Here is a 103,191-nt window from a genome sequence, read left to right as displayed (position 1 = left end):
ACGCTTTCATCAGAGCGCGGGCGCGCCGTGAAGTTCTGCTTTAAGGCTGTGGAATTGCAGCTTGAAACAAACAACCCGGACCACGGCCAGGCACAGGATAGCATCAACATTACCGGCAGTGCGCCGGACGACTTCCAAATCGGGTTTAACGGCCGCTACTGCCTCGACATTCTTGAGGCGGTCGATTCCAAGGAACTGACCTTTGAACTCAGTGATCCCGGCTCACCCTGCAAAATCACGCCAACTGATACCCCAGGCAGCGGCGAAAAGCCTCTTTTCGTGCTGATGCCAATGCGGGTGTGAGGGGTGACTATGGTTGATCAGAAAGCGATAGAAGCAGCAGGCAAAGTTATTTTTGGCGACATGTTTGCTGTTCCAGAAGCCGAAGATCCTGTCTGGGTTAAACAGACATGGGGTCGGGTAGAGGCTGCGCTATGCGCCGCGCTTATGCATATATCAAAGGACGCAATGGAATCCATTGCTTGCTGCCAAGTGCGTGCCAATGCACTGCATGAGGCCGCTGACTGGCATGAGCATGAAGCTGCGAGGAAGCGGACTTGCGCAGTTAAAAACAGGACACTTCGCGCACAAATTGCCACCCATTTGGTGAGTGCAGCGGCTATCCGATCTCTCATAACTGCAAATGTTGAGGCGAAACATGGCTGAGAATACTCCCCTTACTCGCTTTGATGAGTTGTTGTCAGAAGGCGAAATTTGCAAACGGTTCTCGGCCCTTCTTGGTTCGAGGGAATTGCGCCGAGCGCGCCAGAACGGCGAAATCACGTATGTATCCGGCAAGAAGGGGGCGGTGCTCTACCATCCGTCTGATGTTGCCGCCTATTTGTCGAACAAGGAAATAACATGTCAGAACGGCTCTGGGAGTACGGGGATTATTGGATTGGAACCGAGAGCAACTCCGATAACCTCTATGCCTACTGGTACAACAAGCGAAAGCGAAAAGTTGCTCGCCGATCACTTGGCACGAAAGTTCTCAGCCAAGCGCAAGACCAACTTATCGAACTCGTCGGAACACTCCAGGCAGAAACCGGACGCTCACCAGAGCGCGTGATGATATTGGCTGCTCTTGATCATTATTATGAGAACAGTGCCAAAGCCAAACCGTCAGGCGCACAGGTATTTCATGCCATTTCTATACTGAGAGAGTTTCTGGCTGAAAAAATGCTTCCGACCGCCAGCGTGGCTTCATTCGGGCCTATCAGACAGCGTGAGTTTATGCAGTGGAGCCGCGAAAAGTTCGGACACAGCCCGGCCTATATTGCTCGTAACCTGTCGGTGGCATCGGCTGCGTTTCAGATCGGCAAGAAACTTCTGGTGGTGAAAGATAAGTTCGGCAACGATCATGAAGTACAGCTGCTTGATAATGCGCCTGATGTTGTGACCCAAGCGAAGATGGTGGCCGAGCTTCTAAACCTACCTGAACCTCGCCCACGTGACTGGATTCCAACCTTTGAAGAATTTGGTCATTTCATCAATAAGATAGGAAAGCGGCAAGAGAATCTCTTTCGCTTCGTGATCCTATCGCTCAACACATGGGCTCGACCTGAAACCAATATTGATTTTCGGGATACGCCAGAGCGGGTCAATCGGCGGTTTGGGGTGGTTGAACTTAATCCGCTTAGCCGCCGACAAACCAATAAATATCGGCCAAAGATACGGTTAACAGAGAATCTGCAGGGATGGCTGGATAAATGGAAGGCCGAAGAAGAATCGGAGCCGGAGAAAAGATCACCTGACGCGATCGGCGCGCCAATGATGTGGAATGGCCGGCCTGTCACGACGATGAAACGGACATTCAAACGTCACGCAGAATATTGCGAGCTACCTCAGTTCACGCAGGCCACAATTCGTCATTTCATGGCGACAATGGTTCGCCGCGAAAAGCCGCGCGTGGATAAGGAACAGCGCGATGTTTGGCTTGGTCATGACGAAGCCAGAACCGCAGATGCCTATGAAGCGTTTGATCCTGAATATCTGGCTGACGCAATGCGTGCGACGGATGCGGTCATAGAAAAACTACAAAAACATACACTGAAACCGCTATTTGCACCCAAGGTGCACCCAAGCGAACAAAAAGAAGCAAATCAGGAAGTTTAGAGTTTTGAATAAAAGCCTTGATTATCAAGGGGTTCGAATGGTGGGCGTAACAGGGATTGAACCTGTGACCCCTACAATGTCAATGTAGTGCTCTCCCGCTGAGCTATACGCCCATTCGATGTGGCGCATACACCATATCGCGTTGCGCCCGTCAATGCTCTTTTTGAAGTTTTTTGTCTTTTTCGTGAATAGTTTATCGTATGCCAGGAATGCCACAGGCAACTCAAAAGCATTGTGCGTCCGTATGGACGCACAAACAGGCGCATTGCTTGTAAAAACCGGTTCCTGCGTTGGAATGGTTTGGTTTAGGCAGCGATCAGCATCTTTTCGATTTCGTTCACCAGATCGCGCAGATGGAATGGCTTGGAAAGCACTTTTGCGTCGCGCGGAGCGTCCGAATCGGGGTTCAATGCAACGGCAGCGAAGCCGGTGATGAACATGATCTTGAGATCCGGGTCGATTTCCGTCGCACGGCGCGCGAGCTCAATACCGTCCATTTCCGGCATGACAATATCAGTGAGCAGCAGCGAAAACGGTTCTTCGCGCAGTCTTTCATAGGCGCTTGCGCCATTGTCGAAATGGGTGACGTGATAGCCTGCTTTTTCCAGTGCTTTCACGAGGAAGCGACGCATATCATTATCGTCTTCAGCTAGCAGAATTCTTTTCATTGGTCCGTCCGAATTTCATGTCGTCCGTTCGCAAGGTGCAGCGAAGATAACGACTCATTTTGCACACTAGAAAACGCGCTTTTGGTAAATATGAAATGAATGCTCGCGCAAATGTTAATTGTTATGGCCACTGTTTGGCAACATGCTGTTATGTGTTACAGCTTTGCACGATTTAAGAGGCCAGCCAATAGGAGGAAAGGTGGTGGCTTAAAATTTGGATATTGCATCGGGCCGGACTAGAATAAGGTGCTACTTTTGGTGCAAATTGATCAGGTGGCGCGCTGTCACAAGGCAATCGAAACGGGTTGACGTATGAGTCTGGAACGCGATTTTCATCTGATCCCCCCTTTTGAGCTTTGCGCGCCTGCGCAGCAGCGCATTCCCTTTGTTTTCAATTCCCCCCATAGCGGCCGCGCCTATCCGCTCTCATTCCTTGAAGAGACGCGTCTCGACCCGCTGGCAATTCGCTATTCGGAAGACTGCTATGTGGATGAACTTTTTGCGACGGTGCCGCGCTTGGGCGCGCCTTTGCTTAAAGCACATTTTCCGCGGGCGTTTCTCGATGTAAACCGCGAGCCCTATGAGCTTGATCCGCGCATGTTCATTGAGCCGCTGCCGCCCTTCGTCAACAGCCAGTCTGCACGCGTGGCAGGCGGTTTGGGAACAGTGCCGCGTCTGGTTGGCGAGGGGCAGTCCATTTATTCGGGTCGTATATCGCTGCGGGAAGCTTTTTATCGCATCGAAGATATTTATAAGCCCTATCACCGCGCACTCGATGATCTGCTGAAGTCCACCCATGAGCGTTTTGGCTATTCTGTGCTGATAGATTGCCATTCCATGCCGGGCGGTACGCGCGTGGGCGAACTAAGTGACCGTCCTGATTTCATTATTGGGGATCGTTTTGGCCGTTCATGCAGTGAGCAGCTGACGCAGGCTGCGATGGAACTTCTTCAGGGGCTTGGCTATACGGTTGCCCATAACAAGCCCTATGCGGGCGGCTTTATCACGGAACATTATGGTCGGCCTGCCCAGTCGTGCTTTGCCCTGCAGATCGAAATCAACCGCAGCCTCTATATGAACGAGCAGAGCTTACAGAAGCTTGTTGGCTTTGACGCACTTTGCGCTGATCTCTATCAGTTTCTGAGTGACCTGACATCTTTGCCGGATGAGCTTCTGGTCATGCCGTCACTCGCAGCGGAATAGGGCTGCCAAAGACGCTGGAAACTCCAAAAGTATCGTAGATAAAAAGAGCCGCGCCCCAATGAAGAAGGCGCGGCCAAAGACTAGGGAGGAAATGCCCCGAAAGGCACCGACAGGACAGCCTGTCTGACCTTTAAGTTATGCTGAAAAGCCTGATAGGTCAAGAAATTACGCATAATTTTTGGGCTAAATCTATTTTGCTCAAATTATGTGCATTGTTGGTATGGATTGCATAGGAATGCATCACGTTATGGAAATGGGAGATTGGAATTGCTGATCGACAGGGCATTTTTTTCCGAGGTCGCAGCGGCGGCGGCAGCTGAAACCTTGCCAAGGTTTCGCAGGTTCAACGAGATCGATAATAAATACACTTCGGGATTTGATCCGGTGACGGAAGCCGACCGTTCAGCGGAGCGTGCGATTCGTGCAGTGATCGGGCGCGAGTTTCCAGAACACGGCATTCTCGGTGAAGAATACGGGCCCGAAAATATTGATCGCAGCCATGTCTGGGTTATCGATCCTGTTGATGGAACCCGTGCTTTCATTTCGGGTTTGCCCGTATGGGGAACGCTTGTAGGTCTGACTGTCGACGGCGATGCCAAGGCAGGCATGATGTCTCAGCCTTTTACGGGCGAGTTATTTTATAGCGACGGTGAAGGGTCTTATCTGGTGCGTGATGGCGTCGAGCAGCGTTTAGCTGCGCGCTCACAGGCCACTCTTGAAGATGCAACCATGTTCACGACCACGCCTGCGCTCTTCAAAGGCGAATTGCGCAAAGGGTTCGATCGACTGGAAAATTCCGTGCGTCTGTCGCGATATGGCGTCGATTGCTATGCTTTCGCCATGCTTGCGGGCGGCTTCACGGATATTGTTGTTGAAGCAGGCTTGCAGCCCTATGATATTGTCGCGCTGATCCCGATCATTGAACAGGCAGGCGGTGTTGTCACGCAGCGCGATGGGGGGCCGGCAGAAAAGGGTGGCGATATTGTTGCAGCCGCATCTATAGAGCTGCATCAGGCCGCACTGGAGCTGATCAACAGCTAAATGAGTTGAGTTGGCTCTGTGCTTGCTATTTCTGTTTCCGAATTGCCGGGAATGAAGGCATCAAAGGCAGCCAGAGCCTGCTCACGATAGAAGTCAGCCTCCTGAAGTATCTCGTGGCGGGCACCATCGACGACCACGAGCGAAATATTGCGCGTGCGTGCTGCAAAGCGCTCAATCGCCGGTGTGGAAACCACCCGATCATTACCGGCTGCAATAATCAGAACAGGGACAGCCGGTCCCTGATAAAAATCTGGTCGGTTGATGCGCGATGCGGTTTCAAGCGCGCCTGCAATCCAGCGTATGGTCGGGCCGCCAAGCGCCAGATCGGCATGGCTACGGACAACTTCCATATTGCGCATGAAACGCGCGGGATCACTGGTCAGCGGGTTATTCGCAAAAGGCCGGTTCATCATTTTGCGCCCTGCTGCGGCATAAAGCCTGCCAAAGCCGATCATGCGCAAGGCAATGGTGATGCGGCGCATCTTGTCATCGCTTGATTGCGATCCGCCAAGTCCCATCAAGGGTGCACAAAGCACAATCCGGGTTATGCGTGATGCAAGCTTTGGGATCGACGCATAGGCAATCAGTGCACCTGCTGAATGCGCCAACATATAAAAGGGTGGTGGGCAGTCTGGCAGAACAATGTCAGTGAGAAACTGATCAAGATCATTGGTGTAATCGCTAAAGCGGCCCACATAGCCGCGAAAGCGGTCTTTGAGCAGCCTGTGCGATCCGCCTTGGCCGCGCCAGTCGAAGGTCGCGACATGGAAGCCGCGGTTTGTCAGGTCGGATATGGTTTCGAAGTATTTTTCGATAAACTCGTTGCGGCCTTGTAGCAAAACGATCGTACCACGCGATGGTTTTGTCGGTGATTTCACCAGTGCATAACGCAGACTCTTGCCGTCCCGCGTTTTGAACATGCCAGATTGTGTGCCCGCCGGTATGGGGTTGGCGTTGGTCTCAAAAAGAAAATCTGGCATTTCACTCGTGTGCCCAGGTTCGATATTCTAAGACCATTATAGCGGGCTAAACTATTACAAAAAGTAACCGGAAGCCTGAACGCAGACTTCCGGTTCAGAAAACAACCTGTGCAAGGGACGTTACCCAGGTTGAAATGTTTGATCCTTACCAGCCGCGCCCGGCGCGGCGCTCATCAAGAATGCGACCGCTGAACGCATCAACCACCACGATGACACGGCGACCGTTGGGGCGCGTGGCTTTAACGAAATAGGCGCCGCGATCTCGGCGTATATCGCCGACATCATAACCGCGGCGTTCAAGCGAGCGGGCGATGCGGCGCGGACTGATGATTTCGCGACGCATGGCTTCATCGCCCCAGCCCGGTCCGCGGCCTGGGCCTCTGTCTGGACCATCCCAACCGGGACGCGGTCCGCCGCGGGGCGGCATCGGCGGACGATAACCATCATCGTCATAGTACTGGGTCTGTATAAGCAGGCCATTATTGGCTGCGTAGGACTTTGTCGCGACTCCAGTCGCGATGGTGGCGAGTGCGGCAAAAGCAAGAAGAGCTTTTTTCATAACCGTGATCCTTTGATAAACCCGCCTCTCGGCAGGCATAGTGGGACGATAGCCCCAAGCACCTGAACGCTCGCCGAAGATGATGTTCATTTTTGGTTCATGGGGTGGCAAAGACCCCAATTTGCGGCTCCCAACCGATCAGGAGTTATTACGGCAAGTGATAAGCCGTGTAATTTTATCGAATTGTTGACGAAAAGGCATTGTCGGTTTTTTGCGCGGCCTGAAAAAATCGCTCTTGAAATAAAAAAGCAGCATTCCCAAATGAGTTTTGCGGTTGCCGATAACGGGATCGCCGGCACAAAGAATTCGCCAGAATGGGAGTTCTGCCGCCAATATAGTGCATCTTTGTCGCTCTTAAGGAGGGCTTACACATGCGTCACGTTGATTTTTCGCCACTCTATCGTTCCACCGTTGGTTTTGACCGTCTCTTCTCTTCGATGCTCGATACACTCGCATCGCCAGAAGGTTCGCAGTCTTATCCGCCCTATAATATTGAGCGGACCGGTGAGAACACCTATCGCATCACCATGGCCGTTGCAGGCTTTTCGGAAAGCGAACTTGAAATTGAAGCCCATCGCAATCAGTTGACCGTCAAGGGTCAAAAGGCTGAGGACGATGCGTCTGAAACCAGTGAAGTGCTTTATCGCGGCATTGCTTCGCGTGCTTTCGAACGCCGCTTCCAGCTTGCAGACTTTGTTGAAGTAGCCGGTGCAAGCCTTAAGAACGGCTTGCTCCATATTGATCTTAAGCGCGAAATTCCCGAACAGATGAAGCCGCGCAAGATCGAAGTCAGCAAAGCGCCAGTCGGCGATACGCAGCAGATTGAGACGAAAACCGCTCACTAAACTCTGCTGATATTCATCTATAAGGAAAGCGGCGCCATGTGCGCCGCTTTTTCATTGTTAAGCAATCAGCTTGCCGAACTGATCGACTTCTTCTTCTGTATTGGCAAAGCTTGTCACGAAACGCGCGAAAATCTCGCCTTCACTGATGCGGTTGACTTCAGAATGTGGTGGATTCCAGTCGTAGAAAATTGCGCCAGCTTCCCGCAGGCGATCATAGACCGACTGTTTCATGATCGCGAAAACTTCATTGGCTTCCGGCTTCCATGCAAGACGCATCTGACTGGATGCATCGATATGACGGGCAAGGCGCGCAGAAAGCGCATTTGAGTGCTTCGCGAGTTCGATCCAGAGATCATCTGCAAGATAGGCATCAAACTGCGCTGCGATGAAGCGCGTCTTTGAGAAAAGCTGGGCTGCGCGTTTGCGGATGAAAGGCAGGTCGCGTGCGCGGGCAGGGTCCATGAAGACAAGCGCTTCCGCACACCAGCAACCATTTTTGGTGCCGCCAAAGGATACGATGTCGACGCCCTGTTTCCATGTCATTTCGGCAGGCGTCATATCCAGCGACACAAGAGCGTTGGCAAAACGTGCACCGTCCATATGCAGCGGCAGACCCGCATCGCGGCAAATTTTTGAGATCGTCGCAATATGTTCAGGCTGATAAAGCGTGCCGACTTCTGTAGCCTGTGTGATGCTGACTGCCATCGGTTGACCGGCATGGACAAAAGCCGGATTGAAACGCTTGAGTTCGCGCTTGAGCAATTCAGGATCAATACGGCCCATGGCGCCATCAATCGGATGCAGGCGCGCGCCGCCGGTGAAATATTCCGGCGCACCGCATTCATCTTCGATCACATGCGCTTCGCGATGCACGAGAGAAACGCCACCGGGACGGTTGACGCTGGCGAGGGCCAAAGAGTTGGCCGCAGTGCCTGTACCGACAAAGAATACCGCGACTTCGCGTTCGAACAACTCGTTGAAACGCTGCTCCACGCGTTTGTCGATTTCGCTTGCACCATAGGCAGCAGCAAAACCATTGGCATGCAGCGAAAGGCTTTCAGCGATCTTCGGATGGGCACCAGCCCAATTGTCGGAAGCAAAATGCACGTTGTTCTCCGCTCACAATATGATCATCTATGGGAGGTATATAGACGCAACGGTTTACCGGCGTAAGACCAGTATGCGCGAAAAAGCAGCCGGCCGCTGCCACTTTTAGAAGCTTTTACTGCGTGCAGCGAGGCGCGCCAAACTGACGCAATCAGTCTTTTGCGCAACTAAATGTTTGTCGAACACGTTTCTGCGACATTTTGTTTCGCAATAAGCTCAAAAAAATCAAGTTTCCATCTTGTGAGCGAATTTGAATTCTGTCATACGTAATTAGGACAGCAATGCTGACTAATTGTTCGGCGCTGTCCAATTCAACACTGTGATAGGCTGGTGTCTCGCTGGGACATTTTCTTGTCGCAGAAAGAGAGTGTCGTGCAATCGGACAAACCGGCGGTAGCGGCATTCAATTAAGACAGGGGAGTTTGGTGCGCCATTCTGGCGGGCTGAGGTCGCTTGTCCGAGCCTGAAAGACTAAGGCGCTTAAACAATATTCCCCCGCGGCGGCTTTGACCGTACGCCCCCGGAACGTCGTCCAACGCCTTTTCGACAAGGCTCCCATACATCTAAACTAAAGCGTATGCCGAAAAACGTGAAACGGTTTTCGGATCAGACGCGCCTCGTAATCAGTTGCGGAACGAATAGTCGTTCCGGTTCATTATCGTAACGCGCGCAGGGTTGTGCGCTCTTTGGAGGAAATGACGATGCCGCATTTGACGCCATCTGTATCGCATGTGGATTTACACAACGGTCAGAACGGAACGGTCAAAGCTGCGACCAATTCCACCAATGCCACCCGAAAAATGCGAACTTCGGCGGGTACACCGCCCGCCCAAGGCCTCTATGATCCGCGCAATGAACGTGACGCCTGTGGCGTTGGCTTTATTGCGCATATGAAGGGCCAGAAGTCGCATCAGGTCGTCGAAAACGGCCTCAAGATGCTTGAAAACCTCACCCATCGCGGAGCCGTTGGCGCCGACCCTCTGATGGGGGATGGTGCAGGCATTCTGGTGCAGATTCCAGATCGCTTCTTTCGTGAAGAATTGGCGCGTCAGGGTATCGATCTGCCGCAGCCCGGCCATTATGCTGTCGGCTATCTGTTCATGCCGCGCGACGCTGAATTGCGTGCGCATATTGAAGAAGTCGTCAAGGAAGTGATTGGCTCGGAAGGTCAAACCTTCATCGGGTTCCGTCAGGTGCCGGTTGATAATTCTTCGCTGTCCAAAGCCCCTGAAATTGCCGCGACTGAACCTTTCCACGTTCAGGTTTTCATCGGCCGTAGCGCAATCATTGAAAGCGACGATGAATTTGAGCGCCGCCTGTTCGTGCTGCGCAAGGTCATTTCCAATCGCATTTATCAAGAAAACGACGGCGACGATAAGGGCTTCTATATTGTCTCCATGTCGGCGCGCACCGTCGTTTATAAGGGCATGTTCCTGGCCTATCAGGTGGGTGCCTATTACAACGATCTGAAAGATCCGCGTTTTGAAAGTGCTGTGGCGCTCGTTCATCAGCGCTTTTCAACCAACACTTTTCCGTCATGGCGTCTGGCCCATCCTTATCGCATGGTCGCCCATAACGGCGAAATCAACACGCTGCGCGGCAACGTCAACTGGATGGCTGCCCGTCAGGCATCTGTGGATTCGGAGCTGTTCGGCAACGACATTTCCAAGCTCTGGCCGATCTCTTATGAAGGCCAGTCGGATACGGCCTGTTTCGATAACGCGCTCGAATTCCTGCATCAGGGTGGCTACAGCCTCGCACATGCGATGATGATGCTGATCCCGGAAGCATGGTCGGGCAACAAGCTGATGTCGGAAGAGCGCCGTGCGTTCTACGAATATCATGCAGCTCTCATGGAGCCATGGGATGGTCCTGCCGCCGTTGCCTTTACTGATGGTCGGCAGATTGGTGCAACGCTCGACCGTAACGGTCTGCGTCCGGCCCGTTATCTTGTGACAGACGATGATTTCGTCATTCTGGCTTCCGAAGCGGGCGTTTTGCCTGTCGAGGAAAAAAAGGTCGTCAAGAAGTGGCGTCTTCAGCCGGGTCGTATGCTGCTTATCGATATGGAAGAAGGCCGTATCGTTTCAGATGAGGAAATCAAGTCGCAGATCGCGCAGAAGCATCCCTATAAGCAGTGGTTGGCAAACACGCAGCTCATTCTGGAAGACTTGAACCCGGTCGAACCACGTGCGCTGCGCAAAGATGTGAGTCTCCTCGACCGTCAGCAGTCCTTCGGTTACACGCAGGAAGATACCAAACTTTTGATGTCGCCAATGGCCACCACCGGTCAGGAAGCCATCGGTTCGATGGGGACGGATACGCCGATTTCGGCCATGTCCGACAAGTCGAAGCTGCTCTACACCTATTTCAAGCAGAACTTCGCGCAGGTCACCAACCCGCCGATTGATCCGATCCGTGAAGAACTGGTGATGAGCCTTGTCTCTTTCATCGGTCCGCGCCCGAACATTTTTGACCTGGTTGGCACCTCGCGCCGCAAGCGTCTGGAAGTGCGTCAGCCGATCCTGACCAATGGCGATCTCGAAAAAATCCGTTCCATTGGTCACACGGAAGACCGTTTTGACACCAAGACGCTCGATATTACCTATAATGTCGGTGAAGGCGCGGCGGGTATGCATGGTGCGATTGAGCGTCTGTGCGACCGTGCGGAAGCAGCGGTTCATGGCGGCTATAACATCGTTATCCTGTCGGACCGTCAGGTTGGGCCGGATCGCATTCCGATCCCGGCGCTCTTGGCAACGGCTGCTGTCCACCATCACCTGATCCGCAAGGGTCTGCGGACTTCGGTCGGTCTGGTTGTTGAATCGGGTGAACCGCGCGAAGTGCATCACTTCGCTTGTCTTGCCGGTTATGGCGCGGAAGCAATCAATCCGTATCTCGCCTTTGATACGTTGCTCGACATGCATCGCCGCCGCGAGTTCCCGCCCGAAGTCGATGAACATGAAGTGGTCAAGCGCTACATCAAGTCGATTGGCAAGGGCATTCTCAAAGTCATGTCCAAGATGGGCATTTCGACCTATCAGTCCTATTGCGGTGCGCAGATTTTCGATGCTGTTGGCTTGCAGACGAGCTTTGTCGATCAGTTCTTCTTTGGCACAGCAACGAGCATCGAAGGCGTTGGTCTTGAACAGATTGCGGAAGAAACCGGGCGTCGTCACACCGATGCGTTCGGCAACGACCCGGTTCTGCTGACAGCACTCGAAGTCGGTGGCGAATATGCCTACCGTATGCGCGGCGAAGCGCATCTCTGGTCGCCGGATGCGGTTGCGAAATTGCAGCACGCTGTGCGCACCTCGAACCCGGATACGTTCACAGAATACACGTCCATGCTCGACTCGAAGGCGGCACAGGCAAAGACCATTCGCGGCCTGTTCGATATTCGTTTTGCAGAAGCAAGTGGCCGCAAGCCGGTCGCCATCGAAGAGGTTGAGTCCGCAGCCGACATCGTCAAGCGCTTCTCGACGGGTGCGATGTCGTTTGGCTCGATCTCGCGTGAAGCCCATACGACGCTTGCACGTGCGATGAACGCCATTGGCGGCAAGTCGAACACGGGTGAGGGCGGTGAGGAGCCGGATCGTTTCTATCCTCTGCCGGATGGTACGCCAAACCCTGAACGCTCTGCGATCAAGCAGGTGGCATCGGGCCGCTTCGGTGTGACGACCGAATATCTGGTCAACTCCGATCTTATCCAGATCAAGGTTGCGCAGGGTGCAAAGCCGGGTGAGGGCGGTCAGCTTCCGGGCCATAAAGTTGATGCAACCATTGCCAAGACGCGTCACTCGACGCCCGGCGTTGGCCTCATTTCGCCTCCGCCACACCATGACATTTATTCGATCGAAGATCTGGCGCAGCTGATCTATGATCTCAAAAACGTCAACCCAACCGCCGATATCTCGGTCAAGCTGGTGTCGGAAGTGGGTGTCGGTACGGTTGCGGCCGGTGTAGCCAAGGCGCGCGCCGATCACATCACCATTTCGGGCTATGATGGTGGCACCGGTGCATCGCCGCTGACATCGCTCAAGCATGCCGGTTCGCCATGGGAAATCGGCCTTGCCGAAACCCACCAGACGCTGGTGCTCAATGGTCTTCGTTCGCGCATTGCGCTGCAGGTTGATGGTGGTCTTCGCACTGGTCGTGATGTCATCATCGGGGCGCTGCTTGGTGCCGACGAATTCGGGTTCTCGACCGCTCCGCTGATTGCCGCTGGCTGCATCATGATGCGCAAGTGCCATCTCAACACCTGCCCTGTGGGTGTTGCCACACAGGACCCTGTTCTGCGCAAGCGCTTCAAGGGCACGCCCGAACATGTGATTAACTTCTTCTTCTATCTCGCAGAAGAAGTGCGCGCATTGCTGGCAGAAATGGGCTTTACCAAGCTTGAACAGATCATCGGCGAAACGGAACTGCTCGAAAAGCAGACCATGATTGATCACTGGAAGGCCAAAGGCCTCGACTTCAGCCGTATCTTCTACAAGCCGGAAGCCGAGAAGCACGAAATCTTCTGGACCGAGCGTCAGCATCATCCGATTGAAGATGTTCTGGATCGCCAGTTGATTGCCGAAGCCATGCCAGCGCTGGAAAACAAGACGCCGGTCAAGATTGATGTCGCCATCAAGAACGTCGACCGTTCGGCAGGTGCAATGCTTTCGGGCGAAGTGGCCAAGCGCTTCCGTCATAAGGGTCTGCCAGAAGACACCATTGCCGTTACCCTGCGCGGTACGGCTGGCCAGTCTTTCGGTGCGTTCCTTGCCCGCGGTATCTCGTTTGAACTCATTGGTGATGGCAACGACTACATCGGCAAGGGTCTTTCGGGTGGTCGCATTGTCATACGTCCACCGGAAGACACGCGGATCGTGGCTGAAAACTCGATCATCGCAGGCAATACCGTGCTTTACGGAGCGCTTGAAGGCGAGTGCTATTTCCGCGGTGTGGCTGGCGAGCGTTTCGCCGTGCGTAACTCGGGCGCGGTCACGGTTGTCGAAGGCGTGGGTGATCACGGCTGCGAATATATGACGGGTGGCGTGGTTGTCGTTATCGGTCAGACTGGCCGTAACTTTGCGGCGGGCATGTCAGGCGGTGTCGCCTATGTGCTTGACGAAGAAGGTGATTTCGCACGGCGCTGCAACATGGCGATGGTCGAGCTGGAACCGGTGCCGGAAGAAGATGACATGCTTGAAAAGCTGCATCATCACGGTGGCGATCTGATGCACAAGGGCCGTGTCGATGTATCGGCAAACATGACGCGCCACGACGAAGAACGTCTGGTGCAGCTGATTGCCAACCATCTGCATTACACTGGTTCCACGCGTGCCAAGGACATTCTCGATAATTGGGAGAGCTATCGCCCGAAATTCGTGAAGGTCATGCCGGTCGAATATCGCCGCGCTCTGGAAGAGATGGAGCGTATGCAGATCGGCGTTGCAGCTGAGTAAAAGTCAAAATCACGACGCGGTGCTTGTGCGCCTGAAATGGCGCACGGCATTGTGAGAGGAGCATGGAATAATGGGTAAGGTTACTGGTTTTCTTGAGATCGACCGGCAGGTAGCAAAGTATCAGCCTGCGTCGGATCGTATTCGTCACTTCCGTGAATTCACGCTGCCGATGACGGATGGTGAGGTGCAAAAGCAGGCGGCACGCTGCATGGATTGCGGCATTCCATTCTGCCATGGTGACACGGGTTGTCCTGTTCACAACCAGATCCCGGACTGGAACGATCTCGTCTATAACAACAACTGGGATCAGGCGATCCGCAACCTGCATCTGACCAACAACTTCCCGGAATTCACAGGTCGCGTTTGTCCGGCACCTTGCGAGGAAGCCTGCACATTAAACCTTGAAGACGCGCCTGTTGCGATCAAGACGGTTGAACAGGCACTGGGCGACAAGGCCTATGAGCTTGGCTATATCGTGCCGCAGCCAGCAGCGCAGAAGACCGGCAAGTCGGTGGCGATTATCGGTTCTGGCCCGGCAGGCCTTGCGGCTGCACAGCAGCTTGCACGCGCAGGTCACATGGTCGATGTCTATGAACGCGAAAGCCGTCCGGGTGGTTTGCTGCGCTATGGCATTCCCGACTTCAAGATGGAAAAGCACCTGATCGACCGTCGCGTTGCGCAGATGGAAGGCGAAGGCGTCCGCTTTCTTTGCGGCGTGAATATTGGTGTCGACAAGCCGCTGCGCGGTCTGCTCGATACCTATGACGCCGTGCTTTATTCGGGCGGTTCGGAAAAGCCGCGTCCAGCTGGTATTCCGGGTGCAGACCTTGAAGGCGTGCATGATGCCATGCCTTATCTCGTGCAGCAGAACCGTCGCGTTGGCCGCGAAAATATTGAATCGGTCGCCTGGCACGAAGCGCCGATCCTAGCCGGAGGCAAGCATATCGTCGTCGTCGGCGGTGGTGATACGGCGTCCGACTGCGTTGGTACGGCTTTCCGTCAGGGCGCGGTCAATGTCACGCAGCTTGATATTCGTCCGCAGCCGCCTGAACGAGAAGACAAGCTCAGCGTCTGGCCTTATTGGGCAACCAAGATGCGCACATCTTCCAGTCAGGCTGAAGGTGCTAATCGCGAGTTTCAGGTGGCAACGCTCGAATTTATCGGCGAAGATGGCAAGCTCACTCATGTGAAGTGCTGTCAGGTTGATGAAAAGCGCAAGCCGATTGAGGGCTCCGAGTTCTTCATCAAGGCTGATCTTGCTTTCATCGCCATTGGCTTCTTTGGTCCGGCTGAAAACAGTGTGCTCAAGGAACTTGGAGACAAGCTCGAAATCGCAACGGATCGTCGCGGCGGAACCTCTGTGAAAGCTAACACGCGCGATTATCGCACCAATGTCGATAAGTTCTATGCAGCAGGCGATGTGCGCCGCGGCCAGTCGCTGGTTGTCTGGGCCATACGTGAAGGCCGTCAGGCCGCTCATGCAATCGATGCGGATTTGATGGGGTCGTCAGTTTTACCGCGTTAATTCGAACCGCATTCCAATGAAAAGCCCGGCTTGAAGCCGGGCTTTTTTATCTTTGTGTTAGCTCTTCTGGCGGTTTTTGCGAATTACCAGATAGATTATGCCCAAGAGCACAAACCAAACAGGTGTTATTTTCAGAGCAACCGCCGTATCCGGTTCCTGTGCCAGCGCCCAGAGAATGAAGGCAAAGAAGGCAAAGACCATGGCAACGGCAGCGCGGCCGCCCGGCATTTTGAATGTTGACTTTTCATGCAGATCAGGACGCTTGCGGCGATACTGAAGATAAGAAGCCAGAATAATTGACCAGATGAAGATGAAGAGAAGCGCTGAAATCGTCGTGACGATGGTAAAGGCTTCGATGATGCTCTGGCCTGCATAAAGTAGCACAACGCCTGCAAGAAGGAAGATGCAGGAGAAGAATAGCGCATTCACGGGCACTTTACGGCTGTTCAGCTTGCCGAGCGTCTGCGGGGCGAGACGCGATGTTGCAAGACCATAGATCATACGCGATGTCGAATAGATGCCGGAATTGGCGCTCGATGTTGCAGATGTCAGCACCACGAAGTTCACAACATGGGCGGCAATGCCAAGGCCGGCCAGCGAGAACATAGCCACAAACGGGCTTGAGCCTGGATCAACCTGATCCCATGGAATAACTGTGATAATCACGAACAGCGCACCGACGTAGAAAAGCACAACACGGATCGGAATCGAGTTGATGGCCTTTGGCAGGTTGCGCATTGGGTTCTCGGTTTCAGCGGCAGCTGTACCAACAAGCTCGATACCCACGAAAGCGAAAACCGCAATCTGGAAGCCTGCCACAAAGCCAAAGAAACCTTTTGGGAAGAAGCCGCCATTGGCCCAGAGATGCGTGACCGAAGCCTGCGTGCCGTTCGGCAGCGTGAAATTCGTGATCAGCATATAGGCGCCTGCCAAAATAAGGGCGACGATTGCCACGATCTTGATCAGCGCAAACCAGAACTCGATTTCACCGAAGTTGCGCACATTTGGCAGGTTCAGCAGCAGCAAGACACCAATTAGGCCAAGTGCGGGAATCCACAGAGCCAGATCGGGATACCAGAACGAGACATAGCCCGAGACGGCCACAACATCTGCAATGCCGGTTACAATCCAGCAGAGCCAGTAGGTCCAGCCGGTGAAGAACTGTGCCCATGGGCCGAGATAATCGCCTGCGAAATCAGCGAATGAACGATATTCGAGATTGGACAGAAGGATTTCACCCAGTGCACGCATCACGAAAAACAGCATGAAGCCGATGATTGCATAAACCAGCAGAATAGATGGTCCGGCGAGCGAGATCGTCTTCCCTGACCCCATGAAAAGGCCCGTGCCGATCGCACCGCCAATGGCGATCAGCTGGAGATGTCGGTTGGACAGGTTGCGTGCAAGATGGGGTTCCTCCTCCCGGTTGTTCTCAACGGGAGGCTTCGATGCAATATTCATTCAGATGCCTCTTATGCAATATAGACGCATGCGCCCAACGTTTTGTCAGGCCGCGTGCATTTGTGATAAACGAGGCCGTCTCAAAAGTGAACTCTGTGAAATTCAACATTTAGGCTTAGAAGTACCGTATATTTCACGGCTTTTCAGCAATATTCCTTTTTGATAGGCATTAAATAAGTTGCGTAATCAGGGATTTACGCTAGTGCGCGGCCACGAAAAATCATCGGCTCTTCCCGGCATGGATTTTTGTTCTTTTGCCGACTTTTCTTTATTCGTCTTGTGAGGGGTCAGCGTTCCTCCCAGCAAGATACCGCTTTTGTCATGGTCGATATCGCGCAGACTCACCGGCGCGATGCGATCGACCGGCTTGGAAGGGTCTTGTTTTTCCGCAGTTGGCAGCAATTGCTGATTGTCGCGATTGTCACCGAACAGCGCTTTGAGAGGTTTCTCTGCATAGAAAGCGAGCTTGCGCTTGCCTGCCGTGGTGGTGTTGATACCATCATTGCTGCGCAAACGCGCCGTTTGGCCATTAATGTCGAAGCCGGTCTGGCTAAAATTGCCATCCTCATCCACGAAGCCATCCCATACGTCGATAAATTTTCCGCCAGCCCTTTCGGAGGTGGTGCGATAGATCTCATTGAGGGCAAGCATATCCTGCGACATGCCACGGGGGCGAAACGGCGGTTGTCCGACCCAGATCAGCGGATAGTTCTTTTCTGTGATCTGCTTTGTGAAACTGGAAAGGCGGCTTTGATATTCCGCTGTCCACTCGGGTGAGCGCGGGGCAAGATTCTGGCCTTTCGTTGTGATTGCCTGTCGGTCGTTTGAGCCGATCATGGCGACCACCGCATCGGGCTTTTCTTCTTCGAGAATGGTGCCGATATTGGCGGGCCAGTCGAAATGGTCGTCGCGCACAAAGCCGGAGGAGCCATTGATACGCGTTACAATCCGTATGTCTGGATCGTCTGCAAAGGCCACATCAAGCCCTTCTGCAAGACCATTAGCGATAAAGTCACCAACCACGAGGACTCTTTTAGCATCGGGCTTTTTTTCGACGAAATTCACTTCAGGCTGAGGTGCAGGCGCTGGGGCAGGGCGGGTTGCGGAACTTGAAGGCTTCGGCGCTCGCTTCGGTTTTACCGGACGCGTGCGCTTGGGTTTGGGCTGTTCAATTTGTTGCTGGGGCTGTGCCTTTTTTGATCCAAACAGCAGGTCGAAAATCGTGCGTGGGCGTTCCTGTGCCGATGCATGAGAAAGGGCTGTCAGCACCATCGAAAAGGCAATGAACAGCGTCGCCACGATGTTGCCAATCGAATATTTGAACCGTTGTGGCTGCATGGGCCTTACCTTCCTGCTTGCGGAATAGTAGCGTCCTTTGCCAGAAAGAAAAAGGAGCGTACACCAATGTACGCTCCCTTGCTTTAACGCGGCTTTTAGCGGCGGCGGAGAACCGAAAGCACTTCAGCGCTTGGATGTCCGTCTGGCTGTAGGCCATTGCGCTGCTGGAAAGCTTCAATCGCTTTGCGCGATGTTGAGCCGATTTTACCGTCAATCTTGCCATCGTAATAGCCGAGCGCCTTGAGATGCGTCTGCAATTCTTCACGCTCGTTCATGGTGATTGGCGTGAAAGGACGGTTCCAGTCCTGGCGAAGGCCTTGATAACCGCCGATACGATCCGCGAGCAGGCCAACGGCCAGCGCATATTTATCAGCATTGTTATAGCGCTTGATGACGAAGAAGTTCTTGCCCATCAGGAAGGCTGGACCCTGACGGCCATCGGGGACCTTCAACGTGACTTTTTCATTGGCATCGGGGAAGGGGCGGCCATTGGCGCGAACGACGCCAAGCCTCTGCCATTCAGCGGCGCTGAGAGAGCCGGATGGGAATTTGCGCCCTGCCGGAAGCACGACTTCATAGCCCCAGGTACGCCCCGGCTGCCAGCCATTGCGATGTAAAAGATTGGCAGCGGTGCCAAGCGCATCGGGAACTGAATTCCAAATGTCACGCTTGCCATTGCCATCAATATCAACTGCATAGGCCTGATAGCTGGTCGGAATGAACTGCGTGTGACCCATTGCACCAGCCCATGAGCCGGTCAGGTGGCCGCGATCAATATCGCCTGTCTGGAGAATTTTCATCGCGGCGATCAGCTGCGTGCGGGCAAATTTGGCTCGACGCTGATCGGCATAGGCAAGCGTTGCCAGTGAGCGGATCGTATCCATCATCACATCGTCGCGCTTGAGAATTTCACCGTAATTGCTTTCCATTGACCAGATAGCAAGCAGGATGTTGCGATCAACCGAGAAACGCTGTTCGATGCGCTGAAGCCACGGACCCCATTTTTTCGCCATGCTCTGGCCCACAGCCACGGAATGCTCATTCACGCGGTTGTCGATATAGCTCCAGACAGGTTCGTTGAATTCGGGCTGAAAGCGGGCGTTGCGCAGCACTTCGGGATCAGGTGAATCGACGCCTCTGAACGCGCGGTCGAAGATCGACGGCGATACGCCGCTCTGAACCGCGGTGGTGCGGAAACCAGAAACCCATTTTCTGAAATTGGCATCGGCGAAAGCGCTGCCTGTTGTCAGCGCAGACGCAAGCATTGCAACCGCAACGGTTGCCGTAATCCTGGCGCGCATTCCTCGTCCCAGAGTGAATGGAAATCGCAGCATTCTGTGTTTCCCTTCTGCAATCATATTGCTGCCGTGTTGAACGGCGAGTTGCCTTTCCTGCCGAGCCTGTGTCATTCAGATTGCATTAAGTTGATAATACTATCCAGTGTTGAATTTGGGGCCGACTCTCGTAACGCTAAAATTAAAGCCTTCGGGTTAGCATTTGGTTTACCATCGAGCTTACACCAAAGAAATTGTCGGAAATTTTGTAAAATATTTGAATCAAGTAACATTAAGGCCGGGTTATTGAATGTGATAAGGAAAAAGGCGGAATTTCGTCCTTTCTTAATGAAAGCGCCCTAATTGAAATGCAGTGGTTTCAATGCTTTGATAGCGCCCTGTTGTTTTTAACAAATCGAGGAGACGAATGAGTTCGATCCGCAAAATCCGTAAGGCAGTTTTTCCAGTCGCCGGTCTCGGCACCCGCTTTCTTCCAGCGACCAAGTCCATCCCCAAGGAAATGCTCACCGTCGTCGACAAGCCCGTGATCCAGTATGTGGTGGATGAGGCTCGCGAAGCCGGTATCGAACATCTGATTTTTGTCACCGGACGCAACAAGGCTGTCATCGAAGATTATTTCGACGCGCAGGTTGAGCTTTATTCCACGCTTGCCGAGCGCGGCAAGAAAGCGGAGCTTGAGCATCTGCAGGAATTGCAGCCGCAGCCAGGCACCACCAGCTTTACCCGCCAGCAGGTTCCACTTGGCCTTGGACATGCGGTCTGGTGTGCGCGCGAACTGGTTGGCGACGAGCCTTTTGCATTGTTACTGCCAGATATGGTCATGCAGTCGAAGAAAGGCTGCCTCAAGGAAATGGTCGAGCTTTATGAGCAGACCGGTGGCAATGTGATTGCCGTGCAGGAATGTGATCCTGACGAAGCGCACAAATACGGCATCGTCGGCAAGGGCAATGCCATCGGCAGTGGCTTTGAAATCAACCAGATGGTTGAAAAGCCAGCCAAGGGAACGGCACCTTCCAATCTTTATATCAATGGCCGCTATATTCTTCAGCCAGAAATCTTTGAGCTGCTGAGCAAGCAGGAAAAAGGTGCCGGCAATGAAATCCAGCTGACCGATGCCATGCTCAAGCTTGCCGATGCGCAGAAATTCTATGGCTTTGATTATCACGGCAGGACGTTTGACTGTGGTTCCAAGTCAGGCTTTATCGAAGCAAATGTGGCTTTTGCACTTTGGCGCAAGGATATCCGCCCAACGGTCGAAGTTTCGATTGCCGATCTGCTCAAGACCATTCAGCCGGAATAGGCTGAGCCGTCGGCAGAATCAATCAACCCCGCTTTCAGCAATGAAGGCGGGGTTTTTTATGCTGCTATAAATTCATGCGAGGGCCTCGCAGCGGAGGGCTTTACATGCGCTTTATCGCTGCACTTTCATGCCGACATAAACACTGTTGGCGTGATATTCGCGATAGGAAACCTGACTGGTTTGAAACTCATGTCGCAGACGTGCATCAATGCCGACAAAGCGGTTAATCCAATAGGTCGCACCAATCTGTGCGCCGATTGTGTAATCTGTTCCTGTGCCATCCTTGTTGTCGCGGACATTCAGATCGAGCTTGCCGTTGAAGCTCAGGTTTGAGCGCACGTGCCGCGTCACCTCGAGGCTTGCAAGATGCAGAAGCGCACCGGAAACGCCGGGCGTCGTGGAGGTGTCGACCAAGGTTTGTGCAAAAAGCTGCACATCGGTGCCGCGCAGTGGCGACCATTGGATGCTCGCTGCAAGCGATGGGCCGCTGATGCTGCCAAGACGGGAATCATCGCTGTTGGCGTGCATATAGCCTGCCGAAATTTCGCCATTGAACTTTTCGCCGCGATCAAACATCAGGCCGCCGCGCAAGGCATATTGTGATCCGCTGCGCTCATAGCCGTTGCTGTCTATACGCTCATCAAAAATACGCTTGCCCAGCTCAATCTCAGCAAAGGGCTTAAGTGCGGGCGAAATGGCAAAACCACCGCGCAATGTTACGCTGGAATAGGTGTTGTCGCGATCATTTTGGCTGACGGTGCCGCCGGAAGAAAGTTCTGCATCGCCATAAGTTTCATGCTCGACGCGGCCTGTTGCACGACCAAAAATCAGTCCGGTGTCGCGCTCAATGCCCAGACTGCCGTTAATCGTGTGTACCAGCGGACGCTTCAAAGCATCTGTGACGCCGTTGGGGCTGGATGCGCTTTCACGGCGCAATTTATAACCTGCGCCCGCATTCACAGTTGTTTCATTGCTTAGATCGAAACGCAGATTGCCCCGAACATCGACGCGCGGCTCTGAAACATCCTGCCCGGAAATGGATTTGCTCATGGTGCCCGAGGCATCAAGCGTTGCCTGATGACGGGACCAGTCTGATTCAGCCTTCAGACGGAGCGTTGTTTCGGACAGAACAGCACTTGAACCGGTTGAGCTATTGTCTCCATTGGAGGTGGCGCGAATCCCTTGTTCAAGCGAAGGGCGCAGTATGAAATTGCCTGTGCGGATGCCCACGGGCGCAAACGGATCGGCCTCGTGCGGCAAACGCCGGCCCTGTTCAGGCATAGCGGGCAAGTTCTCACGGCGGACGCGTCCGGTGCTGTCCTGCTCTTCAATTGTAACCGCACCCACGGGCATATTGTCGGTGGCAAGAAAGCGCTGCGGCTCTTCCTCAGCCACGGGCGTCCCCAGTTTAGGTTTGGGCGCCTGTGGCTCGGCGGGTGGTGTATAAGATTCGTTTGCAATGTCATCCGAAGCGGACGCATTCGGATCAAACGCATCACCATCGCGGAGGGTTGCCTGATCGGGTGATACGACAGACAGATTGTCGTCATCAAGAATGCCACGGAGTTGGGTATCCTGCGAAAACGCCACCGAATTGCTGATTGCCAAAACACAGCCTGCCAGCAACAGGCGTGTTAACCTGCTGGCAAAAGGCGATAAGCCGCCCTGTGTGGATTTGGCAAAAAGCATAATGTCTTCAACTCGTTGCAACGTGGTAAGCGAACGGTAAACGTTCATGGTTAATTCTTTATTGAGATTTGCTTTCTGCGTGGCTCTATTGTGCGGCAACAAATGCTTGGACAAGCAGCTTTGAAGGCGCTAACCGTTGGCGTCATGACAAAGCTTGATACGACACAAAATACCGCGCCTGCGGAGGATTTGATCGCCTCCGCTTTGCGCACGATCAGAACCGAAAACGCGGGTCTCGTGGCGCTGGAAAAAGCGCTCGACAATGGCCTTTCTGCACCGTTTGCAGAAGCCGTGCGAACGATTGTCGGTTCTAAAGGCCGTCTTGTTGTAACCGGTGTGGGCAAGAGCGGGCACATTGGCTCCAAACTTGCGGCGACTTTCGCATCAACCGGCACCTCTGCATTCTTCGTGCATTCGGCGGAAGCCAATCACGGCGACCTTGGCATGATTGGTACGGATGATGTTATCCTTGCGATTTCATGGTCGGGCGAAACGGCCGAACTTAAGGGCATTGTCAATTATTCACAGCGCTTTCGTATCCCGCTGATTGCAATTACGGCAGGCGAGGAGTCGGCGCTTGGACGCGCGGCCAATGTTGTTCTGCTTTTGCCAAAGGCACAGGAAGCTTGTCCGCACGGCCTTGCACCGACGACATCAACCATGATGCAGCTTGCCATTGGTGACGCATTGGCGATTGCTCTTCTCGAGGCCCGTGGTTTCACGCCGACAGACTTCAAAACCTTCCATCCGGGCGGTTCGCTCGGTGCGAGTCTCGTCCATGTTCGGGAAATCATGCATAAGGGTGACCGTCTGCCGCTGGTCACAGTGGGCACATTGATGCCGGATGCCATGAAGGTTCAGGCCCATAAGAGCTTTGGTTGTGTGATCGTTGTTGAGCACGATGGACAACTTGCGGGTATTATCACTGACGGCGATATTTCACGCAATCTGAGCCGCAATCTTTCAGAGCTGACCGTTGATGACATCATGACACGCACGCCCAAAACCGTTGACCAGAATATGCTGGCAAGCGCTGCGCTCAGCCTCATCAATGAGAAACATATCGGCGCGTTAATTGTTGTCGAAGACAGTCGGCCAATCGGCCTTGTGCACTTCCACGATCTGCTTCGTATTGGTGTTGCGTAAAGAAGAGAAGTGGCCGCTATGCAGCCACTTCCATTTCAAGTGTGACCGGATCAAATGAGACGATGTGCACCTCGGTTCCAGCCGGTAAATCGGGGCCTTTGATACGCCATGTCGTGTCATTGATGCGCATACGACCGCGGCCGTTGACAATTGGCTCTGTCAGGGTCGCACGTTGGCCGACGAGCTGATCGCCGCGGCGATTGAGCAATGGCTCATCCTGACGACCGCTGAAACCGAAAACGCGACGCCCAACGAGCACGAAAACCACCGCCAGAACCAGAAACAGCACGGTTTGCAATTGCCAGCCAAAGCCCACGAGTGAGCCGAGCAGAAAAGCAAAGATGCCGGTCACAAGCGCGGCAAGACCAAACCAGATAAAGAAAATACCGGGCGCCATAATTTCCAGAATGAGCAGGACGAGTCCGGCGACGAACCAGCCCCACAGCCCCAGTTGCGACAGGAAATGGATGATCATGACGCCCTGCCTGACTAACTGCGCGTGGTGGGAACGCTGCGCGAGCGCGGCGAAGGTGCGGTGGGAACCGGATCAACCGGCCTGCTGCCATCGCCAAACACTTCCTTGGCAATCGCACCGATGCCAGCCAGCGAGCCGATCACCGAGCTTGCTTCAAGCGGCATGAGAACCACTTTCTGGTTCTTGGCGCTTGCGATATTGCCGAGTGCCTCGGTGTATTTCTGTGCGACGAAGTAGTTGAGCGCTTGAACATTGCCGCTCGAAACAGCATCGGAAACAAGCGTGGTCGCCCGTGCCTCCGCTTCCGCCAGACGCTCACGCGCCTCAGCTTCGCGCTTTGCAGCCTCAAGCTTGCCTTCGGCTTCCAGAATCTGCGACTGTTTTTGACCTTCAGCGCGCAAAATCTGCGCATTGCGGTCGCCTTCGGCTTCCAGCACCTGTGCACGCTTGTCGCGTTCGGCTTTCATCTGGCGTGCCATCGAGGTCACAATGTCTTGCGGCGGATTGATGTCCTTGATTTCCACGCGGGTCATTTTCAGACCCCAAGGATGTGCAGCTTCATCAACGATGCGCAACAGGCGATCATTGATCGCATCACGGTTGGAAAGCAACTCGTCAAGATCCATCGACCCCATGACAGAGCGGATATTGGTCATGGTCAGGTTAAGGATCGCATATTGCAGATTTGAAACCTGATAGGCGGCCTGTGCGGCGTTGAGCACCTGATAGAAGGCCACGCCATCGACACCGACAATGGCATTGTCGCGGGTGATGACCTCCTGGGTAGGAACGTCAAGCACCTGTTCCATCATGTTGAGACGCGCGCCAATACGATCGAAAAAGGGTACAATGAGATTGAGGCCCGGCATCAATGTGCGTGTGTAGCGGCCAAAGCGCTCGACTGTGTAATTGTAGCCCTGCGGTACAGTCTTGATGCCGGCGAACAGTGTTGCAAGAACAAGGGCCGCCAAAATCAGCAGCGTGATGTCAAAACCAGTCATATGTAATCCCCTAAATTAAACCCAGCCCTGCAACTCGCGCCGCACGAGTGTCTCGATAACGTTCATACCTTCTTCGGTATCGTTAAGGCACGGTATGTGGCTGAAATTTTCTCCGCCGGCCTCATGGAAAGCTTCGGCCGCTTCATGGCCGATCTCATCCACGGTTTCCAGACAGTCTACCACAAAGCCGGGATTGAGCACGGCTACTGATTTTACGCCCTGCTTTGCCAGTTCTTCAACGGTTTCGTCAGTGTATGGCTGTAGCCACTCTTCGGGACCAAAGCGTGACTGGAACGTGGAGCGGAACTGTTTGTCGTCCATGCCGAGGCGTGCGCGCAAAAGCCTTGAGGTTTCAAGGCATTGCGAGCGGTAAGGGTCGCCCTTGTCGGAATAGCTTTTTGGAATGCCATGATAGGAGGCAAGGATGACTTCCGGCTTGAAATCAAGCGTTGCCAGATGCTTTTCAATCGACTGCGCAAGCGCCTCAATATAGACCGGCTCCACTTCATAGGAAGGGATTGTGCGCACTGCTGGCATAAAGCGCTTTTTCATCAGCACTTCGAAGAATTTATCATTCACCGTGGCAGTGGTGGTTGCTGAATATTGCGGATAGAGCGGAAACATAACGATGCGTTCGCAGCCCTGCTTGAGCAGGCGATCCGTCACTTCCTCAATTGAAGGCTGGCCATAGCGCATAGCCCAGTCGACAATCACATTTGGATGATCTTTGAGGGCAATGGCGAGTTTTTCGCCCTGGGCACGCGTGAATGTGCGCAGCGGCGACTCGTTTTTTTCATAATTCCAGATGCGTTCATAAAGTTTGCCTGAACGCTTCGGGCGCACACTGAGCACAATCCCGTAAAGGATAGGATACCAAAAAATGCGAGGCCACTCGATAACACGGCGGTCCGAAAGGAACTCGGCCAGATAACGGCGCATCGGCGCATAACTTGTACCGTCCGGCGTGCCGAGATTAACCAGTAAAACACCAACTTTGGGTTGTTTTACAGAATGGCTGGCTGGGGTGGTGGTCACTTTATCCATCTCATTCATCTTCCTGTTCCTATGCTGACGGAAAACTAGAGAAAAAAAGACAAATTACAATCCTAACAACGCTGGGTATGGTTGAATTATAAGGCGTTAAGCTGGAACCCCATAAAATAAAAACGGCAAACGCCGAAAAGCGTGTGCCGTTTGATTGCATTCAGACGATTTTTAGCTGCGGCGGGTCAGCGAGAAACGCGATCCTGCAGACGATGTGCAGTTGAGCTGGTTCTGTGAAACGAGCGCGCAATTGACGCGGGATGAGGTGCCGCGCACGATGGAACGCATATCGATTTCAACGAGCTGCGGCGACTGGTAACGATAGTTGCCTTCGGCCAGCTTTTCGTTGGTGTCGGTCGCGCGGGTCTCGAAAATACCGCCGTTGAAAGATGAGACGATGCCATTCGGATCAACCCATGAACCATCAATACCGGATGGCGCACGATTAACGACAGGGACATTGCCGCCACCGACTGGGCCAGTCGCAACACAACCTGCAAGCGCGAGTGATACGATTGCCGTAGAGCCAATGATGCGGAAGGATTTCATGTCCATCTTCTCCGTAAGAGTGTTTATCGTGTGATGTATGGAAATTCACACGATTACAAGCCCCTTTTATCAGGATTGCAAGACTGTTGCGCAACTGTCGCATTCGGCAACCCGGCCGAAGCCGGGCATTCGAACGGCTCAGCGAACAAGAATATTGCGGAACTGCCAAGGGTCTTTGGTGTCGATATCCTCTTCGAACAAAACGCCACGACCCTCCAGCGGGTTCCAGTCAGTATAATAGCCTTTGACGGGTCCCAAATAGGGCAGCTGTACTTCAAGGCAGCGACGGTAATCCATTTCGTCGGTTTCGACGATCCCGCTTAGTGGGTTTTCAAGTGCCCAGACCATACCGGCCAAAACGGCAGATGAAACCTGCAGCCCGGTTGCGTTCTGGTAAGGCGCAAGCTTGCGAGCCTCTTCGACGCTCAGCTGTGAGCCATACCAATAGGCGTTTTTGTCGTGGCCATAGAGCAGCACGCCCAGCTCGTCCGAGCCGTCGAGTATTTCGTCTTCTTCAAGCACATGCTGAACCGCCTGCGCACGTCCGCCGCTGCCAAACATTTCATCCAGTGAAAGAATGGCGACATTGCTTGGATGATAGGCGTAATTACAGGTCGGGCGGTATTCCAGTTTGCCCTTCTTGTTGTGCACGGTGAAAAAGTCGGCAATCGAGATTGCTTCATTGTGGGTGACAAGCAGACCGTATTGCGCGCCATGGGTTGGACACCATGTGCGGATGCGGGTATTGCCGCCGGGCTGTTCAAGGAAGATTGCAGCCTTGTTGCCCTTCTTCTGCTTGCGGGCGTTTTTCGGCTTCCAATTTTCATGGGTGCCCCAGCCAAGCTCGGCAGGCTGCAAACCTTCAGCAATAAAACCTTCCACCGACCAAGTGTTCCAGAATGTGTCGAACGGCTTCGGCTCCTTGGCGCGCTGAGTGTCGCGTTCAGCAATGTGAACACCCTTAACCCCTGCCTTTTTCATGAGCTTGGCCCAACCCTTACGGTCATCGGCTGATGGCTCTTCAAACTCAAGCTTGAGCTCAGTGGCAAGATCGATAAGCGCTTTTTTGACGAACCATGAAACCATCCCGGGATTGGCGCCGCAGCAGGAAACAGCAGTCGGACCGCCCGGGTTCTTGCGCTTTTCAGTACGAACTGTTTCACGCAATGCGTAATTGGTGCGCGCAGCATTATCGGCTTCCGCATCGAAATAGAAACCGAGCCATGGCTCGACAACCGTGTCGATATAGAGCGCACCCTGTTCGCGGCTGTAGCGCATCAGATCGAGCGATCCGGTATCGACCGACAGATTGACGATGAACGGCTGGCCTTCGCCTTCCTTGATCAGAGGGCCAAGGATCTTTTTGTAATTATCTTTGGTGATCGCTTCCTTGACGAAGCGGATATCCTGATCATCCAGAATTTTGCGGTTCTTTTCGCTTGGATCGATGACGACCAGTCGGGATTTGTCGAATTTGAAGTGGCGTGCGATCAGTGGCAGGGTACCGCGCCCGATCGAGCCAAAGCCGATCATGATAAGAGGGCCGGTAATTTCGCCATAGACTGGCCATTTCGCTTTCGCCATTTTTTCTCTCTCCTGCTGCAAGGCTGCAACGCTTGGCATTTCCGATATGCGGAACTGCTCACTTTGCTACGATAGCACAGGTTCATAGAAAGAAAGAAACGTCACAAGCCTATGACAGCAAACGTGTTTAACGAATTTATATGGATAGAAGTTGAGCGCGGATCATGCCACGCAATGAATTGCCGACAAGAATGTTGCGCGCACGGCTAAGATCATCAAGTGTGACTACGCCTTCCTGAACCACGCTGTTGTTTAAAAGTTCACGCCGCAGAACGCCGTCGAGCAGGCCGCAGGAAAGGGGAGGGGTAATGCAGGTGGTGCCGCCAATATCAAGAAAAATTGATGTGATGGTGCCTTCGCACACTTCGTCACGCTCATTGAGCAGAATGACTTCGTCCACTTCCGCCGGTGAATATTCGTCGCGAGCCGAAATATAGGCCTGACGTTTTGTTGTCTTATAACGCAACAACGGATCATCGTGCTTCAGGCGTGTTTTTGCGACCGCGATGCGCCAGACAGTTTGCGCTGGCAGCGGTTCGTAAGGAAAAGCGGTAATCTCCACATGGCCATCCGGTGCCAGTGTCAGCCGCAGTTTGAGCGGATTTTCTCCGCCGCTGATCTCGGCGATTTTCTGGTGCACCGCTTCCATGTTGTAGTGAAAACCGAGCTCGCGGGCTGAGTTTTCAAGCCGCGCCATATGGAGATCAAACCGCAGAATGCCAGAGAGAGGCTCCCAGCGCATGGTCTCGATCAGTTGATAGTCTGGTTCCGCATGGCTGGTCGCTGTCCCGTCGCGAACCGTGCTTTCAGAAGACATTCCTCATACTCCGCTTGCGCTGTGGAATCGAAGACCACACCGCCCCCGACATTGAAGATTGCACGATTTTGCTCAAGAAGCGAGATCGTGCGGATGGCAACATTGAACCGCATACGTCCGCCCGGTTCGATCCAACCGAGCGAGCCGCAATAAATATCACGTGGCCCACTTTCCAGCCTGCGCAGGATTTCCATCGCGCTTATTTTCGGCGCACCGGTGATGGAGCCACAGGGGAAAAGGGCTGCAAAAATCTTGCGCAGCGGCAGATCGCTTTTAAGCTTTGCGCGCACGCGGCTGATCATCTGATGAACGGTCGGGTAAGTTTCGACCCGGAAAAGTTCAGGCACATCCAGCGATCCCACTTCGCTGATCAATGAAATGTCGTTGCGCAGCAGATCAACAATCATGCGGTTTTCCGCCTGATTTTTAGGATCATTCATCAGGAACTGGCGGTTGGCCTCATCTTCAAAAGGGGTGGCACCGCGCGGCATGGTGCCCTTCATCGGATGTGTTTCGATATAGCCTTCGCCATCCACTTCAAAGAAGAGTTCCGGTGAACGCGACAGGATGATCGGCCCACCCAGATCGCAATAGCTCGCATAGCGAACCGGCTGACGCTTTGCGAGCGTGTTAAACAGCACAAGCGGATCGCCGTCCCATTGCGCATGAACCGGAAATGTCAGATTGCCCTGATAACAATCGCCTTCGCGCAAATGCTGGTGAAGGCGGTTAAATTTAGGCTTGTAGTCTTCGAGCGACCATTGCGCGACGGGTTCGCGCAGATAGGTGATGTTGTCGGCGCTGCGCGTATGCAAGACATCGTCCGATGGACCATCGAAGACGCCAAAGCACAGGAGAGGGGCTTTGCGGCCTTCCGGCAGAAGCGCTTTCAGCTTGGGTTCAAGCAGATAGCCTGCCTCATAGGAGAGATAGCCTGCAAGCCATTTGCCCACTTCATGGGCGCGTTGCATCGCCTCCCATGCTGCTTCGAATGTGTCTGGTGTATCGGCGCGGATCATCGAAGACGGAGCCGCGAATAAAACATCGCGGCCCGCCTTGTCATCCCGAAAAAGGATGTGCGGCCTATTCAAACCCTTGTGGGTCACGAATCTGCTCAGTCTTCCATGGCTTCGAGTTCGTCGATGATGCCTTCCACCACTGAAAGGCCCTTGCTCCAGAAATTTGGATCGGTTGCATCAAGGCCAAATGGCGCCAGCAGTTCCTTGTGGTGCTTGGTGCCACCCGCCTTCAGCATATCGAAATATTTCTGCTGGAAGCCCTTTTCCGAGTTCTGGTAGACGGCATAAAGCGAGTTTACCAGACAATCGCCGAAAGCATAGGCATAGACGTAAAAAGGCGAGTGGATGAAATGCGGAATATAGGTCCAGAAGGTTTCATAACCCGGATTGAGATTGACCGCATCGCCAAGGCTTTCGCGCTGCACATCCATCCAGATTTCACCGATACGCTCTGAGGTCAGTTCGCCTTCGCGGCGCTCGGTGTGAACACGACGCTCAAACTGATAGAAAGCGATTTGGCGCACGACCGTATTGATCATGTCCTCGGCCTTCTGAGCCAGCATGGCCTTGCGCTCGCGCTTGTTGGTGGTGCGTTCCAGCAGCGAGCGGAACGTGAGCATTTCACCAAAGACGGAAGCCGTCTCAGCCAGTGTCAGCGGCGTTGACGCCATCAGCGCACCCTGTTCGCCGGCCAGCACCTGATGCACGCCATGGCCGAGTTCGTGCGCAAGCGTCATCACATCGCGCGGCTTGCCCATATAGTTGAGCAGCACATAAGGATGGGCGGAAGGCACGGTTGGATGCGCAAAAGCCCCCGGCGCCTTGCCCGGGCGCACCGGCGCGTCGATCCAGTTTTTGTCAAAGAATTTTTTCGCGATTTCGGCCATTTCAGGGGCAAAGTTGCCATAGGCGGAAAGCACGGTTTCGCGCGCTTCACCCCATGAGATCAGCGCCTGCGGGGTTTCCGGCAGCGGTGCATTGCGATCCCAGTTCTCCAGCTTTTCAAGACCGAGCCATTTGGCTTTCAGTGCATAATAGCGATGCGAAATGCGCGGATAGGCTTCTTCGACGGCACTCGCCAGCGCATCAACCACTTCGCGCTCGACGCGATTTGCAAGGTGACGGCTGTCGGCAATATCCTCAAAACCGCGCCAGCGGTCGGAGATTTCCTTGTCCTTGGCCAGCGTGTTGGTGATCAGCGTGAAAGTGCGCAGATTTGCACCAAAAGTTTTGGCAAGCGCTTCCGATGCCTTTTTGCGCACAGCACCATCAGCATCCTGCAACATGTTAAGCGTCTGCTCGATGGCCAGTTCTTCGCCATCAATTTCAAAACGCAGGCTCGACATGGTTTCATCGAACAGGCGGTTCCATGCACTGTAGCCGGTGATCGATTTTTCGTGGAAAAGCTGTTCCAGCTTGTCGTCAAGCTCATAGGGTTTGTCGAGGCGCAGATCTTCCAGCCATGGACGGTAGTGGCCGATCACTGGATTGGAGGCCATCGCCTTTTCAAGCACGTCATCATCGATGCGGTTGATTTCGAGGCTGAAGAAAATGAGCGGCGTGTTGGCATCTGTCAGCTTCTGCTGCACATCGCCGAACAGCTTCATGCGCTTGGGGTCGGTGGTATCGCCATAATAATAAAGGCCTGCGAAAGAGGCAATCCGGCCCATGAGTTCGCTTAAGCCTTCATATTCCTTAATCGCATCGGCGAAATTTCCGCCATTGGCCTTGGCTGCTTCTTCACCGAGTTTGCCCTTCCAGCGGTTTTCAAAATCGGCTGCATCCTTTGCCGCTTTTTCGAGGTCGGCCTTCAATTCAGCGCTCTCGGCAGATGGATATAGATCGGCCAGATTCCACTCCGGCAGCTTTCCAAGATCGGCTTTTGCAGCAGTTCCGGTATCACCGGCGGGCATATGGGAAACAGTGTCGAGCGCGACAGACTTTGAAAATCGATAAATGGCAACGATCATAACATTCTCCTGTGGGCCTCTTTTCGCATGTCTTCTTCAAGTCGCCAAGGGGGGCGCGGGTTTGTTCAGAAAAGCGCCACTATTCTGAGGATGATATACGAATGTGCGCGCATAGGGCTTGCATTGATGAGAAATGCTGTTTCAAAAAAAGTGCCTGAAATATGATCAATACAATATATTGGGATATTCTGACATATACGCCACTGGTAGTAGAGCATTTATGAGTACGCGTATCCTTATAGCGGATGATGATCCGATACAACGCCGCCACCTTGAGGCGGCGGTTTTGCGCATGGGTTATCGCACTATTCTGGCAGATGGCGGGACCAGTGCGCTCGGATTCATCTGTAGCCGTAAGGATATAGCCCTCATCCTCCTTGATCTGGCGATGCCGGATATGGATGGTATTTCGGTTCTCTCAAGAATGCGCGAAGCTGGTATCCAAACCCCTGTTATTGTCCTTGTGCAAAATGACACAATGGACAAGGCTATGCAGGCGATCAGGTTTGGCGCGGTGGATTTCATGACGAAGCCTGTGGCGTTTGAACGTGTTCAGGTTTCGCTTGCCAATGCTTTCAAACTTGATTCTCTGATACAGGAACTCAAGCGCACCCGTTCTTACGAAAAATCCCATATTTTGCTTTCAGAGATGGTTGCCAAAAGCTCTGAAATGGAAAAGGTGGTGGCGCTGGCGCGCCGTGTGACGCAGCTTGATACGCCGTTGCTCATCGAAGGCGAGGCTGGCACTGGCAAAGAAACGCTGGCACGCGCAATCAGCAGCAGTGGTCAACGCTGGCAGGGACCATTTATCTCCATTGATTGCCGCTCATTGGCAAAGCAGAATCCCGATGAAGTGCTTTTCGGGCAGTCAGACGCACCCACAGCCCTTCAAGTCGGCAATGCGCCCATCCAGATTGCTGGAAAGTTTGCCGAGGCCCAGGGCGGCACCTTGTTTTTGGATGAGATAAGCGCCTTGTCTCATCGAACGCAGCTTCGCGTGTTCGAGATCATGCAGGCAGATCATCTTTCCGATACACGTATTATTGCATCCAACAGCCATTCGCTGGTTGAACGTGTGCATATGGGGCGGTTTCACCCCGGCCTCTATCATCTTGTTTCATCGTTTCTGATTGCCATGCCGCCGCTCAGAGATCGCATCGAGGATATTCCTCTTCTTGCGCATCAGTTCCTGATGCATTTTGCCGGCGAAGAACGGTTGGGCCATATCACGGGTATCACGCCTTACGTTCTGGAAAGTCTCAAGTCCTATCATTGGCCCGGTAATGTTCGCGAACTCAAAAATGCCATTTACCATGCCGTGCTCCTATGTGAAGAACATGCACTGACGATACGCGACTTTCGTCATCTTGGATTCGAGGGTGGGGCAATCCGCGTCAATGACAATGAATTTGTAAATCAGGCGTCCATTAACAGGTTTGGTTCACGCTCGATCCGTGGAATCACATCCGAAGGCGAGGTTCGCACTCTTGCTGCCACTGAAGAGGATATGATCCGCTTCGCAATAGCACATTATGAGGGGCATATTAGCGAAGTTGCCCGGCGTTTGGGCATCGGGCGGACGACTCTTTATCGAAAATTGAAAGAATATGGCATCGATGTGGCGTCCGTAGCGGGCAAGGGCCAATACGGTGCAGAAAGCGATATTGACGCCGATCACCCCCGCATTGTTAACGAGTAAAGCGCCTTAACTTATTGAAATTCAGTAACTTATAAAGCACTGCTGTCACTGTTGCCAGAATGTTAGCATCAAGGAAGATTGTTAATAATTTTTTTACCATGATGAAAATAGATGCACCTGTGTGGCTTTTTTGCCATGGTGTTTCCTCATTTGTTGTTCACTAAGCGTCTATTAACCATTAAATCCGACAATCAGGGTTCTCGAATATTCACTTGTGCGATCTCTGATACGGCCCTTAGGGCAGACAACACGGTAAGGCGATACGATTCAATGAGCAGTATATCGACCATTAAAGCGCGCTTTGCGAAAGCCTGGTTCAGGTTGTCGATGTCCTTATTCTGGATCGCGGCAGCTGTGCTCATGGCGCTGGCCCCGTCGCAGGCTTCGGCTGAAACCCGCACGTTGAAGCTCTATTATGTGCATACCGGCGAAAAAGCAGAGATTACGTTCAAGAAGAATGGTCGTTTTCTGCCTGATGGTCTGAAAAAACTGAATGTATTTTTGCGCGACTGGCGCCGCAACGAACCGACCAAAATGGACCCGCGCCTGTTCGATCTGGTCTGGCAGGTCTATCGTTCCACTGGCTCCAGCCAGTATATTACTGTGGTTTCCGCCTATCGTTCACCCGCAACCAACAACATGTTGCGTTCCACCACCAAAGGTGTTGCGAAGAAGAGCCAGCATACGCTTGGCCGCGCGATGGATTTTTTCATTCCCGGTGTTCCACTTGCCAAGCTGCGCGGCATCGGTATGCGCTACCAGATCGGTGGCGTTGGCTATTATCCGCGTTCTGGCTCGCCCTTTGTGCATATGGACGTGGGGAATGTTCGCTCCTGGCCACGGATGAGCCGCCGCGAGTTGCTGGCGCTGTTCCCGGATGGCAAAACGGCTCACTTGCCTGCCGATGGCAAGCCATTGCCGGGCTACGAGCAGGCGCTGGCAATGATTGAGCAGCGAAAAGCGAGCGGTGGCACTGTCATGATGGCAAGCAACTCCGCCCCTCGTAAGAGCAAGACACTCTTTGGTGCGCTCTTTGGCGGTGGTGCTGATGAGGAAGAAGATAACGGCGATGTCGCGCCTGCTGCCGCCCGTCCAGCCCGTGCCGTGCCTGCGCGTCAGGCGCCAACCCCTGCGGCTCCTGTGCAGACTCCACAGGCTGAAACGATGATTGCTGCCTTGCCTGCACGCGATGCGCCAGTGCCATTACAGGCTCCGCGCCCAGAGACAGTTGTTGCGGCTGCAGCGGTTGAGGAAGCACCTGTCGTCGCATTGAATGTTCCAATTCCAAGCCGCAAGCCGGCCAATGCAGCTCAGGAAGCGATTGCACTTGCTGCTGTACAACCCGCTGAGGTTCCATCTGATGAAGGTTCTAATCCGCTTGTAACGGGTTTTGTTCCAATTCCATCCACGCGCCCACAGCAGGAAGCTGCGACTGAGCTTGCAGCCGCCGTGGTTCCAAGTGCCCGGCCGGAGCGTGATCAGCACAATCCGCAGGATGCGATTGCGCAGCTCGTAAACAACAATCCGGTTGCTTCAACGGTTGTTGCAGATGCTGGCAATGCAGCAGCTGCGCAGCAAGCCCCTGCCGCTTATCCGGTGCCGAAAGAAGCGCCGCGCGCCAATACGCAATTGGCCATGCTCTCAAAGCGGGATGAAATCGGAGAGCTGATTGCGCCGCCGCAAGATGATTTTGATACAAAACCAGCCGCGGAAGTCAAAGCCGAGCCTGTAAAAATTACACCGGTGAAGACTGCATCGATTGCCAAGCCTGCACCTGCGCGTCAGCACGTTGCCGCTGTCGGTCAAGGTGCTAAGAGCAGTGCGCGCTCAACAGGTAAGGGCGATCGTCGTGTGGCAAGGGTTTCTTCGCACCCAAAACCGGTTGTCCAGCCTGCCGCGATGCCGGCTTCTGCGATAGCGCTTTCATCGCATTCGGTCTCTCAAACTGCACCCGCGACCAGTCCGGTGTTGCGCAATGATGCCATGCGTTCTGCGCCCGCGATGGTCTATACCGCTGGCTTCCAGCGCGGTGACCTGCCGAGCGAACGCGCCAATCAGTTCAGCGGCAATGCTGTTACATTCCTGACGGTTGCAAAGTTTACCGAGACCAACTGATCAGAAAGCAGATCAAGAAAAGGGGCCTTCGAGGCCCCTTTTTTAAGTCATCTCTTTTTATAAGCATGTTCTGTGATTTTTAAGGATGTCGATCACCCAAAACCAGTCACCATATTTGGGCGGGGCGGTTTTATCCTTTTAGTGCAGCGGCTTCGCTTGCAAGTTTGGTGATCCCGTCCCAGTCGCCGGCCTCAACCAATTCCTTTGGAGCAACCCACGATCCGCCGACACAGATGACATTTGGAAGCGAGAGATAGGTTTTCGCATTGGCGAGGCTGATGCCGCCAGTGGGGCAGAAAACGGTGCCAGCCAATGGTGATGACAATGCTTTGAGGAACGGCGCACCGCCGGACTGTTCGGCAGGGAAAAATTTCAGATGCGTGTAGCCTTCCTCGCGAAGAGCGAGCATTTCGCTTGGCGTAATGGCGGCAGGCAGCAGCGGCACATCGCTGTCATTGGCTGCGGCGATAATATATTTTGTAGTGCCGGGGCTGACAATGAAGCGTGAGCCTGCCTTGGCTGCATCTTCATATTGTTTGGCGTTGAGAATGGTGCCTGCACCCACGATCGCTTCCGGCACTTCGGAAGCAACGGCACGAATTGCGTCGAGTGCCGCAGCCGTGCGCAATGTGATTTCGATTGCAGGTAAGCCGCCTTTTGCAAGCGCTCGTGCTAGCGGAACTGCATGCTCGACCTTGTCGATCAACAGGACCGGAATAACGGGCTGGCCTTGCATGACGGGAGCAAGGAGATCTGTTTTCTGTGGCATGGACGCGCTCTTCTGCTTGGGTTTTAGTGGCTAAAACCGATTTAAGGTGCATCGTTCGCTTTGTCTACGGCAGGCTTTTCACAAGAGCTTTAAACATTGATAAGATGACTGGATTCAATCTGGTTAATTGTTTTCAGCTGTCCTGTGAAACAAAAAGACATGGCGTTTTCCGAGAAAGACTATTTGCCACCAGCCGCAAAGCTGATAACTCCTTCAGCCAGAAAGCTTCTCATCGGTATTCACAATGACCTTGCTCTTCATTTCATTTTTTGCAAGCGCCATTCTTTGTGGTGCCGGACTTTACATCTTATCGGTCTTCCTGCCGCGGTCATTCCTTGCCGCAGGTTTTAATCCGCGATCAAACCACAGCATCCCAGCGCAACAAATTGGTGGACTTGCTCTTGTTCCCGCAGCGCTCGCCATTCTGTTGATGTTTGGAGCGGACCTCGAAATCCCTATTGAATTGATAATCTGGTTGTCATCGGCATCCGCATTGTTGTGGATGATCGGTATTTTGGATGATCGGTTTGAGCTGCCCGTTTATCTGCGTTTTGGTTCGCAAATATTGGCCAGTTGCCTCGTGCTCTACGGTTTGGGGCCTGACTTCCGGCTTTTGCCTGCCTTGCTTCCCCATTGGTTTGAGGCGGTAATGATCGTCGTTTTTCTGGTTGCCGCCATTAACATTACGAATTTCATGGATGGCTTGGATTTGATGACCGTTGCGGGTCTCGGTATTCCCTTGATGGGGGTTGCCTTTCTGACGATGCTGCATCTATCGGGTATTGAAAGCGGAGCGCTTGCAGCGATACTGTCGGGTGGATTGTTCGGCTTTGCATTTTTTAACCGGCCACCGGCACGCATATTCCTTGGCGATTCGGGCAGCTTGCCGCTGGGCCTTTTGGCAGGCACAGCCTTGCTTTTGCTGGCACGCGAAACGCATGTCGTGGTCGCACTCATGCTTCCACTATATTACCTGCTTGATGCTGGTACGACGATCATCCTGCGCCTGATCGCCAAAGAGAATATTCTGAAAGCCCATTCAAAACATGCGTATCAGGTGGCAAAGAGATCCGGCTGGAGCGTGCTGAAAGTCGTCAGTCATATCGCGCTTTTAAATGTTATTTTGGTCCTGTGTGCCACAGCAATGTTGCATTTTGATCATTTGCTATCGCAGGTTATATTTTTGCTTGTGGCCGTTGTTGCCGTGCTGATCCTGCTGCTGGATCTGCGTGGGCGCTTCAGAAAGCTATAACGTCAAAAAGTACCTTGCGCACGGCATCCACATCTTCCGTTTCCATTGCGGCGCGCAATGCATTCAGGCTTGTTATCACATCTACATCCGCTTTCTTACCTTTTGGTGCGCGCATGATCTTTGGATGGCGGGTGGGCTGTGCATGTGATGGATCGTAGAAGAGTTCTTCATACATCTTTTCGCCTTCGCGAATGCCAGTCACTTCGATCGCAATGTCACCGTTGGGGTTATCCGCGTTGCGTACGGTGAGGCCTGCCAGAAGAATCATGTTTTCTGCAAGGTCGCGAACTTTCACTGGTTCGCCCATTTCCAGCAAAACGGTGTCGCCTGATTCAGCAATGGCACCAGATTGCACGATCAGTTCGGCGGCTTCCTTGATCGACATGAAATAGCGTGTCATGTCTTCATGGGTGAGTGTAATTGGTCCGCCATTGGTGATTTGCTCGCGGAAAAGTGGAACAACCGAGCCATTTGATCCCAGAACATTGCCGAAACGGACGGAATAGAAAGACTTTTTCAGGCCGGCATTTTCGGCGAGCATTCCGTAGTGGTATACGACGAGTTCTGCCCAGCGTTTGGTCGCGCCCATCACATTTGTAGGGCGAACGGCCTTGTCAGATGAAATAAGCACCATACGCTCGACATCTGTTGCAAGCGCTGCTGCCGCAACATTGAGCGTGCCGAAGACATTGTTGCAAATGCCGACCAACACATTTTTTTCCACAAGCGGAACATGTTTATAGGCAGCGCAATGGTAGACAGTATCGACACGATACTGTCGGATGGCTTTTTCAGGGGCGTGTATGTCTTGCACGGAACCCAGAACCGGGATCACTTCGCAGCCTGCAATCTGCTTGAGCTGTCGCTCCACCTGATAAAGAGCGAACTCACTTGATTCAAAGAGAACAATGCACTCGGGATTCCATTGAGCAATTGTCTGGCAAAGCTGGCTGCCAATTGATCCACCCGCACCCGTGACCATGATGCGATGTCCTTCAACGACTTCGCGCAGAAGATTGGTGTCCGGCGGTACAGGGGAACGCCCGAGAAGATCGTCAATCTCGACATTCCGTAATGCGCTGACCAGATATTTGCCCGCCGTCAGGTCGGCAATTGGAGGAAGAATGCGCGTGCTGACCGGCAAACGGCCCAGCAGACGAGCCAGTTCCTGCCTCTGTTCCTGCGACAATTCGGGTTCGGAAATAACGACTTGTTTAACGCCGTAATTCTCAATGAGTTCAGGAATTTGACTGGCGGGATAAACGCGCAGTCCCGTGATATCCATGCCGTTTAGTTTGTTGTTGGGATCGACAAATCCAATCACCTGGGTGTCGCTGTGGCTTCGCAAAGCGGCAGCAAGCTGACGTCCCGGTTCGCCAACGCCGATAATGAGAGCAGTACTGGAATAGGTCTTTGTGGTGTCTGCATGACGCAGAAGCCATTTTGCGCCAAATCGACTTGCAGAAATAAGAACCGTGCTCAAAAGCCAGTATAACAAAGGCACCGAGCGGGGCAGGCCTGAACCGCCATAGAGTTCCATGAGGAACACAAGCGCCACCCAGAACAGTGCAGCAATAGCGGTTGCCTGAAAAATCGGCCAGATGGAGCGCTCCGCAAGATAGCGGATTATCGCACGATAAAGTCCGAAGCGAACGAAGACGGGAATACCGAGAACGGGAGTTATCAGAATAAGAAAAAGCTGGGCTTGCGTGGGTACAAAAACGAAACCCAGACGCATGGCAAAGGCAAGGTAAGCACTGAGCAATAGCAGAGCACAGTCGCTTATAAGCAGGATGATCTGCTTACACAATCGCGGCAGGCCCGCAAGCCTTTGCCATGGATAGTTCAAAAGCATACGCAATATATCCTGTGCCTCACTCGCTAAGAGAGCAAAGCCGTTTTTAGCATCAGTTGCAACTGGCTAAAATACGCTCTCTCTTTGCTTGCTGGCGTTGAAAACAAACCACTCAGATCATCGTTATCATGAGTCCCGAATGGGAGCCATATCAATTGCTATTACAACAGCTTACCAAAAACTAAACCGGAAATTGGCCTTCGTTTCTTCACTTGGGAGCATTGTTGAGAGCGCATTCCGAAAAGCGTGAAACGGCTTTCGGATAAGATGCCCATTTAAACATTTCTTTAGAGCGCGTTTCGATCAGTTTCAATCACGTTAGCACGCGTTTTAAAGAAATATTGATGCCATGAAGGGCGGAAAGTCACTGCTTTTGTCGCGTTATTCGCGGTGTTTCGGCCCTGACAACGGGTAATTGACATGTTTTCCATTCTGCTTTAGAACAAAATCAACAAAAGTGCATTAAATACACATTTGTTGATTCGAGTATCTTAGGGAGGAAAAGAATGCTCAATCGCCGTACTCTGCTCGTGGCTTTTACAGCCCTTTCAACGTCTTTGATGTTGCCGTCCATCGCCTTTGCCGATGGGCTTAAAATTGGTTTTAGCCAAGTAACACTACAGTCCCCCTTTTACGTTCAGTTGAAGGAAGGTGCTGAGGCCGCTGCCAAAGCTTCGGGAAATTCGCTTGTCTTTCTTGACGCCAATGGTGATGTGAGCAAGCAAAACAACGATATTCAGGATCTCATCACGCAGGGCGTGGATGCGATCATCATTAATCCGGTTAATCCGGATGCAGTTGTGCCATCGCTTGAAGCGGCTGTGAGTGCCGGAATTCCGGTTATAACTGTTGACCGCAGTGTTAATGGCGAGGGTGTGACTGCGCATATCGGGCGCGATAACAAGAAAATGGGACAGCGCGTCGGGGAGGCCGTTCTTGCCAAGCTGGAAGCCGATGGCGTTGAAAGTGCCAAGATCATTGAAATTCAGGGTGATGCTGGTGGCGCGGTGATGATGGATCGTCGCGACGGTTTTCATAAGGCGTTTGAAGGCAGTAAGCACATGATTGTTGCCGGACCTTATGCTGAATATATAAGGGCCAATGCTGTGACAGCGATGCAGGACTTGTTGCAGGCTAATCCTGACGTGAAAGTCGTTTACGCACATAATGACGATATGGCGCTCGGTGCTTTGCAGGTCTTACAGGAAAGCGGCCGCAATGATGTGTCCGTTGCAGGTGTCGATGGATTGTCTGAAGCGCTTGAGGCAATGTCGAAAGGGGATCATTACATAGCAACGGCGCTTAATGATCCGAAATATCTGGGTGATGTAACCATTCAGGTTGCCGTTCAGGCGGCTGCAAAGAAAGATGTGCCTAAGTTCGTTGATGCCGGAACGGAGGTCGTCACAAAAGACAATGTGAGCAAGTTCCCGCATGAGGGCTTGTTTGCCGAGTACCGTCCAGAGGTTCTCGCAAAGTAATCAGTTCAATCTCAAGCGTTCCGGCAGGGAGCGCTTGAAGAAATAAAACGGGCCGCTGGTGTTAAAAAACAGCGGTTCGCGTGGCTGACTTTTGTCCAAACCTTGCCAACAGATCCACTTCAAATCTCAAAATGACTCAGGATTTTTCCATGCGCGCAGCAGTATTATATACGCCCGGCGATATTCGTATCGAAGATGTACCAGCCCCAGAGCTGCACCCGGGACATGTGATGATACGGGTGGCCTCCGTTGGTGTTTGCGGGTCTGACTTGCCGCGTATGCTCATCAAAGGTGCGCATAAAATGCCTATTATCTGTGGGCATGAGTTTTCGGGGCATATTACCGAGATAGGCGAGGGCGTTGAGGGTTTTGAGTTGAGTGAACTGGTGGCTATTCCACCCATGTTGCCCTGTCAGAAATGTGATCAATGTCAAAGAGGTCAGTTCTCGCGCTGCCGCGATTATGATTATTTTGGCTCACGCAGAGACGGTGCCTATGCAGAATTTGTCTGCGTTCCCGTAGAAAATCTTTTGAAGACGCCAAAGGGTCTTGATCCGCGCGCGGTTGCCATGACAGACCCGGCCTCCATTGCCCTTCATGCGATTTGGAAAGCCGGTGGCGTAACAATCGGTCAGCGCGGAGCTGTAATCGGTTGCGGTCCCATTGGTCTGTTTGCGATCCAGTGGATGAAACTGATGGGTGCAAGTGAAGTCGTTGCGATCGACGTTTCACAAAAGAAGCTTGACCTTGCCCGTGAAGCAGGAGCCAGCCACACATTCCTGCCGGAAGAGGATATTCCAGCAGGTTTGCTTTGCAACATTATTGTGGAAGCAGCGGGGCATCCATCATCGATCAATGCGGCGGTCAAATTGGCGGCTCCCGGTGGGCATGTCGTCTTCATCGGCATTCCGGTTGCTGATGTCACGCTGGAGACCAAAACGTTCCAGCATTTTCTGCGTCAGGAAATTTCGCTGCATGGTTCGTGGAATTCATTCGGCGCGCCATATCCGGGTCCGCAGTGGACTGTGACACTGGAGAAGCTGGGGTCGGGTGATTTGAAGTGGGAGTTCATGATCAGTCATGATCTGGACCTCTCGGAGCTTCCGGGAATGTTCGATAAATTCAAATCTGACAAGGCGCTGTTTTTTTCGAAAGTCATGTTTCGCCCCTGATTTTACGGGGCGCTAATATACCAATCGGGAGTTGGTATAGGGAGGATTTACATGACATATGTTCTTAGTTTTGATCTTGGCACCGGCAGCGTGCGTGCTGGTGTTTATGATCTTGCGCAGCGCAACATGGTGGCCGTTGCCGAAGTGCAATATAGCACAATCTATCCGCGTGCCGGGTGGGCCGAACAGCAGCCTGATGAATGGTGGGATGCGCTTTTGATCGCCGGTCGAAAGGCAATCGATAAAAGTGGCATCCATGATGTCGCCGCTCTGTGTGTTGCGACCACCGCGTCGACTGTCGCCCTGTGCACCAAGGATGGCAAGCCGCTGCGTCCTGCACTTTTATGGATGGATTGCCGGGCAACCGCCGAAGCACAGGCCACCAGTAAAATCGATCATCCGGTCATGGCTTATAGCGGTGGCGGGGATGCCGTTGAGTGGCTTGTTCCTAAGGCCATGTGGCTTGCACGCCATGAGCCGGAAATCTATGCGCGCGCTGATATCATTTGTGAAGCGCTTGATTTTATTAACTTTCGATTGGTGGGGGAGTGGGTGGGCTCGCGCATGAACGCGGCCTGCAAGTGGAATTACGATTCCTTCGCATCCCGGTTCGTCCCCGAGGTCTATCAGCAGCTCGGTATTGAAGAACTTATCGACAAACTCCCGCAGCGCATCATTCCTGTGGGAGGAACAATCGGCGTTCTTCAAAAGCACGTCGCTGAAGCGCTCGGTCTTTCTTCCTGTCCGATCATCGCGCAGGGCGGTATTGATGCCCATATCGGCATGCTGGGTTCCGATACGGTTGACGTTGGCTCAATGCTGGCAATTGGTGGCACGTCCAACGTGTTTCTCACGCATCTTTCCGGTTATGGTGATGTCAACGGTTTCTGGGGACCATACCCTAATGCGTTGCTGGTTGATTTCTGGCTTGTCGAAGCGGGTCAGGTATCAACCGGCTCCATTCTCAACTGGTTGAGCGGTCAGATTTTCGGGCTCAATGCGGAAGAACATCGGGCGCTCATTCAGCAGGCAAGTAGCGCACAGAAAGCTGGCTCCGGCCTGCTCACGCTTGATTACTGGATGGGGAACCGAACACCTTATCGCGATGGGCATTTACGCGGTGCCATGCTGGGGCTTTCGCTTGGACATGGCAGGGCCGATATTTATGCATCCGCCGTTGATGCTATTGCGCTCGGCTCGGCCAATGTTCTGCATTCTCTGGAAAAGCGCGATGTCACGATTGACCGTATCGTTATGGCGGGCGGCATTTGCAAGAATCCGCTTTGGCTTCAAACCACGGTCGATGCACTTGCGCGTCCTGTTCTGGTTGCGCAAAGCGATAATCTTTCGCTGATTGGTGCTTCCGTCAGTGCGGCACATGCTCTGGGCTTTTTCCCCGATCTCATGACGGCTGCAAAAAATTGCGCTGCATATACAAAGGAATTGCATCCCAATGCGGTGCGCAGCAGCTGGTTCGCAGATACATTGGAGCTTTATCGCGAAGCAACTGCAGCGCTGACTCCCACGCTGCATCGGTTGTCTGCGCGACAGGCAACAGGAGCTCCAATATGAACGACAGCCGTTTGAACCCTTCCGTCCGTCTTCCTTCCGACGAACAGCGCGAGCATCTCATGGTGCGCGTTGCCAAGCTTTATTACGAAATGGAGCGGACACAGAGCGAGATCGCCAAGGAGCTGGGGCTGACGCGCTGGCAGGTCGGACGGCTTATGACGGAAGCGAAAGAACTCGGTGTCGTCAGGATAGAGATCACGCCGCGCGCGCAGCGGCGGACCGAACTCGAGATCATGTTGCAGCAGCAATATGACCTTCTTGATGCGATTGTAGTACCGACGGGTGATAGCACCGATTCCAGTCTACTGATGGAAAGTGTTGCACAGGCAGCAGCCAATTATCTGGCCGCCATGCATCCCAAGCCAACGCTGATCGGTGTCTCATGGGGGCGCACCATGTCGGCTGTGGCCAAGTTCTTGCCGGGAAACTGGTGCCCCGGGTTGCATGTTGTTCTTGTGAATGGGTCCACACATCTGCATTCAACGACGGTCAGAACCAGTGCTGTTGCCGAAGAATTTGCCGCCGCCGCAGGCAATGGCAAAACCACTTTGCTGCCGGTTCCGGCCATTCTTGGTAAGAAAACCACGCGCGATGCGCTAGAGGAAGACCCGATTGTCGAACGTGTGATGGAACTGGCCGAACAAGCCGAAACGGTTTGCTTCGGCATGGGCGGGATCACGCATCAGTCTGTCCTTTTAAGCTCAGGCTACCTGACTGAAAGCGATATTGATCGTCTGCGTGACGCAGGTGCTGTGGGCGATATTCTTGGACGCTTCATCGATGGAAAAGGCGTCATCGTCGATAGCGCCATCGATGATCGTACCCTTGGTCTGCGTCTTGAATCCCTTTGCAAGAAACAACACAGCATCGGCGTCGTTTCCGGTCCCGAAAAACATAATATCGCCGTTGCAGCCCTTGCAGCAGGATACCTCAAGGTAATCGTGACGGACGAGGCAACAGCAAGACATGCCCTTGAGGTTTCAAATGTCCCATAGCGTTCTGTCCGTCAGCCATGTTTCCAAGCGGTTCCCTCCCAACATTGTTGCGTTGGAGCATGCTTCAATTGATATCCAAAAAGGCGAGATACATTGCCTGTTGGGCGCAAATGGCGCTGGCAAATCGACGTTTCTCAAGATTATTGCCGGTGCGCTGCGCCCATCCACCGGAACGGTTGCGATAGACGGAAAAATTGTTTCGCCAAGATCACCGTCGGAAGCCTCCCGCCTTGGTGTTTCGATGATTTATCAGGAGCTTGATCTGGTTCCGCAGCTCAGCGTCGAAGAAAACATGTTTCTTGGGCATGCGCCGGCAAGTTTCGGTTTTTTGAGGAAAAAGGATCGTCGGCGCAAGGCCATTGAAGCATTGCGGCGGGTGGGGGCGAATTTTGCGCCGGATGTGTGCGTTGAAACGCTTTCGGTCGCCAATCAGCAACTCACCGCAATCGCGCGTTCGCTGACCATGAATGCAAAAATCATTATTATGGATGAGCCCTCAGCAGCGCTGAATGAAACCGAACTCAAAAGCGTTTTCGAGGTTATTCGCGATCTGACGCGCCAAGGCGTCGCGATCCTTTATGTCAGCCACCGTCTTGGCGAACTGCGCGAAATCGGCGATCGCGTGACGGTCTTGCGCGGTGGAAGGACGATTGAAACTTTTGATTTGAGTTCAACCGGCGATGAAGCGCTGGTCGAGGCGATCATTGGCCGCGAGCGCTCGCTGGTGGAACGGCAGGAGCGCTCGCCGGTCGCCGGTGATGTGGCGCTGAAAGTAACGAGCCTCAAGGGGGACGAAGGACTTCATATTGAAGGGTTTGAACTGCGGTGGGGGGAAGTGAGCGGGTTGACCGGGCTTAATGGTTCCGGTCGCACGAGTTTTCTAAAGTCATTGTTTGGCGCGCGCGCTTTTCAGGGCGATATTCATTTGGATGGCAAGCCTTTCAAGCCGCGCTATCCGTCTGACGCCATTCAATCCGGCTTGGGACTGGTGCCGGAAAATCGAAAGACGGAAGGGCTTATCCTTCATGCACCGATCTATAAGAACGCAACCTTGCCTGCGATGCGTTCGCGCTGGCTCACACGCCATAATTTTCAGAAAGAACGCACGCGGCCAATTCTTGCCAGCCTTTCAACAAAATATGGTTCTCCCGAACAGGCGGTGATTCAGCTTTCTGGCGGCAACCAGCAAAAGGTTGTTCTGGCCAAGTGGATTATCAATGGTGCGCGCATCCTTCTGCTCGATGAACCCAGTCGCGGTCTTGATATCGGAGCCAAGGCCGATCTTTACAATCTGGTGCATCGTCTTGCCGATGAGGGGGCAGCCGTTATCGTCGCCAGCAGCGAACTCGATGAACTTTATTCTGCCTGCGACAGCATCTGGGTCTTCCATGAGGGCCGGATTATCGCGCGCTACGATCCTTCAAAAACCGATCGTGACACGATCCTGAAAACAACAATTCTGGGGGACAGTTACCATGTCCAGCACTGACACACCCTTGTTTGCCGTTCCCGAAGGCCGAGCTTCCTTGAGCAAGCGGCTGATCAATCTGGCAGTTGAGTATAATTTTATTGTCATTTTTTTGCTGGTTGTGGCGATTGCAGCAACCCTTTCCAGCAATTTTCTTACATTTGGCAATATCGCGAACCTGTTTCAGCAGGCGTCGGTTGTTGGCATCGTCGCGGTTGGCATGACATTCGTCATTCTGACAGGGAATATCGATTTGTCAGTGGGAAGTGTGGCGGCCTTGTGCGGCATGCTGGTCGCCGTGCTTATGGCTCAGGGCTATGATCCTGTTGTGGCTGTTGCTGTGACCGCCTTTGCAGGCATGGCTTGCGGCGCTGCCATGGGCGCCATTTCAGCGCTCGCTCAGGTGCCGAGTTTCATTATCACACTGGCAGGTCTGGTTTCGTTTCGCGGCCTGACATATTTGTTGACCGATGGCGTGCCTGTGAGCGGTCTACCGGCAGGCTTTGCAACGATCAGTTCAACGATGGTTCCCATTTTCCCCGGCTTTTCCATAGCCTCTATGGGAATAATCTTCATTGCGCTTTGTATCATCGCTGGTCTGGTTCTTCGCTATACGGTGTTTGGTGAATATGTCTATGCGACGGGTGGAAATCCTGAAGCAGCACGCCTTTCCGGCTTGCCAACCCGTGGCATGATCATTGCCGTCTTTGCAATTTCAGGCCTTATGGCGTCGATCGCTGGCATCGTGCTCACCTCCCGTTTGCGCATCGGACAACCCACGGCGGCACAAGGGCTTGAACTGGATGCAATCGCCGCCGTTGTGCTGGGTGGCACAAGCCTTTTTGGCGGACGCGGCAGCATATTGGGCACGTTCTTTGCCGTGATGCTGCTTCAGGTGCTCCGAAACATCTTCAATCTTCTCGGTTGGGGTTCCTTCTATCAGATGACGGTGACCGGGGTCATTATTGTCGCCGCCATTCTTCTCAACAGATTTATCGATCATAGAAAGGGCCGAGGATGACGGTCTCAATGCCTGCTAGCTCTACAATGGTTTCTTCCAGCGAGATTATGGCTGAAACGACCATGGATTTTCCCCGCAACACTGGCACTCTTCTCAAGCCTGACTGGTTTGAAGATGTTGTTGTGAACCGCAGTGCATCCGAGCGTCGCACGGTGAATCTGTCGACGCGCCGTTCGATCAAGAAAGAATATCAGGCCGCATGGCTTGTTCGGGCGGTGCAATGTATCGACCTGACCACGCTTGCCGGTGATGACACGGAAGGCCGCGTGCGCAGATTGTGCGCCAAGGCACGGCGTCCTGTGCGGGATGATATTCTTGAAGCGCTCGGCCTTGGCGATGCCGGCATCACGACGGGGGCGGTCTGCGTTTACCCGACAATGGTGCCGCATGCCGTCAAAGCGCTTGAAGGGTCCGGCATTCCTGTGGCCTCAGTTGCGACCGGCTTTCCGGCAGGGCTGACCCCACTGCCGCTGCGGCTTGCCGAGATCACCTATGCGGTTGAGCAGGGTGCCGATGAAATCGATATTGTGATCACCCGCGAGCACGTGCTGAAGCAAAACTGGTCAGCGCTTTATGACGAGATTGCCGCCATGCGCGAAGCCTGTGGCGAGGCGCATATGAAAGCCATTCTTGCAACCGGTGATCTCAACACGCTCACCAATGTCTATCGCGCGTCAATGGTTGCGATGCAGGCAGGCTCCGACTTCATCAAGACCTCGACCGGCAAGGAAGATGTCAACGCGACACTGCCAGTCAGTCTGACCATGGTGCGGGCTTTGCGTGATTATGGCGAGTTGTCCGGTCAGATCGTCGGCTTCAAGCCAGCCGGTGGTTTGAAGAGCGCCAAGGATGCATTGGCCTGGCTCATCTTGATGAAAGAGGAACTCGGCAATCGTTGGCTGGAACCGGATCTGTTTCGCCTGGGGGCTTCGTCGATGCTTGGCGATATTGAACGGCAATTGGAGCACTTCGTGACCGGACGCTATTCGAGCGCCAACCGTCACGCTGCTGCATAAGGATACTATAAATGCGACCTATCAAGGACATTCTGAAGACCATGGAATATGGACCTTCCCCGGAAGCAAACGGCGATGTGAATGCGTGGCTGGAACAGCACGGCCGTTCTTTCGGTCATTATATCAACGGCACTTTCGTCAAACCGGAAGGCCGTCAGACCATTGCTGTGGCCAATCCTGCCAATGGCGACAAGCTGGCAGAGATCACGCTTGGTACAGAGGAAGATGTTGATCAGGCTGTCAAAGCTGCGCGTGGCGCTTTTGGCAAATGGTCGAAACTCTCCGGTCATGACCGCGCAAAATATCTCTATGCCATTGCACGCCACATCCAGAAGCGTGAGCGCTTTTTGTCGGTTCTCGAAGCCATGGACAATGGCAAACCGCTGCGTGAAACCCGCGACATCGATATTCCGCTGGCTGCGCGCCATTTTTACCATCATGCCGGCTGGGCTGAGATGGTCGAAGATGAGTTCAAGGGCTTTTCACCCGTTGGCGTTTGCGGGCAAGTGATTCCGTGGAATTTTCCGTTGTTGATGCTGGCCTGGAAAATCGCGCCAGCTTTGGCTGCTGGCAACACTGTGGTGCTGAAGCCTGCGGATCTCACCCCTCTCACAGCCATTGCCTTTGCTGAAATCTGCCATGAAGTCGGCCTTCCTGCGGGGGTGGTCAATATCGTGCAGGGTGATGGCACAACGGGTGCAAGCATCTGCGGCCATGAAAACGTCGATAAAGTTGCCTTCACCGGATCAACGCAGGTGGGCCGCATTATTCGCGAGCAGATTGCAGGGTCGGGCAAAAAGCTCTCGCTCGAGCTTGGTGGCAAGTCACCTTTCATCGTGTTTGAAGATGCTGATCTTGATGCTGCGGTCGAAGGCGTGGTTGATGCGATTTGGTTTAATCAGGGCGAAGTTTGTTGTGCGGGTTCGCGTCTTCTTGTGCAGGAAGGCATTGCAGAGCGCTTTTATGCCAAGCTGAAAAAGCGCCTTGAAACCTTACGTGTTGGTGATCCGCTTGATAAATCCACAGATGTTGGGGCGATCGTATCGTCCACGCAGGTGAAGCGTATTTCTGATTTAATCCAGAAAGGCGTGGAGGAGGGCGGTCAACTCTGGCAGACCCCAAATCCCCTGCCTGTCAAGGGCAACTACATCGCACCCGGCTTCTTCACTGATGTCGATCAGGCGGCCACGGTCTGTCAGGTTGAAATCTTTGGACCGATTGCGGCTGCCACAACTTTCCGTACACCAGATGAAGCCGTCTTGCTTGCAAACAATACGCGTTACGGTCTTGCAGCCTCGATCTGGTCAGAGAACATCAATGTTGCACTTGATCTTGCGGCGCGCGTGAAAGCCGGTGTTGTCTGGATCAACTGCACCAATATGCTCGATGCGGGTGCAGGTTTTGGCGGTTATCGTGAAAGTGGCTATGGCCGTGAAGGGGCACGCGAAGGTCTTTACGAATATCTGAGCGCCGACTGGGAAAAGGCGCTCGTCGCTCTCAAGCCTCTTGAAAATTTTGTCCCTTCCGCCTTGCCATCGGGCAGCGAAAAGATTGTCATTCATGGCATCGATCACACGATGAAGAACTATATTGGTGGCAAGCAGGCGCGTCCCGATAGCGGCTACAGCTATTCGGTTACAGGCAAAGGTGGTGCCGTCATTGGTCAGGCTGGCATCAGCAACCGCAAGGACATTCGCAATGCGGTTGAAGCCGCAGCCAAAGCATCAGGCTGGAGCAATGCGACAGCGCATAACCGTGCACAGGTGCTCTATTATCTTGGCGAAAATCTGGATACACGCCGCGATGACTTCATCCATCGCCTCGTGGAAAGCACCGGCGTGAGCGAAAAGAAAGCTGCTGACGAGGTTGAAGCATCGCTGCGCCGGATTTTCTATTATGCGGCACAGGCTGATAAGTTCGACGGTGCAGTCCATTCGACCAAATCGCGTCATGTGACGCTCGCTATGAACGAGCCATGGGGTGTGATGGGAATTGTCTGCCCGGATGAGGCGCCGCTGCTCTCACTCGTTTCGCTTGTGCTGCCTGCCATTGCCATGGGCAATCGCACGGTGGTCGTGCCTTCAAGCCGTCATCCGTTGATTGCGGGCGATTTCTATCAGCTGCTTGATACATCGGACGTGCCAGGCGGGGTCGTGAATATCGTCGCCGGCGAGCGTGACCTGCTGACAAAAACCCTTGCCGAGCACGACGAGGTGGCAGCCCTTTGGTATTTAGGCTCGAAGGAAGGCAGCGCTATGGTGGAGAAGGCATCGGCTGGAAACCTCAAGGCCACGTGGGTCAGCAATGGCCGTTTGCCAAATTGGAGCAACACCCAGGAGGCGCAGGGCCGCGACTACTTGCGCAAAGCTATACAGGTTAAAAACATTTGGGTGCCTTACGGCGCATAACAACAAAGGCCCGGATAATTAACCGGGCCTTTTAACTGGGAATAGAAGGGCTGGTCATCGGTTGGTTTAGTGTGGCGCAATCAGATGCGGGATTGGCCAACATGATAGTCGATTCCGCATTTAGCCCGATTAAACAGATGCCGATGCCCATTAAATCCTGCTCCATTCCTCCATTTTCTCACTAATAATTTTCTTAAGAGTGGGAAACATAGGCGGTTGGGACCGGCCCGAGAGACGAACAATGCCAAATTGAGAACGATTTGAAACAGGTTTGATTGGAACCTCTACAAGCTGGCCCGAATCCATTAGCTCATGCGCTGGTGCAAGGACGCCATAATAGACCGTTTCGCTGTGTAATACAGTTTGCAGAAGCCCATCTATGGCATCTGAATGAAACGTTACACTCTCGTCCGGATGGGCTTGTGGTCCATAGATAGCAACCATATTTCGTATCTGTTCAGGCGCGAGCATCGTGGTTGCCAACGGCCAAGGACCCAGATCAGAGAAGCTGACATTTTCACGTTTAGCAAGCGGGTGTTCCGAATTGGCAAGAAACCCAGCGCGCAATTCTGGCAGCAATTCTATGCTCAAATCTGCGGTAACCGGTACTCCTTTGATTTCAACGACAAGCATATCAAGTGTTCTATCGCGCAAAGCCTGAACCTGTAGCGGGATGGAGCCGCGCATAAGTAAAATATGCAATGATGGATTTGTTGTCGAAAACCGGCTGAGCAATGGAGCCGTCAGCAACGCGCTTGGCGTGGAGCCAAGACCAATTCTTATGCGTCCTGCGCTGCCTTCATGTTGTTGTTTGACAACGCGGTAAAGTTCTTCGGTTTCGAAAATCACTCTTCGTGCATGTTCAAGAACCACATGACCGAAGGCGGTTACTTCGCAGCGTTTGCCAATGCGGTCGACAAGCTTCATGCCGAGTTCAGCTTCAAACTGCCCGATACTTCGAGAGAGGGCCGGTTGTGTCAGACTGATGTGCTCGGCCGCTCGCGTAAAGGAGCCTTTCTCCGCAAGAGCAATAAAATGTCGTAGCTGCTGGATGTTCACGTAATTTTCCTAAATTAACATGAGTATTATGCATGATAATCAAATTTACTATGCATTGGACAAATAGAAAAGCAACCCGTAGCTAGCGGAATAGAGAACAAAATCTATGGGGCAAATATGCAGGATATCAGAGAGCTGATCGAACGCGACGCTGGTGAATTTATTGCGATCAGGCGTGATCTGCATCAGCACCCGGAACTTGCTTTTAAAGAAACCCGAACTGCGGGCATTGTTGCTTCCCTTTTGGAAGGGTGGGGCTACACAGTTGAGCGCAATATCGGCACAACGGGGGTTGTCGGGCGGCTGCGTCATGGTGGTTCAACGGCGTCAATTGGACTGCGTGCTGATATGGACGCCTTGCCAATCTTTGAAGAAATCAATCTGCCCTATGCCAGTGTGAATGCCGGTGTGATGCATGCCTGTGGTCACGATGGTCATACAACAATGTTGCTTGCTGCCGCTAAAGCAATTGCTGAGCGTCGTAACTTCAATGGCACCGTGAATCTCATTTTCCAGCCGGCAGAAGAATATGGCCGCCCCGACAGTGGTGCAGCACGCATGGTTGCCGATGGGCTATTTCAAAAATATCCGTGTGATGCCGTTTTTGGTATTCACAATATGCCGGGCGTCCCACAGGGACAGTTGCAGTTTTACGATGGCGCGATGATGGCGTCTTCGGACAGCGTTTTTATTACCATCGAAGGCCGCGGAGGGCATGGCGCTCTGCCAAATAGAACAGCCGATCCGATTGTCGCGACGGCATCAATCGTTATGGCATTACAGACGATTGTGGCACGCAATGTTAATCCGCTTGATACGGCTGTGGTAACAGTCGGTGTTATGCAGGCCGGTGTAGCGAACAATGTAATTCCTGAGACGTCGAGAATAGAACTGACGGTGCGCTGTTTCAAACCAGATGTCCGGGATCTTCTTGAACAGCGGATCACCGATCTTGTAACATCACAAGCGCAGAGTTTCGGTGTGAAAGCCACCATTGATTATTGTCGCGGGTATCCTGCGCTGCTGAATTCTCCGAACGAGACGGAGTTTGCTCGTGATGTTGGAGAAAGCTTTGCTGCTGAAGGCAATTTCGTTCGTCAAACGACGCCGATGACCGGCAGTGAAGACTTTGCTTTTATGCTCGAAGAATGCCCCGGCTCCTATCTTTTCCTGGGCAACGGTGATCAGGCAGGCCCACAAAGTTGCGCTCTGCATAACCCCCACTTTGATTTTAATGATGCAAATATCGTCGAAGGTGCCGCTTATTGGGTCACGCTCGCAGAAGCGTTCCTGAATCGCAAAGCAGGCCACGAAATCTGAGTAGATTACTACATCCATTGGAGGACAATGATGAGCGCTTCTGCAATACACAGAGCGACCCCTGGGGCAGTCAATTCGATTGATCAGGAGTATAAGCCGCCGGTTAAGGCAATAGCTGCGGCAGTCGCAGGGAATGCACTCGAGTTTTACGATTTCATCGTCTATTCGTTTTTCGCAGTCTATATCGGGCAGACATTTTTCCCGTTGGGCAGTGAAACAGCCAGCCTGCTTGCCTCTGTCGCCGTGTTTGGCGTTGGCTTTTTTACGCGCCCGCTGGGCGGCGTTTTGATTGGTGCATTTGCTGATAAAGCAGGACGTCGTGCAGCCATGATTTTGACTGTGACCCTGATCACGGTGGGCACGCTTGGACTTGCGGCAACGCCGGGATATGAAGCCATCGGGATGGCGGCGCCAATCATCGTTTTGATGTGCCGCCTGTTACAGGGGTTGGCTTTGGGCGGTGAAGTAGGCCCTGCCTCGGCAATGCTGATTGAGGCTGCCCCACGCGAAAAACGTGGCCTTTACGCAAGCTGGCAGATCGCAAGCCAAGGCATTGCTGTTGTCGCTGGTGGTCTGATGGGCGTTCTGGTTTCGTGGTATCTGCCACATGAAGATCTGGTGTCCTGGGGCTGGCGTATTCCATTTCTGGTATCTCTCGCTCTGATCCCATTGGCAATCTATATCCGCCGTGCATTGCCTGAAACTCTGGAAAAGCCGAGCGAAAAAAGCGGGACACAGATCGTTACGTCGGTCTTTTTTGATCATGGGCGTTACCTCGTTCTCGGCGTTCTGGCGATTATTTCGACCACCGTATCAACCCAGGTCGGTAACTTCATGACGACCTATGCGATTCAGACGTTGAAATTGCCTGCAATCCTTGCTCAGGCCGGAACTGTTCTCGGCGGAACGATGACATTTCTGTTTGCGCTGGTTGCTGGCTATCTGGCTGACAAATATGGTCGCAAGGGTGTCATGATCTGGCCCCGTATCATTTTGATGCTGGCAATCATCCCGTTGTTTTTCTGGCTCTCTGTATCCAAAGATGCGACAGTTCTGCTGATCGTGACCGCCTCTGTTACTTTGCTGACTGCAATGAGCGGTGCCGCGAGTTTGGTGGCTATTCCTGAGATGATGCCGATCGCCTTGCGTGCAACGGGTGTTTCCCTGATCTATGCGATTGGCGCGACGCTTTTCGGCGGAACAACACAGTTCATTATAACCTGGCTGATCGGTATTTTTGGTGCCGTTGCGCCTGCATATTATGTGGTTGCAACCAGTATCATATCGCTTATCGCAATGTTTATGATGCCGGAAACCCGTGACTTTGACGTAAAGCGGTAAGGCAACAACATCTAAAAATGGACAGAATGGCTTAGTTGGTTTAGCCATTCTGTTTCATGTGCTGTGATTATTCGTATGAGAAACGTCATCGCAGTTTTCCGATAGATATTCGTTATGCGATGCGACCTTCAAAGGTGTGGATTTGAAACAGCGTCTGCGCGCCGTTCTCTGCGAAATCGAGGCTGACCTTAAAACGGCGGGGGATCGTGGTAAGGTCGCCGACTATATCCCGCCTCTTGCACGGGTTGATCCTTCAAAGTTTGGCATAGCGATTATGCTGCATGATGGCACATTGATTTCTGCCGGAGATGCTAAAGAAAAATTCTCAATTCAGAGTATTTCCAAGGTCTTTGCGCTCACATTGGCACTTGGAAAACTAGGTGACAGTATCTGGAAGCGTGTCAGCCGTGAGCCATCCGGCGATCCCTTTAACTCAAGTATCCTGCTCGAACTGGAAAAGGGAATTCCGCGCAATCCGTTTATCAATGCCGGTGCAATTGTTATTGCCGATCTGTTGCTCAGCACGCATAAGCCCCGTGAAACCATTGGTGAGATCGTTCGTTTTGTTCAGTCAGCAGCAGACGATCATGACATCTATATTGATGAAAATGTAGCCAAGGCGGAAGACCTTACTGGCTTCAATAATGCTGCACTTGCCAATATGCTAAAGGCCAATAACAATCTCGATAATATACCGTCTCATGTGCTGGGTGTTTATCATCACCAATGTGCACTGGCGATGTCGTGTGAACAGCTCGTCCGTTCTGCGCTTTTCCTTTCCAGCTCCGGTCGAGACCCGATCAGCAATCACCGCATTGTCAGCGTCGAGCGTGCACGCCGCATAAACGCCCTTATGATGACCTGTGGCCATTATGACGGCTCTGGTGATTTCGCATTCCGGGTTGGCGTGCCGGCAAAAAGTGGCGTGGGTGGGGGGATTCTGGCGGTTGTGCCCGGTATCGCTTCGATAGCTGTTTGGTCTCCGGGACTCAACCAACATGGCAATTCATTATTGGGAACGCGTGCTTTGGAAATCTTGTGCCGGGACATGAATTGGTCGGTGTTTGGCGGTAAGTATTGATGATGATGTGACAATGGTTGCGCATGTCCCGCATTTTGGAAAGACATGCCAAACGGCATTCGGCGCATCACATAGGCCAGAACAATGATCATTGCTGTACCTGACAGCGGTAACCAGCCGCAAAAGGAAGCATGAAATTGATGAGCTGCGGATTTTAAATGTCCACAAACTTGAGCAGCACTTCCAATGATTCAACCAAAACAGGGAGTCGTTTAAATCTTGCACAAGAATTTCATTTGGTAAAATTTGACTTTTTTATTCATATTTTATCAAATGATTGAGAGCTAGGGCTTTGCCATAAAAGCATTCCGTAGCCAATAATCTCGCAATGCTGTTATTCTCGATTCTACAGGCGGGCATTTTGCCGCCTGAAACAAGCCGGAGACTGAAAATGACTGCCACGCGCACCGAAACAGATACGTTCGGACCGATTGATGTTGCCGCGGACCGCTATTGGGGTGCGCAAACGCAACGCTCCCTACAAAACTTCAAGATCGGCGGAGAACGTATGCCCCTGCCGTTGGTTCATGCACTGGGTGTGGTCAAGCGTGCGGCAGCTGAAACCAATATCGCGCTTGGCAAACTTGATCCGGTTCTGGGACAGGTCATCGCAGTTGCAGCATCTGAAGTGATTGAAGGCAAGCTTGATGATCATTTCCCGCTCGTCGTCTGGCAAACGGGGTCTGGCACGCAGTCCAACATGAATGCCAATGAAGTCATCTCAAACCGCGCGATCGAAATGCTGGGCGGTGAACTTGGCTCGAAAAAGCCTGTTCATCCCAACGATCATGTTAATATGAGCCAGTCGTCAAACGACAGTTTCCCGACCGCTATCCATATCGCGACCGCTGTTGAAGCCGTAAATCGGCTTTACCCGGCACTCGAACATCTCACCAAGGCTCTCAAAGCCAAGGAAGAAGCCTTCAAAGACATCATCAAGATCGGTCGCACGCACACGCAGGACGCTACCCCCGTCACATTGGGGCAGGAGTTTTCGGGCTATCGTGCCGCTCTTGAATATGCCCGCCATCGCATTGAACAGTCGCTTGCCGATGTCTTCCTGCTGGCACAGGGGGGAACCGCCGTCGGTACGGGCCTGAATGCACCGAAGGGTTTCGACACGGGCTTTGCCGATGCAGTGAGCGAAATTACCGGCCTGAGCTTCAAAACGGCGCCGAACAAATTTGAAGCGCTTGCAAGCCACGGTGCTCTTGCAAATTTCCACGGCAGCTTGAACGCATTGGCCGCAGATCTTTTCAAGATTGCAAATGACATCCGCTTCCTCGGCTCTGGCCCGCGCTCTGGTCTCGGCGAGTTGTCGTTGCCAGAAAATGAGCCCGGCTCATCAATCATGCCCGGCAAGGTCAATCCGACACAGGCAGAAGCGCTAACCATGGTCGCAACACAAGTCTTCGGCAATCAGACCACTGTAACTGTTGCTGCCAGCCAGGGACATTTTGAACTTAACGTCTTCAAGCCGGTCATTGCTTATAACGTCTTGCAGTCGATCCGTATCTTAAGCGATGCCATGGTCTCCTTTGCCGACCATTGTGTGGACGGTATTCAAGCCAATAAAGATCGCATCAAAGACCTGCTGGAACGCTCCCTGATGCTGGTGACGGCACTTGCACCGGCGATTGGCTATGACAATGCGGCAAAAATTGCGAAAACCGCACATAAGAATGGCACTACCCTGCGCGAAGAAGCATTGAAAAGCGGCCATGTCTCCGAAGAAGATTATCAAAAGCTGGTTCGTGCAGAACGCATGATTGCGCCGGAATAACTGTCTACGAAAAGCGAACAAACTGTCGAGGAATATCTATCTTTCCTTGACAGTCCGTTGTGGTTATTGATTGCCTAGCTTAAATGGAGATCCCCTATGTCCTCAATCACTCCCCAGAGCAATGGCTTGGCCACGCTCATCGCACGCGTCTTTCTTTCGATCCTGTTCATCCTTGCTGGCTTTAGCAAGCTGACTGCAATTTCCGGAACAGCCGGTTATTTTGCAGGTCTCGGCCTTCCGGTTCCAACGGTGACTGCCGTTGTGGTTGGTCTGGTTGAGTTCCTCGGCGGCCTCGCCATTCTCGTTGGCTTTCAGACCCGCATTGCTGCTGCAATCGTGGCTCTGTTCACCATTGGCGCAACGCTTGTAGCGCACATGAACTTCGCTGAAGGCATGAACGCTCTGATGGCACAGAAGAACCTCGCCATTGCTGGCGGCCTGATCCTTCTCGCACTGCACGGTGCCGGTTCGATTTCGATCGATGCCAAGCGCAGCTGATCAGCCATCAACACCCTGATGTAAAAAGCCGTGCCTCACGCGCGGCTTTTTAGCATTTTCTGCATCAAGACACAGAACTGTTACTTAAAATCCACGCTGATTGCATGGGACAGTCTTGTAAGATATTGCAACCTCGTATTTTGATTTTGGAAAGACATATCGCCCTCCCAAGGCATGTCTCATAACTTAGCTTGTAGAGAAAAAATGGCCGTTTCCCCCACAACGAACAATCAGCCGCGCGCTGGTGCCCATTCGGGCAATAATTACAGCTTCGCACTTGCCAGCCTCACGATGCTTTTCTTCATGTGGGGCTTCATCACTTGTCTCAATGACATTCTGATCCCGCATCTCAAAAGCGTCTTCCAGCTTAACTACTTCCAGTCGATGCTGATTCAGTTTTGCTTTTTTGGCGCTTATTTCATCGTCTCGCTGCCTGCTGGCGCGCTGGTGAAACGCATTTCCTATAAATGGGGCATCGTCACCGGGCTTGTTGTCGCCGCCGTCGGTTGTGCGCTGTTCATTCCGGCAGCATCCTATCAGGTTTATGCTCTGTTTCTCGGAGCGCTGTTTGTGCTGGCATCGGGCGTCACTATCCTTCAAGTGGCAGCCAATCCATATGTCACGATCCTCGGAAAACCTGAAACAGCAGCCAGCCGCCTTACGCTGACACAGGCTTTTAACTCGCTTGGCACAACTGTCGCGCCATCCTTTGGCGCACTCCTGATCCTATCCGCAGCGACGAGCGATGCTGCAAGCTCTGCGCAGGCAGATGCTGTTCAGTTTCCTTACCTTTTGCTTGCATTGGCCTTCGCTGTCCTTGCAATCGTTTTTGCAATCCTGAAACTGCCTGATGTTCAGGAAGAAGAAACAGCGGTCCTCACAAAGGAAGACGGTTCAGCATGGCAGTATCGCCATCTGGTCTTGGGCTCTATCGGTCTGTTTGTGTATGTTGGCGCTGAAGTCAGTGTTGGCAGTTTCCTTGTGAACTTCCTCAATGATCCGAATGTGGCTGGTCTCGCAGAAGCCGAAGCTGCGCACTACGTTTCCTATTTCTGGGGCGGTGCCATGATTGGCCGTTTCATCGGTGCGGCAGCAATGCGTTATGTCGATGATGGCAAGGCGCTGGCTTTCAATGCGGCCATGGCGATTGTTCTGCTGCTCATCACAGTCGCAACGACTGGCCATGTTGCCATGTGGTCGGTTCTGGCGATTGGCCTCTTCAACTCGATCATGTTCCCGACGATTTTCAGTCTTGCACTGCATGGTCTTGGCAAGCACACCAGCCAGGGGTCCGGCATTCTGTGTCTGGCAATTGTTGGCGGTGCGATTATTCCGCTTATTCAGGGCGCACTGGCCGATACGGTTGGGATTCACTTGGCATTCCTGATGCCAATTATCTGCTACATCTATATCGCCTATTATGGCCTGATTGGCAGCAAGCCTAAAAACTGAAAACAAAAAAGCCGGTCTGAATTTCAGACCGGCTTTTAAAATTCTATATTATCTTTTTATCCAGCCAGACCCTTTCGGATACGCGAAACGACATCCGCGACATGCGGGTTTTCTTCGCTCCGCCGCGCGGAAACGAGACAGGCCTGCGAGCGCAGGATGACCCCATCCTCAAGCACTTTGAGCTTGTTTGCCGTTAGTGTCGAACCTGTTGATGTGATGTCAACAATCATATCGGCAGAGCCTGCGGCTGGCGCACCTTCGGTGGCACCCAGACTTTCAACAATACGATAAACCTGAATACCGTGCTTCTGCGAAAAGAACTGCTGCGTCAGACGCCAGTATTTGGTTGCAATGCGCAGGCGGCGGCCATGACGCTGACGGAAATCGGCCGCCACATCATCAAGATCAGCCATGGTGGTCACATCGCGCCAGACCTCCGGTACGGCAACCACGACATCGGCATGACCAAAGCCAAGCTCTGCTTCAATGGCCACGCGCTCATCGGCATGCGCCAGCGTTTCACGAACGAGATCCTCGCCCGTCACGCCAAGATCGACGCTTCCATAACCCAGTTCACGCGCAATTTCAGAGGCGGAGAGGAACAGAATATCGAGATCGTTGTCACCTTCGACGCGTGCGCGATAATTGCGGGAATCTTCCGGCAGAATGACCTTGTATCCAGCCTGTTGGAGAACGGCGAGCGTCTGCTCTTTCAACCGTCCCTTGGATGGCAATGCGAGCGTTACACTCATGATTGTTCTCCTGCCAGCATCTCTAACCGGTCAAGCCATATGGAAAAACCAACCCCCGGAATGTTTTCGGATGCGCCAAGCATGGTCAACAGGCGATCATAGCGACCGCCACCCGCCAGAACCATATCCTTATCGCTACCGGAACGGCGAATTTCATAGACTAGGCCCGTGTAATAATCGAGCGGACGGCCAAACGAAGCGTCATAAACAATGTCTTCGGCAGCAATGCCCGCAGCGATGATCGCATCGGTACGCGCTTCAAATTTTTGCAGCACAGCACTCAGATCAAGCGCATTATCGGCTGCAAAGGCGCGCAGTGTGATGCCTGCCGCTTCCAGCGAAACACGGATTGCAAGAAACCGCTTCAACACATCCAGAGCCGAAGCTGGAAACCGCGTTGCAGCCAGATCTTCTTTTTCGATCAGGCGACGGGCGATTTCTACAGGCGTGCGGCCTGAGCCGGGTGAAATGCCGGCTTCGAGCATTTCTACCTCAATCACACGCGCCAACCCTGCCTCGTCACCTTCAGCAACCAAACCGGCCAGCTGTTCAGGCAATGGATCGGTGCGCTGTTCGCCCGTCAATTCAGCGAAGGCTGCTTCCATCGTCCGTTCGTCGCCAAACGCACGCAGCAGCTTTTTGCGCCAACCCTGCGGAAGACCCAGAGCTTTCAGCATACCTGCAAAGACGGCCTGATCACCGAGAACAATTTCAAGCTGCACACGCGCTGCTGATTTAACGCAGGCTATCGCATCGGCAATTGAGCGTGCATCCGATAGGGCCTCATCGGTTGCACCAAGATCTTCAATGCCGGCCTGAAGAAACTCCGCTGCACCATCGCGACGCTGCCGAAAAACTTCACCGAGATAAGCATAACGCTTCGGTGTTGCCGCATTGAGTGCAATATGGTTGCGGCAGACCGGAATGGTGAATTCAGGACGCAGGCAAAGACTGTCGCCATTTTCGTTTTCAGTCAGAAAAATACGACGGCGCAGATCCTCACCTGCCATATCCAGAAACGGATCAGCAGGCTGGATCAGCGGAATATCAACCAGTTCCGCTTCGCTTGCGTTAAGTTGATCGCGAAGCGTCGTGAAAATCGGTGAAGTACGTGATCCAGTCATTGCCCTATCACTTTGCCTGCTGTGCGCGATCACGTGCCTGCGCGTCGAGTATCTCGCGAACGGCGTCAACGATGCCGTCTTCCTTAACCGTGACCTGCGCCGGGCGGCTTTCGCGCCAGGTTGCGTTGTCCTCAATCTCGGCGGAAATACGCTTGCCCTCAATCAGATCCTTGATCTGAACTTCGCCCGCTTCACGTTCCTGCGAACCCTGAATGATGACGCATGGCGCATCGCGGCGGTCTGCATATTTCATCTGCGCCTTCATGCCGGAGCCGCCGACATACATTTCAGCGCGGATGCCAGCCTGACGCAGATCAGAAACCATCTTCTGATAGCGGCCAAGGCTTTGCGCATCCTTGTCCATCACCAGCACAACGACCGGGCCGACCACATTGGTGACATCCAGCTTGCCGAGGTTTTTGAGCGCCGTCATCAGGCGCGAAACGCCGATGGAGAAGCCCGTTGCCGGAACCGGATCGCCGCGGAAGCGCGAAACCAGACCATCATAACGACCGCCGCCGCCAACCGAACCGAACACAACTTTCTGGCCATCTTCGTTGGTGACATCAAACAGAAGCTCGGCTTCGAACACCGGACCGGTATAATATTCAAGACCACGTACAACCGATGGATCGATCTTCACGCGCCCTTCATAGCCTCCAGCGTCAAACAGAGCTTCCATATCGGCCAGCTCTTTCACGCCTTCTTCGCCCTTCGCATTACCGGCAACAACGGCTTGCAGATTGGCAATCGTTTCAGCACCGGTTGCGCCACCCGCAGCGGTAAAGGCCAGAACTTTTTCGACAGCCGCATCAGACAGTTCAGCCCCCTTGGTGAAGTCGCCGCTTTCGTCGAGACGCCCCTTGCCCAGCAGAAGACGCACGCCGTCAGGGCCGAACTTGTCGAGCTTATCGATGGCGCGCAACACGTTAAGTCGCTTGCCCGCATTCGCATCGCCTTCAAGGCCAATGGCTTCGAGCACGCCGTCAAGAACCTTGCGGTTGTTGACGCGGATCACATAATCGCCGCGCGAAATGCCAAGCCGCTCAACCGTATCGGCCATCATCATGCACATTTCAGCATCAGCCGAAACATTCGGCGCGCCAACCGTGTCGGCATCAAACTGCATAAACTGGCGGAAACGACCCGGCCCCGGCTTTTCATTGCGGAAAACCCAGCCATTGCGATAGCTGCGATAAGGCTTTGGCAGGCTTTCATAGTTTTCAGCCACAAAGCGTGCAAGCGGTGCAGTCAGATCATAACGCAGCGACAGCCACTGCTCATCATCATCCTGAAACGAGAAAACGCCTTCATTCGGGCGATCCTGATCAGGCAGAAACTTTCCAAGCGCGTCGGTATATTCAATGAGCGGCGTTTCCACCGGCTCAAAGCCATAAAGGTCATAAACCTCCCGGATGGTTGCGATCATCTTTTCGGTGGCGCGCAGATCATCCGGCACCCGATCGACAAACCCGCGCGGCAACCGCGCCTTCATCTTGTCCGCTTTATCGGCCATTTTTCCGCCTGCTCATTGATTTTGTTCACGTTGTATCGGCAAAAACCGACAATTCATTGCCGGTTTCCTAACGCATCAAAACGGGTGCGGCAAGTGCAGGAGAGTGTTTAAAAACGCAGATTACCGTGTGGCAATCGCAACGGCTGCACCGGCCATCATTCCGGCACTTGTGCGATTTGCAATTCGCATTGCGCGCGGGCTGCGCAAAAACCGACGCGCCTGTGCCGCAAGCACCACCCATGCGCTATCAACGGCGGCAAGCACGGCAAACATAACAAACAGCAATTCAGCCCATCCGACCATGGAAACATGGGTAATATCGATGACAGTCGGCAGGATCGCAATATAGAAAACCATGATTTTCGGATTGCCAAGCGTGACTGCCAAGGCACTGAAGAACAGCTTCTTCGCCTCACCATCCTGCGGGATGGCGTTTTCATCTGCTGTTGTCTCGACAGGGGCAATCCACATTTTCCAAGCCAGATAGATCAGATAAGCGACCCCGAGATATTTAAGCACAAGGAATACGGTGTGAAAGCTGTTTGCGAGCGCCGACAAGCCCCACACAGCAAGCGATAGCCAGATGGCATCACCAAGCCACAGACCGAACATGAATGGAAACACGCCCTTATGACCGCGGCTGATAACGCGCGCAACGAGCGCGCCGACATTTGGCCCCGGCGTACCCGCCGCAACAACCAGAATACCAGCGAAAGCCACAAGTGATGTCAGATCCATTTTTATCTCCTGTGATGTCGTTCTGCCAGAAAACCGAACCCGGTGCAATCAGCCCCTCTTGTTATTGAGGCCGTTTCAATTCCTGCCGGAGTCTTTCAATATTCTGGCGGCAATGGCAGCCCTCAATGTGATCATTGACCAGCCCCATGGCTTGCATGAAAGCATAAACGGTTGTTGGCCCGACAAAAGACCAGCCCCGCTTCTTGAGGTCTTTTGAAATACGGGTTGAAACGGCTGTGGTGGGATTGGCAGTCAAGGTCGGATAATCCACCACCAGCGGACGATCCGCAGCACCCGGTTCAAACGACCAGAAATAAGCCGCAAGCGACCCCTTTTCTTTAACAAGCTCGATTGCTCGCTTTGCGTTGTTGATTGTCGAAACAATTTTACCGCGATGGCGCACTATGCCCTTATCATTCACCAATCGCTCAATCTCGGCATCGCCATAAAGAGCAACACGATAAAAATCAAAGCCATCGAAGGCCGCACGGAAACTCTCCCGCTTGCGCAAAATCGTCAGCCATGACAGGCCGGATTGAAATCCCTCAAGGCAGATTTTCTCAAACAGGCGCTTGTCATCCGTGACCGGCACGCCCCATTCGTGATCGTGATAAGCGATATAATCGGGCAGCTCACCGGGCCAGAAACAGCGCATCTTGCCATCCGCATTGACGATCAACCCGGTCTTTTGCTGCACGCTATCACCCATTTCTGCCCTCTGAACCTTCATCAATTCTTTACCATGTCGCGCAACTTCGCGCTAACCACGACTTTAATTTCAAGAAAACGCCCGCTCCAAAAGCGGCAAAATTTACTTTTATGATTCCTTTGCACGGCACAATGAGCCCATGAAATTCGGGGCTGTTCTCCTGACAGCAAATGTCAGGAGCGCGACGGGCAACCGCGTCGGCGAAAATGCAGGACGCAAAACAGACGGATTTGGCTCATGAAACCACGTCATCTGCTTTTGATAGGATCATTTGCGGCTATTGCCGTTTCAATCGTAACCACCGGCATGGCTTTTGCCAGTGATCGTTACAGCACGCAACCACCGGTTCGCGTTGACAATAAAACATCGCAGCGCTGGGTCGCCCAGCTCAACGGACCAGATGTCCGCGTCATGACGCAGCCTGTTGTTGCACAGCCGCAAAAGCGCACAATAATCCGGCAAAAGCAGCCGCCAAAGGCACATTATCAGAACGCGAGCCAGCAGCGCCCGGCGGCCAATCCGGTAAAGGTTGTGCGTAAGAAGTCACAGCTTGACCCGATGTATCTTCCACAAACCGTCTCTTATTCCGGCGGCGAAAAGCCGGGAACCATTGTGATCGATACCGGTAAGCGCTTTCTTTATCTGGTGCAGAGCAACGGTCAGGCGCGGCGCTATGGCATTGGTGTGGGAAAGCAGGGCTTTGGCTGGAAAGGCACACAACGTGTAAGCCGTAAAGCCGAATGGCCAACCTGGACACCGCCAAAGGAAATGATCGCCCGTGAGCGCAAAAAGGGACGCATTCTGCCCGCACAGATGAAGGGTGGCATCAACAATCCGCTTGGTGCACGCGCACTGTATCTGGGTTCTACGCTCTACCGTATTCACGGCACAAACCAGCCATGGACCATTGGAAAAGCCATGTCATCAGGCTGTTTCCGTATGCGTAACGAAGATGTGAGCGACCTTTACGGACGTGTTCCGGTGGGAACCCGCGTGGTCGTACGCTGATCAATTTTCGTTTAAAACGCCGCAATCAGGCCGCTGTTATCCTTATAACAGCGGCCTTCTTTGTCATTTAGTTGAAACCTTTGGCATCTTTAGTAAGGAAACCGCGCTGATCGCCAAGAAACCCGTTGGAAATGGCTTTCACTTTTCAAACGAACACCCATATGCTGAAAACAGCGAAATCAAAATGTATGTACGTAAGAGGGAAGGACCATAACATGACCGTAACGGCGATAAAGCTCAACGACGGCAATCACATTCCACAGCTGGGTTACGGTGTCTGGCAAGTTGGCAATGATGAAGCCATTGCCGCTGTGAGTGAAGCGTTGAAAGTCGGCTATCGCCATATCGACACCGCTGCAATCTACGGCAATGAAGAAGGCACCGGCAAAGCAATCAAAGAGTCAGGTATCGCACGCGGCGACATTTATCTGACAACCAAACTCTGGAACAGCGATCAGGGTTATGAATCGACGCTCAAGGCTTTTGATACCAGCTTGAAAAAGCTTGGCACCGATTATGTTGATCTGTATCTTATCCATTGGCCGATCCCGGCGAAGGATTTGTTCATGGAAACATGGCGCGCTTTCATCAAGTTGAAGCAAGAAGGCCGTGTAAAATCTATTGGTGTTTCGAACTTTCGCACGGCCGATCTTGAGCGCATTCTCAAGGAAAGCGATGTCACGCCAGTTCTCAACCAGATTGAGCTGCATCCGCAGTTTCAGCAGGACGAGTTGCGTCTGTTCCACAGCAAGCACGACATTGCAACGGAAGCCTGGAGCCCGCTTGGACAGGGCAAGATCCTGGAAAACCCTGTCCTCACAGCAATCGCTAAAGCACACGGTAAATCCGTAGCGCAGATTATCCTGCGCTGGCATATTGAGACCGGCAACATCGTTATTCCGAAGTCGGTAACACCTGCGCGGATCAAGGAAAATTTCGATATTTTCGATTTTAGCCTCAACGGTACAGACCATGATGCCATCACCAAGCTGGATAAGACAGATGGCCGTATCGGACCAAACCCGAATACGTTTTCAGCGGGTTAATTGCGAGATTGAAAGCCGGGCAGCAAGCCCGGCTTTTTCTTAGGTCGTGGTGACGAATTAACTGTTTGATCCGAATAGCGATATTTGATGAAGCGCTCGATTCTGCTTGCGTTCATGCCCGACTGCCTTTGAATGGCGTTTATACCGCTTTGATGGATTTGATCCAGCAATTGTCTCATTCGAGCCTGCATCGCTGAATTGCGATATGACGGTGCCAAAGCTTTCCTGTTTGTAGCGGTTAGCTGTACATAAAACAGGCCAAATGTTGAAATTTGGTCCATGTACTAGCTCCAGTATTATAAGTGTCCACAGTTCTCTTAGAAGTTTCAGATTGACTTGATCCCAGTGTCGTCGTTTGATCGGGCAGGTGTGGGGGATCTGTAGAACGAGGCGACAAGCCCAAAACAGAAAATCCATCTCTTTATTGATGTAAAAATGGAGTTCTGTTGTGTTCAAGTTCACCAGACGAGGAATGTTTCATCTTGCTCTCGCTCTCGCCGGGTCCACGGCGATGGGCAGCTTTGCCACCACGGCAGCGCAGGCTCAGGACAAGATCCTGCTCATCATCAATGGCGCGCTCGGCGATAAATCTTTCTTCGATTCCGCTGCCAATGGCATGAAGATGATCAAGGACAAGTATGGCGACGACGTTGAAACCAAGATCCTCGAAATAGGTGACGATCCGACCAAATGGGAGCCGGTTTTCCTCGATGCTTCTGAGCAGGACTGGGATCTGATCATCGGCGGCACCTACCAGATGTCGGAAACCGTTGGCTCCGTTGCGCAGCAATACCCAGACAAAAAATATGTCCTCTATGATGCAAGCGTGCCTTATGAAGAAGGCGGCTATGACAACGTCTATTCCATCCAGTACAAGCAGAACGAAGGTTCCTATCTCGGTGGGATGTTAGCGGCCTCCTTGCTCAAAGACGGCAAGCTCGGCGAGAGCGACAACAAGCTCGGCTTCCTAGGCGGCATGGATATTCCTGTCATCAACGACTTCCTCGTCGGTTATATTGCCGGTGTCCAAGCCATTGATCCGGAAACGAAAATCTCGATCTCCTATGCAGGCTCCTTCATGGATGCGGCAAAGGGCAAGGAACTTGGACTCGCACAATATCGCTCTGGCGTGCCGCTTGGTTTCGTTGTTGCCTCGCAGACCGGTCTTGGCCAGCTTTCGGCAGCCAAAGAAACCGGCAAATATGTTCTGGGTGTCGATTCCGATCAGGAAGCCATCTTCAAGGACAGCGACCCTGCCATGGCAAAACAGGTCGTCAGCTCCGTCCTGAAAAACGTCGATGTCAGCCTTTTGCAGGCCTATGACCGCTTCAAGGAAGGCAGTCTGCCATTCGGAAAAGCCGAAGCGCTAGGCCTGAAGGAAGGTGCTGTCGGCATCGTGCAGGACGGCAATATGGCGACGATGGCCTCACAGGAAACCAAGGATGCGATTAAGAAAGCTTCCGATGAAATTTCCGACGGCAAGATCACGGTTCCAACAGCCTTTGGCATGAGCACCGAAGACCTCAACGCGATCCGTAACAAGGTTCGTCCATAATCGTGGAAAACCAGATAAAAAACAATGAAGGCGGCGATGTAATCGTCGCCTTCCGTAATGTGAGCAAGGTCTATCCGAATGGCACTGTCGCGCTGCGCGATGTGTCGTTTTCGATCCGTGCCGGTTCGATCCATGCCATTTGCGGCGAAAACGGCGCAGGCAAATCCACGCTCATGAAAATCCTGTTTGGCATTGAGAATGCCACTGCAGGCGAGATTGTGATCGACGGCCAGACAATTTCTTCTTGGTCGCCGGACGATGCAGCGGCCAAAGGCATTGGCATGGTGCATCAGCATTTCTCGCTGGTGCCGACACTCACCGTCACCGAAAATATCATCCTCGGCCATGAACCCGTAAAAGGTGGTTTTATCGACCGTGTAAGCGCACGAAAATCGGTCGAAGAACTGATGCAGCACTATGATCTGCACGCCGACCCGGACGCGATCACCGGCACGCTGTCGGTTGCAGCACAGCAGAAGATCGAAATCCTCAAGGCGCTGGCGCGACGCACACGGCTGTTGATCCTGGATGAACCAACGGCTGTTCTTTCGCCGCCCGAAATTGAAGAGCTGATGCGCAGGCTGAAAGCCCTGCGCGATGAAGGCATAACCATTCTCTTCATTTCGCATAAGCTCAATGAAGTGCGCGAGCTGGCCGAAAGCGTCACTGTACTGCGCGCTGGCGCTGTAGCTGGCACAGAAAAGCTTGCAGATGTACCCGACGATGCCATCATGCAGATGGTTATGGGCCACGCTGTCGAAATTCCCCAACGCGCGCATAAGACGAACCTCACGCAAACCGTGCTTGAAATGAAGGGCGTCACCATTGAAGCCCTCGACCCTGCCGACCGTATCCGCGATGTAAACCTCACCATCGGCGAAGGTGAAATCGTCGGTGTCGCGGGCGTCGATGGCAGCGGCCAGCGCGGTCTGGTTTCAACACTCTCAGGCCTGATGCAAGCTTCTCAAGGCACAATCACCCTGAACGGGGCCGATATGACCACCGCCGACACGGCAAGCTGGCGCGAGAAAGGCTTGGCCTATCTTCCTGCCGACCGCTTTTCACAAGGGGGTGCGCCGGGCCTGTCTCTGGCTGAAAACACGATTGCCGGCACGGACGGAAACCGCGACACTGATTTCGGCCCCTTCCTGCGCTGGAGCGCGATCAAAGCGCGTGTCAATGGCATGATTAAACAATATTCGGTGCGTGCAGGTGCGATCACCGAAAGGCTCGACTCGCTGTCTGGCGGTAATGCGCAGAAGCTTATCGCTGCGCGCGAACTTGCCACCAATCCTAAATTCCTGATCGCCGATCAACCCACACGCGGCATTGATGTTTCGGCAGCAGCCTTCCTGCATCGCCGCATCGATGAAGTGGCGCAGGGTGGCTGTGCTGTACTTCTCGTCAGCGCCGATCTCGATGAATTGCTGCGGTTAAGCGATCGCATCGTCGTGTTCTTCAATGGCCGGATTGTTGCCGTTCTCAGAAACGGACCCGACATTACGCCGGCAGTCCTTGGACCTTATATGCTGGGCACGCGAGCATGATCCCAAAAAGTGTAAAACGGTTTTTGGATAAGATCATGCTTAAGCAGAGAGTTGCAGCCTAATGCGTAGATTTATATCCTATCTTATTCCCTTCTTTCTGACCGTGCTGGTGATCGGCATCATCATGGCGCTGCTGATCGTACCACTGGCCTTGATGCAGGATAATCCGGCAGGTGTGCTGAAAACCTTCTTCCTCGGACCGTTTGGCAGCATTCGCCACATGGGTAATGTGGTGGAAGCTGCAACGCCGATCATGCTGACAGGCCTTGCCATCACTATTCTTTTCCGCTCCGGACTGTTTAATCTTGGTGCAGAAAGCGGCTTTTTCCTTGGTGCGCTTGGTGCAGTTGCAGGCGCCGTTCTGCTGCCGTCACTTGGCTGGTTCTCGCTTCCGGTGGCGATCCTTTGCGGTGCGGTCGCGGGCAGCTTTGCCTGTACAATTCCAGCGGCGCTGCGATTGCGTTTTGGCGCATCCGAAATGGTCACATCGCTGGTTCTCAATTATGCCTTCCTGTTTTTGGGCCTGTTCGTGCTCAATTATGTCATCCGCGATCCGGCTGCGGGCGGCATGATGTCGTTGCGCATTCCAGCCGATGCCAAGCTTGATCGGCTGCTGGCGGGCACACGCCTAAACTCCGGATCGATCATTGCCATTCTCGCCTGTATTGCAGGCGGTATCTGGCTTTACTGGACGCGTTCAGGTCTCAATATTCGCATTGCAGGCTCCAGCCCCGGTTTTGCAAACCATCTCGGCTTGCCGTTCAAGGGCATTATCATGCGCGCTCAGATCGTTGGTGGTCTGGTGGCTGGCATGGCCGGTGCATTGGAAGTGCTGGGCCTGCATAACCGTTTCGCATGGCTTGATCTGCCCGGTTATGGATGGACGGGTCTGGTGGTGGCCATTCTTGGCCGTGAAAACCCGTTCCTGCTCATTCCAGCAGCGCTGTTTCTGGGCTTTGTTCAGGTTGGAGGGGATCTTCTCGCCCGCAATATGAATATTCCGACCGAAGTGGTCGGCCTGATAACTGCTGCTATCATGGTGGGCGCAACAGCAAGCGTCATTCACAATCACCCGACAGTTTTGCGCGTGATCCGAAACCTCCGCAATCGGGAAGGAGAACAGTCATGAGCGCAGTTCTTGCACAAATTCTCGATCCAGCCTTTATCGCAACGATTCTGCGTGTCGCCACGCCCTTGTTGCTGGCAGCGCTTGGCGTGATGATTTCTGATCGCGCTGGCGTGCTGAATATCGGCATGGAAGGCATGATGCTGACCGCAGCGCTCATTGCGGTGCTCGCAAGTGCTGCCACGGGAAGCCCGGCCATCGGTCTCCTAGCAGCCCTTATAGTCGGGGCCTTTCTCGGTTGGCTTATGTCGCTGTCAGTCAACAAGCTTGGCACAGATCTGATTATGACCGGCATTGCACTTAATATTGCGGCGGCAGCGGGAACAACACTGGGGCTTTTCGTTGCCACCGGTGACAAGGGCATGTCGGGCGCGTTGAAAAGCGGGGCGCTGCCAAGCCTTTCGGTGCCCTACATCGGCAACATCCATATTCTGAGCTTCGCCGCATTGCTGGCGGTTCCGGCTGTCAGCCTTCTGATGATGCGCACACGCTTTGGCCTGCACTTACGTGCAACCGGTGTCGATCCGAAATCGGCGCGAGCGGCAGGCATTCACACCGGACGCGTTCAGATGCAGGCCCTCATACTTTCGGGCATCTTTGGCGGTGCGGCAGGTGCCTATCTCTCGCTCGGCTATGTCACATGGTTCGGTCAGAACATGACCGCTGGTCGCGGCTTCATCGCCATTGCTGCCGAAGTGATGGGGCAGGGAACGGCATGGGGAACTCTGGCCGCAAGCCTCGTTCTGGCCGCAGCGGAATCGCTGGCGATCACCTTGCAAAGCCTTGGGCTGCCGTTCGAGCTAATGCAGATGATCCCTTATCTCGTGCCCGTTGTGGTGCTGACGGTACACGCCGCAAGAAGACAGCGGCGTGTAAGACAGTTGAAGAAATCCTGAAATGCATGAAAACGAGAAAAACATGAAAGCCTGGGAGCTAACACGCGATCTGCTGCGCAACACAAAGCCTGTGGTGCGCACGGCAGAAGAGCAGACATGGGACGCAAGCGCCGTCATGAAGGCGCAGGACGATCTCATGGCCATGTTCTGGAAAAGCAATGTGCCGGGTTCAGCAGCACCCGAATGCCTGATGGCCGGTGCGCTGCAATCGCTTGAAAACAAGGGGTATGTACTGGCACCCTATGCAGAGCTTCTGCGCGACGGGCTTGCAGCGCTGGAGCGCTCTGACTTTGAGACGCTGTATCGCATCGACATGCGTTTGCGTATACTCATGCGTGCGGCAAAGCCCGATCCCGAGCATCCATCGCAGAAAACCATCCGCTTTCCATCATGGGACGCGTTTGATGCGAGCGTGAAGTGGCCGGAAAATGTGTCTTATCCTATCCAGTCTGATGATTTCCGCGACCGTACCGCGGGTGCATGGATGGCGCAGCTGGTGGGTGCTGCCGCTGGCACCGCACTTGAAGGCTATACGGCTGAAAACATTGCAGAAGTCTTCGGTCCGATACGCGATTATGTGCGCGAGCCTAACACCTATAATGACGACATCACCTTCGAGATCGCTTTTCTCGAAGCCTTTGGTGAAAAAGGTTCTGGGGTGACCAGCGCCGACATTGCCGAGCGCTGGACATCGCTGATCCCGCTTGGCTGGTCGGCGGAGGCAATCGCCCTTTCCAATATGCGCCGAGGTCTCACAGCACCCGAAACCGGCACGTCCGACAATCCGTTCGATGAATGGATCGGCGCACAGATGCGCGGTACAATCTGCGGCATGGTCGTGCCGGGACGTGCGCGTGAAGCTGCTCGTCTTGCCTGGATGGATGCGGAAATCTCCCACGCAGGAAACGGAAGCCTGGGCGAGGTTTTCAATGCCGTCATGGCAGCCCGCGCCTTTGCGGTTCAAAACACACGCGAATTGCTGGACTCAACGGCAGCGCTTTTCTCGACCGACACGGAATATGGTGCGGTTCTCGCCTTCGCGCTTGATGCCTGTAATACAACAGAAAACTGGCAGGACGCCTGGGCAAAGTGCGACGCCGAATATGCGGAATATAACTGGATTCACGTCACGCCAAATGCAGCCGCGCAAGTTGTGGCACTCTGGTTCGGTGAAGGTGATTTCGACCGCACGCTGGAAATTGTCTGCGGCATCGGCCACGATGTTGACTGCAATGCCGCGCAGATTCTCAGCATGATCGCCATTCAGCACGGCCCCGGCATTATCGCAGAACGCTGGTCAAAACCACTCCTCGCCGACGACATCGTCACCTATATGCGCCGCCCGGCGCAAATTTCCTTCGATGCGCTGGTCGATCAGACGGTTAGTGCAGCGCGCAACGCTCTTTAAAAATCCCCTATTAGGAACACATCATGGCCCGTAAAATTATTATCGATACCGATCCCGGTCAGGACGATGCAGTCGCCATTCTTCTGGCACTCGCAAGCCCTGAGCTCGACATTCTCGGCATCACCGCCGTTGCTGGCAACGGCCCGCTGGCTCGCACTGAAATCAATACCCGCACCATCTGTGAAGTTGCGAAAAAGCCGGACACAAAAGTATTTGCAGGCTCTATCCGTCCGCTGGTGCGCCCGCTCGTGACGGCTGAAAACGTCCACGGCAAAACCGGCCTTGATGGTTATGATCTGCCTGCCCCCACTATGCCGCTTCAGACGCAGCATGGTGTGGATTTCATTATCGAAACACTGATGAAAGAAGAGCCAGGCACTGTAACACTGTGCCCGCTTGGCCCGCTTACCAACATCGCATCAGCCCTTATCCGCGAGCCAAAAATCGCTGAACGCGTCAAAGAAATCGTGCTGATGGGCGGGGGCTATTTTGAAGGCGGCAACATCACGCCATCGGCTGAGTTCAACATCTATGTCGATCCACATGCAGCCGCAGTTGTGCTCAAATCAGGCATCCAGATCACCATGATGCCACTCGATGTCACGCACAAGGTGCTGACCACCGAGAAGCGCATCGCAGCCATTCGCGGCCTCGGCACACATGTCGGCGAAGTGGTTGCTGCATGGCTTGAATTCTTTGAGCGCTATGATGAAGCAAAATACGGTACCGATGGCGGCCCGCTGCATGACCCGAACGTTATCGCCTATCTGCTGAAGCCTGAACTCTATTCAGGCCGCCATTGCAACGTGGAAATCGAGATCAATTCGGAATTGACCATCGGTGAAACAGTCGTCGACTGGTGGGAAGTGACCGATCGTCCAAAGAACGCATTCTTCATCAACGATGTCGATGCGGATGGTTTCTTCGCGCTGCTGACCGAGCGATTGGTAAAACTCTGATACCCTTTTGTGATGGAATAATTTCAGGGCAACGATCAATGGTCGTTGCCTTTTAGTTATAAAGCTTATCAGTATAATTTTGTTGATTGTTTTTGCTTGCGCATCAGAAGCCTTGCTTCAAATGCCATTGCCCTGTGTGCCTTCTCCAAGAAACGCCACGCTGCTTCGAAAACCCGGCGTTTGGACAGCATAAATTCGAGGGTGTGTCGGTCACGATCAACAGCCCAGCCGAATTGAAAAATTCGCGAGAAAACCTTAACGATGGCTTTACGAGCAAAACGAAAGCCCTTCATTCGCAGAATATGGGATGGAATAATCATCCAATTCGAGTAGTCCATCCAAAAGGGCCAAAAAGATCAAATAGCTTTGCAGTATTTTGCTTGGGCTCAATCCTTCTCACGATAGATTTCGGCAATGTCGCCCAGATCCCAGTTCCCGCCTGTCAAAATTGCACAGACATTCTCGTCCTTTTGTACTTTTACAGAGCCGGCCAGGAGTGCGCCTATAACTATTGACGCGGCGGGTTCGGCGATGAGTTTTGCGTCAGTCGCCAGCGCCCGCATTCCTGCAACGATATGCGCATCTTCGACAAGAACGATCTCATCCACATATTTCTCAATAATTGGATAAGGATTGCGTCCGGGCACACTGATCCTCAGACCATCTGCGATGGTATCCTTAAGAGGAAGTGATGTGGGTTCACCGTTCTTTCGGCTCCAGTAATATTTGGGCGTCAGAGCTGGCTCTGCACCAATAACCCGAACTGAGGGGTTCATTTCTTTGATTGCTGTCGCAACACCGGAAATCAGACCACCGCCACCAAGAGGGACAATCACAGTGTTGACGTCCTTCAGGTCTTCGAGAATCTCGCATCCAATTGTGCCCTGGCCCGCCATGACCATTGGATCTTCGAAGCCATGAATCACTGCATAGTTATTGGCTTCCGCGATCCGATACACCTCTTTCCATCTTGTCGCGTTGTCACCATCAAATAAAATGACCTCAGCTCCTAAAGCGCGCGTGTTCGCTATCTTGATTTTCGGGGTAGTCACAGGAAGCACAAGGACAACTTTGACGCCCATCATACGCGCCGCATAGGACAATCCCTGTGCATGATTTCCAGAAGATGACGAGATAATCCCGTTGGCAATCTTCTCACGTGGAAGCGATAGCACTGCGTTCAGAGCGCCTCGTATCTTGAATGCGCCCGTTAGCTGAAGAGTTTCTGGCTTAAGATATAAATTACAAGCGACTTTGGATGCGATTTTGTCAGCCCTCAGGAGGTGGGTATGATAAACATACGGCGCAATGCGTCTTTGTGCATCTCGAATGTCTTCAATTGTGGGATAGTTTAGCATTCATCACCGCCTGCATGCGCTTTGCTTTAAACTTCGAAACCGTGCTTCCCGAGTGGGACGCTGCTATTGCTCAAAAAAGGAAAATCTGGTGCCGACATTTTGGCGAAGGGCACGATTATAGATCGCATTGGCTGTCGTGTTATCTTGCGCAGCCATTCCTGTTGAATCGAAGATTGTTATCTCTTCTGCATTCTCACGTCCTGCTTTTGTGCCGATCAGGATCTCGCCAATTTCGGCGTGAATTTCACTCATGGAAATGATGCCGTGATTGAGCGCGTGCCAGGTCTCACCTTTTTGCGAACACTGGCTTGTCGAGTCTGTGACGATTTTAGCATTTCGAAATATTTCAGGCTCCAGTTCCTGCTTGCCCTGAGCATCTGTTCCAATCGCAACAATATGCGTTCCTGGTTTTATCCAATCCGCTTCCACCAACGACCCCTTGCCACGTGTGGTGGTAACCAAGATGTCCGCTTGTTCTACAGCTTCTCGTTTGGATGCCGCCATTATAACAGGAATATTAAACTCGCCTTCCATATCAGCTTTGTATTTTGACAGTGTTTCAGGGTTAGAATGCCACGCATGAATCTCCTCAATGTGCATCACTTCGCGGATTGCTCTAATTTGCATGCGTGCCTGATTGCCCGTGCCGATTGACGTTAGTTTTCTCGCGTCTTTGCGAGCCAATAATCTGACCGAAATCGCACCGGCAGCCCCAGTCCTCAGGCCCGTGATCAAGCTGCCATCCATCACGCATACCAATGCACAACTTTGTGCGTCAAAAAGAAGGATCGTTCCCATGCCGTTCGGAACGCCATGACGAGAAGGATTGTCCCTGAACCCGCCCGAAGACGCTTTCATTGATATCATCTCAGATGATTTCAAATAGCCCAGCTTGAAGTCGATTTCACCGCGTGGTGCAGGTAGATGTATGCCAATATAATCCGGCTGCTCCACCTGGCCGCTGCTGAATGCACGATAAGCGTCTTCAACAGCGTCTATGACCGCAGACAGCGAAATGAGTTTTTTGACGTCATCCTTCGTCAATAGCAGCGTCTTCAAACCAGTCTCCTTCAGTCGCACCTGTCTGCGGCGGATGGGATCGCCACATCGAATATCGCAATAACTGAAAAGCATAAAATGCTGAATCAATCCAAACAACGCAACGAATGCCCGAAATGACATGAAGGATGAATTCATGGCGGGCTTTGTGGTCAGGACTCTGTTTTTCCGATGGGCATATAGAAGGATATATGAGTGAGCACTTTAAAGACGATGAAGCCCGACGCCATTATGGCATCGGGCTTATTTCTAACGTCGCGAGTGGAGGGATCAGGCCGACCGCTCGCTGGCATTTGGACGCCATTTTATGAGGCGCGTTTCAACCACATCAAGAATACTGTCGATGATCAAAACGAAGACTGCTAAAATCAGGATACCGGCAAATACGCCAACCGCGTCGAAGTTGCCTTCAGCCTGGGCGATAAGATAGCCTAGACCGGCGGACGAACCAAGATACTCGCCGATGATCGCGCCAACCACTGCAAAGCCGACGGAGGTGCGCAAGGAGGACAAGATCCAGCTTGCTGCTGCCGGGAAATAGACGTGACGCAGGAGATCAGAACGTTTGGCGCCGAGGATACGCGCATTTGAAAGCACGACCGGATTGACTTCGCGCACACCCTGCATTGCGTTGAAGAAGGTCACGAAGAACACCAGTGTGACGGCGAGTGCGACCTTGGACCAGAGGCCAAGACCCAACCAAAGCACAAAGATTGGCGCAAGAACAACGCGCGGGATAGCGTTCAGGCACTTGATGAAGGGGTCGAGAATGCGCGAAGCACTGCGGCTAAGACCGAGCCATACGCCTGCAGCAACGCCAAGACCCGTGCCGATCAGATAGCCGAGAACGGTTTCTGTCAAAGTGATCGATACGTGACGATAGAAACTTGTATCGGTTATCCACTCCACGACCTGATTGAAAATATTCAGTGGTGCCGGGAAGAAAAACACGTCGATGAAACCCAGCGATGTGCCGAGCTGCCAGCCGCCGAGAATGATAACCAGCAAACCGACCTGGATAAGACGTTCAGTCATGGCGTTCATAGCTTTTCTCCACTTCGCCGCGCAGCGACGCCCAAATATTGCGATAAAGATCCATGAAGCGCGGATCGAGTTTGATTTCTGCGACGTCGCGCGGACGGTTGAGATCGACGGGGAAACTATCGATCACGTGGCTGCGGGGGCCAGCGGCCAAAACGACGACACGATCACCAAGCGCTATGGCTTCTTCAAGATCATGCGTAATCATCACAACAGCGCGGCGTTCTTCCTGCCAGAGCCGGAGAAGCTCATTTTGCATAAGGTGACGCGTATGGATATCGAGTGCGGAGAACGGCTCATCCATCAGGATGACTTTTGGACCTGTGATAAGCGCTTGAGCCATCTGCACACGCTTGCGCTGACCGCCGGAAAGCTGATGGGGATAACGGTGCTCAAAACCTTTCAGACCCACCTTGGCAAGCCAGTTGAGCGCACTTTTGCGGCGTTCGGAAGCGCTTATCCCTTTAAACATCGGACCAAGCTCGACATTTTCAAGCGCTGTTTTCCATGGCAAAAGTGCGTCCTGCTGAAACAGATATCCTATATCATGGTGCACACCAGTGACGGCTTTTCCATCGACTGACACTGTTCCGTGTGAGGGTTTCAGCAATCCTGCTATGGCGTTGAGGATGGTGCTTTTCCCACAACCTGTCGGGCCAACGATGGCGAGAAACTCGCCATCCGCAACCGTGAGGTTGACATTTTCGACCGCAACAAAGTTGCCGAACGACATTGTAACGGCATCAATTGATACCATTGCTTTTGGGCTGGGGCTTGCTGCGACTTCCGGCGCAGGTTTGACAACGGCTAATGACATTGCCTCCTCCTTCTAGTTCGTAGCCGCGTGCGGTGCTTTATCGACGAAGCTGTTTGTGTATGTTTTCGAAAGATCGATTTCGGTTGCCGCAACTTTTTTATTGAAGCTATTCAGAACAACCAGTGGCGTTTTGACATCTTCCTCATCGAATTTTCCATCCGTGGAAAAGATCGCCTTGGCATTCTTTACGGCTTGAATATACGCATCGCGGTCGCCCGAGATGAATTCCTTAGGCAGCTTTTCAACGATTTCCTCTGCCGAATGGGTGTTCATCCATTCGAGTGCCTTGACTGTCGCGTTGGTGACTTTTTGGATGGTTTCAGGATTACCATCAATGTAATTTTGCGTGGCATAGAGAACTGATGTCGGATAAATACCGCCGTAGATTTCCTTGGCACCCTCGTCGCTGCGACCATCGATCAGAATTTTGCCGACACCTTTGGCTTCGATAAATGTTGCCGCAGGATCGTAATTGACCAGCAGGTCGATCTTGCCCTGTTCAAGAGCTGCAACCGCCGCCGAACCGGAACCAACACCGATCAGAGCGACATCATCTGCCGAAAGGCCGTGGCGCTGCAGATAGTAACGCACGAAGAAGTCCGAAGATGAACCGGGCGCTGTAATGCCGATTTTTGCACCCTTGATGGTTTCGGGATTGGCGGGGTCGAATTTAGAATTATTTCCACCAGCAAGGACAAGCCCGGAATTGCGTGCCAGAACGACGAAGCCGACCACGGCCTTGTTCTGTGACTGCATCTGAATGGTGTGGTCGTAGAAACCGACGGCAATATCTGTCGATCCGGCAACGAGTGCCTGCAACGTCTTTGAACCGCCTGAAGCAAAATTCTCCACGGTGACGTCTAGCCCTTCTTTCTCATAAAGGCCCAGCCCCTGTGCGACAGGAAATGGCAAATTATTGAGATTATAAGACCCGACGCTAATACGGACCGGATCAGCCATTGCTGTTCCGGCAAGAGCTACAGTTGCTGCCAGAGCGAGCATGAACTTACGCATTGATTTTCCTCCGGTTAAGTGGTGCCCTCCCGGCAACCAGTTGAATTATGCCGCGCATACGGCTTGTTTGACAGGCTTAGCAAACACATGCCCATCAAAAAGACGGCGGGCTGTGCGCAAAATTCCGGCAGTCACTTTTCCGTCTCGCTCCTGAAGCTTGACATCGAGATGACCGCTGGGATGTTCGATCGCCAGCACGAGCGGTGGTGTGTGAAGACCGATTAGTTTCGATGCGACTGTATCAGCCGTTATGCAGGCTGTTGCGATCCCGACGGCGCCGGTGGTAGCAAGCGACGGATGACATTCGTGCGGCATGAAATAGCGCACATTGATGTCGCCGCCGTTTTTTGCATTGCTGATAAGAACGGGTTTGGGCGTGACCTGATTGGTGACATCGCCCATGCCCATACGTCTGCCAGCCTCGATTCTCAGCTGTTCCAGCCGCGCAAGCAATGCCGTGTTGGCGTTGAGTTCGGCAGCACTCTCGTAACCACTGACACCAAGATTGTTGGCTTCGATCAGAACCATAGGCATCGCGCAGTCAATGCATGTCACGGCCACGTCTTCAATCATTTCATGGGGGGCACCGGTAGGGAAAAGTTTGCCTGTTCGGGCACCTGCCGCATCCATGAAGGTCAGGGCAATTGGAGCCGCCTTTCCGGGTACTCCATCAATGCTGGCATCGCCGAGGTATGAAACTTTACCATCAGGTGTCGGCACTTCTGCCTCAATCAACTTGTCGGTATTGACGTTGTGAATACGAACAAGCGTCGTTGCGCCCTGTGTTTTCATAAGTCCCGCCTCAATTGCGAAGGGACCCACAGCTGCAAGCATGTTGCCGCAATTGGGTGCGGTATCAACGAACTGCTGATCAATACGGACCTGTGCGAAAAGATAATCGATATCGACGCCGGGAATGCTGGATGGGCCGATGATGGCAACTTTACTGGTCACAGGGTTTCCACCACCGATGCCATCGATTTGAAGGGGGTGACCCGAACCCATAATGGAAAGCAAAATCTGATCACGCTCGCGCGGATCGGTCGGAAGATCAGATGTCAGAAAGAACGGGCCTTTCGACGTGCCGCCTCGCATCAGTACACAGGGGATAGAGATCAGATCGTTCATGCTTGCGCTTTCGCCTCCACTCTTGTGTAGTGGGTATTAATCAGTTCATTTATTGCACTTAGTGGCAAAATGATTGATATGTAAAATGCGAAGATTTGGAGTATTGATGCAAAATGAGCATTAATTGCGAAATTCTAGACCTAAGAGCATTTCTCGCCATTGTCGAATTGGAGAGTTTTCACAGGGCTGCCGATACGCTGAACATGTCTCAGCCAGCACTCAGCAGACGCATCCAGAAGCTGGAATTGGCAATTGGGGCGCCAATTTTAGAGCGTACGACAAGACATGTTTCGCTCACTGCTTTAGGCACCGAACTATTACCTTTGGTGCGGCGTATGCTGGAGGAATTTGACGGGTCGCTTTTTGCAGTGCGTGATCCCGGCGTCCAGCGCGGTGGCCTTGTAACAATCGCCTGTCTGCCGACAGCCGCTTTCTACTTTCTGCCGAAGGTCATAAAGCAGTTCAATATTGAGTATCCTAACATCCGCTTTCGAATTCTTGACTTACCGGCGACGGACGGATTGCAGGCCGTTGCGCGCGGTGAAGTCGAGTTCGGCATCAATATCATGGGAACAGCCGATCCGGATCTGATCTTTGACCGGCTTGTCGAAGACCCCTTCGTTCTCGCTGCCAGCAAAGACCATCCTCTTGCGGAAAAATCCGAAGTTGGCTGGGAAGATCTGACACCATATCATCTTATCACTGTTCATCGTTCAAGCGGCAATCGAACACTGCTTGATGGAGCCTTGGCAAAATCCAATATCAAACTTCGCTGGTTTTACGAAGTAACCCACTTGTCGACATCTCTTGGTCTGGTGGAGGCGGGCTTAGGCATATCTGTGTTACCGCAGATGGCGACACCGCAGGGAGAGCACCCACTTTTGATCACGAGGCCTATTCGAAACCCCGAGATTTCAAGAACTATAGGCGTTGTAAGACGCAGGGGGGGTACGTTATCGCCTGCAGCGGAGCGTTTCCTCAAGATGTTGATCGGCACATGGGGGAGTTTCTGAAAGGCTTGTTGGCCAGGGATTTTGCGGCATCTTCGGAAGAGATTTTGGTTTCGTTGACAGCATGACGTGCGTTGCGTTCGCGCATCCCCGCGTCCTGACGCAGCAGATCGTCCGCTCATCTTGGTGTCCGCAGGATGTGGCCTATCCGCCCGGCTACTTTGCCAAAAAGGCTCAAACGTAGAATCACCTTCCTTAAAGGAAAATTCTCGAAGATAAGGTTATACCAGCGTTTTGATGGACGTGACGGCTTCATCCGGGACGCGGGTGGCTGTTTCCCTGAGGATCAGCTCAACCGGCCAAAGCTCGTGAACATCGGATGGTGACTTGCCATCAAGAATATCCATCAGCATGTCCGCACAACGCTTACCAGCAGCGCGCATCGATGAGCGGGTCGCAGTCAGTGACGGGACCATGTTGTCTGCACTCAGAAATGAAATGACGTCATCATGTGCGATGACAGAGATGTCACGGCCAATTGTCAAGCCAAACGATCGGGCAGCACGATAGATACCCAAAGCGGTCATCATAGAGCCTGCAACGAAAGCAGTCGGCCTCAAATCGCGCCTCAAGAGTTTTTGGGCCAAGCGGTAACCGATCTCGTCGGTGAAGTCGCCGTGCTCAATCAAGCCCGGATCAAACGCAATGCCTCTTTCGTCAAGTGCCTTGCGGTATCCTGCGTCTCTGTCAAGCGAGAACGTAAATCCCTCGCGGCCATTAATCATAGCGATGTGGCGATGGCCAAGATCTAGCAGATGTGCGGTTGAACGATAGACCGCGCCCTCGTTGTCAATATCAAGCCAGGCGTGAGGGATGTCGATTTTTGATCGACCATGAACGAGAAAAGGCATTCCGAGTTCATGCAGCAGGCGGATGCGCTCATCATTGGGCTTTGGTGACGTCACGATTATGGCATCAACACGCCGACTGGTGGCAAGGCGCCGACAAAGCTCCACCTCGTCGTCCGTGCCATTATTGGCTATGGGACTGACAAGAATATCCACCTCATCCTGACTGAGTCTTTCAGCCATACCACGCATGAACTCTGCAAAGTGAAACTCGCTATTGCGGCCCATGACAACGCCAATAGAGCCTGCACGGCCTGTCACAAGTCGCACGGCGTTGACATTCGGACGATAGCCGAGCCGCACAGCCTCGTCACGAACACGCTTGCGTGTTGTTTCAGCAACTTCCGGATAGCCGCTCAGTGCGCGACTGACCGTTGTGGCAGAAAGTCCTAATTGTTTGGCGAATTCACGAAGTTTCATTTGATCTTGCGGCTTGGAGAACGGATTAGACGTTGGATTATAATCGCTTCCTTGTGATTAACAATGCGCGGCCACCATCATTGATGGCCCTTTGAGAGAAGTATGCGGCAGAACCAAACCGTTTACAAGTTTGGTAAGAAATTTAAGCCTCTCAATCGTAGCTGATTGGGAGAGTGAACTGCGGTTGCATCGGGAAAGTTTATATAAATCATTGAAAATATAGATGAATATTTAAATCGGTCGTATTTTGTGTTTCCCAAAAAACAGCAGCTTGACAGATTTGAAGCCTTCTGTAACCTTTTTGGAATCCAAACCGTTTTCGATTTTAACGGCCGCTTACTGAATGGATGGGAGGAGGGAACAATGAAAGCTCTTAAGGGTGCACTGGCTGCCTGTGTTGCATTTGGCTTTGGCACAGCATTCGCTCACGCAGCCGAAATTTCGATTGCTGCCAATTCAACTGGCAACAATATTCAGTTTTTACAGGAACAGATTGCCAAATTCGAAAAAGATACCGGCAACAAGGTTCATATTGTATCCATGCCGCCATCAAGCAGCGAACAATTCAGCCAGTATCGTTTGTGGCTTGCGGCGGGCAATGCAGATATTGATATTTATCAGACGGATATTGTTTGGGCTCCGCAGCTTTCAGATCAGTTTATTGATCTCACCGAGGCTACAAAAGATGTAACAGGAAGCCATTTTCCGTCGATCATCGCGTCTCAGACGGTCAATGGGAAGCTGGTTGCATTGCCCTTTTATACCGATGCACCTGCATTGTTTTATCGCAAGGACCTCCTGGAGAAATACGGCAAGCCTGTCCCGAAAACATGGGATGAGATGACTGCGACGGCCAAAGAGATCATGGAAAAAGAGCGCGCAGAAGGCAAGGCTGACCTGTGGGGTTTTGTCTTTCAGGGCAATGCCTATGAAGGCCTGACCTGCAATGCGCTTGAGTGGGTCAAATCTTCCGGTGGTGGCCAGATTGTGGAAGCTGACGGAACGATTTCAATCAACAACGAACGCGCAGCAGCCGCAATTGATCGTGCAAAAAGCTGGATTGGTTCGATTTCCCCTCAAGGCGTTCTTGCCTATCAGGAAGAAGAATCGCGCGGCGTCTGGCAGACTGGCAATGCCGTGTTCATGCGCAATTGGCCCTATGCTTACGCCTTAGGCAATAATGACGATAGCAGTGTGAAAGGCAAATTTGATGTTGCACCTTTACCGGCTGGTGCCGAAGGTGAACCTCCATCCTCGACACTTGGCGGGTGGAATCTTGCTGTGTCAAAATATTCCACGAAACAGGATGCCGCGATTGCTTTGGTGAAATATCTGGCTTCGCCTGAGGTTCAGAAGGCGCAGGCAATTCAAATTTCACGTCTGCCGACCATTGAAGCGCTTTACGACGATAAGGAAATTATCGCGGCGCAGCCTTTCATGGCGAATTGGAAACCCATCTTCCAAAATGCGGTGCCGCGGCCTTCGGCAGCGACAAAAGTTAAATACAATGAAGTCTCATCCAAATTCTGGACTGCTGTGCATAAAACCCTTTCGGGCAGTGGCACAGCTGCCGAGAACCTGGAAATGCTTGAGGTCGAACTGACGGAGCTTGAAGGCTCTGGCTGGTAAGCACGTATCAAGCCGCGTTCGGATCTATTCCCAAGCGATCCGAACGCAAAATTTTCAGAGCCCGCCGCCCTCAGAGGAAGATTATGACGGATACTTCTGTTGATGCTTCAAAAGCGTCGAACGGACGCCGACACCATTCCGACTTGCATACACAACGCATTCGTTCGGCATGGCTGTTTCTTGCACCGACGCTGATTGTTTTGGCATTTGTGGCCGGCTGGCCGCTGCTTAGAACGATCTATTTCAGCTTTACAAATGCATCGCTCACAAGCCTTGCTACGGCTGAGTTTGTCGGTTTTAAAAACTACTTCACATGGGTCACCTTAAAAAGCGGCCGCATCGTTTATCGCGGTCTTCTGGCCGATCCAGCATGGTGGGGCGCGGTGTGGAATACGATCAGGTTCACACTGTTTTCGGTTGGTCTCGAAACCATCTTTGGATTGATTGTAGCGCTTGTGCTGAACGCGAAATTTCGCGGAAGAGGCCTTGTGCGAGCGGCCATCCTCATTCCCTGGGCCATTCCCACAATCGTCTCGGCGAAAATGTGGGGCTGGATGCTCAACGATCAGTTTGGCATTCTGAACCATATATTCCTTAATCTCGGTCTTATCAGCCAGAAAATCGCCTGGACGGCAAATCCCGATACGGCGATGATTGCGATCCTGATCGTCGATGTCTGGAAAACCACCCCTTTCATGGCCCTGCTTATCCTTGCTGGGTTGCAGATGGTTCCATCCGATATTTATGAGGCTGCCAAGATCGATGGTGTCCATCCGCTCAAAGTATTCTGGCGTGTGACTTTACCGCTTGTTCGTCCGGCATTGATGGTCGCGGTTATATTCCGCATGCTTGATGCATTGCGTATTTTTGATCTCATCTATGTGCTGACACCCAACAATGCGCAGACCAAAACAATGTCTGTTTTCGCGCGCGAAAATCTCTTCGATTTCGATAAATTTGCTTATGGTGCCACCGCATCCACGATGCTGTTTCTCATCATCGCAGCCATCACTGTACTCTACATGTTCTTTGGACGTGTGAGCATTGGCGCAAAGGGAGAATAGCCATGCATTATCTTAAGACGCTTGGCTTTTATCTGCTGGTTGCCATCATCATCCTTATCGCAGTGTTTCCGTTCTATTATGCGATCATAACCAGTCTTAAATCGGGAACAGCACTGTTTCAGGTGGATTTCTGGCCAACGGATGTTTCCATCAGCAACTATACCGGCGTTCTCAGTCAGGGCAGTTTTCTTCGGAGTCTTGGTAATTCTTTGTTTGTTGCAACAGTTGTTGTCGCAATTTCACTGCTGCTTGCGATAACTGCCGCCTATGCGCTGGCCAGAGTGAATTTTCGGGGTCGCGGGTTGCTCCTGCTCACCATTTTGTCGGTATCCATGTTTCCGCAAATTGCAGTGCTTGCAGGTTTGTTCGAACTGATCCGGTTCCTCGGTATATTCAATACGCCTCTGGCTCTGATCTTCTCCTATATGATCTTCACCTTGCCCTTCACGGTTTGGGTTTTGACAACCTTCATGCGTGATCTGCCGGTCGAGATTGAAGAGGCCGCGATCGTAGACGGGGCATCCCCATGGGTCATCATCACGCGTGTGTTTATGCCGCTCATGTGGCCGGCACTGGTGACAACGGGGCTACTGGCATTCATTTCTGCATGGAATGAGTTCCTGTTTGCACTGACTTTTACGTCGTCGGCGGGTCAGCGCACGGTTCCAGTGGCTATCGCGCTTTTGTCCGGCAGCAGTCAATTCGAAATCCCATGGGGCAATATCATGGCCGCATCGGTCATCGTAACAGTTCCCCTCGTCATCCTTGTGCTCATCTTCCAGCGGCGGATCGTATCCGGTCTGACTGCGGGTGGCGTGAAGGGATAGGAGTTTACATATGGCACAGCTTCAATTGCGCGATGTGCGCAAATCATTCGGGAATTTTGAAGTTATCAAAGGCGTGGACATGGACATTCGCGCAGGCGAGTTCATGGTTTTTGTTGGTCCGTCCGGCTGTGGGAAATCCACGCTTCTGCGTCTGATCGCGGGCCTTGAGGAAATCACCTCTGGAAGCCTGTCTATCGACGGCGTGGTGGTTAACAGCTTGAGCCCGTCCAAACGGGGCATCTCCATGGTATTTCAGTCTTATGCACTTTACCCGCATATGACGGTTTACGAAAACATGGCCTTTGGCATGCAGCTGGCTGGCAAAGACAAACAGGAGTGCAAACGCCGTATCGAACAGTCGGCAGAAATGCTGCAACTAACCCCCTATCTCGAACGCTTGCCACGTCAGCTTTCAGGCGGCCAGCGTCAGCGCGTTGCGATCGGGCGCGCCATCGTCCGGGATCCGAAGGTGTTTCTCTTCGATGAGCCTCTGTCCAATCTTGATGCAGCGCTTCGCGTGGCAACGAGACTCGAAATTGCTAAACTCCATCAGAGTATGGAAGACACCACGATGATCTATGTGACACATGATCAGGTGGAAGCGATGACGCTGGCTGATCGCATCTGTGTTTTGCGCGATGGGCGGGTGGAGCAGATAGGGACGCCGCTTGAACTTTATGAAAAGCCCAACTCGCTTTTCGTCGCGGGCTTTATCGGCTCCCCAAAAATGAACCTGCTCGGTGGAAAATACGCAGAACAATTCGCGACACACACGGTCGGGCTGCGGCCAGAGCACCTCCAGATCGTTTCGGACGAAGGTCTGTGGAGCGGTCGCGTGATCCACACGGAAATTCTCGGCTCGGATACATATGTCTATATTGATCTCGGTACCGAAGAACCTCTCGTGGTTCGCGAAAGCGGCGTGTCAATCCGCAAACCCGGTGATTTGCTATCCATTGCGCCGACTGGCGAACGTATCCATCGCTTTGATGAGAATGGGCGTGCGCAGGACGGTTAGACCACCTTTCAAATCGAGAAATCTTTTTTGGAGCAATACGTTCAGGCACCGGCTTCATAAACCGGCGCGCATGTTCGCAAGGCTCAAATCCACACAAGGGCTGATAGCCGCAATTAAGGAGAATAGCCGTGTCTATACGCACTATCGTCTGGGGTGAAAATGTCCACGAGCAGATCAATGAAACTGTTCGTGCTGTTTATCCGAATGGAATGCACAACACGATTGCAGACGCACTCAATGGCGATAGCACCATTGACGCCACCACGGCCACCTTGCAAGAGCCGGAGCACGGCCTCACGGAAGAACGTCTCGCCAACACGGATGTCCTGGTGTGGTGGGGGCATAAGGACCATGGCGGCGTAAAGGATGAAATTGTTGAGCGCGTTGCCAGACGCGTTTTTGAGGGCATGGGACTGATCGTGCTTCACTCAGGCCATTTTTCTAAAATTTTCAAGCGCTTGATGGGAACGCCCTGTGCGCTGAAATGGCGTGAAGCAGGCGAACGTGAGCGGGTCTGGGTTGTGAATCGGGGTCACCCCATTGCACAGGGGCTGGATGAGAATTTTGTGCTTGAAAACGAAGAAATGTATGGCGAGCAATTTTCCGTTCCTGAACCGTTAGAAACGGTATTTATCTCATGGTTTGCGGGCGGTGAGGTATTTCGTTCAGGACTCACATGGCGGCGCGGCGCAGGCAATATCTTCTACTTCCGTCCCGGCCACGAAACCTACCCCACCTATCACGATGCGAATGTGCAAACCGTACTGCGTAACGCCGTCAAGTGGGCCTATAACCCTCAACCCGCATGGACTGATATTCACACGGCACCCAATGTCCCGGTCGATCAGGCTTTAGAGCCGATTGTCGAGCGGGGGCCTAAACTTCATAAGGCCGGTGAAGCCGGTTATCGTTGAGGTGCATGATGCGTCTTCTTATTCTTGGAACTGGCGGCATGGCAAAGAACCATGCCGAGGCCTTCAAAGCCATAGATGGCGTTGAAGTGGTCGCAGCTTGTGACGTGTCAGCGGAACGCGTTGATGCATTCTGCGAAAATCATGACATTCACGACCGCTTCACGCGGCTGGAGGATGCTCTTGAATGGAACCGCTTTGATGCTGTTGCAAATGTGACGCCGGATGCGATCCATCATCCGACGTCATTGGCGCTCATCGGCGCTGGCAAACATATCTTTTGCGAAAAGCCGCTTGCAGAGAGCTACGACAAAGCCGCTGAAATGGCTGATGCTGCCGAGCAGGCGGGCATCATCAATATGGTCAATCTTACATATCGCAATGTCGCTCCTTTACAAAAGGCACGCGACATTGTGATGTCTGGCGAAATCGGTCAGGTACGTCACTTCGAGGCTTCTTATCTGCAAAGCTGGCTTGTTTCAAAAGCCTGGGGTGACTGGAAAACCGAGAGCAAGTGGCTCTGGAGGCTTTCCACGCGCCACGGTTCCAATGGGGTTCTTGGCGATGTTGGCATTCACATTCTTGATTTTGCATCCTATGCAATCGGCAGCGATGTGGAACGGGCATCGGCCCGATTGAAGACCTTCGACAAGGCCGACAACAATCAAATCGGTGAATATGTGCTGGATGCGAATGACAGCTTTGTAATGACGGCGGAATATTCGAACGGTGCGCTTGGCGTCATACATGCCAGCCGCTGGGCAACAGGTCATCTTAATGAATTGCGATTGCGCATTCATGGCGACAAAGGCGCGCTTGAAGTCATTCATACACCGACAGGTTCCACCCTTCGTGGTTCAATCGGGGAAGATATTGAGACACCGGTGTGGCGCGAGATTGAAGTAAGCCCCGTCGAAACCAATTATCAGCGGTTTGCACGAGCAGTAGCGGATGGGGTTGGTCTGGAGCCGAACTTCCGTCACGCTGCAAATCTTCAACGCGTTCTTGATCACGCGATGAATGTGGATCAGCCTTTGCCACAGGTGGTGAATATCTGACCGGTCCGGGCGCTGCTCATATATGTGTATTGTTCAATAGAAAACATGGCGACACGATTGATGCTACTTGAGCAAAAATCGTGATCGCCGAGGGTGAACGGCAGAGAGATGATGCAGCCCCCAGAAGCTGAAAGGAGAGTGCTTTTACGTTCCTTCGGCTCTATTGACGCATCTGTAACGTCCGATCTGGATCACCACTTCCTCACAGTCTTTTCGTTGATCCCATAGGCCGTGTGGAAAATTATATTTTCATCATATCTATTTGGGGCATGGTGGGTTTTGCCCCTGAATGCGTCGAACAGCCCTTATGGAGATACATTTCACAGCGGTCTGTTCTCCTGTTCAGAAACAAAATCCTCTCACACCACGACCGAAAAATAATTATCCATATTGCCTAGAGCCGCGCGAATTCCGCGACTTGAGCTTTCAGCAGCTTTAGCTCTGCTTTGATGACGTGCGTGGTCTTGGCGCTGCCTTGAAAAGTGACCGATAGTGCTTTCCTCTGTGAAAATGAAAATAAGCAACCATCACATTCCGGGGGTGAACTATTGGAAATATGCTAAAGTCATGCGCGCCTAAAAAAATCAGCTGAAAGAATAATCTTTCAGCTGATGAACCATTTAAACATCTATCAGATAATCAATTCCAAGGCAGAATATCGCGCCAACTCTTGCCACCGCCACTGGCGGCTTTTTTGCGTTCACGCTCTTTCTGGGCCTCATCCTGCCCCAACTCACCGGCGGCAGCTGTTGCCGCAGGCTGGCGATACCCCAAAGGCGGTTCACTCAAATATTTACGCGTTGTAGAAGACCCTTGTGACTGCTGCTCACGCGCTTTTTTCAGCTCGGCAATACGTGCCGGATCTGCTGTTGGCGTGCGCGTTTCGTATTCTTCGCGGCGGCTGTTGCCGCGCGGAAGCATTCTCGCATTGTCCGCAACTGCAACATCCTGATCAATTGGAGAAACAAAGTTCGGGCTGTCGCGATTTGCAGTAATCTCATCACGCAAACGCTTGCGGCGCTCTTCCGGCGATTCCGGCCAGGCAGGATCGCTTGCGCTTGCGACACTTTCCTGCGGTGCAGGCAAAATGCCCTTATCGCCCTGTGCAGGACGTACAAGATCAGGGCGCGGCTTATAATTGATACGCTCTTTATTCTTGCCCTGACCGAAGCTTGCCATGTTCGACATATCGTCAAGCAGCTGCGCACCAGCGGTCTTGTCGGTTCCGTAGGTCGGCGACGACACACAACCGGACAGCGCGAGCCCCGCAACTGCCGTCATCAATACCAGAACTCGTCCTTCAATCTTCATTAGCGCCACTTCTTTTACGCCTGTCGATTTTCTGTTGCCAAAGGCTTCTTTAATACCCTTGCCGCAAGAAACCGGCAACTCCAAGGCAGATTGCAAGTTTATCTCAAGGAGAGCCTTGTACATGAGAGCGTCTCTACGGGCAATCGCGATATTAACCGCTATTTCACCATACGCTCAATTTATAAAGCAACCCCTTGGGCGAAAAAAGCCCGGATGCAACCGCAACCGGGCTTTCATTGGTTGTTATACGGAAAGCTTACCCAAAGCCTTCAATTCATGCAGTGCAGCCGCATCGCGTGCCGAGACGTCCGGGAATTCCGGGTCGGAGCCGACATCGGTGGTGTAACGCCATGACCGGGCACATTTCTCGCCTTGCGCACGAACCGGAACAACAGCAACCCCCTTAACGTCATCAAGCACGAAGGCTTCAGCAGGGGCTACAGCATCGCTAACCTCGATACCACTGGTGATGCAGATTTCTGCAAAATCCAGACCTTCAAGCGAATCGGCAAGGCTCTTATCTGCGATATAGACAACAGGGGCTGCTTCCAGCGAAGAACCGATGCGCTTGTCGGCGCGTTCAAGCTCCAGAGCACCCGTTACAACACGGCGGACATTGCGAACCTTGCGCCACTTTTCTGCCAGCACATCGTCGCGCCATTCAGACGGAATTGCGCGGAACTGTTCAAGATGCACTGAAGCCGCCTGCGGATAGCGATCCAGCCATGCTTCTTCGGTCGTGAAAGGCAGCATGGGTGCAAGCCATGTGGTTACACGATCAAAGATCGCGCGCACCGTCTGGAGCGCCGCCTTGCGGCGGGCGCTCGATAGCGCATCGCAATAAAGCGCATCCTTGCGGATATCGAAATAGAAGGCCGAAAGTTCGACATTCATGAAATCGATCAGCGCGCGAGCAATACGCTTGAAATCAAACGCATCATAGCCCGAACGAACGACTTCATCGAGTTCGGCCAGACGATGCAGCATCAAACGTTCCAGCTCCGGCAGTTCAGCATGCGGCAGCGTTTCGCCTTCATCATGGGCAAGGGTGCCGAGCATCCAGCGGATGGTGTTACGCAGCTTGCGATAAGCGTCGATATTGGTCTGGATGATGTTTTTGCCCAGACGCTGATCTTCCCAGTAGTCCGTAGTCATGACCCAGAGACGCAGAATATCCGCGCCCGAATCCTTGATCACGTCCTGTGGTATCACGGTGTTGCCGAGCGACTTCGACATCTTCTTGCCGTTCTCATCCATGGTGAAACCATGAGTGACAACCGCATTGTAAGGCGCACGGCCACGCGTTCCGCAGCTTTCCAGCAGCGACGAGTGGAACCAGCCACGATGCTGATCCGATCCTTCAAGATAAACATCGGCCGGCCACTTCATATCCGGGCGATCTTCCAGCGTGAACGTGTGCGTCGAGCCCGAATCGAACCAGACGTCGAGAATGTCATGAACCTGCGTCCAGCCTTCATGTGCGCGACTACCCAGGAAGCGTTCACGCGCACCTTCGGCAAACCATGCGTCAGCGCCTTCTTCTTCAAAAGCCTCAAGAATGCGCTTATTGACGGCATCATCCTGCAGAATATTGCCTTCTTCATCCGCAAAAACGCAGATCGGCACGCCCCAGGCGCGCTGACGCGAAAGCACCCAATCCGGGCGGCCTTCGATCATGGCACGCAAACGGGTCTGACCGGCAGCAGGCACAAAGCGCGTTTCTTCAATGGCTTTGAGCGAGCGCGAGCGCAGCGTGGTTCCATCACCAAGGTTCTTGTCCATATAGACGAACCATTGCGGCGTGTTGCGGAAGATAACCGGCTTTTTCGAGCGCCATGAATGCGGATAAGAATGCTTCAGACGGCCACGTGCAAACAGCTTGTCACGCGCAATGAGCTGCTTGATGACGGATTCATTTGCGTCACCCTTCTTGCCGTTATCATCGATAACGCGTGCAGCCCCACCTTCACGATCCGGGCCAAAGCCCGGCGCATCCTTGGTGTAATAACCATCATCGCCGACCGGGAACGGAATACTCGGATCAATGCCGCGTGCTTCAAGTTCACGCGCATTGTCCATCCAGGCTTCAAAGTCTTCGCGACCATGGCTTGGTGCCGTGTGAACGAAGCCCGTACCGGCATCGTCGGTGACGTGATCACCCGAAACCAGCGGCACGACGAATTCATATCCGCCACCAAAGCCTTTGAGAGGATGGGAAAGCGTTATCTCTTCAAGCTGATCTTTTGTTAGTGCAAAAAGGCGGCTGTACTTCAGTTTTGCCTTGGCAAAGCACTCTTCGGCTAACTTATCAGCAAAAATTAATTTCTCACCGGCCTGCGGCCCAAAGTCATTTTCAGCTTCGGTAATTTCATAAAGACTATAAGACACGCGAGGCGAATAGGCGACGGCGCGATTGCCTGGAATAGTCCACGGCGTTGTTGTCCAGATCACTACGCTTGACGATAAAAGCGAATCCAACGCGTCCTTAGCGTTCTCTGGACCGTCAACCAACGGGCCGCTTCCAGTATAGCGATCCGCATCGACCGGGAACTTCACCCAGATCATATCCGACTCGATATCGTGATATTCGACTTCAGCCTCAGCCAATGCTGTGCGTTCGACAACCGACCACATAACCGGCTTGGAACCACGATAAAGCTGGCCGGACGCTGCAAACTTCAAAAGTTCGCCTGCAATCCGTGCTTCTGCATGGAAGTTCATGGTCGTGTATGGGTTTTCAAAATCACCGCAAATTGCAAGGCGCTTGAACTCTTCCGACTGAACCTTGATCCAGTGGCTTGCAAACTCACGGCATTCCTTGCGGAATTCGTTGATCTCAACCTCGTCTTTATTCTTGCCCTGCGCGCGGTATTTTTCTTCGATCTTCCACTCGATCGGCAGGCCATGGCAATCCCAGCCCGGCACATAATTCGAGTTGAAACCGCGCATCTGGAATGAGCGTGTGATCACATCCTTGAGGATCTTGTTGAGTGAGTGGCCGATATGGATGTTGCCGTTCGCGTATGGAGGACCATCATGCAGCACATAAAGCGGCCGGTCTTTCGCGTCTTCACGCAACTTTTTATAAAGGTTCATTTCCTCCCAGCGCTGCACCAGAAGCGGCTCGCGCGCCGGCAGGCCCGCGCGCATCGGAAACGCGGTCTGCGGAAGGTTGAGGGTTTTGGAATAATCGATCTTGTCGGTCATTTTATCGTTTGCCTGTAATCCCGCACGGCAATATGGCGGGTGAAAATGCTTGAAAACTCTGAAAGCTGCGAGGCATAGCCAGTCATTCCCGGACCTTCCTGCCATGCACTGCGCTTTGCGCAACGCCATCAAGGCTTAGAGGAAGGCCGGGCCAATAATTCGTATGGCCACAATAATATGCCGAAAATCCGTCATCATGGGCATGCTTTTAGCAATGACCTTCACAGGAATAAAGAGGCAGGGCGCAATAAACTTGCAACCCTGCCCCTGAAAAACTTTACAGATTGGCGTTGTTTGCTCAGTCGAGCGAGAAATCGAAGCGGTAAGTCGCTGCAATCCCGACCATAAACTGGTTTGCTGAGCCATGCTGCTTTACGATGCTCGAATCTTTCGCAGGCCCCTGAAGGCGACTATACTCACCAAACAGGCTCGTATCTATCTTGTCAGTTGCACGCCACGTTATGGCACCACCAACGCCAACAGATTCCCAACCGCCACCTGGACGATATTCCTTAACACCCGATGCAACAGCTTCTTCAGCACTTACACCATAATAGGTCTTGAAGTAGTCCTTGGATGCAAAAGTTGCACGCGGACCAGCCGAAACGCGGATAACAGGCGTCACATCGTAGAAAGCATCTGCGGCAACCTCGGCAACAACGCCCTTATGCGCACGGATCCCCTGACGCACTTCACCACGCAAACGCAGCCAGTCGGTCGGGTAAACGTCAACGAAACCACCGACTTCACCGCCAAACTTGGTTTCCTTGATGCCGTCAATATCGGTATCACGCTTGAACAGAAGCTTGCCCACGCCTCCCGCGCGGAAGCGATCCGTGTCGATCAACGCAAAGGACACATTGTCATTGCGCGAAGAAAAACGCTCGGCCTCACCCTGGCGCCCAAGCGAGACCAGTGGCTGTGCGGAAAAACGATATTTGTTGGAGCCTTCAAACTTCGGCGCAATCAAACCCGCAGCCCCGACCTTAAGATACCAGTCACCGGACCAGAAATACTTGCGAGCTGGCTTTACGTCCTCACTCAAATAAACATCGGTCTGCTGCATATCTGCAGCCATGGCCGACAGAGAACCTATGAACAATGCAGCGCCCGTAACAAAGGCAAGGGAAACAATACGCGTCACTTGAAACTCCGATAAACAGTTCCCAAAAAATTAGGGGTATTTGAGACTGTTTGAACGGAATATGTAAAATTTAAATTAAATCTAAAACAGAATATATAGTAGCTATTTCTAATATAGTAACAAGTTTACTGCAAGAATGACAGAAGACGATCAAGTTGAGACAATGGCTGCGCGCCTGCAAGCACGGCCCGTGCTTCTTCTTCATCATGTTTCATCTGCTTGATCAGCGGATCAAGGCCGTCAAATTTCACTTCGCCGCGCAGATAGGCAAAGAAAGACACTTCAGCCACTTCGCCATACAGATCGCCGGAAAAATCAAAGACAAAGGTCTCCAGCAATGGCTTGCCGTCGCTGGCAACGGTCGGGCGACGGCCAAAACTTGCGACACCATCATGCAATGTTCCATCCGCTCTGCGGAAACGAACTGCATAGATGCCGTGTTTGAGGCTGACATGGTCATCAATTGTCATATTGGCGGTTGGAAAGCCAAGTGTGCGCCCGAGTTTTTGACCGTGAATGACTTCGCCGCTGACCCGGTAGCGATAGCCAAGCAAACCAGCAGCCTCCGCGACTTCTCCTGCACAGAGAAGCGAACGAACGCGTGTTGAAGAAACAAGACAGCCGCCTTCGTCGCTGAAGGCATCAACAAGCGACACGCTGAAGCCTGACGATTCTCCCGCCTGTTGCAGAAATTCCGGCGTGCCGCGCCGACCTTTGCCGAAATGGAAGTCATATCCAGTGACAACACAATTGGCGTATAAACGCTCGACAAGGATATTGCGCACGAAATCTTCTGCAGAAAGCGATGCAAAATCTGCGGTAAAGGGGTGCTCGACCACAGCATCAAAACCCATAAGCCGCAAAATTTCTGCCTTTTCCACCGCATCGGTCAGGCGTTCCACAGGCTCATCCGGCTTGAAGAAGCTGCGCGGATGCGGCTCGAATGTGAGCACCAGTGCGGGCAGAGCATTTTGCTTTGCAAGTTCCAGCGCACGCTCAAGCACGGCCTGATGACCGCGATGAACACCGTCAAAATTGCCAATCGCCACCACACAATCACGCAGATGGTGCGGCAGGATATCTGTTCCTGAAAGACGCTGAAAAGCAGGGTTTGTCATGGTCGAAGCAGATTCTCGAAACTGATATCAAACAAGAGCGTAAAGTGACGCAATGGGCGCATGACCATGCTTCTTCAGAAAAGCGTCCATCTTGTCGAAGTCGACAATGCCATCCGCAGCATAATCCGCGGCATGTACCCCACCGGAAATATAAAGAACATCAAGGCCGAAATTTGCAGCACCCTTCACATCGGTCAGCACACCATCGCCGATTCCGAGAATGCGCTTCCTGTCGACTGCCTGTCCGCGAATTTCTTCAACCGCCTTCGCAGCCGCTTCATAAATCGGGCGATGTGGCTTGCCTGCAATCAGTGTGCGCCCGCCAAGCTGGCCGTAATCTCTCGCCAAGGCGCCAGCACACCAGATCAGGCGCGATCCGCGCTCGACCATAATATCGGGATTGGCACAGATAAATGGCAGATTACGCGAACGCAGACGCTGTAAAAGCTCGGCATAATTGTCCGGCGTTTCCGTCTCATCATCATATAGCCCCGTACAGACAACACCCGATGCTTCAAACTCTTCTACCAGCTCGACATCAAGTCCATCATAAATAGCCAGCTCGCGCTCACTGCCGATATGGAAAATCTTGCGTGGTCCCTCGGTAATGAGATCCCGCGTGACATCGCCAGATGTGACCACGCGATCATAGGCATCTTCCGGAACACCGAGCAGCGTCATTTGCGCAATCACACTTGGAAACGGGCGCGGTGCATTGGTCACCAGAATAACGGTCAGTCCCTTTGCACGTGCACGCTGTAAGGCTGCAACCGCCTGAGGGAAAGCGACTTCGCCATTATGCAGCACACCCCAGACATCACAGAAGATCGCGTCATATCCATCCGTCAGATCATCAAGGCGTTCAGGCAGTTTCATCTTTTTCCTCAATCTTCCTATTGTCCGGTAGGCTCAGAAACCAAATGTCGTCAAAAAAATCCACAGTGGGCTTCCTCTACAAGACACAGCCTGATCTGTCACCCGGCTTGAAGCTCTCTGCGTCCAAATGAACTGACAAATAAATCAATTGCGTTAACCAACCGAGCCGTTTGTTGAAGACAACCCCATAAATGGCGTTATTTTTCGACCTACCTTGTCAAACACCTGTATAGTCCCCACCTGTCGTACAAATCGCGTTCATGCTGTCAGCGCGTAAGAAGCAAAAAATTATTTTTTGCATTGTCAAAAAACGGCAACGATCCTTGACAAACAATAGGGGCGCTTCTATCTCAGTAGCACGTTAGCACTCACACAAGTAGAGTGCTAACAAGCGCGGATCAGCTGATCCGTTAATAGGGTTCAACGTCTATAACACCAAGGGTTATACCATGGCTGATATCAAGTTCCGCCCGCTTCATGACCGCGTCGTCGTTCGTCGCGTTGAATCGGAAGCTAAGACCGCTGGCGGGATCATCATCCCGGACACCGCTAAAGAAAAGCCACAGGAAGGCGAAATCGTCGCTGTTGGCGCTGGCGCTCGTGACGAAGCAGGCAAGCTGATCACTCTCGAAGTTAAGGCTGGCGACAAGGTTCTGTTTGGCAAGTGGTCAGGCACCGAAGTCAAGATCGGTGGCGAAGACCTGCTGATCATGAAAGAATCCGACATTCTCGGTATTGTTGGCTAACGCCTCAGGCTCGATATCGTTGGCTAATTCAGCCCAGAACGGTTTCGTTCTTACCAGAAATCAATTCACCATAATCTGACCGGGACAATTCCCAGGAGAGTAAAATGGCTGCAAAAGACGTAAAATTCGGTCGCACTGCGCGCGAAAAGATGCTGCGCGGCGTCGATATCCTCGCTGACGCTGTTAAGGTTACGCTCGGCCCTAAGGGTCGTAACGTCGTTATCGACAAGTCCTTCGGCGCTCCACGCATCACCAAGGACGGTGTATCGGTTGCCAAGGAAATCGAACTCGAAGACAAGTTCGAAAACATGGGCGCACAGATGCTGCGCGAAGTGGCTTCGAAGACCAACGACACTGCTGGTGACGGTACAACCACGGCGACCGTTCTCGGTCAGGCTATCGTTCAGGAAGGCGCAAAAGCTGTTGCTGCCGGCATGAACCCAATGGACTTGAAGCGCGGCATCGACCTCGCAGTCACTGAAGTTGTTGCAAACCTTCTCGGCAAGGCCAAGAAGATCAACACTTCGGAAGAAGTTGCTCAGGTTGGCACGATCTCCGCAAACGGCGAAGCCGAAATCGGCAAGATGATCGCTGAAGCGATGCAGAAAGTCGGCAACGAAGGCGTGATCACGGTTGAAGAGGCCAAGACCGCTGAAACCGAACTCGAAGTCGTTGAAGGCATGCAGTTCGACCGCGGCTACCTGTCGCCATACTTCGTCACCAACCCAGATAAGATGGTTGCTGACCTCGAAGACGCATATATCCTTCTGCACGAAAAGAAGCTCTCGAACCTGCAGGCTCTTCTGCCAGTTCTCGAAGCTGTTGTTCAGACCTCGAAGCCACTCGTCATCATCGCTGAAGACGTTGAAGGCGAAGCTCTTGCAACGCTCGTTGTCAACAAGCTGCGTGGCGGCCTGAAGATTGCTGCTGTTAAGGCTCCTGGCTTCGGCGATCGCCGTAAGGCAATGCTCGAAGACATCGCGATCCTCACCGGCGGTCAGGTTATCTCCGAAGACCTCGGCATCAAGCTCGAAACCGTTACGCTCGACATGCTCGGCCGTGCGAAGAAAGTTTCGATCTCGAAGGAAAACACCACGATCGTCGACGGTGCAGGCCAGAAGGCTGAAATCGACGCGCGCGTTTCGCAGATCAAGCAACAGGTTGAAGAAACCACTTCTGACTACGACCGTGAAAAGCTTCAGGAACGTCTTGCTAAGCTTGCTGGCGGCGTTGCAGTTATCCGCGTTGGCGGTGCAACTGAAATCGAAGTTAAGGAAAAGAAGGACCGCGTTGACGACGCCCTGAATGCAACCCGCGCTGCGGTTGAAGAAGGTATCGTTGCTGGTGGTGGTACTGCTCTGCTCCGCGCTTCGACTCAGATTTCTGCCAAGGGTGCAAACCCTGACCAGGAAGCTGGTATCAACATCGTTCGTCGCGCTCTGCAGGCTCCTGCTCGTCAGATCACGACCAATGCTGGTGAAGAAGCTTCCGTGATCGTTGGCAAGATTCTTGAAAACGGCTCCGACACCTATGGCTACAACACTGCCAATGGTGAATTCGGTGACCTGATCAAGGCTGGCGTTGTTGATCCGGTTAAGGTTGTTCGCACCGCTCTGCAAAACGCAGCATCGGTTGCTGGCCTCCTGATCACCACCGAAGCCATGATTGCTGAACTGCCTAAGAAGGATGCAGCTCCTGCTGGCATGCCTGGCGGTATGGGCGGCATGGGCGGCATGGATTTCTAAGAAATCCAAAAAGCACGCCCATGAGTAGAAAAGCCTGCACCGCAAAGCGGTGCGGGGAGCGGCATGGATTTCTAGGAAATCTGTAAAGCACGCCCATGGTTTAAAGCCTGCGCCGCAGAGTGGCGTGGGCAACAGATCAAAAATAGAAAGCCTCCGGTTTCGACCGGAGGTTTTTTTTATGCGTATTTAAAGCGGCGATTGTGCTTCACGCATGAAATTTGACGAGCACGAAGACGTCGAAATTAGAAGAAAAGTAATATTAATGCGACTTTGCCACATCATGTAAAACTTTGTGATTTATAGAAAAATTAACTATCCCAAGCTTTAATCCCAAAGCGATAGTTATTTTAGTATTTTCTGATTTACATTCCCCGGTTTTCATGATCAATCCCTTCGGATCCGAGATGGACTTCCTGTTTGCCCCCGCACTTTGGAAGTCCTGTCTCAGGCAACAGGAAAGGCAGGCGCAAGCCTGCCTTTCCACTTAAGTTCGCTCCCCACACACATCCAGCATTAACTTGCCCTTCGATATTAGGTCGTGCACTCATAAATAGTCTAGCTATTTGAATGGATTAGTGATTCAAAGGTCTCGGATTTGGAGGTCTTTGATGTCACGTCGCCGCTATGAACTTACAGAACGCGAATGGTCGATTATTGCGCCGCTGTTGCCATGCAAACCGCGTGGTGTACCCCGCGTCGATGATCGCATGGTACTCAATGGCATTCTATGGCGCTTCCGCACAGGATCGTCATGGTCTGAAATCCCTGAGCGCTAAGGACGTATTTGCATTCTCGCCATGGGTATATCGCCAGAGAAACTTGGTCGAGCGCTTCTTTAACCGCCTCAAGCACTATCGCGGCATTGCAACACGTTACGACAAAAAACCGGCCAATTTTCTGGCTGCTGTCAAACTCATCGCTGTCGTCCGCATCTGGTGCATCAGTTTATGAGTCTACGCCGTAGAATATGCCGAAGAGTGACAGCAGCCCGGGGATAATCTGCTGTCCGGTAGCCGGTGCCAAGTGCTTCAACGGCATCGCCATTGCTTGTGGAAATGCGAACAGGTGTATCCTCTGGATATTCAGAAGCTGATGCATCGTTTGAAGTTTCAATGAGCAGTATTTTAGAAAAGTCTGCGCCGAGAACCGGCAACGGTTCGTCATTTGGCCGCGTGAAAGTCATGCCGAAAGTCGGTGTCGACATCGGGTTCGCTCCTTTAATTTTAGGGTATGCCCCGCCACGGGCTGATTTAGGCAACAAAAAACCCGGCACAATGGCCGGGCTTGTTGAAAACTAATAGGCCGCATTATGCGGACTAGCTGTCAGTTTGTGAGTGGCAACAATCGTCGCGCAGCGCCCAGAACAAAGCGAATGCATCGCTTGAAACAGGCTGCCCACCACAAAAGAGACTTGCCACAAGCTAAATTCACCGCATCAAGCTTGACATTCCTTCTTACAAGAGTTGATGAACTCGCGAGTATTTAATTCTTAGGCATATACTGGGGGCAATATGAGCAGACCAACGGTAGTAACACTATCGACGATCCCTTCTCGTTTTCATTTGATTGAACCAACACTGAAGTCGCTTCTGTCACAAAGCCTCAAGTTTCAAGAGATTCGTGTTTATATCCCGATGGAATATCGGCGGTTTACTAACTGGGATGGCGCGTTGCCCCTGGTGCCATCTGGCGTCAGTATCGTGCGATGCGACAAGGATTACGGGCCTGCTACAAAAGTTCTGCCTGCCGCACGTGATCTAAAAGACCAAAACGTCGATATCCTGTTTTGCGATGATGACAAGATTTATGATGCTGGCTGGCATAAGCGTTTCAAAGACGCTTCGGCAGAACATCCTGATGCCTGTATCGTCGAAGTCGGAGAAAGCTTTCCCGATATTTCTGACGATTGCCGCCCCACAGATCGGCTTCCGCGTGGCAGGTGGAAGAAAAAGAATTCTTCATACCGTACCAAGCGGATACTGAGCCTATTTTTATATAAGCCCAATCTTTCGACTGCCGGTTATGTAGACCAGCTCGCAGGCTTTGCCGGGGTGCTTGTACGCCCGGAATGGTTCGATGAAGCATTCTACGATATCCCGGATGTTATGTGGACTGTGGACGATCCCTGGTTGTCCGGCCATTTGGAACGTCGCGGGATCCCGATTTGGATGACCGGAAGGCGCGAGCACTTACCGGAAACCGAAGGTGCCAGTATTGATAGCTTATTGGGCTTCGTAGAAGCAGGGCATGATCGAGTGAATGCCGATTTGCTGGTTATCGATTATTTTCGCGAGAAATATGGAATATGGAAGAAAGGCGGTGAATTGAATCAAGAATCCTCGCTTCGCACCGGCCCGATGAGAGAACTTGCGCGCCGAAGGGAGCGAGAATTGCAATTGGAAAACTCGCAGCCAGCTTAAGCAAGTGCAACAGCAGATTCCCACATTATATCGATGTCTTCATGTGTTTTCGCTATATCTGGCGTACTGCCGATTAATTCAAACAACGAGTCTGTGCGTTGATCCCTTTGACGGCATCGGTGAGACAGCCGGTGCCAAGTGCTTCAACAGCATCGCCATTGCTTGTGGAAGTGCGGACTGGCGTATCCTCTGGATATTCAGAAGCTGATGCATCGTTTGAAGTTTCGGTGAGCAGTATTTTTGAAAAGTCTGCGCCGAGAACCGGCAACGGTTCGTCATTTGGCCGCGTAAAAGTCATGCCGAAAGTCGGTGTCGACATCGGGTTCGTTCCTTTAATTTTAGGGTATGCCCCGCCACAGGCTGATTTCGGCAACAAAAAAACCCGGCACTAAGGCCGGGCTTTTGGTTAGTTTATTTATTGGCTGCTTTTAGCGATGCAGCGAAAAGCTTAAGCGATATCTTTATCGCGCGGTATTGGTCCCCATTGTCCAGCCCGCGTTAAATTCACCCATGTGCCTTTTGAGTTGTGCTTTGTGCGGCGTACGAACCTTGTAGCTTCACGCCAGAGAAGCGGGAAGAATGTTGGACGGCTTTTACGTGGCCTGTTTCCTCCAATGGTGCTTTGTAGCCCAGACTGCCAACAGATAGCTGGCGTAATCTGATATATATTAAACTCGTTAAAGGGACCGTCTTCCGGATCAAAAAGGAAATGGTCAACCGGCGCGGGCGCTTTGTCCATCATCTTGATAAGGCGTTGCGCTGCTATCCGCGAAATAATGTATCCACCTGTTTGCAAATGGCGCGACAATAGGCGTGTAACTGCGTATGGCCCTTCTTTATTAACTGGGAGTGAGATTAAAACCTCATGTCCATACGCATCAATCTTAACAAGGTCAGCTTCTGCAGGAAGCCAATGGTCGGAGGAAAGAAGACGGGCGGCACCGTTGCTCAAAGTAACATCGTCTTCAAATATAGCCGAAAAAGCTGCTTCGCTTTTAGCAGCCATTTCTATGCACTTTCGATGCGATAGGAAGCATCCAATTTCGGTTGGTCCAAGGGCGATAGGCCAATTCTTGCTAAGCTGGGTATAGGAAGCCAACTTTTCCTCTGAAAGAGCGCGCCCATCAACTGCTTCCACCCGCTCAAATGTCAGTCCATGCTTTTCGAACTGCGAAGCCATAAATTCCAGCCGATCACGACTGCGATCAAGATTGATGAGATAACAATTCATTGAAGCCCCTTTTCGTGGTCCTTGAATTAAGGGGCTTCTAATTGGTAGTCAATCATTCAAGAGCCGCTCCCAACAACCATAACGTGTCGATATGGCAAGCAGTGACGTGGCGAAACGCGCACGCGCGATCATCAGAGCAATTCGCAATCGTCGGGAAGCTACGCCAGCCAGAGCGGCGGCGGCTTCGCGCGTGATCTCGATGACGAAATCCCTTTTGCGCCGGAATGGCGCGGATAATTTCCCCCGATTTTTAAACCGCAGCAGAG

86 protein-coding genes, 1 tRNA gene and 2 pseudogenes are annotated in these 103,191 nt (G+C 52.8%); 47 read left to right on the top strand and 42 right to left on the bottom strand.

The features are described 5' to 3' along the window. From ABE527_RS16390 to ABE527_RS16380, 3 genes and pseudogenes are all read left to right on the top strand, one after another. A pseudogene (locus ABE527_RS16390) lies at positions 1 to 303 on the top strand (DNA polymerase III subunit beta); the annotation flags it as partial. 9 nt (positions 304 to 312) lie between these two features. After that, on the top strand, positions 313 to 666 hold the full coding sequence (locus ABE527_RS16385) for a hypothetical protein (protein WP_499695020.1): 354 nt from the start codon (positions 313 to 315) through the stop codon (positions 664 to 666). A 195-nt stretch (positions 667 to 861) separates the two neighbouring features. Then, the gene (locus ABE527_RS16380; RefSeq protein WP_499697582.1) at positions 862 to 2,115 is read left to right on the top strand and encodes a site-specific integrase; all 1,254 of its coding nucleotides are present in this window, start codon (positions 862 to 864) and stop codon (positions 2,113 to 2,115) included. 38 nt (positions 2,116 to 2,153) lie between these two features. On the opposite strand, the gene ABE527_RS16375 is transcribed toward ABE527_RS16380, so the two are convergent. Next, positions 2,154 to 2,228, bottom strand: a tRNA-Val gene (locus tag ABE527_RS16375). A gap of 192 nt (positions 2,229 to 2,420) precedes the next feature. Continuing rightward, on the bottom strand, positions 2,421 to 2,783 hold the full coding sequence (gene cpdR / locus ABE527_RS16370; RefSeq protein WP_007877205.1) for a cell cycle two-component system response regulator CpdR: 363 nt from the start codon (positions 2,781 to 2,783) through the stop codon (positions 2,421 to 2,423). Between the two features lie 312 nt (positions 2,784 to 3,095). Between cpdR and ABE527_RS16365 the strand changes: the two genes are divergently transcribed. Together ABE527_RS16365 and hisN are read left to right on the top strand one after the other, a co-directional pair. After that, complete coding sequence (locus ABE527_RS16365; protein ID WP_499697581.1) at positions 3,096 to 3,986, top strand: N-formylglutamate amidohydrolase; 891 nt, start codon at positions 3,096 to 3,098, stop codon at positions 3,984 to 3,986. Positions 3,987 to 4,253: 267 nt separating this feature from the next. Then, positions 4,254 to 5,027: a histidinol-phosphatase gene (gene hisN, locus ABE527_RS16360; protein ID WP_499697580.1), complete on the top strand. Its 774-nt coding sequence runs from the start codon at positions 4,254 to 4,256 to the stop codon at positions 5,025 to 5,027. Here the strand turns inward: hisN and ABE527_RS16355 are convergent. Further along, entirely contained in the window at positions 5,024 to 6,007 is a 984-nt protein-coding gene (locus tag ABE527_RS16355; protein WP_499697578.1) for an alpha/beta fold hydrolase, read from the bottom strand. The genes hisN and ABE527_RS16355 overlap by 4 nt on opposite strands. Before the next feature lie 145 nt (positions 6,008 to 6,152). Continuing rightward, positions 6,153 to 6,566 (bottom strand): antifreeze protein, encoded by a 414-nt coding sequence (locus tag ABE527_RS16350; RefSeq protein ID WP_265986773.1) that lies wholly within the window; start codon positions 6,564 to 6,566, stop codon positions 6,153 to 6,155. 371 nt (positions 6,567 to 6,937) lie between these two features. On the opposite strand from ABE527_RS16350, the gene ABE527_RS16345 reads away from it, so the two are divergent. Further along, complete coding sequence (locus tag ABE527_RS16345; protein WP_499697577.1) at positions 6,938 to 7,411, top strand: Hsp20 family protein; 474 nt, start codon at positions 6,938 to 6,940, stop codon at positions 7,409 to 7,411. Between the two features lie 57 nt (positions 7,412 to 7,468). On the opposite strand, the gene ABE527_RS16340 is transcribed toward ABE527_RS16345, so the two are convergent. Continuing rightward, positions 7,469 to 8,518 (bottom strand): threonine aldolase family protein, encoded by a 1,050-nt coding sequence (locus ABE527_RS16340; RefSeq protein WP_499697576.1) that lies wholly within the window; start codon positions 8,516 to 8,518, stop codon positions 7,469 to 7,471. A 701-nt stretch (positions 8,519 to 9,219) separates the two neighbouring features. Here ABE527_RS16340 and gltB point away from each other — a divergent pair. Both gltB and ABE527_RS16330 read left to right on the top strand, forming a co-directional pair. Continuing rightward, positions 9,220 to 13,971: a glutamate synthase large subunit gene (gene gltB / locus ABE527_RS16335; RefSeq protein ID WP_499697575.1), complete on the top strand. Its 4,752-nt coding sequence runs from the start codon at positions 9,220 to 9,222 to the stop codon at positions 13,969 to 13,971. Between the two features lie 70 nt (positions 13,972 to 14,041). After that, positions 14,042 to 15,496, top strand: a complete 1,455-nt coding sequence (locus ABE527_RS16330; RefSeq protein ID WP_499697574.1) for a glutamate synthase subunit beta — start codon at positions 14,042 to 14,044, stop codon at positions 15,494 to 15,496. Positions 15,497 to 15,553: 57 nt separating this feature from the next. Here the strand turns inward: ABE527_RS16330 and ABE527_RS16325 are convergent, their stop codons facing one another. From ABE527_RS16325 to ABE527_RS16315, 3 genes are all read right to left on the bottom strand, one after another. Next, positions 15,554 to 16,957 carry an amino acid permease gene (locus ABE527_RS16325; protein ID WP_265986780.1) on the bottom strand — a complete coding sequence of 468 codons (1,404 nt, stop codon included), beginning with the start codon at positions 16,955 to 16,957 and terminating at the stop codon, positions 15,554 to 15,556. 186 nt (positions 16,958 to 17,143) lie between these two features. Beyond that, complete coding sequence (locus tag ABE527_RS16320) at positions 17,144 to 18,295, bottom strand: SGNH/GDSL hydrolase family protein (protein WP_499697573.1); 1,152 nt, start codon at positions 18,293 to 18,295, stop codon at positions 17,144 to 17,146. Between the two features lie 95 nt (positions 18,296 to 18,390). Further along, positions 18,391 to 19,629 carry a lytic murein transglycosylase gene (locus tag ABE527_RS16315; RefSeq protein WP_499697571.1) on the bottom strand — a complete coding sequence of 413 codons (1,239 nt, stop codon included), beginning with the start codon at positions 19,627 to 19,629 and terminating at the stop codon, positions 18,391 to 18,393. A 367-nt stretch (positions 19,630 to 19,996) separates the two neighbouring features. On the opposite strand from ABE527_RS16315, the gene galU reads away from it, so the two are divergent. After that, complete coding sequence (gene galU, locus ABE527_RS16310) at positions 19,997 to 20,890, top strand: UTP--glucose-1-phosphate uridylyltransferase GalU (RefSeq protein WP_499697570.1); 894 nt, start codon at positions 19,997 to 19,999, stop codon at positions 20,888 to 20,890. A gap of 111 nt (positions 20,891 to 21,001) precedes the next feature. On the opposite strand, the gene ABE527_RS16305 is transcribed toward galU, so the two are convergent. After that, a complete protein-coding gene (locus ABE527_RS16305) occupies positions 21,002 to 22,579 on the bottom strand; it encodes an outer membrane beta-barrel protein (protein ID WP_499697586.1) in 1,578 nt (525 codons plus the stop codon). 144 nt (positions 22,580 to 22,723) lie between these two features. On the opposite strand from ABE527_RS16305, the gene ABE527_RS16300 reads away from it, so the two are divergent. Beyond that, complete coding sequence (locus tag ABE527_RS16300; RefSeq protein ID WP_499697585.1) at positions 22,724 to 23,725, top strand: KpsF/GutQ family sugar-phosphate isomerase; 1,002 nt, start codon at positions 22,724 to 22,726, stop codon at positions 23,723 to 23,725. A gap of 16 nt (positions 23,726 to 23,741) precedes the next feature. Here the strand turns inward: ABE527_RS16300 and ABE527_RS16295 are convergent, their stop codons facing one another. The 8 genes from ABE527_RS16295 to ABE527_RS16260 form a co-directional block, all read right to left on the bottom strand. Continuing rightward, entirely contained in the window at positions 23,742 to 24,200 is a 459-nt protein-coding gene (locus ABE527_RS16295) for an NfeD family protein (RefSeq protein ID WP_396997340.1), read from the bottom strand. A 14-nt stretch (positions 24,201 to 24,214) separates the two neighbouring features. Further along, on the bottom strand, positions 24,215 to 25,201 hold the full coding sequence (locus ABE527_RS16290; protein WP_499697568.1) for an SPFH domain-containing protein: 987 nt from the start codon (positions 25,199 to 25,201) through the stop codon (positions 24,215 to 24,217). Positions 25,202 to 25,216: 15 nt separating this feature from the next. Then, on the bottom strand, positions 25,217 to 26,254 hold the full coding sequence (hemH, locus tag ABE527_RS16285; RefSeq protein WP_265986789.1) for a ferrochelatase: 1,038 nt from the start codon (positions 26,252 to 26,254) through the stop codon (positions 25,217 to 25,219). A gap of 162 nt (positions 26,255 to 26,416) precedes the next feature. Beyond that, positions 26,417 to 26,794, bottom strand: a complete 378-nt coding sequence (gene omp10, locus ABE527_RS16280) for an outer membrane lipoprotein Omp10 (protein ID WP_265986831.1) — start codon at positions 26,792 to 26,794, stop codon at positions 26,417 to 26,419. 138 nt (positions 26,795 to 26,932) lie between these two features. Continuing rightward, a complete protein-coding gene (locus ABE527_RS16275) occupies positions 26,933 to 28,378 on the bottom strand; it encodes a homospermidine synthase (protein WP_499697567.1) in 1,446 nt (481 codons plus the stop codon). A gap of 136 nt (positions 28,379 to 28,514) precedes the next feature. After that, entirely contained in the window at positions 28,515 to 29,195 is a 681-nt protein-coding gene (locus ABE527_RS16270; protein ID WP_499697566.1) for an aminotransferase class IV family protein, read from the bottom strand. Then, positions 29,129 to 30,301, bottom strand: a complete 1,173-nt coding sequence (locus ABE527_RS16265; protein ID WP_499697565.1) for an aminodeoxychorismate synthase component I — start codon at positions 30,299 to 30,301, stop codon at positions 29,129 to 29,131. The genes ABE527_RS16270 and ABE527_RS16265 overlap by 67 nt, the downstream gene beginning before the upstream one ends. A gap of 8 nt (positions 30,302 to 30,309) precedes the next feature. Next, positions 30,310 to 32,184: a M3 family oligoendopeptidase gene (locus ABE527_RS16260; RefSeq protein WP_499697564.1), complete on the bottom strand. Its 1,875-nt coding sequence runs from the start codon at positions 32,182 to 32,184 to the stop codon at positions 30,310 to 30,312. A gap of 220 nt (positions 32,185 to 32,404) precedes the next feature. Here ABE527_RS16260 and ABE527_RS16255 point away from each other — a divergent pair, with 220 nt between their 5' ends. Then, positions 32,405 to 33,883 carry a sigma-54-dependent transcriptional regulator gene (locus ABE527_RS16255; RefSeq protein ID WP_499697562.1) on the top strand — a complete coding sequence of 493 codons (1,479 nt, stop codon included), beginning with the start codon at positions 32,405 to 32,407 and terminating at the stop codon, positions 33,881 to 33,883. A gap of 270 nt (positions 33,884 to 34,153) precedes the next feature. Next, positions 34,154 to 35,998, top strand: coding sequence for a peptidoglycan L,D-endopeptidase MepK (locus ABE527_RS16250; protein WP_499697561.1), 1,845 nt, complete (start codon positions 34,154 to 34,156; stop codon positions 35,996 to 35,998). Positions 35,999 to 36,128: 130 nt separating this feature from the next. Here the strand turns inward: ABE527_RS16250 and ABE527_RS16245 are convergent, their stop codons facing one another. Further along, positions 36,129 to 36,767: a 2-dehydro-3-deoxy-phosphogluconate aldolase gene (locus tag ABE527_RS16245; RefSeq protein ID WP_265986796.1), complete on the bottom strand. Its 639-nt coding sequence runs from the start codon at positions 36,765 to 36,767 to the stop codon at positions 36,129 to 36,131. 244 nt (positions 36,768 to 37,011) lie between these two features. Between ABE527_RS16245 and ABE527_RS16240 the strand changes: the two genes are divergently transcribed. Beyond that, complete coding sequence (locus ABE527_RS16240; protein WP_499697560.1) at positions 37,012 to 38,019, top strand: MraY family glycosyltransferase; 1,008 nt, start codon at positions 37,012 to 37,014, stop codon at positions 38,017 to 38,019. On the opposite strand, the gene ABE527_RS16235 is transcribed toward ABE527_RS16240, so the two are convergent. After that, the gene (locus ABE527_RS16235) at positions 38,006 to 39,874 is read right to left on the bottom strand and encodes a polysaccharide biosynthesis protein (RefSeq protein ID WP_499697559.1); all 1,869 of its coding nucleotides are present in this window, start codon (positions 39,872 to 39,874) and stop codon (positions 38,006 to 38,008) included. The genes ABE527_RS16240 and ABE527_RS16235 overlap by 14 nt on opposite strands. Before the next feature lie 506 nt (positions 39,875 to 40,380). Between ABE527_RS16235 and ABE527_RS16230 the strand changes: the two genes are divergently transcribed. From ABE527_RS16230 to ABE527_RS16195, 8 genes are all read left to right on the top strand, one after another. Next, a complete protein-coding gene (locus ABE527_RS16230; RefSeq protein ID WP_499697557.1) occupies positions 40,381 to 41,355 on the top strand; it encodes a substrate-binding domain-containing protein in 975 nt (324 codons plus the stop codon). A gap of 149 nt (positions 41,356 to 41,504) precedes the next feature. Next, entirely contained in the window at positions 41,505 to 42,527 is a 1,023-nt protein-coding gene (locus ABE527_RS16225) for a galactitol-1-phosphate 5-dehydrogenase (RefSeq protein ID WP_499697556.1), read from the top strand. Positions 42,528 to 42,578: 51 nt separating this feature from the next. Next, positions 42,579 to 44,099: an FGGY-family carbohydrate kinase gene (locus ABE527_RS16220; protein ID WP_499697555.1), complete on the top strand. Its 1,521-nt coding sequence runs from the start codon at positions 42,579 to 42,581 to the stop codon at positions 44,097 to 44,099. Continuing rightward, positions 44,096 to 45,094, top strand: a complete 999-nt coding sequence (locus ABE527_RS16215; RefSeq protein ID WP_499697553.1) for a sugar-binding transcriptional regulator — start codon at positions 44,096 to 44,098, stop codon at positions 45,092 to 45,094. The genes ABE527_RS16220 and ABE527_RS16215 overlap by 4 nt, the downstream gene beginning before the upstream one ends. After that, positions 45,084 to 46,583, top strand: a complete 1,500-nt coding sequence (locus ABE527_RS16210; protein WP_499697551.1) for a sugar ABC transporter ATP-binding protein — start codon at positions 45,084 to 45,086, stop codon at positions 46,581 to 46,583. The genes ABE527_RS16215 and ABE527_RS16210 overlap by 11 nt, the downstream gene beginning before the upstream one ends. Beyond that, positions 46,570 to 47,583 (top strand): ABC transporter permease, encoded by a 1,014-nt coding sequence (locus tag ABE527_RS16205; RefSeq protein ID WP_265987044.1) that lies wholly within the window; start codon positions 46,570 to 46,572, stop codon positions 47,581 to 47,583. Before ABE527_RS16210 ends, ABE527_RS16205 begins: the two co-directional genes overlap by 14 nt. A 47-nt stretch (positions 47,584 to 47,630) precedes the next feature. Continuing rightward, positions 47,631 to 48,599 (top strand): deoxyribose-phosphate aldolase, encoded by a 969-nt coding sequence (gene deoC, locus ABE527_RS16200; RefSeq protein WP_265987057.1) that lies wholly within the window; start codon positions 47,631 to 47,633, stop codon positions 48,597 to 48,599. Positions 48,600 to 48,610: 11 nt separating this feature from the next. Beyond that, positions 48,611 to 51,007 (top strand): aldehyde dehydrogenase family protein, encoded by a 2,397-nt coding sequence (locus tag ABE527_RS16195; protein ID WP_499697550.1) that lies wholly within the window; start codon positions 48,611 to 48,613, stop codon positions 51,005 to 51,007. Between the two features lie 150 nt (positions 51,008 to 51,157). On the opposite strand, the gene ABE527_RS16190 is transcribed toward ABE527_RS16195, so the two are convergent. Then, positions 51,158 to 52,066, bottom strand: a complete 909-nt coding sequence (locus tag ABE527_RS16190) for a LysR family transcriptional regulator (protein WP_499697549.1) — start codon at positions 52,064 to 52,066, stop codon at positions 51,158 to 51,160. 117 nt (positions 52,067 to 52,183) lie between these two features. Between ABE527_RS16190 and ABE527_RS16185 the strand changes: the two genes are divergently transcribed. The 6 genes from ABE527_RS16185 (at position 52,184) to ABE527_RS16160 (ending at position 59,541) form a co-directional block, all read left to right on the top strand. Further along, a complete protein-coding gene (locus ABE527_RS16185; protein ID WP_499697547.1) occupies positions 52,184 to 53,386 on the top strand; it encodes a M20 aminoacylase family protein in 1,203 nt (400 codons plus the stop codon). A 30-nt stretch (positions 53,387 to 53,416) separates the two neighbouring features. After that, a complete protein-coding gene (locus ABE527_RS16180) occupies positions 53,417 to 54,727 on the top strand; it encodes an MFS transporter (protein ID WP_499697546.1) in 1,311 nt (436 codons plus the stop codon). Between the two features lie 142 nt (positions 54,728 to 54,869). After that, positions 54,870 to 55,808, top strand: a complete 939-nt coding sequence (locus ABE527_RS16175; RefSeq protein ID WP_499697545.1) for a glutaminase — start codon at positions 54,870 to 54,872, stop codon at positions 55,806 to 55,808. Positions 55,809 to 56,199: 391 nt separating this feature from the next. Continuing rightward, positions 56,200 to 57,591, top strand: coding sequence for a class II fumarate hydratase (fumC, locus tag ABE527_RS16170; protein ID WP_499695043.1), 1,392 nt, complete (start codon positions 56,200 to 56,202; stop codon positions 57,589 to 57,591). Between the two features lie 96 nt (positions 57,592 to 57,687). Beyond that, entirely contained in the window at positions 57,688 to 58,089 is a 402-nt protein-coding gene (locus ABE527_RS16165; protein ID WP_265986115.1) for a DoxX family protein, read from the top strand. Between the two features lie 204 nt (positions 58,090 to 58,293). After that, positions 58,294 to 59,541, top strand: coding sequence for a sugar MFS transporter (locus tag ABE527_RS16160; protein ID WP_265986114.1), 1,248 nt, complete (start codon positions 58,294 to 58,296; stop codon positions 59,539 to 59,541). A 56-nt stretch (positions 59,542 to 59,597) separates the two neighbouring features. Here ABE527_RS16160 and hisG read toward each other — a convergent pair whose 3' ends face one another. The 5 genes from hisG to ABE527_RS16135 all read right to left on the bottom strand — a co-directional run bounded on the left by hisG (position 59,598) and on the right by ABE527_RS16135 (position 64,380). After that, positions 59,598 to 60,293 (bottom strand): ATP phosphoribosyltransferase, encoded by a 696-nt coding sequence (gene hisG / locus ABE527_RS16155; protein WP_499697544.1) that lies wholly within the window; start codon positions 60,291 to 60,293, stop codon positions 59,598 to 59,600. Next, entirely contained in the window at positions 60,290 to 61,417 is a 1,128-nt protein-coding gene (locus ABE527_RS16150; protein WP_499697543.1) for an ATP phosphoribosyltransferase regulatory subunit, read from the bottom strand. The genes hisG and ABE527_RS16150 overlap by 4 nt, the downstream gene beginning before the upstream one ends. 7 nt (positions 61,418 to 61,424) lie before the next feature. Further along, positions 61,425 to 62,933 carry a histidine--tRNA ligase gene (hisS, locus tag ABE527_RS16145; RefSeq protein WP_499697542.1) on the bottom strand — a complete coding sequence of 503 codons (1,509 nt, stop codon included), beginning with the start codon at positions 62,931 to 62,933 and terminating at the stop codon, positions 61,425 to 61,427. Positions 62,934 to 63,053: 120 nt separating this feature from the next. Then, the gene (locus ABE527_RS16140; RefSeq protein WP_265986110.1) at positions 63,054 to 63,671 is read right to left on the bottom strand and encodes a LysE family translocator; all 618 of its coding nucleotides are present in this window, start codon (positions 63,669 to 63,671) and stop codon (positions 63,054 to 63,056) included. A 61-nt stretch (positions 63,672 to 63,732) separates the two neighbouring features. Next, positions 63,733 to 64,380 (bottom strand): DNA-3-methyladenine glycosylase I, encoded by a 648-nt coding sequence (locus ABE527_RS16135; protein WP_499695046.1) that lies wholly within the window; start codon positions 64,378 to 64,380, stop codon positions 63,733 to 63,735. A gap of 237 nt (positions 64,381 to 64,617) precedes the next feature. Here ABE527_RS16135 and ABE527_RS16130 point away from each other — a divergent pair, with 237 nt between their 5' ends. Then, positions 64,618 to 65,388, top strand: coding sequence for a L,D-transpeptidase (locus tag ABE527_RS16130; protein WP_499697541.1), 771 nt, complete (start codon positions 64,618 to 64,620; stop codon positions 65,386 to 65,388). A 215-nt stretch (positions 65,389 to 65,603) separates the two neighbouring features. Next, the gene (locus ABE527_RS16125) at positions 65,604 to 66,434 is read left to right on the top strand and encodes an aldo/keto reductase (RefSeq protein WP_499695048.1); all 831 of its coding nucleotides are present in this window, start codon (positions 65,604 to 65,606) and stop codon (positions 66,432 to 66,434) included. Here the strand turns inward: ABE527_RS16125 and ABE527_RS16120 are convergent. After that, positions 66,431 to 66,715, bottom strand: a complete 285-nt coding sequence (locus ABE527_RS16120) for a hypothetical protein (RefSeq protein ID WP_499697540.1) — start codon at positions 66,713 to 66,715, stop codon at positions 66,431 to 66,433. The genes ABE527_RS16125 and ABE527_RS16120 overlap by 4 nt on opposite strands. A gap of 167 nt (positions 66,716 to 66,882) precedes the next feature. On the opposite strand from ABE527_RS16120, the gene ABE527_RS16115 reads away from it, so the two are divergent. The 6 genes from ABE527_RS16115 (at position 66,883) to ABE527_RS16090 (ending at position 73,925) form a co-directional block, all read left to right on the top strand. Then, positions 66,883 to 67,989, top strand: coding sequence for a BMP family ABC transporter substrate-binding protein (locus ABE527_RS16115; protein ID WP_499697539.1), 1,107 nt, complete (start codon positions 66,883 to 66,885; stop codon positions 67,987 to 67,989). A 2-nt stretch (positions 67,990 to 67,991) separates the two neighbouring features. After that, the gene (locus tag ABE527_RS16110) at positions 67,992 to 69,536 is read left to right on the top strand and encodes an ABC transporter ATP-binding protein (protein WP_499695051.1); all 1,545 of its coding nucleotides are present in this window, start codon (positions 67,992 to 67,994) and stop codon (positions 69,534 to 69,536) included. A gap of 61 nt (positions 69,537 to 69,597) precedes the next feature. Beyond that, complete coding sequence (locus ABE527_RS16105) at positions 69,598 to 70,665, top strand: ABC transporter permease (protein ID WP_499697537.1); 1,068 nt, start codon at positions 69,598 to 69,600, stop codon at positions 70,663 to 70,665. Next, on the top strand, positions 70,662 to 71,558 hold the full coding sequence (locus tag ABE527_RS16100; RefSeq protein WP_499697536.1) for an ABC transporter permease: 897 nt from the start codon (positions 70,662 to 70,664) through the stop codon (positions 71,556 to 71,558). The genes ABE527_RS16105 and ABE527_RS16100 overlap by 4 nt, the downstream gene beginning before the upstream one ends. 22 nt (positions 71,559 to 71,580) lie before the next feature. After that, a complete protein-coding gene (locus ABE527_RS16095; RefSeq protein ID WP_499697534.1) occupies positions 71,581 to 72,966 on the top strand; it encodes an ADP-ribosylglycohydrolase family protein in 1,386 nt (461 codons plus the stop codon). Positions 72,967 to 72,989: 23 nt separating this feature from the next. Continuing rightward, positions 72,990 to 73,925: a nucleoside hydrolase gene (locus tag ABE527_RS16090; RefSeq protein WP_499697533.1), complete on the top strand. Its 936-nt coding sequence runs from the start codon at positions 72,990 to 72,992 to the stop codon at positions 73,923 to 73,925. A 68-nt stretch (positions 73,926 to 73,993) separates the two neighbouring features. Here the strand turns inward: ABE527_RS16090 and ABE527_RS16085 are convergent, their stop codons facing one another. The 7 genes from ABE527_RS16085 to ABE527_RS16055 all read right to left on the bottom strand — a co-directional run bounded on the left by ABE527_RS16085 (position 73,994) and on the right by ABE527_RS16055 (position 80,342). Then, positions 73,994 to 74,245, bottom strand: a complete 252-nt coding sequence (locus ABE527_RS16085) for a hypothetical protein (protein ID WP_499695056.1) — start codon at positions 74,243 to 74,245, stop codon at positions 73,994 to 73,996. Between the two features lie 66 nt (positions 74,246 to 74,311). Next, positions 74,312 to 75,283, bottom strand: a complete 972-nt coding sequence (locus ABE527_RS16080; protein WP_499697532.1) for a threonine/serine dehydratase family protein — start codon at positions 75,281 to 75,283, stop codon at positions 74,312 to 74,314. Positions 75,284 to 75,346: 63 nt separating this feature from the next. Beyond that, a complete protein-coding gene (locus tag ABE527_RS16075; RefSeq protein ID WP_499697584.1) occupies positions 75,347 to 76,342 on the bottom strand; it encodes an ornithine cyclodeaminase family protein in 996 nt (331 codons plus the stop codon). Positions 76,343 to 76,612: 270 nt separating this feature from the next. After that, on the bottom strand, positions 76,613 to 77,386 hold the full coding sequence (locus tag ABE527_RS16070; protein WP_396998954.1) for an ABC transporter permease: 774 nt from the start codon (positions 77,384 to 77,386) through the stop codon (positions 76,613 to 76,615). Further along, positions 77,370 to 78,200 carry an ABC transporter ATP-binding protein gene (locus tag ABE527_RS16065; protein WP_499697531.1) on the bottom strand — a complete coding sequence of 277 codons (831 nt, stop codon included), beginning with the start codon at positions 78,198 to 78,200 and terminating at the stop codon, positions 77,370 to 77,372. The genes ABE527_RS16070 and ABE527_RS16065 overlap by 17 nt, the downstream gene beginning before the upstream one ends. Before the next feature lie 12 nt (positions 78,201 to 78,212). Next, positions 78,213 to 79,214: an ABC transporter substrate-binding protein gene (locus ABE527_RS16060; RefSeq protein WP_265986291.1), complete on the bottom strand. Its 1,002-nt coding sequence runs from the start codon at positions 79,212 to 79,214 to the stop codon at positions 78,213 to 78,215. Between the two features lie 45 nt (positions 79,215 to 79,259). Beyond that, complete coding sequence (locus tag ABE527_RS16055) at positions 79,260 to 80,342, bottom strand: 4-oxalomesaconate tautomerase (RefSeq protein ID WP_499697530.1); 1,083 nt, start codon at positions 80,340 to 80,342, stop codon at positions 79,260 to 79,262. Positions 80,343 to 80,455: 113 nt separating this feature from the next. Between ABE527_RS16055 and ABE527_RS16050 the strand changes: the two genes are divergently transcribed. Further along, positions 80,456 to 81,355 (top strand): LysR family transcriptional regulator, encoded by a 900-nt coding sequence (locus tag ABE527_RS16050; RefSeq protein ID WP_265986293.1) that lies wholly within the window; start codon positions 80,456 to 80,458, stop codon positions 81,353 to 81,355. Positions 81,356 to 81,573: 218 nt separating this feature from the next. Here the strand turns inward: ABE527_RS16050 and ABE527_RS16045 are convergent, their stop codons facing one another. Then, positions 81,574 to 82,620 (bottom strand): substrate-binding domain-containing protein, encoded by a 1,047-nt coding sequence (locus tag ABE527_RS16045; RefSeq protein ID WP_499697529.1) that lies wholly within the window; start codon positions 82,618 to 82,620, stop codon positions 81,574 to 81,576. A gap of 363 nt (positions 82,621 to 82,983) precedes the next feature. Between ABE527_RS16045 and ABE527_RS16040 the strand changes: the two genes are divergently transcribed. The 6 genes from ABE527_RS16040 (at position 82,984) to ABE527_RS16015 (ending at position 89,127) form a co-directional block, all read left to right on the top strand. After that, complete coding sequence (locus ABE527_RS16040; RefSeq protein WP_499697528.1) at positions 82,984 to 84,249, top strand: ABC transporter substrate-binding protein; 1,266 nt, start codon at positions 82,984 to 82,986, stop codon at positions 84,247 to 84,249. Between the two features lie 83 nt (positions 84,250 to 84,332). Then, positions 84,333 to 85,313: a carbohydrate ABC transporter permease gene (locus ABE527_RS16035; protein ID WP_499697527.1), complete on the top strand. Its 981-nt coding sequence runs from the start codon at positions 84,333 to 84,335 to the stop codon at positions 85,311 to 85,313. A 2-nt stretch (positions 85,314 to 85,315) separates the two neighbouring features. Beyond that, positions 85,316 to 86,140 (top strand): carbohydrate ABC transporter permease, encoded by an 825-nt coding sequence (locus tag ABE527_RS16030; protein WP_265986297.1) that lies wholly within the window; start codon positions 85,316 to 85,318, stop codon positions 86,138 to 86,140. Positions 86,141 to 86,150: 10 nt separating this feature from the next. Continuing rightward, positions 86,151 to 87,158, top strand: coding sequence for an ABC transporter ATP-binding protein (locus tag ABE527_RS16025; RefSeq protein ID WP_499697525.1), 1,008 nt, complete (start codon positions 86,151 to 86,153; stop codon positions 87,156 to 87,158). Positions 87,159 to 87,286: 128 nt separating this feature from the next. After that, a complete protein-coding gene (locus ABE527_RS16020; protein WP_265986301.1) occupies positions 87,287 to 88,072 on the top strand; it encodes a ThuA domain-containing protein in 786 nt (261 codons plus the stop codon). 8 nt (positions 88,073 to 88,080) lie between these two features. Then, a complete protein-coding gene (locus ABE527_RS16015) occupies positions 88,081 to 89,127 on the top strand; it encodes a Gfo/Idh/MocA family protein (protein WP_265986317.1) in 1,047 nt (348 codons plus the stop codon). Between the two features lie 639 nt (positions 89,128 to 89,766). Here the strand turns inward: ABE527_RS16015 and ABE527_RS16010 are convergent. The 5 genes from ABE527_RS16010 to ABE527_RS15990 form a co-directional block, all read right to left on the bottom strand. Next, on the bottom strand, positions 89,767 to 90,438 hold the full coding sequence (locus tag ABE527_RS16010; RefSeq protein WP_265986148.1) for a hypothetical protein: 672 nt from the start codon (positions 90,436 to 90,438) through the stop codon (positions 89,767 to 89,769). 243 nt (positions 90,439 to 90,681) lie between these two features. Next, entirely contained in the window at positions 90,682 to 93,645 is a 2,964-nt protein-coding gene (ileS, locus tag ABE527_RS16005; RefSeq protein WP_499697524.1) for an isoleucine--tRNA ligase, read from the bottom strand. 298 nt (positions 93,646 to 93,943) lie between these two features. Next, positions 93,944 to 94,711, bottom strand: coding sequence for a MipA/OmpV family protein (locus ABE527_RS16000; protein ID WP_499697583.1), 768 nt, complete (start codon positions 94,709 to 94,711; stop codon positions 93,944 to 93,946). A gap of 203 nt (positions 94,712 to 94,914) precedes the next feature. Beyond that, positions 94,915 to 95,907, bottom strand: coding sequence for a bifunctional riboflavin kinase/FAD synthetase (locus tag ABE527_RS15995; RefSeq protein ID WP_265986120.1), 993 nt, complete (start codon positions 95,905 to 95,907; stop codon positions 94,915 to 94,917). A gap of 27 nt (positions 95,908 to 95,934) precedes the next feature. Then, positions 95,935 to 96,783, bottom strand: coding sequence for a TIGR01459 family HAD-type hydrolase (locus ABE527_RS15990; protein WP_499697522.1), 849 nt, complete (start codon positions 96,781 to 96,783; stop codon positions 95,935 to 95,937). 449 nt (positions 96,784 to 97,232) lie between these two features. On the opposite strand from ABE527_RS15990, the gene groES reads away from it, so the two are divergent. The 5 genes and pseudogenes from groES to ABE527_RS15965 all read left to right on the top strand — a co-directional run bounded on the left by groES (position 97,233) and on the right by ABE527_RS15965 (position 101,694). Then, entirely contained in the window at positions 97,233 to 97,529 is a 297-nt protein-coding gene (groES, locus tag ABE527_RS15985; RefSeq protein ID WP_499695067.1) for a co-chaperone GroES, read from the top strand. Positions 97,530 to 97,633: 104 nt separating this feature from the next. Next, positions 97,634 to 99,274, top strand: coding sequence for a chaperonin GroEL (groL, locus tag ABE527_RS15980; RefSeq protein ID WP_265986118.1), 1,641 nt, complete (start codon positions 97,634 to 97,636; stop codon positions 99,272 to 99,274). Between the two features lie 608 nt (positions 99,275 to 99,882). Further along, positions 99,883 to 100,225 (top strand): annotated as a pseudogene (locus ABE527_RS15975) (transposase). A 161-nt stretch (positions 100,226 to 100,386) separates the two neighbouring features. Beyond that, positions 100,387 to 100,572 carry a hypothetical protein gene (locus ABE527_RS15970; RefSeq protein WP_499697521.1) on the top strand — a complete coding sequence of 62 codons (186 nt, stop codon included), beginning with the start codon at positions 100,387 to 100,389 and terminating at the stop codon, positions 100,570 to 100,572. A gap of 213 nt (positions 100,573 to 100,785) precedes the next feature. Next, on the top strand, positions 100,786 to 101,694 hold the full coding sequence (locus tag ABE527_RS15965; RefSeq protein WP_499697519.1) for a glycosyltransferase family 2 protein: 909 nt from the start codon (positions 100,786 to 100,788) through the stop codon (positions 101,692 to 101,694). Between the two features lie 73 nt (positions 101,695 to 101,767). Here the strand turns inward: ABE527_RS15965 and ABE527_RS15960 are convergent, their stop codons facing one another. The 3 genes from ABE527_RS15960 to ABE527_RS15950 form a co-directional block, all read right to left on the bottom strand. Beyond that, positions 101,768 to 102,013 (bottom strand): hypothetical protein, encoded by a 246-nt coding sequence (locus tag ABE527_RS15960; protein WP_265986077.1) that lies wholly within the window; start codon positions 102,011 to 102,013, stop codon positions 101,768 to 101,770. A gap of 129 nt (positions 102,014 to 102,142) precedes the next feature. Then, positions 102,143 to 102,925, bottom strand: coding sequence for a glycosyltransferase family 25 protein (locus tag ABE527_RS15955; protein WP_499697518.1), 783 nt, complete (start codon positions 102,923 to 102,925; stop codon positions 102,143 to 102,145). 48 nt (positions 102,926 to 102,973) lie between these two features. Next, positions 102,974 to 103,191: hypothetical protein (locus ABE527_RS15950; RefSeq protein WP_499697517.1), on the bottom strand; the 218-nt coding region annotated here is incomplete at its 5' end.

Origin of the sequence: Brucella sp. TWI432, assembly GCF_039674445.1 — a bacterium.
In the GTDB taxonomy this organism is placed as follows: domain Bacteria; phylum Pseudomonadota; class Alphaproteobacteria; order Rhizobiales; family Rhizobiaceae; genus Brucella; species Brucella chromiisoli.
The sequence above is the reverse complement of the archived record's forward strand: the minus strand, read 5'-3'. Positions and strand labels throughout refer to the sequence as shown.

Coding starts and splice junctions, on each gene's coding strand:
- ABE527_RS16385 (WP_499695020.1), top strand. CDS start 313: ATGGTTGATCAGAAAGCGATAGAAGCAGCAGGCAAAGTTATTTTTGGC.
- ABE527_RS16380 (WP_499697582.1), top strand. CDS start 862: ATGTCAGAACGGCTCTGGGAGTACGGGGATTATTGGATTGGAACCGAG.
- cpdR (WP_007877205.1), bottom strand. CDS start 2,783: ATGAAAAGAATTCTGCTAGCTGAAGACGATAATGATATGCGTCGCTTC.
- ABE527_RS16365 (WP_499697581.1), top strand. CDS start 3,096: ATGAGTCTGGAACGCGATTTTCATCTGATCCCCCCTTTTGAGCTTTGC.
- ABE527_RS16355 (WP_499697578.1), bottom strand. CDS start 6,007: ATGCCAGATTTTCTTTTTGAGACCAACGCCAACCCCATACCGGCGGGC.
- ABE527_RS16350 (WP_265986773.1), bottom strand. CDS start 6,566: ATGAAAAAAGCTCTTCTTGCTTTTGCCGCACTCGCCACCATCGCGACT.
- ABE527_RS16345 (WP_499697577.1), top strand. CDS start 6,938: ATGCGTCACGTTGATTTTTCGCCACTCTATCGTTCCACCGTTGGTTTT.
- gltB (WP_499697575.1), top strand. CDS start 9,220: ATGCCGCATTTGACGCCATCTGTATCGCATGTGGATTTACACAACGGT.
- ABE527_RS16330 (WP_499697574.1), top strand. CDS start 14,042: ATGGGTAAGGTTACTGGTTTTCTTGAGATCGACCGGCAGGTAGCAAAG.
- ABE527_RS16325 (WP_265986780.1), bottom strand. CDS start 16,957: ATGAATATTGCATCGAAGCCTCCCGTTGAGAACAACCGGGAGGAGGAA.
- ABE527_RS16320 (WP_499697573.1), bottom strand. CDS start 18,295: ATGCAGCCACAACGGTTCAAATATTCGATTGGCAACATCGTGGCGACG.
- ABE527_RS16315 (WP_499697571.1), bottom strand. CDS start 19,629: ATGCTGCGATTTCCATTCACTCTGGGACGAGGAATGCGCGCCAGGATT.
- galU (WP_499697570.1), top strand. CDS start 19,997: ATGAGTTCGATCCGCAAAATCCGTAAGGCAGTTTTTCCAGTCGCCGGT.
- ABE527_RS16305 (WP_499697586.1), bottom strand. CDS start 22,579: ATGCTTTTTGCCAAATCCACACAGGGCGGCTTATCGCCTTTTGCCAGC.
- ABE527_RS16300 (WP_499697585.1), top strand. CDS start 22,724: ATGACAAAGCTTGATACGACACAAAATACCGCGCCTGCGGAGGATTTG.
- ABE527_RS16295 (WP_396997340.1), bottom strand. CDS start 24,200: ATGATCATCCATTTCCTGTCGCAACTGGGGCTGTGGGGCTGGTTCGTC.
- ABE527_RS16290 (WP_499697568.1), bottom strand. CDS start 25,201: ATGACTGGTTTTGACATCACGCTGCTGATTTTGGCGGCCCTTGTTCTT.
- hemH (WP_265986789.1), bottom strand. CDS start 26,254: ATGAATGAGATGGATAAAGTGACCACCACCCCAGCCAGCCATTCTGTA.
- omp10 (WP_265986831.1), bottom strand. CDS start 26,794: ATGAAATCCTTCCGCATCATTGGCTCTACGGCAATCGTATCACTCGCG.
- ABE527_RS16275 (WP_499697567.1), bottom strand. CDS start 28,378: ATGGCGAAAGCGAAATGGCCAGTCTATGGCGAAATTACCGGCCCTCTT.
- ABE527_RS16270 (WP_499697566.1), bottom strand. CDS start 29,195: ATGTCTTCTGAAAGCACGGTTCGCGACGGGACAGCGACCAGCCATGCG.
- ABE527_RS16260 (WP_499697564.1), bottom strand. CDS start 32,184: ATGATCGTTGCCATTTATCGATTTTCAAAGTCTGTCGCGCTCGACACT.
- ABE527_RS16255 (WP_499697562.1), top strand. CDS start 32,405: ATGAGTACGCGTATCCTTATAGCGGATGATGATCCGATACAACGCCGC.
- ABE527_RS16250 (WP_499697561.1), top strand. CDS start 34,154: ATGAGCAGTATATCGACCATTAAAGCGCGCTTTGCGAAAGCCTGGTTC.
- ABE527_RS16245 (WP_265986796.1), bottom strand. CDS start 36,767: ATGCCACAGAAAACAGATCTCCTTGCTCCCGTCATGCAAGGCCAGCCC.
- ABE527_RS16240 (WP_499697560.1), top strand. CDS start 37,012: ATGACCTTGCTCTTCATTTCATTTTTTGCAAGCGCCATTCTTTGTGGT.
- ABE527_RS16235 (WP_499697559.1), bottom strand. CDS start 39,874: ATGCTTTTGAACTATCCATGGCAAAGGCTTGCGGGCCTGCCGCGATTG.
- ABE527_RS16230 (WP_499697557.1), top strand. CDS start 40,381: ATGCTCAATCGCCGTACTCTGCTCGTGGCTTTTACAGCCCTTTCAACG.
- ABE527_RS16225 (WP_499697556.1), top strand. CDS start 41,505: ATGCGCGCAGCAGTATTATATACGCCCGGCGATATTCGTATCGAAGAT.
- ABE527_RS16220 (WP_499697555.1), top strand. CDS start 42,579: ATGACATATGTTCTTAGTTTTGATCTTGGCACCGGCAGCGTGCGTGCT.
- ABE527_RS16215 (WP_499697553.1), top strand. CDS start 44,096: ATGAACGACAGCCGTTTGAACCCTTCCGTCCGTCTTCCTTCCGACGAA.
- ABE527_RS16210 (WP_499697551.1), top strand. CDS start 45,084: ATGTCCCATAGCGTTCTGTCCGTCAGCCATGTTTCCAAGCGGTTCCCT.
- ABE527_RS16205 (WP_265987044.1), top strand. CDS start 46,570: ATGTCCAGCACTGACACACCCTTGTTTGCCGTTCCCGAAGGCCGAGCT.
- deoC (WP_265987057.1), top strand. CDS start 47,631: ATGGCTGAAACGACCATGGATTTTCCCCGCAACACTGGCACTCTTCTC.
- ABE527_RS16195 (WP_499697550.1), top strand. CDS start 48,611: ATGCGACCTATCAAGGACATTCTGAAGACCATGGAATATGGACCTTCC.
- ABE527_RS16185 (WP_499697547.1), top strand. CDS start 52,184: ATGCAGGATATCAGAGAGCTGATCGAACGCGACGCTGGTGAATTTATT.
- ABE527_RS16180 (WP_499697546.1), top strand. CDS start 53,417: ATGAGCGCTTCTGCAATACACAGAGCGACCCCTGGGGCAGTCAATTCG.
- fumC (WP_499695043.1), top strand. CDS start 56,200: ATGACTGCCACGCGCACCGAAACAGATACGTTCGGACCGATTGATGTT.
- ABE527_RS16165 (WP_265986115.1), top strand. CDS start 57,688: ATGTCCTCAATCACTCCCCAGAGCAATGGCTTGGCCACGCTCATCGCA.
- ABE527_RS16160 (WP_265986114.1), top strand. CDS start 58,294: ATGGCCGTTTCCCCCACAACGAACAATCAGCCGCGCGCTGGTGCCCAT.
- hisG (WP_499697544.1), bottom strand. CDS start 60,293: ATGAGTGTAACGCTCGCATTGCCATCCAAGGGACGGTTGAAAGAGCAG.
- ABE527_RS16150 (WP_499697543.1), bottom strand. CDS start 61,417: ATGACTGGATCACGTACTTCACCGATTTTCACGACGCTTCGCGATCAA.
- hisS (WP_499697542.1), bottom strand. CDS start 62,933: ATGGCCGATAAAGCGGACAAGATGAAGGCGCGGTTGCCGCGCGGGTTT.
- ABE527_RS16140 (WP_265986110.1), bottom strand. CDS start 63,671: ATGGATCTGACATCACTTGTGGCTTTCGCTGGTATTCTGGTTGTTGCG.
- ABE527_RS16135 (WP_499695046.1), bottom strand. CDS start 64,380: ATGGGTGATAGCGTGCAGCAAAAGACCGGGTTGATCGTCAATGCGGAT.
- ABE527_RS16130 (WP_499697541.1), top strand. CDS start 64,618: ATGAAACCACGTCATCTGCTTTTGATAGGATCATTTGCGGCTATTGCC.
- ABE527_RS16125 (WP_499695048.1), top strand. CDS start 65,604: ATGACCGTAACGGCGATAAAGCTCAACGACGGCAATCACATTCCACAG.
- ABE527_RS16120 (WP_499697540.1), bottom strand. CDS start 66,715: ATGGACCAAATTTCAACATTTGGCCTGTTTTATGTACAGCTAACCGCT.
- ABE527_RS16105 (WP_499697537.1), top strand. CDS start 69,598: ATGCGTAGATTTATATCCTATCTTATTCCCTTCTTTCTGACCGTGCTG.
- ABE527_RS16100 (WP_499697536.1), top strand. CDS start 70,662: ATGAGCGCAGTTCTTGCACAAATTCTCGATCCAGCCTTTATCGCAACG.
- ABE527_RS16095 (WP_499697534.1), top strand. CDS start 71,581: ATGAAAGCCTGGGAGCTAACACGCGATCTGCTGCGCAACACAAAGCCT.
- ABE527_RS16090 (WP_499697533.1), top strand. CDS start 72,990: ATGGCCCGTAAAATTATTATCGATACCGATCCCGGTCAGGACGATGCA.
- ABE527_RS16085 (WP_499695056.1), bottom strand. CDS start 74,245: ATGATTATTCCATCCCATATTCTGCGAATGAAGGGCTTTCGTTTTGCT.
- ABE527_RS16080 (WP_499697532.1), bottom strand. CDS start 75,283: ATGCTAAACTATCCCACAATTGAAGACATTCGAGATGCACAAAGACGC.
- ABE527_RS16070 (WP_396998954.1), bottom strand. CDS start 77,386: ATGAACGCCATGACTGAACGTCTTATCCAGGTCGGTTTGCTGGTTATC.
- ABE527_RS16065 (WP_499697531.1), bottom strand. CDS start 78,200: ATGTCATTAGCCGTTGTCAAACCTGCGCCGGAAGTCGCAGCAAGCCCC.
- ABE527_RS16060 (WP_265986291.1), bottom strand. CDS start 79,214: ATGCGTAAGTTCATGCTCGCTCTGGCAGCAACTGTAGCTCTTGCCGGA.
- ABE527_RS16055 (WP_499697530.1), bottom strand. CDS start 80,342: ATGAACGATCTGATCTCTATCCCCTGTGTACTGATGCGAGGCGGCACG.
- ABE527_RS16050 (WP_265986293.1), top strand. CDS start 80,456: ATGAGCATTAATTGCGAAATTCTAGACCTAAGAGCATTTCTCGCCATT.
- ABE527_RS16045 (WP_499697529.1), bottom strand. CDS start 82,620: ATGAAACTTCGTGAATTCGCCAAACAATTAGGACTTTCTGCCACAACG.
- ABE527_RS16040 (WP_499697528.1), top strand. CDS start 82,984: ATGAAAGCTCTTAAGGGTGCACTGGCTGCCTGTGTTGCATTTGGCTTT.
- ABE527_RS16035 (WP_499697527.1), top strand. CDS start 84,333: ATGACGGATACTTCTGTTGATGCTTCAAAAGCGTCGAACGGACGCCGA.
- ABE527_RS16030 (WP_265986297.1), top strand. CDS start 85,316: ATGCATTATCTTAAGACGCTTGGCTTTTATCTGCTGGTTGCCATCATC.
- ABE527_RS16025 (WP_499697525.1), top strand. CDS start 86,151: ATGGCACAGCTTCAATTGCGCGATGTGCGCAAATCATTCGGGAATTTT.
- ABE527_RS16015 (WP_265986317.1), top strand. CDS start 88,081: ATGCGTCTTCTTATTCTTGGAACTGGCGGCATGGCAAAGAACCATGCC.
- ABE527_RS16010 (WP_265986148.1), bottom strand. CDS start 90,438: ATGAAGATTGAAGGACGAGTTCTGGTATTGATGACGGCAGTTGCGGGG.
- ileS (WP_499697524.1), bottom strand. CDS start 93,645: ATGACCGACAAGATCGATTATTCCAAAACCCTCAACCTTCCGCAGACC.
- ABE527_RS16000 (WP_499697583.1), bottom strand. CDS start 94,711: ATGCAGCAGACCGATGTTTATTTGAGTGAGGACGTAAAGCCAGCTCGC.
- ABE527_RS15995 (WP_265986120.1), bottom strand. CDS start 95,907: ATGACAAACCCTGCTTTTCAGCGTCTTTCAGGAACAGATATCCTGCCG.
- ABE527_RS15990 (WP_499697522.1), bottom strand. CDS start 96,783: ATGAAACTGCCTGAACGCCTTGATGATCTGACGGATGGATATGACGCG.
- groES (WP_499695067.1), top strand. CDS start 97,233: ATGGCTGATATCAAGTTCCGCCCGCTTCATGACCGCGTCGTCGTTCGT.
- groL (WP_265986118.1), top strand. CDS start 97,634: ATGGCTGCAAAAGACGTAAAATTCGGTCGCACTGCGCGCGAAAAGATG.
- ABE527_RS15970 (WP_499697521.1), top strand. CDS start 100,387: ATGAGCAGTATTTTAGAAAAGTCTGCGCCGAGAACCGGCAACGGTTCG.
- ABE527_RS15965 (WP_499697519.1), top strand. CDS start 100,786: ATGAGCAGACCAACGGTAGTAACACTATCGACGATCCCTTCTCGTTTT.
- ABE527_RS15960 (WP_265986077.1), bottom strand. CDS start 102,013: ATGTCGACACCGACTTTCGGCATGACTTTTACGCGGCCAAATGACGAA.
- ABE527_RS15955 (WP_499697518.1), bottom strand. CDS start 102,925: ATGAATTGTTATCTCATCAATCTTGATCGCAGTCGTGATCGGCTGGAA.